This window comes from Vibrio jasicida CAIM 1864 = LMG 25398, assembly GCF_000400365.1.
Lineage (GTDB): Bacteria > Pseudomonadota > Gammaproteobacteria > Enterobacterales > Vibrionaceae > Vibrio > Vibrio jasicida.
Map to the genome: position 1 here is coordinate 115,343 of NZ_BAOG01000014.1, position 95,931 is coordinate 211,273.

The following is a 95,931-nucleotide window of genomic DNA, read 5'->3' on the forward strand; positions in this document are numbered from 1 at the left end:
CCTCTGCAAGATAAAGAAGTGATCGATTGTTCAGTCATGAACAAGAAAGCGCTTGTTGAGTTCTTCGAGAAAGAAATTGCAGAAGCAAAACAGCAAGACGTCCTTCTGTCTCTTCACATGAAAGCAACCATGATGAAGGTATCGGACCCAGTTATCTTTGGCCATGCAGTTAAAGTGTACTACAAAGACGTTTTCGCAAAATACGGCAAGCTATTTGAAGAACTAGGTGTAGATGTAAACAACGGTCTTGGTGATGTTTATACTAAGATTGAATCTCTACCTGCTGAACAAAAAGCGGAAATTGAAGCAGCTATTTTAGCGGTATACGAGAGTCAACCAGCGCTTGCGATGGTTGACTCTGATCGTGGTATTACTAATCTCCACGTACCGAGTGACATTATCGTTGATGCTTCTATGCCAGCAATGCTTCGTGCTTCTGGCCAGATGTGGGGACCAGATGGTAAGCAAAAAGACACGAAAGCGATGATCCCAGATCGTAGCTATGCGGGTATCTACCAAGCGGTTATCGATTTCTGTAAAGAACACGGTGCATTTGACCCAACCACAATGGGCAGCGTGCCAAACGTGGGTCTAATGGCTCAGAAAGCAGAAGAATACGGCTCGCATGATAAGACATTTATCCTAGACGCTGCTGGTACTGTACGTGTTGTCGACACTTCTGGTGCGGTTCTTCTTGAGCAAACTGTCGAAGCAGGTGACATCTTCCGTATGTGTCAGGTGAAAGACGCGCCAATCCAAGATTGGGTGAAACTTGCCGTCACTCGCGCACGTGCAACAGGTGTACCAGCGGTGTTTTGGTTAGACGAAGCGCGTGCACACGATGCTGAACTGATCAAGAAAGTGAATGCATACCTTCCTGAGCACGACACTTCAGGTTTAGAGATCAAGGTTCTAGCGCCAATCGATGCATGTCAATTCTCTCTAGAGCGCATTAAAGAGGGGCTAGACACCATTTCTGTAACAGGTAACGTACTTCGTGACTACCTAACGGATCTATTCCCGATTTTGGAACTGGGTACTTCTGCGAAAATGCTGTCAATCGTTCCACTAATGAACGGCGGTGGTTTATTTGAAACTGGTGCTGGTGGCTCTGCGCCAAAACACGTCCAACAAGTTGAGAAAGAAAACCACTTGCGTTGGGATTCTCTGGGTGAGTTCCTTGCTCTAGCTGCATCATTGGAGCACCTAAGTACAGTTGCTGGTAATGCGAAAGCTCAGGTTCTGGCTGAGGCATTGGACAAAGCGACAGGTGAATTCCTAGACGAGAATAAATCACCGTCACGTAAAGTGGGTGAGTTGGATAACCGCGGCAGCCACTACTACCTTGCGACGTATTGGGCGAAAGCTTTGGCTGAACAAAGTGCAGATGCAGAACTGGCTGCTGAATTCGCACCAGTTGCTAAAGCCCTTGCAGAACAAGAAGAAGCGATTGTTGCTGAGCTGAACAACGCACAAGGTGTAAGAGGTGAACTCGGTGGTTACTACGCGCTAGATGATGCTCTTGCATCAACACTAATGCGTCCAAGTACGACGTTGAACGGCATCATTAACAAGTAAGCATTGATTTCGCGCTATTTCGGTAGCGCGTTTTTATGTTACTTAGTTTAGTGCTCTTACAAACGTAATAAACCCGCTCATAGGCGGGTTTATTTTTCTCTTCATAACACTAGAAGGTAAAGCCAGTGTTATGAGAGCAAATGGTTTTGTCTTTCCGACAGCGCTCTAGTTATTTGGCTTGGGCTTCTATTGGAACAACGCTGCTAGCGTGTGAGCCCTTTGGACCTTTTTCAATCTCGTATGAGACTTGTTGGCCTGCTTTCAGTGTACGATAACCGTCCATTTGGATAGTTGAGTAGTGGGCAAAGATGTCTCCTTCCTCTTCATCTGAACAGATAAACCCAAATCCTTTGGCATTGTTAAACCACTTTACTGTACCTGTAGCCATGCTTTTACATCCCTCATGCATTTTTTACTGATGTTGTTACAACACCAAGCCATACCTTTAGCTTGGTCTCATTGCTAGCGTTCACTAACACACGTCGAGTTGGGCACTTCCATATTCATCAAATTGTTAGAAATCCAACAAATTCAAAATGAGGATTTATGCATCAACACTTTCCACTGTAGTCAATGAATTCTGACAGTCAATAGTCAAAGGCGACAATCGGAAACATTATTGAAAACAAATCACTTTTGAGATTAACAATTTTGCAAAGTGTTTCTGCCGCATGCGTAAGCTTTTAGTTAAAAGGACTGCAAGGTGTTGATATAGGGGGGAGGCATACTAACCAAGTTGATTACATTAGAAGATTCTACTGAATGAATAAAAAATGACGTTTTCGTGATAAATAACCGATTATCAACCATTAAATGTGATCTTCTTTCTTATCGGAGCACTAATTAATATAAGTGAAGTGAGTCGAAATTTGGTAAACACAACCGCAAAAATAAGCATGTGTTGGGATAAAAATCTTTTATTTGCGCCCCTGCCAGAGGTGCATTAGTCTCTATGTAAGGACATAAATTTTATCTATCAAAGTCCAATTAGGTGCCACATCTCACTACACCGCATGGCATGCTTATGGTAGATTGTTTTTATAGGTTAAAAACATCAACCCTTTGATACGATATCTTTGAATTGCCATGAGTAAAAATTTTGAATGGGTGACTCCAGACTCTGATCTTCTGGAGCGAGAAAGTACGAAAGTTCAGCCACCTAAGCTGTACAACGTAGTTCTAAACAATGATGACTACACACCTATGGATTTCGTCATAGAGGTACTTGAGCGATTCTTCTCGCATGATATTGATAAAGCAACGCAAATCATGCTCAAGATCCACTATGAAGGAAAGGCAATCTGTGGCACATATAGCGCAGAGATTGCTGAGACAAAAGTAGCGCAAGTGACGATGTACTCAAGGGAAAATGAGCATCCGCTACTATGTACTATGGAGCAAGCGTAATAAGAAGACTTGCTCGAGCAACCAAAGTTGTTCTTTCGGGAGGTACTTATGCTAAATAAAGAACTAGAATCAAGCCTTAACGGTGCATTCGCTCGTGCACGTGATAAACGCCACGAGTTTATGACTGTCGAACACCTCCTACTTGCATTATTGGAGAATGATGCAGCTAAGGAAGCCCTACTAGCCTGCAAAGCGGATCTTGACGCTTTGCGCAACGAACTCGATATTTTTATCGACCAAACAACGCCACTCATCCCAGAAAGTGACGAGACGCGCGAAACCCAGCCGACATTGAGCTTTCAGCGTGTACTTCAGCGCGCCGTTTTCCATGTACAGTCGTCTGGTCGTAGTGAAGTGACCGGTGCAAATGTACTTGTTGCTATCTTTAGTGAGCAAGAATCTCACGCTGCTTATCTATTGAAGAAGAACGACATCTCTCGTTTAGACATCGTTAACTTCATTTCCCACGGCATCACAAAAGCTTCGGGTTCTAATGAAGACCCATCTTCGTCTGACTCTTTTGGTTCAGAAGCGCCAGAAGAAACGAATCCAGAAGAACGATTGGAAAGCTTTGCGACTAACCTAAACCAAGTCGCGAAAGCTGGTAATATCGATCCACTCATCGGGCGAGATAAAGAGCTAGAACGTACTATTCAAGTTCTTTGTCGCCGACGTAAAAACAACCCGTTGCTAGTTGGTGAAGCAGGCGTTGGTAAAACAGCAATCGCTGAGGGTCTAGCTTGGAGAATTGTTGAAGGCCAAGTACCAGAAGTGATTCAAAACAGTGTTATCTATTCTCTAGATATCGGCTCTTTGCTTGCTGGTACAAAATATCGTGGTGATTTCGAGAAACGCTTTAAGTCAGTCTTGAAGCAGCTTGAGAAAGAAGAAGACGCGATTCTGTTTATTGATGAAATTCACACCATCATTGGTGCAGGTGCAGCTTCTGGTGGTCAAGTTGATGCAGCGAACCTAATCAAACCTCTGCTGAGTAGCGGTAAACTGCGTTGTATCGGTTCGACAACTTACCAAGAGTACAGCAACATCTTTGAAAAAGAGCGCGCGTTGTCTCGCCGTTTCCAAAAGATCGATGTCGTAGAGCCATCGCTGGACGATACGACGAAGATCCTAATTGGTTTGAAACCAAAATACGAAGCGCACCATGAAGTCCGTTACACCAACAAAGCGCTACGTGCAGCGGTTGAGTTATCGGCGAAATACATCAATGAACGTCATTTGCCAGATAAAGCGATCGACGTGATTGATGAAGCGGGTGCACGCAGCCGTTTAGCGCCGGCGAGTCGTCGTAAGAAGACGGTTGGCGTTGCAGACATCGAATCCATGGTTGCGAAGATGGCGCGTATTCCAGAGAAATCTGTGTCGTCGTCTGACAAAGACATTCTGAAGAACCTTGATGACAAGATGAAGATGCTGGTCTTTGGCCAAGACAATGCGATTGACGCACTGTCAGAGGCGATCAAGCTATCTCGTGCTGGTTTAGGCGTTGATAACAAGCCTGTTGGTTCATTCTTGTTTGCCGGTCCAACTGGGGTTGGTAAAACAGAAGTGACGGTTCAGCTTTCTAAACTATTAGGCATTGAGCTTCTTCGTTTTGATATGTCTGAGTATGGTGAACGTCATTCTGTGAGTCGTCTGATTGGTGCACCCCCAGGTTATGTTGGTTACGATCAAGGTGGTTTGCTGACTGATGCGGTGCTAAAACACCCGCACTCAGTGGTTCTGCTTGATGAAATCGAAAAAGCACACCCAGATATCTTTAATTTGCTGCTGCAAGTCATGGATAACGGTACGCTAACGGATAATAACGGTCGCAAAGCGGATTTCCGTAACGTGATCCTTGTTATGACAACCAATGCTGGTGTAGCTGAAACTGAGAAGAAATCGATCGGTCTGATCCAGCAGGACCACAGTCATGACGCGATGGCGGAAATTAAGAAGGTGTTCACACCTGAATTCCGTAACCGTCTAGATAATATCATTTGGTTCAATAGCCTAGACGAAACAGTCATCCATCAAGTTGTTGATAAGTTCATTGTTGAGCTTCAAGTACAATTGGATGCTCGCGGCGTATCAATGGAAGTGTCTCAAGACGCTCGCCATTGGTTGGCGGATAGAGGTTATGACAAAGCGATGGGAGCTCGTCCTATGGGGCGTGTTATCCAAGAGCAGCTTAAGAAACCTCTGGCAAATGAACTGTTGTTTGGTTCACTTGTAGATGGCGGAACAGTGAGAGTCACGCTTGTGAAAGACGAGCTTAAGTTTGAATACCTAAGCGAGAAAGAAGCAGCACTTCACTAATTCTCTGTTGAAATCTATTTTAAAAGCGTGCGCCTAGGTGTGCGCTTTTTTGTGTCTGCAAGAATGGAGCAAGCCTGTGGAGTGTATTGAAACTCCCAAAAGTAAGCTTGGTATTGAGAGCAAAAAAACAGACAATAAAAAACGGAGCCTTGAGCTCCGTTTTTTATTGTATTCGAAAATCAGAGATTAACGAGCACGGAAGACGATGCGGCCTTTAGATAGGTCGTATGGAGTCATCTCTACAGTTACTTTATCACCAGTAAGGATACGGATGTAGTTCTTACGCATCTTGCCAGAGATATGTGCAGTCACAACGTGACCGTTTTCAAGTTCAACGCGGAACATAGTGTTTGGTAGAGTGTCAAGCACAGTGCCTTGCATCTCAATTACGTCTTCTTTAGCCATTTAATCCTCTTTAGAAATTAGGCGGTATTAGCGCGCTTATTTTGCCGCTAAACAGTAATTATGTAAAGTTGGGGCGTATTCTACCCTTGCCAACGCTGATTTACTAGCCTTTGGTGTCGTTGAAAGCGAGTTTTGTAGTTCATTGCCGGACATTCATCGATTTGATAGCCCAAATAAAGCCAATGTTTGTTCTGTTGCTGGCAAAACTCAATCTGATACAACACAGCTAACGTACCGAGAGATAAGGAAAAATCAGGGTCATAGAAGGTGTAAAAGGCGCTTGAACAATTCTCCATTATATCGGTAACTGCGACGGCGATTAATTGCCCAGAATCCGTGTATAAATGGAGAAAACCCGTCTTCAACCAAGTCGTTTGCGCAAATCTTGCGAACTCATCTTCTTTCGGTGGATACATAGTGCCATCTTTGTGGCGTTTACAAATATATCGACTGTATAAATCGAACCATGCATCATCGAGCTCAGATTTCATTTCCCATTGAATGGTCTTCGCTTTGTTCAATAAACGCTTTTGGCTTTTAGAACGGATGAAATCGGGCACAGCAATCCTTATCGGCTGACAAGCATTACACTGCTCACAGTGAGGTTTGTAAATCGTGTCGCCACTGCGACGAAACCCATTGGCCATGAGTATTTGGTAGTTCTGGTCGCTGTGTAAACTAGGATCTAGCGCCACTGCAACGCGCTCTTGGCGCTCCGGTAGGTAGCTGCATGGGTGATTGTTGGTCAACCCGATACGAATTTGTTGAAGATCCGTGCTCATGATTCAGCGCCTTGCAAAGTTTGTGGTTCGAACGTTTCCAAATTAATTTTCTTATCCCTTAAAGATAGTAGTTTTTGTACGAAATCGTCACGCTCTAGTTCAAAGGCTCCAAGGGATCGCAGGTGAGGGTTCATCACCTGACAATCGATTAATTGGCCTTGGTTTGACGCCAAATGTTCGCATAAATACCACAATGCAACTTTAGAAGCGTTGTCTTTGAGACTGAACATCGACTCACCACAGAAAAGTTGGCCGACGCTGATACCATACAACCCCCCGACCAATTGATCATCGTGCCATACTTCTACTGAGTGGCAGTGTCCTTGCTTGGCAAGCGCAATATAGGAAGCTTGCATCTCCGGATTGAGCCATGTTTCTTCCGCTGGACGGGTAGAAGCGCACAATTCAATTACGTGCTCGGTTGCATTGTTTAGCGTTACTTTATACTGTTGTTTACGCTGAAACTTTTTAAGGCTCTTTGATGGAGTGAAAGTTGCTGGGTCAAAAACCGCTCTCGGAGATGGACTCCACCATAAGATTGGTTCTCCAGGCCCATACCAAGGGAAGATTCCTTGATGGTAACCCGTTAGGATCCTTTGAGGATTGAGATCGCCCCCAAATGCTAACAATCCATTTGGGTCGTGTAGGGCCTCATAGGGAGAAGGGAAGGCAAAAGAGTCATCAAGTTCAGTTAAATAAATAGCCATAAAGAAGAGTTTACCAACATCAAAGCCTATAGGAATGAAATATGAGCAGAGCAATACTTAGCGCAAAACGATGGGCATGGATCATACTGTTTTTACCATTTTTCGCCAATGCAGCTTATGAAAGAAATGTCGCAAAACCAGTGAATCAAGTGGTGTATGGCAAGGTTGATTCTGTGCGATACATTACTCAACAAGAAGTTAAACAGTCGCAAAGCAACGGTTGGGAAACACTACTCGGTGCGACCATTGGTGGCTTAGTTGGTAACCAGTTTGGTGGTGGTACAGGTAAAGAAGTCGCAACCGCAGTTGGCGCGTTGGCAGGTGCGGCCGTGGTCAAAAACCGTAATAACTACGAATATACGGTTGAATATAAATTGGTTGAATTACTGGTCAAGGTAGACGGCAACAAGCTAATTAATGTGATTCAAGACGTGGACAATAGTATGTTGTTTAACCGTGGTGACGATGTGCGAATCCTATATTTTGACGACGGTGTAAGGGTCGATATCGCTTATTAAGCTGACGTTAGCATACTAATTTTTGAGCTGACTAATTATTCAAAAATTAGCATGGATTTACTCTGGTTTTGTGTTGGTTTTTTCGTTAGTCTGAATTCACGAAGAATTGTTTAGCTCTCTAATAAAATCGAAAGAGGGCACAAAGGATTATCTACTTTCAATGGAAAGCCTAACGTTACAACCTATCAACAAAATTCAAGGGGAAGTGAATCTTCCTGGATCGAAAAGCGTTTCTAACCGAGCTCTGCTTCTCGCTGCCCTTGCAAAAGGCATGACTCGTTTGACCAACCTTCTAGATAGCGATGACATTCGCCATATGTTGAATGCACTGACTAAGCTTGGTGTGCAGTACCAACTGTCTGAAGACAACACAGAATGTGTTGTAGAAGGTCTTGGTCGTCCATTTTCAGTTTCTGAACCAGTAGAGCTATTTCTTGGTAACGCGGGGACAGCGATGCGCCCGCTTGCCGCAGCATTGTGTCTTGGACATGGTGAGTATGTTCTGACTGGTGAACCTCGTATGAAAGAGCGTCCGATCGGTCACCTAGTGACAGCCCTTCAAGCGGCTGGTGCAGACGTTACTTACCTAGAAAACGAAAACTACCCACCACTGAAAATCGTCGGCACTGGTCTTAAATCTGGTTCTGTATCGATTGATGGTTCGATTTCTAGCCAATTTTTAACGGCATTTTTAATGTCAGCGCCTTTGGCTGAGGGCGAAATTCGCATCAATATTGAAGGCGAATTGGTTTCAAAGCCTTACATCGATATCACGCTGCATATCATGAAGCAGTTTGGTGTAGAAGTGATCAATAACGACTACCAAGAGTTTGTTATTCCTGCTGGTCAGCAATACATTGCGCCGGGTGACTTTTTGGTCGAAGGTGATGCATCATCCGCTTCTTATTTCTTGGCTGCAGCAGCGATCAAAGGTGGTGAGGTCAAAATCACTGGCATTGGTAAAAACAGCATTCAAGGCGATATCCAATTCGCTGACGCACTGGAGAAAATGGGTGCGGAAATCGAGTGGGGTGAAGACTACGTCATTTCTCGTGTTGGTCAATTGAAAGGCATCGATATGGACTACAACCATATCCCAGATGCAGCAATGACAATCGCAACGACTGCATTATTCGCTGAAGGTACAACCGCGATTCGTAACGTGTACAACTGGCGCGTAAAAGAAACTGACCGTCTATCTGCAATGGCAACTGAACTTCGTAAAGTCGGTGCAGAAGTGGAAGAGGGTGAGGATTACATCATCGTTAAGCCCGTACCACAGCTTACGCATGCGGCGATTGACACCTACGATGATCACCGTATGGCGATGTGTTTTTCTCTGGTGGCGCTAAGCGATACACCTGTGACGATTAACGATCCTAAGTGTACGTCAAAGACATTCCCTGACTACTTTGATAAGTTGAAAGCACTGAGTTGTTAACTCACTTATTGAAAGAAAAAAGCCAGAGTGGATACTCTGGCTTTTTTGATGAAATTTCAAAAGCTTATTTACTTAGTGTGAACTCTTTTGAAAGATGATGCGCTAGGTATTTAAACATATTGAATACCGCAGTGGTTTTTGGGGTCGGTAGGCCTTTATCGTCTAGGAAATACTCACCTTTAAACACCAAAACATCGTCTTTTTCTTCTACGCTTGTGGCACGCATTCCTTCGATAAAATCCTCGTGCTCTTGGATGATTTGGTTTGCGATCAACAGGAGGTCGAATTTTTCAATGTGTTTTCTATCAGACATAGCGTTCTCGTCATTCAATGAAACTTAATTGGCCGCAGTATACCTACAATTGCCGTGGCTTTGCAGAGGTAAATTTGTGATTACGTGTTTGCTACAAAGCACACATTAATATAGAAGAAAAACCGCAAAGCATTCTCATATGCTAATGATGCTTATTTCGCTGTCATGATCTAAGGTTACGTTCTGATAGCGAAAGAAAAAATATTTTGTGATGAGAGACAAAATTTATTGAATTCGACTAGCGGGCAGAAACTTTGCCTGCTTAGTATATGCCGCTCAAGACCTTTTGCAGAACCCTGCCTTGTTAAAGTATAAAGGCGATGAATTGTCAACCAATCGGATCTGAATTTCAAAAAAGCAGTTGATCTTCTTTTCATCTCGCACAATAGTAAAAAAAGAAGCAATGAAATAGAACATTATGCGGGTAGGCTCTTTTTGGAGTTTTCACCCGCATTATTATGAAGGACGTTAGAGTCAGTTATGGGTAAATCGCTCGTTATAGTGGAGTCACCAGCCAAGGCTAAGACGATAAACAAATACCTTGGTAAAGACTTTATTGTTAAGTCTAGTGTTGGTCACGTGCGTGATCTGCCTACGGCCGGTCAAAGCACTGGTGAGAAAAAAGCCGCGGCAATTTCTACGAAAGGAATGAGCCCGGAAGAAAAAGCGCGTGTCAAAAAAGAAAAAGACCGTAAAGCTCTGATCAAGAAAATGGGGATTAACCCATATCATGACTGGGAAGCGAACTATCAAATCCTTCCGGGTAAAGAAAAAGTCGTTAGTGAACTGCAAAAACTAGCCAAAGATGCTGATCACGTCTATCTCGCAACCGATTTGGACCGCGAAGGGGAAGCTATCGCATGGCACCTTCGTGAGATCATCGGTGGCGATGAAGAGCGATACAAACGTGTAGTTTTTAACGAGATTACAAAGAATGCTATCCAACAAGCTTTCCAGACTCCTGGTGAGTTGAATATGGATGGCGTGAACGCGCAGCAAGCACGTCGTTTCATGGACCGCGTAGTAGGTTTCATGGTTTCTCCATTGCTATGGAAGAAAGTGGCGCGTGGTTTGTCTGCGGGCCGAGTGCAGTCAGTGGCTGTTAAGCTATTGGTTGAACGTGAGCGCGAGATTAACGCATTTATTCCAGAAGAGTTCTGGGATATTCACGCAAACACTCATACCAAAGATAAGACAGCATTTAAGTTGCTCGTGGCGCAAAAAGAAGGCACCGCATTTAAGCCTGTGAATGAGGCTGAAACTAAAGCTGCGATGTCTGTACTTGAAAACGCAAGCTACGAAGTGTGTAAGCGTGAAGACCGCCCGACGAAGAGCAAACCGTCTGCGCCTTACATTACGTCGACATTACAGCAAGCGGCAAGTACACGTCTTGGCTACGGTGTGAAGAAAACCATGATGCTCGCTCAGCGTTTGTATGAAGCGGGTTACATCACTTATATGCGTACCGACTCGACAAACCTGAGTTCAGAGGCGGTGGATGCGGTTCGTGGATTTATCGGTTCAGAATTTGGTGACAAATACCTTCCAGCTAAACCATTAACTTATGGCAGCAAAGAAGGTGCGCAAGAAGCGCACGAAGCGATTCGCCCTTCCGATGTTGCGGTGAAAGCAGAAGACCTACAAGGTGTTGATGCAGATGCGCATAAACTGTACTCGTTGATCTGGAACCAATTCGTTGCCTGTCAAATGACACCAGCAGAATACGATTCGACGACCATCAGCGTAAAAGCAGCGGAATACACGCTAAAAGCGAAAGGCCGTATTCTGAAGTTCGATGGTTGGACTCGTGTTCAGCGTCCAATGGGCAAAAATGAAGACACGATTCTTCCTGCGGTCCAATTGGGTGATAAGCTAAACCTTGAGTCTCTTGACCCGAAACAACACTTCACAAAGCCACCTGCGCGCTTTACTGAAGCTGCTCTAGTTAAAGAGTTAGAGAAACGTGGCATTGGCCGACCTTCAACCTACGCGTCAATCATTTCTACGATTCAAGATCGTGGTTACGTAAAAGTTGAACAACGCCGCTTCTACGCAGAGAAGATGGGTGAGATCGTTACAGACCGCCTAGATGATAGCTTCAACGATCTAATGAACTACGACTTCACTGCACGTATGGAGCAAAAGCTTGACCAAATCGCAGAAGGTGAGGTGAAGTGGAAATCGGTTCTTGATAACTTTTTCACTGACTTTACTGGTGACCTAGAACAAGCAGAGCAAGACGAAACTGAAGGTGGCATGAAGCTGAATCACATTGTGATGACAGATATTGAGTGTCCGACATGTAGCCGTCCAATGGGTATTCGTACCGCTTCAACGGGTGTATTCCTTGGTTGTTCTGGTTATGCATTGCCACCGAAAGAACGTTGTAAGACAACGATCAACTTGGGTGATGAAGACGGCATCATCAATGTTCTTGAAGAGGACGTTGAAACAGCGGCACTGCGTGCTAAAAAGCGTTGTCCTATCTGTGAAACAGCGATGGATGCGTATCTAATCGACGATAAGCGCAAGATGCATGTTTGTGGTAATAACCCGAACTGTGAAGGCTACATCGTTGAACACGGCGAGTTTAAGGTGAAAGGCTACGATGGCCCAGTTGTCGAGTGTGACAAGTGTGGCTCTGACATGGTGCTTAAAAACGGTCGTTTCGGTAAATACATGGATTGTACGAGTGAAACGTGTAAGAACACTCGTAAGATTCTGAAAAATGGCGAAGTTGCGCCACCGAAAGAAGACCCAGTTCATTTCCCTGAACTGCCATGCGAAAACTCGGATGCGTACTTTGTTTTGCGTGATGGTGCTTCTGGCTTATTCATGGCAGCAAGTAACTTCCCTAAATCGCGTGAGACTCGTGCACCGTTAGTGTCAGAACTAGCACGCTTTGAAGAGCGTTTGCCTGAGAAGTTCAAGTACCTAACGACTGCGCCAGTTGCTGACCCTGATGGTCGTCCGACAGTGGTTCGATTTAGCCGTAAGAGCAAAGAGAACTATGTGCGAACGGAAGACGATGGCAAACCAAGTGGCTGGACTGCACTTTACATTGACGGTAAATGGGAAATCACCGACAAACGTAAAAAAGCCAAAGCATAATTAATGGTTCAAATGAAATAAGGCAGCGAATTCGCTGCCTTATTTTTTTCGTAAATTCCTGCTGTTTTATAAGTTATATCAATACGACTCACTTCAACTCCCTGCATTTTTATTTTCATCTTCCGGTCATAGTTTCATCGTATCCTGTCGCAAAACTGTACTTGTGTAGTCAATCGGTTTGTAAATTGTTTTCACAATGTAATCGTTTGCGTCCCGTTGTGTGATCAAGATATCGTCTTGAGTAAGTAACATCTGTATGTCACACAGAATGGCGTATTTAAAATTGTAATTTAGTTCCAGTTCGATAACTTATTACACAAATAATGCAACTGTATGCTGCTATTTGGTGCTGAGAATAAAAAATAAATAAGGTGCCTGCATAGAGGATGTGCAATAGCTTTTTTTGTTTATACCGCGAGAGCTCAGAGAAGCCCATCGGTATGGATGTACTAACGTGTTCGCTTGACTCCCCGAGTCCTGCTCACCTCAAACGAACACTAATTCCAAGCTATAACTATATATGGAGAACAACGAATGGCTGGTGTTTTGGGAATGATTCTTGCTGGCGGTGAAGGCTCTCGTCTGAGACCTTTAACGGAATCCCGCAGTAAACCTTCGGTCCCTTTCGGCGGAAGTTACCGACTTATTGATTTCGCTTTGAACAACTTCGTGAATGCGGATCTGATGCGCATTTATGTCCTCACTCAATTTAAGTCTCAATCTTTGTTCCATCATATGAAGAAGGGTTGGAACATCAACGGTATTACCGATCGATTCATCGACCCAATCCCAGCACAAATGCGTACGGGTAAGCGTTGGTATGAAGGTACGGCGGATGCTATCTATCAAAACCTACGTTTTATGGAGCTTGCTGAGCCTGACCAAGTTTGTATTTTTGGTTCTGATCACATCTATAAAATGGACATCAAACAGATGTTGAACTTCCACAAAGAAAAAGAGGCATCGTTGACCGTTTCAGCATTACGTATGCCTTTGTGTGAAGCATCGCAATTTGGTGTTATTGAAGTGGATGCCGAAGGTCGTATGGTCGGTTTTGAAGAGAAACCAGCACAACCTAAATCAATCCCGGGCGATCCAGAACATGCACTCGTTTCCATGGGCAACTACGTATTTGAAGCCCAAGCACTATTTTCTGAGCTGATTGAAGATGCGGATAATGAAGCGTCTTCACACGACTTTGGTAAAGACATCATTCCTAAGATGTTCCCACGTGGCGACGTGTTTGTTTATGACTTCAGCACAAACCGTATTACTGGTGAAAAAGAAGAAGTTTACTGGCGTGATGTCGGTACTATTGACGCGTACTGGCAAGCTCATATGGATTTGTTGGAAAAAGACGCCCCGTTTTCTCTCTACAACCGCAAATGGCCACTGCACACTTACTACCCACCATTGCCGCCTGCAACGTTTACCGACTCAGTTAATGGCCGAGTTCAAATCATCGACAGCTTAGTATGTAACGGGAGTTACGTGCGAGGCTCAAGAATTGAAAAATCAGTACTGGGTTTCCGCAGCAACATCGCTTCTGCGTGTGACATCAGCCAAAGTATTTTACTTGGTGATGTTAAGGTCGGTGAAGGATGTGTACTTCGTCGCGTGATTGTAGACAAGGATGCCGACATTGCACCTGGTACGCAAATTGGTGTAAATCTACAAGAAGATAAAAAGCACTACCACGTGTCAGAAGATGGCATTGTTGTGATTCCAAAAGGAGCAAGAGTTGGCTACTAACAATTTGTCTGTACTGTTTGTAGCGTCTGAAGTCGAAGGACTGATAAAGAGTGGTGGCTTGGCTGATGTAGCCAAGGCACTGCCAGAAGCCCTTCAAAACCTTCAGCAGGATGTACGAATTACAATTCCAGCTTACACAGCTATCGAGCGACTAGCGGAAGCCGAGTTGGAATTAGATACCGAGTTAGCGCACTGGCCGTATACGGCATACAAAGTGTTGAAGCTAAACCTTGGTGATAATCCGGTCTATTTGATTGATTGCCCTCCGTATTTCAATCGTCCGTCAATGTACGCTGAAAATAACCAAGCTTACACGGATAACGGTGAGCGCTTCGCGTTTTTTAGTGCAGCGTGTCTAGATATGTTGCCAAAACTTGGTTTTCAACCAGATATTGTGCATGCCAACGATTGGCATACTGGTTTAGTCCCATTTTTGCTTAAACATCGTTATGGCAATGAAGCATTTTTTGCCAAGACTCGCAGTGTAATTTCCATTCACAACGCAGTCTTTAAAGGGGTATTTAGCTACGATGACGTCCAGTGTTTACCTGAATTTCACAGCCGCAATGTTCCTGATGCCGCGGTAAGCGCAACGCACATCACTATGCTCAAAGCAGGGGTGATGAACGCGGATAAAATCAATGCGGTAAGCCCCACCTACGCTGAAGAGCTTAAAACAGAACTTGGCAGCCATGGTATGGCGTGGGAATTCCAGCAACGCGCAGGTGATCTTGTTGGGATTTTAAATGGTTGCGATTACGGAACATGGAACCCTGAAACCGATTCTAATCTTCCGTTAAATTACAAAGCGAACCGTCAAAGCATGGTCCGTGGCAAAAATGCATGTAAAAAAGCGCTACAGCAAAGGCTGGGGATTGAAGAATCAGACAACGCCATGTTCGGTATGGTGTGTCGTCTAACGCAACAGAAAGGTGTGCATTACCTGCTGCCTGCATTAGCTGATTTCCTTAAGCATAATGTTCAACTCGTCGTTGTTGGCACTGGTGATCCTGTTCTTGCTGCACAGTTAAGGGACGTAGCCGCACAATTTGCGAGTAAGTTTGTTTTTGTAGAGGCTTACGATAACGAGCTAGCACATTTGGTTGAGGCAGGCTCGGATTTCTTCTTAATGCCTTCTGAATTTGAGCCGTGTGGTTTGAACCAAATCTACAGCATGGCCTATGGCACTTTGCCAATCGTTCGTGGGGTAGGTGGCTTGAAAGACAGCGTGAATGACTACGATGTGGATCCAGCTGATGCAACGGGCTTCGTTTTCTATGAGCCAACACCGCAAGGTCTATTACTGACAATGTTGAGAGCACTTCTTCTTTACGCACAAAATGTGACAGAAGTGAGACGTGTACAACTTCATGCTATGCAAAAAGACTTTTGTTGGCGAAAAGCTGCAGAAGAGTATTTGCAACTGTATAGGGCTGCGTTAAATTGACGCAAAATCTTTAAAAAGTGTAACGAAAGGCACCGAATTAGGTGCCTTTATTACTTTGCTCTTATGGAGTGTGGTAGGATTTACCCACACTTTTTCATACAGAATGCTTTTCAAACTGATAAATGACTCAGCCACTTCTATTCCATAAAACCTATTTACACCCTACCAGCAATGAGTGGGTCGTTTTCGTGCATGGTGCTGGTGGCAGTTCTTCAATATGGTTTAAACAATTAAAGGCCTATAAAGAGCACTTTAATTTGGTCTTAATCGATCTCCGTGGACACGGCAAGTCAAACCAGTTGATCAAAGAACTGATGACAAGTCGTTATACCTTTACTGAGGTGACACAGGACATTTTAAAGGTTCTGGATCATTTGAAGATCCAATCCGCACACTTTGTTGGTATGTCTTTGGGTACAATTATTGTGCGTAACCTTGCCGAAATGGCAACAGAGCGTGTGAGTTCTATGGTGCTTGGTGGGGCGGTAACGCGCTTAAACACTCGCTCTCAGATCTTAGTTAAACTCGGTAATCTTGGAAAGCACATCCTCCCTTACATGTGGCTGTATAAGCTCTTTGCTTACATCGTGATGCCACAAAAAAATCAACGCGAATCTCGTCACTTGTTTATTCGTGAAGCAAAGAAGTTATGCCAAAAAGAGTTTAAGCGTTGGTTCACACTGGCGGCGGATGTAAATCCGTTAATGAAGTATTTTAAAGATAAAGAGTTGCCTATTCCGACGCTGTACCTCATGGGGGATAGAGACTACATGTTCATTAAGCCAGTAAAAGAAATGGTTGCAGTGCATAAGCTAAGCTCATTACGTGAAATTCCAAATTGTGGCCACGTGTGCAACGTAGAACGTCCAGAAGATTTCAATCAACACTCTATTGAGTTTATTAAGCAGCAAAGTCTAGCGGCTTAATAGATTTGAGAACCGATCTAAAAAGATAGGGGAGCCATCATAGCTCCCCTATTTGATATCCACATTGCCAACAAGCACCAAACTGTCCCTCATTCTTCTCTGTACATTGCGGGCATTGCCAGTCTTGGTAAGTAAGCTCTGTTTGTTGTCGATAGTCTTCGACAATCACAGACGCCTTCAACTGCTGTTCCGGATGTAAAAGCCAAACATAGGGGTCTGTATCATCGCTGAAGGGCAACTCTCCCTTCAACCCAAACATACCTTCGCCTCTTACTTCACAGTGAATCTGTTCGGTTTTGAGGAGCTCACAAACGATATGAGCTTCCGCAGGGTTTTTAGCGATGAAGATTTTCATTAGGCATTTCCATTTTGAACTTGAGCAGGGCGGACCTTATTCATAACCCATTTAGCGATAATAGGGAACAAACCAAGCAGAGCAAATGATGCTAATACGGTTGGTGACACAATTCCTGAAAGACTGTCGATAGTGGCTAGTTGAGTGCCCGCATTTAAGTAAACGGCAGTACCAGGCAGCATGCCGATTTGGCTTGTTAAATAGAAGCGGCTGATAGACATCGGTGTTAACCCCATTAAGAGGTTAATCAAGAAAAATGGGAATACTGGGATCAAACGCAGTGAAAACAAATAAAACGCTCCGTCTTTTTCTACACCTTGGTTAATGGCATTTAACTTATTACCAAATTTACTTTGTACCCATTCACGTAATAAGTAGCGGCTGCTTAAGAAAGCAATTGTTGCGCCGATGGTGCTAGCAAAAGACACCAATAATAAACTGGTCCAAAAACCAAATAGGGCGGCGCCGAGCAGGGTAACAACGGCAGCTCCTGGAATAGAGAAAGCGGTGATTGCGATGTAAGCCAAGAAGTAGGTCGCCGCAGCAAACACAAAGTTTTGGTCAATGAACGTATTTAGTGCTGCTTGTTGTGCTTTGGCATTTTCTAAGGTGAGATACTGGCCAAAATTCACTCCTAAAAAGAGGATGGTTGCGAGCAGGATCAGTCCTAAAATCAGTTTCTTATTCATCGTAATTACTCCATTTGGCTTCTTAAATAATAAGACAGAATAAGAGAAGAAAAAATTTCAAAAAAAAACCGCAGTATGAAAACTGCGGTTTTTACTCAATGTCATGCTGATAGTGCGCGTTAAGACAATGCGCTCATCAGTTCTTCTCGGCGAGACTGAGGGACGACGCTCCAATGGGTGCCGTTGATTGCACCTTCTAACGCCCACAACAACTCAAGGCTTACCGTAGAGGCATGCGTATCTTGGATTGCTTTGTATGCGCTTAAGGCACCTTCTTCTTCTAATTGCTCGACAGAGTCGATGCCTGCTTTCTTCAACATACGTTCAGTTGCTAGGCGTAGATTTGGAAGGTCTTTCAATCGATTAGGCTTGGTGCTCGCTTGCTGTTTTTTTTCTTGCTTAGCAGTCTCAAGAGATTGCTTTGCAACATCAATCAAGCGATCCGTTGAATCCCATAGATCATCAGAAATAGCATAGTATTTCGTGACCACTGGGAAACCACGTTTCTTGTAGACGTACGGTTTTAGTCCTTGAGTCTCGAAGTCAGATGAAGTTTGTTGGTCTGCTCGAATATGAAGTTGATTGTTTACAACTAGTGCGAACATCGTTTCATCGGCGAAAAGCCCGAAGCCACCAAACATTGAGCGCGACTTGATAGTACCAAGTGCCTCAAACAGCTTCATTGAGTCTTTGAGTATCGGTTTATCCATGATGTGTTATCTCGGTGTAATTAATATTACGCCACCAAAAATCAGGTCCGAGAGATTAGCAAATGCATGCAGACACAATGTCATTAAAGGGTAAACTCACTTAATGCATATTTGCCATCGGTAACCCCGCTACCTTCCATCTAATAAGATGGTTCAGGCCGGAGGCTTTGCGTCCCACCCTTTCGAATGGTTTGCCCTGTGCGTGACACTTTGAGAATACTTCGTATATTGAATTAACATCACGTTTCAAACATGAAAGTGTGATCTTGGTTCAGTTAATAGTGATTTTTTGATGTGTTTGGTTTCATATTTGGGAACGGTCCCTTGTCATACAAAAGGTTGACGTAGGAAATGGACTACGCCCAATTAAAACAGCAACTTATCTAAATTAGGGGAGGTATTTATATTCTGAAATGTTTTTGGAATGTTATTTTTAGGCAATAAAAAAGCGCCCTTACGAGCGCTTTATAAAACTTCGGTGCCGCTTAGTTCAGTTTCTTAACTGTGTTGCGAACAACAATTTCTGGCTGCATTTCGAAAATGCGTTTTTCATGTTCTTTGTCTTTGATGCGTTCTAGCAAAATTTCAAAGGCATTCTTACCAACACGACGTTTTGGCTGGTGGATAGTCGTTAGCGGTGGCGAGAAGTACTCTGCTAGCTCGATGTTGTCGTAACCAATGACAGAGATATCTTCTGGTACTTTGATGCCGTTTTGCTGCAAGCGACTCATCAAACCAAGCGCCATGGTATCGTTAAAACAGAAAACGGCAGTCGGGCGTTTGTCCATTGCTGTGATGTTGTCAGCAGCAAGTACGGCAGTATCACACTCAAAGTTACCTTCAAGTACCCAATCTTCATTTACTGCTAAGTTTGCTTCTGCCATTGCGCGGCGGTAACCTGCAATGCGTTCTTGGCACGCGGCTTTTTCGAAGTGACCGCTCAAACAAGCAATATCAGTGTGACCATTGTCGATCAGATATTTTGTTGCGATGTAGCCACCTTCTTCAGAGTTATCAATGATCTTGTCAGCTTGCGAACTCTCTGGACCCCAGTCCATCACCACTTTCGGGATATCTGAATGACGGTCAAGCATCTCTTTTAGCTCTTCCGTTAAGTCAGAACACATCACTAAAATGCCATCTACACGTTTCTCCGCTAGCATGCGAATGTAGTCACGTTGCTTTTCGTAGATACCGCCAGTATTACATAGGATCAGCGTGTAACCTTGACGGTAACAATAGCTCTCAACGCCGTCGATAACTTCTGAGAAGAAAAGGTTAGTCGATTGCGTTACCAACATACCGATAGTGCGAGTTGAGTTACACTTCAAGCTACGTGCAACTGCACTTGGCGCGTAATTTAGTTCATCAACCGCTTTCATTACTTTTTCTTGGGTTGCTTCAGCAACAAAACGCGTTTTGTTGATTACGTGCGAAACTGTTGTGGTAGAAACGCCGGCTAAGCGAGCAACGTCTTTTATAGTGGCCATAAATGATGTCCTGTATCGAGCTACTGAATACCGTAGTGAATACAACCTTACGCTTAGTATGTTGCGCGAATTGAACCATATCTGAAGTTTAAGGTTCAATTAATTAGGCAGCGGTTGTTCCGAAATCGGTATAAAAAGGTTTGTAGCAACATTTGTTGCTGAATCTCATGTTCCTTACTTATATAAGTGAGGAATTGGTCAGCAATCTTGTTAATAAAACACAAAAACCGCCATATTTCAGCGGTTTACATATAAGTCGTATTTAATCGTTTGCGCTCACATTTTAGACTGATGTGGGCACACTAGCAATATTTTCAGCAGGTGTTTTGCGCTATTGAGGTCACATTTTAACTGCTAAATGGAAAGGGCTTCTATGTGCTAGATTAAAAATTAACGAATAAAATAGGGAGCCCGCTTGCGAGCTCCCTGAAATTGGCGGCAATTATTCACCAAGAAGGTAGGTGCTGTCCAGTTTACAAAATGCAATTAATAGTTGCGCAACGCTTACATAGAAACCAAATTCGTCGAATTGCTTACATTTCGCAGCAAACTGTGGCAACCAAGACATAAGATGCTTTTGGATTAAGTCGTTCTGTTTCTCGAACGCTTCTTCCATGTGTTTGTCTTGTTCTAATTCGTTAGAACGAATGATCATGTTACCTAAGAAGTCTAGTTCAACCGCTAAGTGATCCGCTGGCTCTTTCAGGTTCTCATCAACCTGAACACCAAAATCGGCCATCAGTTTTTCCATCTCTTCTGCTGGCTTGTCATTTAAAAGACCAGATTCACCGATGTACATAGATGCGTAAGGCAGTGCACCGTGCTTTTCTGTTTTCAGGAAAAGCTCGCAAAAGTCTGCAGCCAATTCAAGTTGCGCGTCTTCACGATCGTGTAGGCGGTTAAGTGCATCAACAAGGGTATCCACAGCTGGTTTTAATGACTCATTTTCACCAAGGCCAGCCAAAAAGCTTCGAATTTCAACACTGTGGTAGCTTTCTAGTTCTTTCTCTGTCAGTTCTTTTGCGAACAGGCTAGAAAACCACCAATAGATTTCTGCGCGTTTCTCGTTAAAAGCTTTCACTTCTTGCATTTTTTTGCTCCTGAATGGTTATCCCCTAAGTGTAAACAATTAAGATGAATAGCAGTAACTATAATTGTTATCCATTATGGGAAAATGTGCCGGTTTATGAATGGCTGTAAATAAGCTTGCTTTGAATCAATAAAATCGCAAAATCTTGCTTTTTAATGTATCTATGACTAGAAATGTTACTAGTTATGAATAGAATACGTCTTGGAAAATAAAAAAGACAGAAAGTGGTGTAAATGAGCTATCACGTATTAGTCGTAGAAGATGATGTTGTAACTCGTAGTAAGCTTGCGGGCTACTTCCAAAATGAAGGCTACAAAGTCAGTGAAGCAGAAAGCGGTGCTGAAATGCGCGAAGTGCTTCAAGGTGGTGATGTGGACCTTATCATGCTGGATATTAACCTGCCCGGTGAAGACGGTCTTATGCTTACGCGTGAATTACGCAGCCAATCAGATATCGGCATCATATTAGTGACAGGACGCACGGATAGCATTGACAAAATCGTTGGCCTAGAAATGGGTGCAGACGATTATGTGACAAAGCCTTTTGAACTAAGGGAATTATTGGTTCGCGTTAAGAACTTGCTGTGGCGCATTTCTGCAGCTCGCAATGGTTCACAAAAAATCGCGAACGATACTAATGAAGAACACATTGTACGTTTCGGTGAGTGGACGTTTGATATTCAACGTCGTGCTCTTAGCCGTAATGGTGAACCAGTGAAACTAACCAAAGCGGAATATGAGCTATTGGTGGCACTGTCTTCGTACCCAAATCAGGTACTAAGCCGCGAGCGTATTTTGAATATGATCAGCCACCGAGTGGATGCGCCAAACGATCGTACTATCGACGTACTGATTCGACGCATGCGCGCTAAGATGGAGTTTGATCCGAAGAACCCACAAATCTTTGTGACGGTTCATGGTGAAGGCTACATGTTCGCGGGTGACTAATTCATAGCGACAAAGAAAAAGGAGAGCATAGGCTCTCCTTTTTTGTGTCTGCAATTTTGCAATTTAGCGATGATGGACTTCATCTGCGATTGGTAAGCCTTCTATGGCTGCGCCACTTCAGGATCTTCAACTTCAACCATCGGTGTTTGACCTACGTTATCACGCAGTTTTTGCCATAACCCGCCAAGGTATTCATGCCAATACAGCTCAGTTTGCTCTAAGTAGCGAGCTTTTGGCGCGTACTTTTGCCAAGGTTGTTCGATATCATCAATCGCCATGAAGTTCGTTGGCGCTGGGATTGGCTTAATGCCCGCTGCGTTGAATTCATAAAGAGCACGCTTCATGTGACTGGCTGAAGTCACTAAAACAATGTCTTTCTGCTTAACAAACGCGGCAGCTTGGCGTGCTTCTTCCCAAGTATCTTTGGCATCCTCTAATAAAATAATATCGGATTTTGCGACACCTAGGGAAAGCGCTACGTTTGCCATCATACGAGCATGGCTGATTTCAGAGCCACCTGCGTAACCGGAAAGGATTAACTTCGCACCTGGGTACATACGCAAAATACGAATACCCTCAGTTAAACGCATTAAAGCGGTACGGCTCAGTTGAGACGTTGGTGGTATTTCATCATCTACCACGTGTCCATTACCAAGAACCATAACGTAGTCCACAGTGCCAGAAACCGGCAAAAACGCTTTGTACTCGCGTTCTAGAGGCATAAGAAGCTTGGTTGAAACGGGTTGGAAGGCAACAAGGAAGATGCCAACAAAAGAGAAAAGAACAACAAAGCAGCCAGTTTTACGTTTAGTGGTAAAACTGATGAGAGCAAGACCTAACAAGCCTATCAGTAGCAATGCTGGTAATGGCATCAGCAAGGCTGACATTACTTTTTTCAGCTCAAACATACATAAATAGTCCGAAAAAACATCAATTGATAATAAAAATGAGGATAACCCTCTTTATTCCTGCTTTCCTTGTGCCAGAATAGCGGCACAATCCGTTATGATAACTCAGCAGAAGTGACAGAAGACCGCAATTTCGACGATATCGCCCACAAATTTGCAAAAAATATTTACGGCTCCGATAAAGGGGAGATCCGCCAAATCATTGTGTGGGAAGATTTTCTACAGATTCTAAGTGAATTAGACGCCGACCATCAAGCCCTCCAAGTACTTGATGCCGGAGGTGGCTTAGCACAATTGTCGCAAAAGCTTGCTAAGCTCGGACATCACGTCGCTTTATGTGATCTATCTTCGGAAATGCTGCAACTAGCGAAACAGGATATTGAAAAAAACGGTTTGCTTGAGCAGTATCGCCTGATTCATTCACCTGTTCAATCCATTGGCGAGCATATGGACGCGCAGGTGGATCTTGTCATGTTCCATGCTGTGATGGAGTGGCTCGTTGATCCAAAAGCGGCACTCGAAACGGTATTGGAGCAGGTCAAACCGGGGGGCATTGCATCGGTTATGTTCTATAACCACCACGGCTTAGTCTATAAAAATGTGGTTTGTGGCAACATTCCTCATATTTTAGACGGCATGCCTCATCGGAAAAGATTTAAACTACAGCCACAAAAAGGCCTAAAACCCGAAGAGGTCTATCAATGGATAGAAGATTCTGGTTTTAGTATTTGTGGTAAATCTGGTATTCGTTCCTTTAGTGATTACATAGGTAATATGGAATACATGGGCGATTACGAGTTTGAAGATGTGTTGGCGCTAGAAAAACAACTTTGTCGACAAGAGCCATACCTCTCATTAGGCCGCTATATCCACGTGTGGGCTAAGAAGAACGATAAACAGGAATAACGATGAGTGAGATGACTCTCAATGCTGCAGAGCAACCAATCGATGAGTTGGTTGGCTGGGTTAAGCAGCACGATTTCTCGTTGAACCTGACCACTGAGCGACTGGCGTTTTTGATTGCCATCGCCGTACTAAGTAATGAAAGGTTCGATGAAGAATTGGGTGAAGGTGAATTGCACGACGCATTTGCCATCGTCACTCGACTATTTGATGAGACGGGCGAAGCTTCGGCTTTCCGCGCGAATAATGCCATCAACGAGATGGTTAAGCAGCGTCTTATGAGCCGTTTTGTCAGTGAGATTACTGACGGAGCGAGCATTTACCGCTTGTCGCCATTAGCGATAGGAATCACCGACTACTACGTGCGTCATCGCGAGTTCTCGAAACTGCGTCTTTCTATTCAGCTATCGATGGTAGCGGATGAAATGGCAAAAGCGATTGAAGCAGCACAAAAAGGTGGTACTCCGGGCCACTGGAAGAAAAACGTTTACGGGATTTTGAAATATTCTGTAGGCGAAATCTTCGATCAAATCGACCTTAACCAACGTGTGATGGATGAGCAGCAACAGTCTGTGAAACAACAGATTGCAGACCTGCTTAACAAAGACTGGCGTGAAGCGATCAACAACTGTGAAGCGCTACTGTCAGAAACCTCCAGCACGTTGCGTGAACTTCAAGATACGCTGCAAGCTGCCAGTGATGAACTGCAAACTCAGATCCTAGATATCCAAGAGATCGTCTACGGTGACCCTGAACTTGAATTCATCGATGAAGCGTTGTTTGGTCTGCAAATGAAGCTAGACCGAATTACCAGCTGGGGCCAGCAAGCGATCGACCTTTGGATTGGTTATGACCGACACGTGCACAAGTTCATCCGTACCGCTATCGATATGGATAAGAACCGAGCATTTAGCTCGCGTTTGCGTCAATCCATGAAAGATTACTTCGATATGCCTTGGTATCTGACTTATGCAGATGCGGAAAGGCTTTCTGACCTTCGTGACGAAGCTTTGGTACTGCGTGATGACGAAGTCACTGGCCAAGTTCCGATGGAAGTGGAATACGAAGAGTTTCAACAAGTCAATGATGAGTTGGCAGAGCGAATTGGTGACATGCTGAAAGCGCATAAAGATCAAGGCACACCAATCGACTTGAGCGTGGTTCTGCGAGATTACCTTGCACAGCACCCATATACTCATCACTTTGATTTAGCTCGCATTGTCGTTGATCAGGCGGTTCGTCTGGGTTATTCAGAATCCGACTATCAAGCCATTCAGCCAGACTGGAAAGCAATCAACGAATTTGGGGCAAAGGTACAAGCGAATGTCATCGACCGATACTAATGAATACATGTCAGATAATCTGGCAAAAGCAATTTCTAACCCTCTGTTCCCAGCGCTAGATAGCATGCTTCGAGCAGGGCGCCATGTTTCAAGTGAAGATCTAGACAACCACGCGTTGTTGTCGGATTTCGAACTTGAGCTTTCTTCTTTTTACCAGCGTTACAACACCGAATTGGTGAAAGCGCCAGAAGGTTTCTTCTACCTTCGCCCACGTTCTACTTCTTTGATTGGTCGTAGTGTCCTTTCTGAGCTGGATATGCTGGTGGGTAAGGTACTGTGTTTCCTTTACCTAAGCCCGGAGCGTCTTGCGCACGAAGGCATCTTCACTAACCAAGAGTTATACGACGAACTGCTTGCACTAGCAGATGAAAACAAGCTGATGAAGCTAGTGACGAACCGCGCAACCGGTTCTGACCTTGATAAAGAAAAGCTGTTTGAAAAAGTACGTACGTCACTTCGTCGTCTGCGCCGCCTAGGCATGATCATCAACATCGGTGAAACGGGTAAATTCAGCATCAGCGAAGCGGTATTCCGTTTTGGTGCTGATGTACGTGTTGGCGATGATGTGCGTGAAGCACAGTTGCGTCTGATCCGTGATGGTGAAGCGGTAGTGCACACTAAAGAACCAAGTCAAGGCAGCCTATTGTCTGAAGAAGAACAAGACGACCAAGCCCAAGAAGAAATTAAAGAAGAGGGTGAAGCATGAGCATGATTGAACGCGGTAAATACCAATCGCTGACCATGGTCAACTGGAACGGCTTCTTTGCCCGTACGTTTGACATCGATGGTCTGGTCACCACGCTATCAGGTGGTAATGGTGCAGGTAAATCAACCACTATGGCGGCATTCATCACCGCACTGATTCCTGACCAAACGCTACTGCACTTCCGTAACACGACAGAAGCAGGCAGCAGCCAGTCGTCTCGCGACAAAGGTTTGTACGGTAAGCTACAACCGGGCGCGTGTTACGCGGCGCTGGACGTGGTGAACTCACGTAACCAACGTCTATTGTTCGCAGTAAAACTGCAGCAAGTTGCGGGTCGTGATAAGAAAGTAGACATCAAACCGTTTGTTATCCAAGGTCTTCCAAGTCATGTGAAACCAACGGATATCTTGGTTGAAAGCGTATCTGCGACTCAAGCTCGTGTACGTCAAATCAACGAAGTAAAAGAATCGATCGCCGAGTTTGAGGGCGTTCAATTCAAAGCGTTCTCTTCTATTGTGGATTACCACGCGCAAATGTTTGAATTCGGTGTGATTCCGAAGAAACTGCGTAACTCTGGTGACCGTTCTAAATTCTACCGCCTGATCGAAGCATCGCTTTACGGTGGTATCTCAAGTGCAATTACACGCTCGCTACGTGATTACCTTCTGCCACAAAACGGCGGCGTGAAGAAAGCGTTCCAAGATATGGAATCGGCGCTGCGTGAAAACCGCATGACACTAGAAGCGATCAAAACCACGCAAGCCGACCGTGACTTGTTCAAACACTTGATCACAGAGTCGACTAACTACGTAGCCGCGGACTACATGCGTCACGCGAACGATCGTCGCAATAAGCTGGATAAAACGCTGTCATTGCGTTCAGAGCTGTTCGGTTCTCGTGAAACTCTCGTTGAGCAAAACAACCTGCTTAACCGTGTTCAAGAAGAGCTAGAACTGTTGATCGAGTCGGAATCTGCGCTAGAGCAGGATTACCAAGCTGCTTCTGATCACTTGCAATTGGTGCAAAACGCACTGCGTCAGCAAGAGAAGATCGAACGCTACCAAGAAGATCTTGAAGAGCTGAGTGAGCGTCTTGAAGAACAGATGATGGTCGTGGAAGAAGCGCAAGAACGCGTGATGATGGTAGAAGAACAAGCAACCGTTGCGGAAGAAGAGGTGGACAGCCTTAAGACGCAACTAGCGGACTACCAACAAGCACTCGACGTTCAGCAAACTCGCGCCCTTCAATACCAACAAGCGGTTCAAGCGCTGGAAAAAGCGAAGCAACTACTTGGCGATGACAGCCTAACGGCAGAATCGGCGCAAGCGCTTGTCTCTGAGCTTAAGAGCAAAGAATCAGATAGCACTAACGCGTTGCTATCGGTTAAGCACAAACTGGACATGTCTTCTGCAGCAGCAGAGCAGTTCGAAACCGCGCTTAAACTGGTACAAAGCATCGTTGGTCAAGTTGAGCGTAAAGACGCGTCTGAACATGCGAAAACCGCAATTGCGAAAGCGCGTGAATCTCAGCAAGTCGCGCAAAACGAACAACAATGGCGTGCACAGCACCGTGACCTTGAGCGTAGCCTTAACCAGCAACGTCAAGCACGTGAGCTCGTTAACGAATACCAAAAGCAGTTCCATGTTGAACTGACTGACGAAATCACGTTTGAGCAAGAGCGTGAACGTCATGCGATGCAAATCGACTCACTTGAAATGACGCAGGAAGACGTGCGTGAGCAACGCAGCGAACAGCGTCGTCTAGAGCAAGATGCAGCAGCGGAAATCAACAAGCTAGAAGCCATTGCTCCAACGTGGATTGCAGCGAACGATGCGCTAGAAAAACTGCGTGAGCAAAGTGGCGCTGAGCTAGAAGATAGCCAGTCAGTCATGAGCCAAATGCAAGTGGTGCTTGAGCAAGAGAAAACCCTTTCTCTGGCAAAAGACAAACTGGCAGAGCGTCGCAGTCAGCTTGATACCGAGATTGAGCGTCTTGCTTCTCCTGGTGGTTCAAACGACCCTCGCCTGAAAGGTTTGGCAGATACTCTAGGCGGCGTATTGCTGTCAGAGATCTATGATGACATCACTATTGATGACGCGCCTTACTTCAGTGCGATGTACGGTCCGGCTCGTCACGCTATCGTTGTTTCTGACCTATCTGGTATCGAAGAGAAACTGGTAGAGCTAGACGACTGTCCAGAAGACTTGTACATCATTGAAGGTGACATCGATGCCTTTGATGACAGCTCATTCGACGCAGAAGAGTTAGAAGGCGCGGTTTGTGTTCGCATGAACGATCGCCAAATGCGTTACTCTCGCTTGCCTGAAATCCCACTGTTTGGCCGTGCAGCACGTGAGCAACGTTTAGAGCTACTACGCAATGAACGTGAAGAAGTTGTTGAGAAGCACGCGAAAGCAGCATTCGATTCGCAAAAAATGCAGCGTCTGTTCCAAGCGTTCAACCAGTTCGTGGCAAGCCACATTCAAGTAGCATTCGAAGCTGACCCAGAGCAAACGCTGGCAACCATTCGCGACAAGCGTAACCAAATCGCTCGCGTACTGGCTGATCTGGATGCGAAAGAGCAACAACAACGTTCTCAGCTTCAAACCAGCAAGCAAGCGTTGTCTTCTCTAGACAAGCTAGCACCAAACATGGCGCTGATTGAAGATGAGTCGCTGCAAGCACGCTTTGATGAGTTGGAAGAGAAAATCGCCCAGCTTTCAGAAGCAAAAGCTTTCCTAAATAACCACGCGAAAGCGGTGGCGGAACTGGAAAAAGTCGCAGTTGCCCTAGACGCTGACCCAGAGCAATTCGATGCGCTAGAAGCGGAATACAAAGCGGCAGACCAACAGCTGCAAGATCTTAAGAAGCAAATCTTTGCACTCTCAGATCTCGTTGAACGTCGTCACTACTTCGCTTACTCAGACTCAGTAGACTTACTGAACAAGAGCAGCGAATTGAGTGAGCAGTTAAAAGCGAAATTGGTTCAAGCGGAGCAGATGCGCACACGCTCTCGTGAAGAGTTGAAGCAATCGCAAGGTCAAATGAACCAATACAACCAAGTGCTAGCGTCTTTGAAGAGCTCACACCAAGCGAAGCTTGAAACGGTTCAAGAGTTCAAACAAGAGTTGCAAGAGTTTGGTGTTAACGCAGACGAAGGTTCAGAAGAACGTGCAATGCGTCGTCGTGACGAGCTGCATGAGCGTCTGCATACGTCTCGTGGCCGTAAGAGTGAATACGAGCGTACCATTACTTCTACTGAGCTAGAAATGAAGGGCTTGGCGAAACGTCTGAAGAAAGTTCAGAAAGAATACGTTGAGCTGCGTACGTTCGTGGTTGCCGCGAAAGCAGGCTGGTGCTCAGTACTTCGCCTAGCGCGTGAGAACGATGTTGAGCGTCGTCTACACAAACGTGAACTGGCTTACATGTCAGCGGATGAACTGCGTTCAATGTCGGATAAATCATTGGGTGCGCTACGTCTAGCGGTTGCGAACAACGATGATCTTCGTGATGCGCTGCGTCTATCAGAAGACAATGCACGTCCAGAGCGTAAGGTTCTGTTCTACATCGCGGTTTACCAACATCTTCGTGAGCGTATTCGTCAAGATATCATCCGTACTGATGATCCAGTCGAAGCGATCGAAGAGATGGAAGTAGAGCTGGCACGTCTAACGGAAGAGCTAACGCAACGTGAAAACCGCCTAGCGATCAGCTCTGAGTCAGTAGCAAGCATCATCAAGAAGACGATTCAGCGTGAGCAAAACCGTATCCGTATGCTAAACCAAGGCTTGTCGAACATCTCGTTCGGTCAGGTGAAGGGCGTACGTCTAAACGTGAAGATCCGCGAAAGTCACGAAGTGCTACTGAACGGTCTAGCGACACAGCAAGAGCAGCATAAAGATCTGTTTGAATCGACTCGCTTTACCTTCTCTGAAGCAATGGCGAAACTGTTCCAACGCGTGAACCCACACATCGATATGGGTCAACGTTCTCCTCAGGTTTTGGGTGAAGAGTTATTGGATTACCGTAACTACCTAGAGCTAAGTGTAGAAGTGAACCGTGGTACAGATGGCTGGTTGCAAGCGGAATCTGGCGCGCTATCAACAGGTGAGGCGATCGGTACTGGTCAGTCAATCCTACTGATGGTTGTTCAGAGCTGGGAAGAAGAATCACGCCGTTTGCGCAGCAAAGACATTGTACCTTGTCGTTTGCTCTTCTTGGATGAAGCAGCGCGTCTGGATACAAAATCGATCGCGACGTTGTTTGAATTGTGTGACCGTCTGGATATGCAGCTTCTTATCGCAGCGCCAGAAAACATCAGCCCAGAGAAAGGGACGACCTACAAACTGGTGCGTAAGGTGTTTAAAGATCACGAACACGTACACGTGGTTGGTTTACGTGGCTTTGGTCAAACAGACAAACCTAAGACCGAAGCGCAAGAGATGATTGAAGAGTTTGAATCCTAAACTCCGAATCTAATAAAACGCCCGCAATGAATGCGGGCGTTTTTGTTTCTGTTCTGATGAACAACAAGCTTACAACTGAGGCGCTTGTCGTCGATATTGTCTTGGTGAGTCCCCACTCCATTTACGAAAGGCGCAGCGGAAGTTTGCGCTGTCTGAAAAGCCAATACGTTCGGAGATCTCTTCAACGCTCATTTGTGTCGATGCGAGATAGTGACGAGCTAAGTGGAAGCGAACATGGTCGAGAATTTGCTGATAGCTGGTCTCTTCCGATTTAAGGTGGCGTCGTAGCGTTCTTGAAGACATGCCTAATTCACTGGACAGTTGCTCTATCGACGGATAGCTCCCCGGCCTTTCGACGAACATTTGTGTGATCTTCTCTTTTAAACTGGCACTGCCACTCACTTTTGCCAACATTTCATCGCAAGACTTCAAGCACATTTGTAGCGTCATTGTATTTGCTGCAGGTAGCGGCTCATATAAGCTGGTGGCATCAAACTGCCATTCTAAACGATCACTATTGAATTCAATTTCGCAATGGAACACTTGTTCGTAAAGTTCGCTGTGTTCTGGTTCAGGGTAGGGGAAGCGGATCACCTTCGAAGGGAAAGGCTTCTGCATTACCTCTTCACACAAGCTTTGAATGGCCGCGAACCAATATTCACAACAAAATGGCAGTAGTGATTGTAGATCGATAAGTTGCTCTGCACGAAAGTAGCCCGAATTATCTTCCACCCACATTTTTTTCTTTAAAACGGGTCCTGCCAGCCGAAGATACTTAAAACCCATCATCAAAGCATCGAGTAGGGTGCTACTGCTGAAAACGGCATACCCAAGTACACCAAAGTCACTAAAGCGAGCTTGTTGTCCCACTTTTAGGCCAAGCCCCGGTTCTCCTGAATGAGCAATTGCGTTACTAAAAATGGTCAGTTTCTGAGCAAGGGTAATATGCGTGTCCGGCGCATAAAGTTCGAGAGCAGTAATACCACTGCCTTCAAGTAACGTTTCTACCTTTATACTGGGCTCAAGGTCGCGTGTGAGTAGCTGCAAGTCCAAAACACCACAGGATTCGGTATCTGGCTCATAAACTGCGGTGTATTCCATGCGTTTCCCCTCTACATTCAGATATATCCTAGCGTGTATTGGGATGGTATTCAGTCATCCTTGTCTCAAAGCTGTCCGAATATCACCGTTTTTTGTCTCTTTGTAACCTGTGCTACATGTTATCAAAATGTTGTAATTGAATAAAATGCACGGTAGGAGAGAAACATGAATGTACTGGCAACGCAAAATAAGGAAATACAACGCGAACAAGGCACGTTTGCAACCAATGATCCTTTAGTCGGTGAGCTCACCATGTGGTTCTCGGAATTACAGTCTGCATACCAAGCTGAGCCGAACGCGACATTTGCGGTGAGAAAGCACCGACTCTTGGCGTTAAAGAAACAGTTGTCCCGTTATCAAGATGTCTTGGCAGACGCGATGAGTGAAGATTTTGGTGGCCGGAGTCACACCGAGTCCATTATGGCTGATGTGCTTGCGCCTATCCTCGATATCAACCATGTTGTTCGCCACCTTAAAGGTTGGATGAAGCCAAGTCGAAGACCAACAGAGTGGTTATTCAAGGGCAATAAGCTGGAAGTGCGTTATCAACCAAAAGGGGTAGTTGGTATCATCTGTCCTTGGAATTTCCCGCTTTATCTGTCGATTGGTCCTATGATCACTGCGTTGGCTGCGGGTAATCGCTGCATGATTAAAATGCCACCAAATTGCCCGGCAACCACTCGACAAATGCGTCGTATGTTAGGCGAAATATTCCCTGAGAACTTAGTTCGTATTGTGGATGGCAACCACCCAGAGGCGATGGAAATCTCTCATCTACCTTTTGATCACCTTGTGTTCACTGGGTCGCCAGCCAGCGGAAAAGTCATCATGGCCAATGCGGCAGCGAATCTAACGCCTGTGACCTTAGAGCTAGGTGGTAAATCCCCTGTGGTGGTATTTGATGATTATGACGTTGCAAAAGCCGCAGAGCGCATTGCTCATGGTAAAGGTTTTAATTCAGGGCAAATTTGTATCGCACCAGATTACGCGTTTGTACCAGAAGGTAAGCAAGCAGCGTTTGTTGAGGCGTTAAAGCACGCACATCAAACCATGTACGGAGAGATCAAAGCCAATCAGGATTACACCGCGTTAGTCGATGATGCCCAGCACAAACGATTCCACGATCTACTGGCGGATGCACGTGGTAAAGGGGCGACTATCACTCAATGCCTCGACTATGGTGAAGGGCGTAAAACACCGCTGTACATCGCTACCAACCTGACACCCGAAATGCGTATTTGCCAAGAGGAAATCTTTGGCCCGCTTCTTCCTATTCACACTTACCGTTCTCTCGATGAGGTAATTCAATACATTATCGAGAGGCCACGACCGCTAGCATGTTACTTATTTAGCAATAATGCCGCGCAACGCGAAATCTTGCTTACTCAAACCCATAGTGGTGGTGTCACGATCAACGACTGGGGGTGGCATGTACTCAACCATTCAGTGCCATTTGGTGGCGTGGGTAACTCCGGCATTGGTAATTACCATGGAGAAGAAGGTTTTCGCGAACTCAGCCATGCGCGCACGGTACTAAAAATGCGCGATTGGTTCCCGATTCAGTTGTTTGCACCGCCGTATGGCAACATGGTGCAGAAGCTGGTACTGCGAGTGTTTGCGGGCAAACCCGACCCAGATTTAAACAAGCACTCATAACCCTCAATACTTACCTCTCTACATAAAGAATCTTCAGTAGCCAGTGCTCGCTGGCTGCCTTGCGACCAAAGGAGATCATGGATGCACAACCTTGCTGTCAATCTGGAGCGCAGTGCTGCGCTCTTTCCTTCAAAAGCTGCGCTCAGGATGGGCGATGATGAAATCAACTACGCACTGCTCGACAAATTTGCAGGCAATATTGCTACGAACCTAAATCGACTTGGACTAAAAGTTGGTGACAAAGTTGCACTGTCTTGTCCAAACATTACTTACTTCCCAATCGTGTATTACGGGATTTTAAAAGCAGGCTGTGTCGTAGTTCCTTTGAATGTGCTGTTTAAAGGCCGTGAGATTGCTTACCACCTCAACGACTCTGATGCAAAAGCGTATTTCTGCTTTGAAGGAAGCGAAGAGCTGCCAATGGGAAGCTACGGTAGACACGGTTTCTCTGAAGCTGAGCAGTGCGAACACTTTATCTCTTTGTCAGAACGATGCAGAGAAGAAGAGCACGCTGTTGATGCTTGGCTTATGCAAGACAATAAGCTATTTGAGTCAATCAGCAGAAATGGTGATGATACCGCCGTTATTCTTTATACCTCAGGCACGACTGGTCAGCCGAAAGGGGCGGAGTTATCTCACACCAACATGTTAACGAACGCTATGTCTTCCCAGTATCTGATGCGGTTGGAATACAGTGATACCACTATGGCAACCTTGCCTCTGTTCCACAGTTTTGGTCAGACCGTGATGATGAATGCCAGTGTGCTGACAGGCTCTACTATGGTGTTGATCCCGCGCTTTGAGCCAAAGTTTGTGATTGAACAAATCATCCAGCATAAAGTCAGCGTATTTGCAGGTGTGCCTACAATGTACATCGCATTACTCAGAGCGGGTGAGCAATCTCCGGAGCATTCCGAATTAGTAAAGCACAGTCTTCGCATAGGAGTGTCTGGTGGGGCTTCTATGCCTGTAGAAGTGATTCGTCGATTTGAACAACGCTTTGAACTGCCAGTATTGGAGGGTTATGGATTATCAGAAACCGCACCAGTGGCCACGTTTAATCATAGTGATGGAGACCGACTACCAGGCAGTGTCGGACAACCATTATGTGGCTACGTGATTAAGATTGCGGACGTAAAAGGTCACGCCCAAGCCGTGGGTGAATTAGGGGAAGTATGCATAAAAAGCCCAAGTGTAATGAAAGGCTATTACGGACGACCAGAAGCAAATCGTGAGGCGTTGCGCGATGGTTGGTTTTTAACGGGCGATATTGGACGAGTGGATAAACACGGCAACTTGTTCATTGTCGACCGCGTTAAAGACATGATTATCCGAGGCGGTTATAACGTCTATCCGCGTGAAATAGAAGAAGTCTTAATGTGTCATCCTGATGTAGAAATGGTCGCTGTTGTCGGTGAACACGATGACCGCCTTGGTGAAGAGGTACATGCGCATGTTGTGCTTCATCAAGATGCAAAAACGGATAGTCACACTTTGATTACTTGGTGTAGAGAGCAACTTGCTGACTACAAATACCCACGCCGTGTTTTCATTCGTAAAGCACTGCCTATGACCGCCACAGGCAAGATTTTAAAGCGAGAGCTTCACCCTTTAGATGTCGCGGAGGTAGATGATGGACAGTTATGATTTTATTATTGTGGGCGGTGGTTCAGCCGGATGTGTTTTAGCGTCTCGACTCACTGAAGATCCTAATGTCACTGTATGCTTGTTGGAAGCGGGCGGGCCGGATTCAAGTCCCTTTATTCATACGCCGGTTGGTGTCGTAGCGATGATGCCAACCAAAATAAACAACTGGGGTTTTGAAACCATTCCTCAATCGGGCTTGAATGGTCGCAAGGGTTATCAACCAAGGGGCAAGACGTTAGGTGGCTCGAGTTCGATCAATGCGATGATGTATGCCAGAGGACACCGATACGACTACGATCTTTGGGCAAGCCTTGGGAATGAAGGGTGGAGCTATCAAGATTGCCTGCCGTACTTCAAGAAAGCCGAAAATAACGAAGTCCATCATGATGAATTTCACGGGCAAGGTGGGCCACTGAACGTCGCGAACTTACGCTCGCCAAGTGATGTTCTTGAGCGTTATTTAACCGCTTGTGAGTCGATAGGTATACCTCGTAATCACGATATCAACGGAGCCGACCAGTTTGGTGTTATGCCAACCCAAGTAACGCAGCGTAATGGGGAGCGATGCAGCGCCGCAAAAGCCTATCTGACTCCAAACCTGAACCGACCTAATCTGACTGTCTTGACCAAAGCGACGACTCATAAAGTGTTGTTTGAAGGAAATCGAGCTGTTGGAGTTGAGTATGGTCTGAAAGGACAGAGCTTTCAGATCAAATGCACGAAAGAAGTGATTCTTTCAGCTGGGGCGTTTGGCTCTCCGCAGATCCTGATGCTTTCAGGTGTGGGGGCAAAGAAAGAATTAGAATCCCACGGAATCGAGCAAATCCATGAATTGCCCGGTGTCGGGGAGAATCTGCAGGATCATATTGATTTGGTTCATACTTACCGGAGCAGCGCGAAGCGAGATACGTTTGGTGTATCACTCAAAATGGCATCCGAAATGACTAAGGCTTTACCACAGTGGATGAAAACACGTAATGGGAAAATGACCAGTAATTTTGCAGAAGGTATAGGGTTCTTGCGTTCAGGTGATGATGTCGACGTGCCCGATCTAGAGTTTGTCTTTGTGGTGGCGGTGGTTGACGATCACGCTCGTAAGATCCACGCTAGTCACGGGTTTAGTTCGCATGTGACGTTACTTCGACCGAAAAGTATTGGGACGGTTAAGCTAAACAGTGCAAACCCTTATGATGTACCAAAGATTGACCCTGCTTTTTTCAGTCACCCTGAAGACATGGAAATCATGATTAAAGGCTGGAAGAAGCAACACCAAATGCTGGAAAGCCAAGCGTTTGATGACATACGCGGGGCCAGCTTTTATCCTGTGGATGCGAACGATGAGAAAGCCATCGAGCAAGATATTCGTAATCGAGCGGATACCCAATATCATCCCGTAGGCTCCTGCAAAATGGGTATGGCGAACGATCCTTTCGCCGTGGTAGATAGCAATCTTAAGGTTTATGGATTAGAGGCACTAAGAGTTGTCGACGCGTCGATTATGCCGACGCTAGTGGGCGGGAATACCAATGCGCCAACCATTATGATCGCGGAGAAAGTGGCGGATACCATCAAAGCTAGTTATCGCTTAGATGAGAGTATTGAGAAGCAAGCCACCGCTTCGATATAAGTTACACCCTTCAAAAAATAAAATAAGCCGAGGTTGTAGGACAACAGTCTCGGCTTATTAGCAGGCACTTAAAAGCGAAAAGGTAAGTGCTATTCTTCTGAAAAGTCGTTTCCGGTTTCGATCATTTCAGCAAGCTCATCAAGTGCTTGGACAGAGATTTCCGACAAACGTTGTAAATGTTGATCAAAGTTCTCTTGTTCAACAAGCGGTGTTTCATTGTTATTAATTTCTTTTGTTAGCATCGCCCAACCTCTTGAGTTGAGTAAGGGGGAGACGACATGATAAGCAAAAGTATGAGAAAAAAAGAAACGATCCATGTGTAATCTGTTAGCTGGATCATCGATTGCAGTGATAGAAGTGATGAATTACTTAGAAAGCGAGCGATAGAGCTCAAATATGAAAGGTTAGCTAGCAGCTACGTTAATAGCTGCTAGCTAAGAGATTAGAACTGAGATTTAGAACCAAACTGTTCAGCAGCGTAAGCAACGCGCTCTTTTGGTTTTGGATATTCGGCCGGCATACCAAGGTTTTCAATGTGTTTTAAACGAGGTAGCAAACCCGCGCCGTTGGCGATTTGAATAGCCAAACCCGGACGAGCGTTCAACTCCAACACCATTGGTCCTTCTTCTTTGTCCAACACCATGTCAGTACCCATGTAACCAAGTCCTGTCATTTCCCACGCACTCGATGCAAGCTCTAATAAGCGCTCCCAATGAGGTACTTGTAGGGTTGATAGATCTTTGCCAGTATCTGGGTGATGCGTAACAGGTTGGTCAAATTGCACCGCACGAATGGCTTTGCCTGTCGCAATATCAATACCAACACCTACTGCACCTTGGTGAAGGTTGGCCTTGCCATCTGAGGCTGCAGTAGAGCAGCGCATCATTGCCATCACTGGGTAGCCTTTAAAGACGATAATACGAACGTCAGGCACGCCTTCGTAACTGAAACCATCAAAACAGTCATCGAACTTGATTAGGTTTTCTACGACTGCAACGTCATTCTTACCACCTAGAGAAAACAGACCAGCCAGTGCGTTACTGATATGGCGCTCTACATCCTCTTTATTGATGGTTGCACCAGATGGCTTGGTGTAAACGCCATCTTTGTGCGAAGTGATAACAAGGATACCCTTACCACCACTTCCTTGCGCTGGCTTGATTACAAAACCTGGCCAGTCCAATACCATCTTGTGGATCTTTTTGACTTCAGCTTGGCTGTCAATCACGCCGATAAGAGCAGGCACTGTCGCACCTGCTGCTTCAGCAATGATTTTTGTCTTTAGCTTGTCATCCACCAACGGGTATTTTGAGCGATCATTGTAGCGACCAATATAGCTATGGTTACGCTTGTTCATCCCCATAATGCCTTTATGGCGAAGCTTTGCTGGCGAAGTGAAACGTTCAAACATCGTTTAGTCCTCCGCTAGTGGCTTAAATCGACGTAGCTCTGTTAGACGGTAGCCTGTGTAAGTACCTAGTAATAGGATGCCTGCAAGAACAATCAGTTGTAGGCCAATGAAGTTAAACGTTAAGTGTTGGATATAAACGTTCGTCATCGCTAGGTAAACCAAGACAGCGGTTAGTAGTGAACCACCACCTTGAAGAACTACTTCTTTCGCACCTTCTTCTTCCCATAGAATCGACATACGTTCGATCGTCCATGACAAGATGATCATAGGGAAGAACGTAATTGTTAGACCTTCTGTTAGGCCAATCTTGAACGCGACTACGGTGAAGACCGAGATGATCATAATTACGGTTATGATTACGGCGGATATCCTTGCAACCAGAAGTAAGTTAAGCCTCGAGAGGTAACTTCGTATTATCAAGCCAGTACCGACAATTAATAGGAAGCCGACAATACCAGTTACCAGTTGCGTTTGAACAAAGGCAACCGCAATCAATACTGGCATGAAGGTACCCGAAGTTTTCAGACCGATGATGACACGCAGGAACACAACAATCAGTGCGCCGATTGGGATCAACATGATGGTCTTAAACATGGCTTGCTCTTCAAGTGGCAAACTATGGATAGAAAGGTTGAGTAGGCCATCCGCTTCCACTTTATTGTCAGTGGCTTGCTGTGGAGTCACTTCCTGCTTAATCATAGAGAAGTGAACTTGGCTGTTTTTACCGCCAACTAAGTCAAGTAGGGAAACGTTCGATTCATCCCATACGAGAAGGTTAGGTTGTGCTGCGGCTTGCTCTGAATTTGGCGAGAAGAGAACCCATTCTTCCCCCGACCATACCTGAACCATAGGCTGAATAGCTTGACGACGGCGGCCGTCTTCTAATTCGATTACACCAACGATTTTGCTTTGCACTCCAGCAGTCAGTAGGATCTTGTGTAATGCATCGGTACGATCAAAGTCATTAAGAATCAGCGCTGAGTTTTGGCTGTCTGGATCGTTTAGCGTTTTGATCAGCTCGCGAGCAAAGGTGACATTGTCTGCTGAGCGGCTCATTGCACGTTCAATCAATGCATTTGCGGCGGCTTGTTGCGGCGCTGAAAGGGTAGGTTTTGTGATTTCACCTGCAGGTGGCTGTTCATCCACTTTTGCTTGTGGGTCAACTAAGAACTGGGCTTTGTAGTAAATAGTTTGTGGGCCACTTGCTTGACGGATTGACCATTCTGCACGACGACCAGAGTCTGAGTTGACGTAAGAAACGCCGTAACCTGGAGACGATGCTGATTCACCAATCAGGGTGTAACCATTTTGAGTATGCGGCGCAGCAAGAGAAGCTTTTACTTCGTTGCCATTCGCATTAAATTCGATACGGGCTTCAACATCCCAAATTTGACGTGTTTCACCTGGAGTCCAAGGTACGCCGTAATTCTGATGTCTGAAAACACTCAAAGCGATGCCTGCAATCACCAACAGGATGATTGACAGGTAAAACGGTATTCTGGACGTCATAATCTACCTTATTATTTTTTATCTTCTTCCGTTTGAACGTATTTACGGCTCACATCAACGAGTGCGATGTCGCGCATAAACTCTCTTCCTAGTAACACAGGATGGTTCATTTGAGAACGATCTGCCAACGTAAATTGCGCTTTTTCATGAATTTTTCCAACGCGCACCCAAAGTTCAACAACAGCTCGACGCTCTAGTTCTTCAGTGGTTGCTTGACGGATTTTCACGTAGCGAATAATTGGCGCTTCAATCCAAATGTCTTTCTCTTCATCTGACTTGGTATTGTCAGCAAGATGGAAACGCACCCAGTTTTTGCCATTTCTTTCGAATTCTTCAATATCGACTGCATTTAATGAAGACGTTGCTGCGCCAGTATCGACACGTGCATCGAAAGTTTGTTTGATGGAGTCAATAGTCACTCGCTCTATGGAGCCCAGGACAATGTCATGAGTAGGAGTCGCCTGAACAGGCGCAGGAGCTTGAACGATAATAGGCTCTTTCGGCTTTCTTACTTCGTCCATCGCTTCTTTACGGAAGGTATTGAGTTCGCCATTTAACTTATCCACTTGGCCTTCTAAACTTTCGATGTAATCCGATTGGTTACTAAGTTGAAGCTCTAAGTTGGTAACGCGAGTATTGAAATTCGTCTCTGAAGCTTGAATAGCGGCTAACGTTTCTTGGTGGTACTGTTCGCCTTTTGTAAGGGTACATCCTGACAATAGGGCGATTGCAACAACCGGAGTCAATCGTATAAACATTGAAAACCTTGGGATTGGATTAAGTTGTTTGTTTTTTAAGAGTTTAGCGTTATCGCCAAAGGCTCACAAGTAAGAATCTCTCGCAGTCTCTTACAGAGTGAGGAATAGTGACGAAAAGCTAAAAAATTAAGGACGCAATATGCATCCTTAATTAGATTGAAGAGAGGTTAATGTCTTAAAGGAAGGAGTGAGTTAAGACAATGTCAGAAATCTCAGTTAATTATGGCTTAGTTGCGACAAGTACCGCACGACGAGGGGCAGGGTAGCCTTCAACGGTTTTCGTTGGGTCGTTTGGATCAAGGTAGTCAGGCAGTGAGTTATGTGTCATCCAGTCAGTAGTACGTTGTTCTCCGACTGACGTTACATTCTCATCTACGATACGAACGTCTTTAAAGCCAACCAATTCTAGCCAAACTTTTAGTGCTTTCGCTGAAGGAAAGAAATACACATTACGCATTTGCGCGTAACGAGAAGTCGGAACCAATACGGCGTTCTCATCGCCTTCAATCACTAGTGTCTCTAGTACAAGCTCACCGCCTGCCACTAACTGGTCTTTCAGTTGCACCAAGTGATCCAGTGGGGAGCGGCGGTGGTAAAGGACGCCCATACTAAATACAGTGTCGAATGCTTCTAACTTTGGTAGTTGTTCAATACCTAATGGAAGAAGGTGAGCACGTTGGTCATCGCCCATCAACTTACGAATCGCTTCGAACTGAATTAGGAACAGGTGAGAAGGATCGATACCAACCGTTAAGCGTGCACCTTCACCCAGCATGCGCCACATGTGGTAGCCGTTACCACAACCTACATCGAGCACACTGCGGTTTTTCAGAGGTGAGATGTGCGGTAGAACACGATCCCATTTCCAGTCACTGCGCCATTCAGTATCGATATGAATACCGTGCACTGTGTATGGACCTTTGCGCCACGGGTGGAACGTACGCAGCAGGCTTTCTAGCTTTTTCAGCTCACCTTCATGAAAAGGCGTATCGTTGCTGATGGTCACTGAGTTTTTGATGTCCACTTGGTTTGGTGCACCTTGTGGGATCTTGTTCAGCGCTTTTAGCCAGCGACCAAAATCACCGTGCTCAGCATTTTGCCAATCTGTTAACTGTTGAGGTAATACGTTTAGCCACGGCTGAAGACGAGTGTCTTGCGCGATTAACTGATAAAAATTAGCAAAATTAAACATAGTTTTTCACTGAGTAATAAATTAAAAAATTGACACTAAATGCGAAACGTTAAGACTTTCTCGCTTCTCGCTTCTCGCTTCTCGCTTCTCGCTTCTCGCTATTTAATCGCAAACATCGAACCGAAGTTAAAGCACTGGAACCAAACGTCGTAGCTTGAGAAACCAATTTTCGCGAAACGCTCTTTATGATCTTTCTTCGAATCAGGGCGCATCACGTTTTCAATTGCGCTGCGCTTTTGGCTGATCTCAAGTTCGCTGTAGCCATTTGCACGTTTAAAGTCGTGGTGAAGGTCAATCAACAGCTCGTTAGACACTTCATCTTCAAACACAAACTTCTCAGACAGAATCAAAATGCCACCTGGGCGCAAACCCGCGTAGATTTTCTCCAATAGCGCGTAGCGGTCTTCTGGAGAAAGGAATTGCAGTGTGAAGTTCAATACCACAACCGACGCGTTTTCGATTTCAATATCGCGGATATCCGCTTCTACCACATCAACTGGCGTGTCACTTCGGTAGGCGTTTACATGAAGCTTACAGCGCTCAACCATCGCAGGAGAGTTGTCCACTGCAATGATTTGACAACCTTCTTGTTTGATATGACGACGCATAGACAGCGTAGCAGCACCCAAAGAACAGCCTAGATCGTAGATGTTTGAGTGAGGTTTAACAAAACGCTCTGCCAACATACCAATGGCAGAAATGATGTTGCTGTAACCCGGCACCGATCGTTGAATCATGTCAGGGAAAACTTCCGCTACGCGTTCATCGAACGTGAAATCCCCAATTTTATCGATTGGAGCCGAAAAAATAGTATCTGGATTGCTGTTAGGGTTCATAACCAAATCTCTGCATACAAGCTGCCCGAAACGTCAGGCATCAAAAAAGGCGCGTATTTTATGGGAAATTCGCGCCTCTGTCATTTGCTTAATTATAAGCTTACCTAAAACATTTGTATTTGTGAGTTGCCATCATTGGCAGGAAACGAAGACAAATTGGGCAGCGAAAGCTTAAGTTGTAGCTGCTTATAAAGCTTTTCAGCCAGTTCTGGTGCTAAGACGTTATCTGGCGTGTGAATCATCAAGTAAGGTTGAATGCCTTGTTCAATCCACATCGGTAACTTCTGCAACCAAGGTTCGAAAAAGCGCAGGTTGTCTTCCATGTCGGGATGACCGATAAAGCGAATCATCGGGTGCTTAGCAGTCGCAATTGCATGAACTGGAACGCGAGGCTTTTTCTGGTGGGCATCGTTCACCGCTTCGGTCGTCGGCTGCGCGGCGAACACTGGGCGGCTGTCCATGATAATGCGGTCAATGCCACTCTCAAGTAGCCATTGATTCAACGCACGTTCTTCTTCACCTTTGGAGAAAAACGCCATATGGCGAACTTCCACTCCAAGTGGAAAATTCGGTGGAAAGCTAGCACAGAACTTCTTCAACCTATCAAGATAGTCGGGGCCAAAAGCAGCAGGGAGCTGAATCGTCCATTGCCCGACACGCTCATGAAGCGGTTCCATGACCTTCATAAAGTCACGTAACTGCTCGTCGCAACCTCTGAGCATCTGCTCGTGAGTAATGGCTTTTGGCAACTTAAAGGTGAATTTGAAATTGTCGTGAGTCGCGGCTTTCCAGTTTTGCACCGTGTTGAGCGTCGGTGTGGCATAAAAGGTGGTGTTGCCCTCTACGGTATGGAACACCTGCGCGTACTTTTCGAGTCGCTCTGCGGGCTTGGTTCCGCTGCCATAAAAGCTTTGTTGCCATTGGTTGTGCGACCACATGGTCAATCCAAGTCGAAGGGGTAAATTATCCATATCTCTGCTTTACGTTTTTTCCTGAGCCCACTTTACGAGAGTTTTGCTGAAATGGGTAATTTCACGCTATAATCCCCACCAATTTTTCGCTTTGGTGCGCTTTTGAACATTTGTTGTACTAAAAACCACCAATGAATGATAAAACACACTTAATTGTATGTTGAGTAGTCGATTTTCATAGGCTTTCAGCGTATAAATGGATCTTTACTCTGCTCGGCAATGAGGCTGACAGAGCGTAGTTAACAATATTTGAGAGATTGGGAATTTCATTATGCGTACCCATTACTGTGGTCACCTGAACAAGTCCCTTGCAGGACAAACTGTAGAACTTTGCGGCTGGGTTAACCGTCGTCGTGATTTAGGCGGTCTTATTTTTATCGATATGCGAGATCGCGAAGGTATCGTTCAGGTAGTTGTTGATCCAGATATGGCAGATGCGTATGAAGTGGCTAACACACTTCGTAATGAATTCTGTATCAAGCTAACTGGTGAAGTTCGCGTTCGTCCAGAAAGCCAAGTAAACAAAGACATGGCAACAGGTGAAGTTGAGATCCTTGCAAAAGGTCTTGAAATCATCAACCGCTCTGACGTTCTGCCTCTAGACTTCAACCAAAAGAACTCTGAAGAGCAACGTCTGAAGTACCGTTACCTAGATCTACGTCGTCCAGAAATGAGCGACCGCATCAAGCTACGTGCTAAAGCGTCTAGCTTTGTTCGTCGTTTCCTAGATGACAACGGCTTCCTAGACATCGAAACACCAGTACTAACAAAAGCGACACCAGAAGGCGCTCGTGACTACCTAGTACCTAGCCGTGTTCACAAAGGCAGCTTCTACGCGCTTCCTCAGTCTCCACAGCTATTCAAACAGCTTCTAATGATGTCTGGTTTTGACCGTTACTACCAAATCGTTAAGTGTTTCCGTGATGAAGACTTGCGTGCTGACCGTCAACCAGAATTCACTCAGATCGATATCGAAACGTCATTCATGACGGCTGACCAAGTTCGTGCAACGACTGAGAGAATGGTTCGTGAAATGTGGCAAGAGCTACTGAACGTTGACTTAGGTGAATTCCCAGTAATGCCGTTCAGCGAAGCGATTCGTCGTTTCGGCTCTGACAAGCCAGACCTACGTAACCCACTAGAACTAGTAGACGTTGCTGACCTAGTGAAAGACGTTGAATTCAAAGTATTCTCTGGTCCAGCAAACGACGAGAAAGGTCGCGTTGCAGTTATCCGTGTACCAGGTGGTGCTGAGCTTACCCGTAAGCAAATCGACGGTTACGCAGAATTTGTAGGTATCTACGGTGCGAAAGGTCTAGCATGGATGAAGGTTAACGACCGTGCAGCAGGCATGGAAGGTATCCAATCTCCTGTAGCTAAATTCCTAAGCGAAGACGTGATCAACGGTATTCTAGATCGCACTCAAGCGGAATCTGGCGATATCATCCTATTCGGTGCAGACAAAGCTAACATCGTTGCTGAAGCACTAGGTGCACTTCGTCTTAAACTTGGTAAAGACCTAGGTCTAACTAAAGAAGGCACTTGGGCTCCTCTATGGGTTGTTGACTTCCCTATGTTCGAAGAAGACGACGAAGGCAACCTGCACGCAATGCACCACCCATTCACATCACCTCTAGGTGTGACTGCGGAAGAGCTAAAAGCGAACCCAGCAGTAGCGAACTCAAACGCATACGACATGGTTCTAAACGGCTACGAAGTGGGCGGTGGTTCTGTACGTATTCACAACGCAGAAATGCAAGCAGCGGTATTCGATATCCTAGGTATTGATGCAGACGAGCAAAAACTGAAGTTTGGTTTCCTATTGGAAGCGCTGAAATTTGGTACGCCACCTCACGCGGGTCTTGCATTCGGTCTAGACCGTCTAGTAATGCTGCTATGTGGTACTGAGAACATCCGTGATGTTATCGCATTCCCTAAAACAACAGCAGCGGCGTGTCTACTAACAGACGCACCGAGCCTTGCAAACCCAGCGGCTCTGGAAGAGCTAGCAATTGCTGTGACTGTTGCGAAAGAAAAAGACGCAGAATAAGCGCACAACATTTAAAGAAAACTCCCGCACTTGCGGGAGTTTTTGTTTTAATGAACCCAAGAATTATTCCGAGCACTTTCCCAAGTAACGTTGTTGAGCAATCAAAGCTGAGCATTAACGTCAAAATAAATTAAAAGGTGAATCATGGCAGGTCATAGTAAATGGGCGAATATTCGTCACCGTAAAGCTGCGCAAGATGCCAAACGTGGCAAAATCTTTACCAAGTTAATTCGTGAAATTGTCGTCGCCGCGAAAGAGGGTGGCGGAGAAGCTGACAATAACCCTCGGTTACGAGCTGCTATCGATAAAGCACTTTCTAACAACATGACGCGAGACACGGTGAACCGTGCGGTCAGTCGTGGTGCCGGTGGTGAAGGCGATGACAACATGGAAACCGTCATCTACGAAGGATACGGTCCAGGTGGCACCGCCGTAATGGTTGAATGCATGACAGACAATCGCAATCGCACGGTTTCTGGCGTGCGTCACGCGTTTTCGAAGTCTGGCGGTAATTTAGGTACAGATGGAAGTGTTAATTATCTGTTCGATAAGAAAGGTGTGATTTCTTATGCCTCCGGCTTAGATGAAGACGAAGTGATGGAAGTGGCGCTTGAGAGCGGCGCCGATGATATCGAAACATCCGAAGACGGTTCTATTGATGTGTACACGGCACCAGCTGATTTCGGTAGCGTCAAAGATGCCTTGGATGCAGCAGGCTTTGAGGCTGACAATGCAGAAGTATCATTAATCCCATCAACGAAAGCAGAATTGGACGTGGATACTGCCCCTAAGCTTCTACGTCTGATTGATGCGTTAGAAGACTTGGATGATGTTCAAGAGGTGTATCACAACGGTGACATTTCTGACGAAGTGGCAGCCACATTAGAATAAGATTACTCAATGGGGACAGAGCGTTCTGTTCCCATTTATTTTCATTAATTATAATAACGAGATAGAGATCGTTCTTGATCTGCTTTCTTAGGAAAATTCATGTCAATTATTTTGGGCATTGACCCAGGCTCTCGCATTACGGGTTACGGTGTGATTCGTCAGCAGGGACGTCATCTACAATATCTAGGCAGCGGCTGTATTCGTACTTCTGAAAAAGAGTTGCCAGGTCGTCTCAAGCAAATCTACGCAGGCGTGACGGAAATCATCACCCAGTTTCAACCGGATGTGTTTGCCATCGAACAAGTGTTTATGGCGAAGAACGCTGATTCTGCACTAAAGCTAGGGCAGGCGCGTGGCAGTGCGATTGTTGCGGCTGTGAATGCGGATCTTCCGGTGCATGAGTACGCAGCTCGTCTTATTAAACAAGCGGTAACGGGGACAGGTGGTGCAGACAAAGTTCAGGTTCAGCATATGGTTCAGCACATGCTTAAGCTGCCAGCAAAACCTCAAGCCGATGCTGCCGATGCGTTGGGTGTTGCTATTTGTCACGCTAACACCAATAAGACGCTGGTGGCGCTCGCAGGCAAAGCAACCAGCGCAAGAAAAGGTCGTTACCGTTAAGCGTGTTCTCGTATTAAAAATGAGACATCTCAGACAGATTTAAGGATTGAATTTGTTGAGAAAATGTTACAAAACTATAGTGGTCAGAGGTCTAATAAGAAATCAATCAAGGAAGATTGAACATGAATCCAGCCACGCTGTGGCGCAGTGCATTTATGCCGCGCCAAACTCAATGGACAAGAACACAACAACGTCAAGCAGACATCCTATCGCTATTTACCTTCATCGCTTTTCTCGTCGGGATCTACAGCCTGATCAAATGGTCTAAACATGGGCATGAAAGCTTAATCTTCACCTCAGTACTCTTAATCGCACTCGAACTGATATCCGCCTTCAGCCTGAGATGGTTCAAACGACCAGCATTGTCGCTCAATCTGGGGTTTGTAGGCATGTCAGTGCATGCACTCAACATCATTTATCAAAGTGGTGGCGTGGTAGATTCTACCCAAACTTACTGGGTGCCTTTGTTAGTCGTCGCTTTCTTTTTATCTGGCACTCGTATCATGGCGATCTCTTGGAGCGCGTTAGTAATAGTGCTTTCTGCGGTAATGACGTATCAACATGTGTCTGGTTTTGGTTTTCCCCAGCTCGTGTTGTCTGAATCTGCGCAGCGTGTGGAGATATGGTCAGGTACCGTGTTACCACTGGTGGTGATTTGTATTGCACAAGCCTTTACTGCCAAGCAGCGAGATATTGCGATTGAAAGTGCAGAGAAATCTAAAGCAGAAAGTGAACTGGTCGCACAAAAAGCAACGGCGGGGGAGTTACGGCTAGGAGAGGTACTAGAGCAAGCTAATCAAAATTCGGCAGAGCTTAAACAAGTTTCGCAAGTGTTGGATGGACAATCTTCGCTGTTAGGTGCTCAAGTCAATGCTCTCAATATCAACAGTGAGTCTCAAGCCAGTGCGGCTGAGCAAATGAGTCAGCAAGTACACCACATGGCGACGGGGATTGAAACGTCAAGCAAGTTTGTTGAAGAGCTTCGTGAGAAGAGTGAAGACGTTCATCAACAAGCTGAGAAAAGCTCTGAGTTGCTCGAAGACTCTACCCAAGCGATCAGCCAGATCATTACCAGCCATGAAGACATCATGAAAGTGGCAGACTTGATTACCTCGGTCGCAGAACAAACCAATTTATTGGCACTGAATGCGGCTATTGAGGCGGCGCGAGCGGGGGAGCAGGGCAGAGGCTTTGCAGTGGTCGCGGACCAAGTGAGAGAGCTTTCTGCAAAGAGTAGTCAATCCGCAATCGAGATTCGTAACTTGCTTGATCGCAGCGAGCAAGAGGTGAAACACGGGCAGAATGTTGTTACTTCAAGCACAGAACGAATGAATACCATCATCCAGCAAGTGACCACAATTTCTCATGATGTGCAGAGTCTTTCTGGCATAATGGCGACGCAAATGACCGCATTAAAAGAGCTTGATGAAGCCAGTAGCGAAGTTGCTAACGGCGTAGTGAACACCAAGACCATTGCTGAAACTGTCGCTCAATATGGCACTGAGCTCAGTAGCCAAGTCGTCACCGTGAGAAACCTGACTCAACAACTTGATCAAGTTGTCTCAAAAATCTAACCGAACGGCATAAAGGACTGGATGTCTATCCAGTTCTTTATTATCCTGTCGCAAATTCATTTCCAAAGAGTATTTATAGTGATTGGACGTCTTCGCGGCACTCTGCTTGAAAAGCAACCACCTGAAGTTTTAATTGAAGTTAATGGCATTGGTTATGAAGTACAGATGCCAATGAGCTGTTTCTACGAACTGCCAAACGTCGGCGAAGAAGCGATCATTTATACTCATTTTGTTGTGCGTGAAGACGCTCAGCTGCTTTACGGCTTCAACACAGTCAAAGAACGTGCGCTCTTCCGTGAAGTAATCAAAGCGAACGGCGTCGGTCCTAAACTGGGGCTGGGTATACTTTCTGGTATGACGGCAAGCCAATTCGTTTCTTGCGTAGAGCGTGAAGACATTTCAACACTTGTGAAGCTACCTGGCGTTGGTAAGAAAACCGCAGAACGTCTTGTTGTGGAAATGAAAGACCGCCTTAAAGGTTGGGGTGCTGGCGACCTATTTACTCCGTTTACGGATGCGGCTCCTGCGGATTCTGGTGCGGCATCTAGCAATGCTGAAGAAGAGGCAATCAGTGCGCTTCTAGCTCTAGGCTACAAACCAACTCAAGCGTCGAAAGTAGTCTCTCAGATCGCTAAACCGGATATGACCAGTGAGCAACTGATCCGTGAAGCACTAAAATCAATGGTGTAACGAAAAGTTCAAGGGAACAATATGATTGAAGCCGATCGTTTAATCGCGCCAGAAAATCCTTCATTTCGTGATGAAGATGTCATCGACCGTGCGATTCGTCCTAAGAAGCTGGCGGATTACCAAGGTCAGGATCACGTGCGTGGTCAGATGGAGATTTTCATCAAAGCCGCTCAATTGCGAAATGAAGCGCTCGACCACCTTTTGATATTTGGTCCTCCAGGTTTGGGTAAAACCACACTTGCGAACATCGTTGCTAATGAGATGGAAGTGAATATTCGCACTACTTCCGGCCCAGTACTTGAGAAAGCAGGGGACTTGGCGGCGCTGCTGACCAACTTAGAAGAAAACGATGTGCTGTTCATTGACGAGATTCACCGCTTAAGCCCAATGGTTGAAGAAGTGCTGTATCCAGCGATGGAAGACTACCAGCTAGACATCATGATTGGTGAAGGCCCAGCCGCTCGCTCTATCAAGATTGACTTGCCTCCTTTCACGCTTATCGGCGCAACCACACGAGCGGGTTCATTGACCTCGCCATTGCGTGACCGATTCGGTATTACTCAGCGCCTTGAGTATTACAAGGTCAAAGACTTGCAGGATATCGTTCAGCGCAGCGCAGATTGCCTAGGCTTGTCAATGGAGTCGGAAGGTGCGTTAGAAGTTGCTCGCCGCGCTCGTGGTACGCCACGTATCGCTAACCGACTACTACGCCGTGTTCGTGACTATGCTGAAGTAAAGGGCAATGGACACATCTGTGCGGAAGTTGCAGATAAAGCGCTGAACATGCTCGATGTCGACGCTAAAGGTTTTGACTACATGGACCGAAAACTGCTTCTTGCGATCATGGAAAAGTTTGGTGGTGGTCCTGTCGGTCTGGATAACATGGCAGCAGCCATTGGTGAAGAGAAAGACACCATTGAAGATGTGCTAGAGCCTTATTTGATTCAACAAGGTTACTTACAACGCACACCTCGTGGTAGAATAGCGACTGATCGCGCCTATCTGCATTTCGGAATTGAAAAGTAAGATTCCAACGCTGGGCGCACAGCGCTCAGCATTTCACCAATGTTGACCAACCTCTCATTTATTAAATCTCTTCTAATACTAAATAGGTAATAAAAACTTATAGATTGTTAACTCTATGTTCTTGCCTAACTGATTATTTTCTCTCCTGATTACTCTCTATTAACATACTCTTCTGATATCGTTTGATCTGGATCAATGTGATGGATTTTTGTTCAAATTCAGCGCATAAAGATTGATATACATCAAAGCGGTTTCTCGCTATAAACCTTTTGAAACAAACTGTTTTTAGCAGTAATATTAGGCCTAGCTATATTAGCTGATGCTTAACAATTAACTAACCAACGAAGCACATTTTTGCAACAAAGCGTTGTGATAATTCAACATTTTTCAAGTGTAAATAACACTTGTGTATGGATTGCAATATGTAGAGAGTGTCATTCAGCCGACACATAGGAGTTACCATGATTGACGTAGTTGATCTGTCGCGGTTGCAGTTTGCACTGACAGCGATGTATCACTTCCTATTCGTACCATTGACCCTTGGTATGGCCTTCCTTTTGGCCATTATGGAATCAATGTACGTAATGACGAACAAGCAAATCTACAAGGACATGACCAAGTTCTGGGGTAAGCTGTTCGGTATTAACTTTGCACTTGGTGTGGCTACTGGCCTTACCATGGAGTTCCAGTTTGGTACGAACTGGTCTTATTACTCCCACTATGTAGGTGACATCTTCGGTGCACCACTAGCGATCGAAGCACTGGTTGCTTTCTTCCTGGAGTCAACTTTTGTTGGTCTATTCTTCTTCGGGTGGGATCGTCTATCAAAACGTCAACACTTAGCGGTAACCTGGTTGGTTGCTCTGGGTTCTAACTTCTCTGCACTATGGATTCTTATCGCGAACGGCTGGATGCAAAACCCAGTTGGCGCAGAATTCAACTTCGAAACCATGCGTATGGAAATGGTGAGCTTCGCAGACGTTGTACTAAACCCTGTAGCGCAAGTTAAATTTGTACACACAGTAGCATCTGGTTACACGTGTGGTGCAATGTTCGTTCTTGGCATCAGTTCTTACTACCTATTGAAAGGTCGTGATGTGGCGTTCGCTCGTCGTTCGTTTGCTATCGCAGCTTCTTTCGGTATGGCAGCAATCCTGTCTACAATCGTGCTGGGTGATGAATCTGGTTACGAGCTTGGTGAAGTTCAAAAAGTGAAGCTAGCAGCAGTAGAAGCTGAATGGCACACAGAACCAGCACCAGCGGCGTTCACACTGTTTGGTTTACCGAACCAAGAAACAATGAACACCGATTACGCAATCAAGATCCCTTACGTTATGGGTATCATCGCAACGCGTTCGTTTGATGAGCAAGTAACAGGCCTACACGATCTACGTGAAGAGCACGTTGACCGTATCCGTACTGGTATGTACGCATACGAATTGCTTGAAAAACTGCGTGCAGGCGACAAGTCTGAAGCAAACATGACAGCGTTTGACGAAGTGAAAGGTGACCTAGGTTACGGCCTACTTCTAAAACGTTACACAGACAAGGTTGTTGATGCGACTGAAGACCAAATCCAAGCGGCAGCGGATGATTCAATCCCAACAGTATGGCCGCTATTCTGGTCGTTCCGTATCATGGTTGCGTGTGGCTTCATCATGCTATTCGTATTTGGTGCGTCATTCATCCAAACATGTCGTCAGAAGATCGAACAGAAACCTTGGATTCTTAAAGCTGCATTGTTCAGCATTCCACTACCTTGGATTGCGATCGAAGCGGGTTGGTTCGTTGCTGAATACGGTCGTCAACCGTGGGCTGTAGGTGAAATCCTACCGGTACACGTTGCTGCATCAGCACTAACAGCAGGTGAAATCTGGACTTCACTATTTGCAATCCTAGCGCTATACACTGCATTCCTAATTGCAGAAGTATACCTAATGGTGAAATTCGCTCGTAAAGGTCCAAGTAGCCTGAAAACTGGCCGCTACCACTTCGAGCAAAACGCTGACTCTGTTGAAGACAAAGTTAGTCGCCAAGTAGAAGCGTAAGACAAGGAGACAACAAGATGTTTGATTACGAAATCTTGCGATTCATCTGGTGGGTACTGATCGGTGTTCTACTAGTTGGTTTTGCAATTACTGACGGTTTCGATATGGGTGTGGGCGCGCTTGTACCTATTATCGGTAAAAACGACACGCAACGTCGTGTGATGATTAACTCGATCGCACCTCACTGGGATGGTAACCAAGTATGGCTTATCACTGCTGGTGGTGCATTGTTCGCAGCATGGCCTTTGGTTTACGCGACATCGTTCTCTGGTTTCTACTTAGCGATGATCCTAACCCTAGCGGCACTTTGGCTACGTCCAATTGGTCTTGATTACCGTTCAAAGATTGAAGATAAAAAATGGCGTAACACTTGGGATATCTGTATCTCAATCAGTGGCTTCGTTCCACCAATCATCTTTGGTGTGGCGTTTGGTAACCTTCTGCAAGGTGTTCCATTCCAACTGAACGAATTCCTAATGCCAACGTACCATGGTTCGTTCTTTGGTCTTCTTAACCCATTTGCATTGCTATGTGGTCTAGTAAGCTTGTTCATGATCCTGATGCAAGGTTCAACTTGGCTACAAATGAAGACAACAGGCGAAGTTCATACTCGTGCTCGTAACGTTGCTCAGCTAATGGGTCTATTAACTGTGGTTGCATTCGTAGCAGCTGGCTTCTGGATTCAGAGCATCGAAGGTTACGTTATCGTAGGTGGTATCGATACAGGCGCTGCTTCTAACCCTCTAAACAAAGAGGTTATCCGTGAAGCTGGTGCGTGGATGAACAACTTCGAAGCTTACCCAATGCTATGGGCTGCGCCTGTACTGGGTGTTGCAATGCCGCTTCTAGCTGTATTGGCATCTCGCCTAGAGAAGTGTGGTATCGCGTTCCTAACCTCTAGCCTTGGTAACGCAGGTGTTATCTTTACTGCTGGTATTGCAATGTTCCCATTCGTAATGCCATCAGATCTAATGCCAAGCCAAAGTCTGACAATGTGGGATGCAACTTCATCTGAACTGACTTTGAACCTAATGACAGGCGTTGCGTTTGTTATGGTTCCAATCATTTTGGCTTACACGTCTTGGACTTACTACAAGATGTTTGGTCGCTTGGATGACAAGTTCATCGAAGAAAACAAAAACTCACTTTACTAAGGAGCTATTACTATGTGGTATTTCGCATGGATTCTAGGTGTACTACTTGCTTGTGCATTCGGTATCATCAACGCTCTTTGGTTAGAGCACTCAGAAATGATGGATAAAGACAGTGAGTAATCTCGCTGACAAGGTAGCGAAACTTCACGCACCAATGGACAAGACTCTACTGAGAGTCTTGGCCTTAATCCTCGGCTTTATGCATGTAGGATTGGTGATGTGGGATCCAAACGCATACCATCGAGAAATTGGTGGCTTTAATGCGTTTATCGCACCGGCACTGATTTGGGCAGTCTGCTCAAGCATGGTTTACGGTGTGGGCTTCAAGCCAAGAAATTGGTACTGGCAAGTATTGTTCAGCCCTTATTTCTCAATCGCTATCTTAGTTTATTTAACAGCACTCTATTTCATGTAAGCGTTACACTCTGAAATAAAGTCGGTTATTAAATCATCGAATAAAAAGCCAGACGTCTTGTCTGGCTTTTATTTTTTCTACAAAATTCAAAAATATTCCCTTCGCTCAGTACCAATTACTGCCGCTTCAGTTATAGTAATTGCTTTAAAGAATTGAAAGTACTGGTACTCCCTTGCAAGGCACATCTAATCCCTTCCGCTGGCCGATCACCGTGTATTATGAAGATACCGATGCGGGTGGCGTTGTATATCACTCTAATTATTTAAAATTCTTTGAACGCGCACGCACTGAGATGTTGCGTGCAAAAGGCATTTCTCAACATGTGTTATTGGAACAAAACATTGGCTTTGTTGTCCGACACATGGATATCGATTTCAACCAAGGGGCGAGACTGGACGAGCATTTGACCGTTCTTACCCGAGTGTCAGAAATAAAGCGTGCGTCCCTGCAATTCTGTCAAGAGTTAGTCAATGATGAAGGCAAAACATTGTGCAAGACAATTGTTAAGGTAGCATGTATCGATAATAAGAAAATGAAACCAATAGCTATCCCATCTTTTATCAATTCGGAGCTAACAAATAGTGACTGCTGATATTTCCATTTTAGATCTCTTTCTTCAGGCCAGTCTGTTGGTAAAGCTTGTGATGTTGACCCTACTAGGCATGTCAATTGCGTCATGGGCAATGATCATTAAGCGCAGCAAAGTACTGTCTCAAGCATCAAAAGACGCTGAGTCCTTTGAAGACAAATTTTGGTCTGGTACCGATCTTTCACAGCTGTACCAAAAAGTGAAAGCTCGTAAAGACGACATCGGTGGCACAGAAGAAATCTTCTATGCTGGCTTTACCGAATTTGCACGCTTGCGTAAGAGTAACGCAAACTCACCAGCCTACATCATGGAAGGTACAGGGCGTGCAATGCGCGTTTCTGTAGCTCGTGAAGTGGATGAACTAGAAACCAGTTTACCGTTCCTCGCAACGGTCGGTTCTATCAGCCCATACATCGGCCTATTTGGTACGGTATGGGGTATCATGCACGCCTTTATTGCATTGGGTGAAGTGAAACAAGCAACACTATCTATGGTGGCACCCGGTATCGCAGAAGCACTGATCGCAACAGCGATGGGTCTGTTTGCAGCAATCCCTGCAGTAATGGCTTACAACCGTCTAAGCAACAAAGTAAGTAAGCTAGAGCATACATACGCAACTTTCTCTGAAGAATTCCACAGCATCCTGCACCGTCAAGCAATGGCGGGTCGAGACAGCGCGAATAAGGAATAAGGCATGGCGGGTTACCAACCTAAAAAGCGTAAAATGACCGCAGAGATTAACGTTGTACCTTATATCGACGTTATGCTTGTACTGCTGATCATTTTCATGGCGACCGCTCCATTTGTCACTCAAGGTGTGGATGTAGACCTTCCAAAAACCTCTACCGCGGAATCAATGCAAGATCTTGCTGGTGAAACAGACAGTAGCTTCATCATTATTGAAATCGATCGCGATGGTAATTTGGGCCTAAGCGTGAATGATGAAGAGGTTCAACGCGGTCTATCACTACAAGACGTTATTGTTCGTGTGAAAGCAGAGCGGGAAATCAAACCTGATTCTCCGGTTGCAGTAGGGGGTGATGCCGCAACGCCATATGCAGATGTGGTACTTCTGCTTGATGAGCTAAGTCGGGCTGGCATCCCTAAAGTAGGTCTGATGACCGATATCAGGGAATAGACATCGAACATCTATGAAAGACAATAAGAAGAAAACCAAAGAATACACCAAGCCGATAGCAATATCGGTTGGTTTGCATGCGCTTTTGGTCGTAGCGTTACTTTGGGGTACAGATTTCAACATGTCTAAACCCGAGCCGACAGGGCAGATGGTGCAGGCGGTTGTTATTGACCCGAAGCTTGTCCAACAACAAGCCAAAGAAATTCGTCAGCAACGCGAGAAAGCGGCAAAAAAAGAGCAAGATCGTCTTGATAAACTGAGACGTGAAGCTGAGCAGCTGGAAAAGAATCGCAAAGCTGAAGAAGAGCAAATTCGTAAGCTGAAAGAGCAGCAAGCAAAAGATGCAAAAGCCGCTCGCGAAGCTGAGGTCGCTCGTAAGAAGAAAGAGCAAGAACGTAAGGCCGAAGAAGAACGCACTCGTAAAGAGAAAGAGCGGGCAGCAAAGGCCGAACAAGAGCGTAAAGCCAAAGAAGAGGCCGTACGTAAAGCGGAGCAAGAACGTGTAGCGCGCGAGAAAGCGGCGAAAGAAGCCGAAGAGAAAGCGAAACGTGAACGTGAAGCCGCAGCAAAAGCCGAGCAAGAACGCATCGCGAAAGAAAAAGCAGCCAAAGAGGCCGCTGAGCGCGAACGTAAAGCTCGAGAAGCCGCAGAGAAAGCAGAGCGTGAACGCAAAGAGCAAGAAGCGGCTTTGGATGACATTTTTGCAGGCCTTGAAAGTGAAACAAGCGCAAACCAACAGGCTCAAGGGCAATTTGTTGCTGATGAAGTCACTCGTTACAGCTCTATCTATACTCAGCTTATTCAAAGCAAACTGCTAAAGGACGATTACCTATTGGGAAAGGAGTGTAGAGTTAACATTAAGCTGATTCCTACGGGAGCTGACATGATCGTTTCGTCAGTCAATGTGCTTTCTGGTGACTCTAGAGTATGCGCGGCTGCAAAGAGCGCAATCGCACAAGTGCCGAGTTTTCCAATATCTACTGATTCAACAGTTAACCAAAGGCTGAAGGACATTAACCTTACGGTCGCACTACAACAATAAGGGATAAGCCGTGATTAAACGCCTTTTACTAGGAATGTTTGTACTGCTTGGCAGTCTAACGAGTGTGGCTCATGCTGCACTAGAGCTGGTGATTACCGATGGTATTGACTCAGCACGACCAATTGCTGTTGTTCCATTTAAATGGGAAGGCAGTGAACCTCTTCCAACGGACATCTCTGCTGTGATTGCATCAGACTTGCAACGCAGTGGTAAATTCAGCCCGGTACCGACCAGCAAAATGCCACAAACGCCAACCAACGAATCAGAAGTAAACTTTGATGCGTGGACCGGTTTGGGCGTAGATGCATTATTGACCGGTTCAATTAAGAAAAACGAACAAGGTAACTACGTGGTTAACTACCAGTTAGTTGACGTTGTTCGTGGCCAATTAACGAAGGGTCAAAGCAAAGCTCTCGGTGATGACGGAGAACTGGTTCTTTCCAAAGACCACGTGTTGTTTAACAAGGTTGCGACAGTAGAAGGCCCACGCATGCGTGAGTACGCTCACCGAATTGCGGACCTTGTCTACGAGCAATTGACTGGCGAACGCGGCGCATTTATGACTCGTATCGCTTATGTTGTTGTAAACGACAAAGATCGCTTCCCTTACCAGCTGCGTGTTGCCGATTACGATGGTTACAACGAACGTTTAGTACTTCAATCTAAACAGCCACTGATGTCTCCAGCATGGTCTCCTGATGGCCAGAAATTGGCTTACGTGAGTTTCCAGAACGGCCAAGCTGAGATCTTCATTATGAACATCTACACCGGCGAGCGAGAGAAGATTACGTCATACCCTCGTCACAATGGTGCGCCAAGATTTTCGCCTGACGGCAGTCAGTTAGCTTTGGTTCTTTCTAAGACAGGTTCACTTCAGGTTTACACGTTGGATCTGAAAACTCGTAAGCTGACACAAATTACGCGTGGCAGATCAAATAATACAGAACCGTACTGGCACCCTGATGGCAAATCACTGATTTTCACATCTGACAGGGGTGGTAAACCTCAGATTTATCAAGTAGATTTGGGCAGCGGTTCTACTAACCGTTTGACTTGGCAAGGCAGCCAAAACTTAGGCGGTCAAATCACTCCTGATGGTCGATTCCTTGTCATGGTGAATCGCAGTGATTCGGGCTTCAACTTGGCTAAGCAAGATTTGGAAACAGGTGCTCTTCAGGTACTAACAAAAACATTGCTTGATGAGTCTCCGAGCATTGCCCCAAATGGTGGCATGGTTATCTATAGCTCAATCTACAACAAGAAAAACGTACTATCGATGGTGTCAATTGATGGTCGATTTAAAGCTAGATTACCGGCAACAAATGGGCGTGTCAGAGCTCCCGCATGGTCACCGTTTTTGTAGTAATAAAATTGATTAATAAAGGAAAATAAGATGCAACTGAACAAGGTTCTAAAAGGACTGCTAATCGCGATTCCTGTGATGGCAATGACGGCTTGTAGCTCAAGTGATGACGCGGCTTCAAATACGGGGGCAGAAACCAACACTAGCGGTTCTGAAACAACAGTAGTAACGCCAATCGATCCAAACGGTCAATTGACAGAGCAAGAGCTAAAAGAGCAAGCACTACGCGAAACTCAAACTATTTACTTCGCATTTGATAACTCAACAATTGCAGGTGACTACGAAGAGATGCTAGCAGCTCACGCAGCTTACCTAAGCAAGAACCCTGCTCTTAAAGTGACAATCGAAGGTCACGCTGATGAACGTGGTACGCCAGAGTACAACATCGCACTAGGCGAGCGTCGTGCTGAAGCAGTATCAAACTACCTACAAGCGCTAGGTGTTCAAGCTGACCAAATCGCAATCGTTAGTTACGGTGAAGAGAAGCCACTTCTTCTAGGTCAATCAGAAGATGTTTACGCTAAAAACCGTCGTGCGGTTCTAGTATACTAATTCGAGGTAAACCTCATGTTCAGTAACACTAAGCGCGCTGTTACGCTTACGTTACTGGCAAGTGCAGCGAACTTCGCGTTCGCTGCACCAGCTCCAGTATCAGATCTCAACAGCACATCATCAGTATCAACTCGATCTTCTTCAGAATCAGATGTCGAGCGTTTAGAGCGCTTGCTGCAAAATCGCAACCGTGTTCAGCTCCAAATGCAAGAGCAAATTGACCAAATGTCACAAGAGATCAGTGATCTACGTGGTCAGTTAGAACGCAATAGCTACGAAATGCAGCAAATGTTAAAGCGTCAACGTGAGTTGTTTGTCGAGCTAGATCGTGTGCGTGGTGAAATGAAAGCTGCGCCAGTAAAAGAAACCAAGCCTGCAGAAACAGGTGGCAAATACACGTCCAACGCTGATGAGCAAACCGCTTATCAAGAAGCCGTGGATTTGATCCTTAAGAAACGAGACTACACGGGCGCTATCGCGGCTTTCCAGCAGTTCCAAAAGGATTACCCGAACTCGACTTACTCAGCAAACTCCCACTACTGGCTAGGCCAGTTGTATTTTGCTAAGAAGCAAGACAAAGAAGCAACGAAGAGTTTTGCCGCTGTGGTTTCTTACAAAGATTCTAACAAGCGTGCAGACGCATTGGTTAAGCTAGGCGATATTGCTGAGCGTAACAATAATGCTGCACAAGCGAAGAAATACTATCAGCAAGTTGTCGATGAATATGCCGGCAGTGCGTCAGCGAAAATCGCGAGCGCTAAGCTGAAGTAATAAAACTCATACATTGAGACTAATAAAGGGAGCTTCGGCTCCTTTTTTCTTGTTTGCTCGTTTTACTTCACTGGTTTTTCTTTGCAACAACCCAATTCTATTTTGTCGATAGAATAGTTATTTGCGTCAAAGATATACGGCTAGACTGCTAGAAATTCCCGCTCTGGGTTGGTTTTTGAAAATTAACGAGGTTACAATACTCGGATTAAAGGAAGTTGCGTAGAGCAAGAGCAATGAGCCACATATTAGATAAAATCGAGACAGTTTACCCATTCCCTCCAAAACCAATCCCATTAAGCCAAGAAGAAAAAGCCGATTACATCGAGCGAATCAAAAAGCTGCTTAAAGAGAAAGATGCTGTGCTTATCGCACACTACTACACCGATCCTGAGATCCAAGCATTAGCGGAAGAAACGGGTGGTTTTGTTGGTGATTCGTTAGAGATGGCGAAATTTGGTAACCGTCACCCAGCAAGCACATTGATCATTGGTGGTGTTCGCTTTATGGGCGAATCTGCAAAGATCTTAACACCAGAAAAACGCATTCTAATGCCAACACTAGAAGCGGAATGTTCACTTGACCTTGGCTGCCCAGCGGACAAGTTTAGCGAGTTTTGCGACGCTCACCCTGACCATACGGTCGTGGTATACGCAAACACTTCTGCGGCGGTTAAAGCACGCGCTGATTGGGTTGTAACGTCTAGTATTGCACTGGAAATCGTTGAACACCTAGACGCAGAAGATAAGCCAATCATTTGGGGCCCAGACCGTCACCTAGGTTCTTACATCGCAAACAAGACTGGCGCAGACATGCTGTTGTGGCAAGGTGAGTGCGTAGTTCATGACGAGTTCTCTGCGGACGCACTGCGTAAGATGAAGAACGTATACTCGGATGCGGCAATCCTAGTGCACCCAGAATCACCAGCTAGCGTGGTTGAGCTGGCTGATGCGGTTGGTTCTACGAGTCAGCTTATCAAAGCGGCGAAAGAGCTACCTCATCAGAAAATGATTGTTGCAACCGATAAAGGCATCTTCTTTAAAATGCAACAACTGGTGCCAGAGAAAGAACTGATTGAAGCACCCACTGCTGGTGCAGGTGCGACTTGTCGCAGTTGTGCACACTGTCCTTGGATGGCAATGAACGGTCTTAAAGCGATTGAAAAAGCATTGAATGAAGGTGGTGAAGAACACGAAATCTTCGTTGATGAAGCGTTGCGTGTGAAATCACTCATCCCATTGAACCGCATGCTAGACTTTGCTGAACAACTGAATATGCAAGTGAAAGGGAACGCATAGTCGTTCTGTCTGCCCAGACATCAGTTTGTTAAGACAAATCTCAAAAACCAGCCGAATTTGGCTGGTTTTTTTGTTTCTTACAATCAATGAGTTAGTATTTACTTATAGTAATCAGAAAGGAATCGGAAACTTATGGCTGTATGGCTAGTACTGAAAAAGTGGCTGAGCACCCATCTTTTCAAATTAAGCAACCGAAACCTTCTCGTCATTAGCGGTAGCTATATTGGTATTTCTTGGCTGTTGCTGGCTCTCGCGGGGGAGCATGCACTTACCGACAGTTTCTCTAACTTCATTTATTACCTGATGGTGACTGCGTCGACGGTTGGTTATGGTGATCATTCACCAACGACGGATGCAGGGAAATGGGTCGTGGTTCTGTTTATCATTCCTGGTGGCTTGAGCTTGTTTGCGGCCATTTTGGGGCGTGTGGCAGGCGGTGCAATCGATTATTGGCGAGCGGGTATTTTAGGTAAACGGAGAGTAAGAGTGGAAAACCATATCGTATTATTGGGGTGGAATGGCGCAAGGACCATGCACCTTATTCGTATGTTGCAGCATGAAGAAGCGGGTAAGCGTCCCATTGTGTTATGTAGCCGTTCTGACATAGAGAACCCGCTACCGGGTGAGATCGGTTTCATCAAAGTGAACAGTTACACCGATGCACAAGAGATGAAAAACGCCAACATCACAAGCGCCAACTGTATCATTGTTGATAATCTCACCGATGATATTACCCTCTCGGCCGCCTTGTATTGTGCCTCTGTGAATCCTGATGCACACTTGCTTGCCTACTTTAAAGATGATGCTTTAGGTAGATTGTTGAGCCAGCATTGCCCTAAAGCGGAGTGTATACCTGCCGTAGGTGCTGAGATGCTGGCGAAAGCAGCCGTGGACCCCGGTTCAAGTGCTCTACACCAAGAGTTATTAGCTTCTACTCGAGGTATGACGCAATACTCGGTGATTTACCCTGAAGATCAAGCGACAACCAGTGTCGAAAAGGTGTTCAGCTTCATTAAAAAGCATCATCAGGCCACATTGATCGCCTTCGATCTTGGCAATGGCATTGAGCTAAACCCTGAGCTCGAAGCAGAAGTGCCACCAAATACCAAGCTGTTCTACATTGCAGATGAGCGCATTGATAATTTTGCATGGAACGACATGAATAAGGACAAATAATGCACATGATTGCTGACCTGTTGGCAGGTTTTCCCAATTTTCTTCTCTACTTTTCCGTCTCGATTGTCTTCGTGCTAGCGTTTAAATTCGTCTACGTAAAACTGACGCCATACGATGAATGGCACCTAATCAAAGAAGAAAAAAACACCGCAGCAGCAGTCGCACTGAGTGGTGCTTTTCTTGGTTACTGCTTAGCCATTGCTGGAGCGGCAACGAACTCAGTCAATATTGTTGATTTTATGGTGTGGGGCGTTGTTGCCATGTTGGCTCAAATCATTGCTTTTGGCATTGTGCGATTCATTCTATTGCCTAAAGTCTCTGAGCGTATCGAGAACGACGAAGTACCCGCAGGTATTGTACTCGCGGGAGTCTCTATCTCTGTCGGCGTACTTAACGCAGCTTGCATGACTTACTAGGAGGGGCGATGAAACGCAGTTCCAACGTAAAACGATCTTCGATGGATAAAAGCTTCAAAGTTGGGCGAATCATCCCGTTTGTCGCTTTTGGTGGCATCTTCTTTCTGGCGACTCAAGAGTCAGAAACAGAAGGCTATATCTATGTTGATGCGGATGAATGCAAATCAGACGCGCCAGAATTCAGCGAACAATGTGAAATAGCGTACCAAGAAGCGATGGCGAGAGCAGAAGAAAACGCTCCGCGCTATAACAACGAGTTTGAGTGTGAAGACGATTTCTATGAAGACGATTGTTATTACAGCTCACGTCACCGCTCGTATGTCCCGTTTGTTGGTGGCTACTTCTTTAGCCGCGCAGTGAGTGGCTTGAGTGGTTACAACAAGAGTTACTACTCAGAGCCGATGTATCGCTACAAGTCGAAGTATTACAACGGTGCAGGGCAGTTCTATGGTTCTTATCGTAACCAATCAACTAAAGTCGCAACCAGCAACTTAAATAAACGAGGTGGTGGCACGATAGGGCGCGCTATGTCCCGAGGTGGCTTTGGTAAAGCAGTCTCTGTTGGTCGAGGCGGTTAACAGCATTTATGTTTCGAAGAGAAATACAAGAAAGAGAAAACTGGCGTGATTTAGCACGCCAGTTTGGTTTTGGGTTTCACTCTATGTACGACCAACCTTATTGGGATGAGAGTGCGTACTATCAATTCACATTAGAGCAAATCGAACGAGATATAGAAGCGCCAACGGAGGAGCTTCATCAAATGTGCCTTGAAGTTGTGGATGAGGTGATTAGAAGTGAGCAGTTACTGACCCAATGCGCGATTCCGGAATCCATGTGGTCTCAGGTTGCTTCTTCTTGGAGAAGTAGAGAGCCGTCGCTTTATTCTCGGTTGGACTTTGCTTACAACGGTTCATCACCCGCAAAGCTTTTGGAAAACAACGCCGATACCCCCACATCCTTATTTGAAACGGGTTTTTGGCAGTGGGTGTGGTTAGAAGATGTCGTGAACAAAGGGCGTATCCATCAAAGAGCCGATCAATTCAACATCTTGCAAGATTTCTTGATTGAACGTTTTGCGGAAATCGCCAAATTGCAGCCAGGGCAAACGCTTCATTTCAGTTGTTGTAAATACACAGAAGAAGACAAAGGCACGGTCCAATATTTAGAAGACTGCGCTCGAGAAGCAGGACTGTCGACCGCGTTCGTCTACGTCGAAGATATTGGCGTAACGGAAGAAGGGCGTTTCGTCGATGCCGATGGCCGAGCGATTCGGTGGATGTTTAAACTCTATCCATGGGAATTTATGTTTGAAGAGGAATACAACCAATATTTGGCAACGGCGAGCGTGAACTGGTTAGAACCGATGTGGAAATCCATTCTGTCTAACAAAGCACTGCTTCCTTTGTTGTGGCAACGCTTTCCAAACCATCCTAATTTACTGCCGGCGTATTTTGCCAATGATCCAAAAGCGGACCTTTTGAAAGACTACGTCATCAAACCACTGTTTTCTCGCGAAGGCGCGAATATAGAGATTGTGAAGAATGGACAGCGCGTAGTGAAAACCCCTGGTCCCTATGAGTCGGCTCATAACATTGTTCAGCAGTACTACCCGTTACCTAAGTTTGGTCCTAGTCATACTTTAATTGGCAGTTGGTTAGTAAACGATAAAGCCGCGGGTATCTCTATTCGTGAAGACAGCAGTTTAGTTACCCAAGATATGGCGCGTTATATTCCCCATGTCATTCTAGATTGATCAAAAAAGCTCTCCGACTTGGAGAGCTTTTTCATTTAGTGTATTCAATAGAGCAGAGAATCTTACTCTTCTTCTGCCAGCATGACACCACGCTGAGTCAAGCCGCCAAGCATCATTGGCATTGCATTGAAGATTTCTTCAAATTGCTCAAGACCTTCCATGCCTTGTTCTGCCAGTGTTGCTATTGTTGTTTCTGGATCGTACAGCATCGTCAAAGAAAGTAGAACGCCGCCCAGTAGCGCGCTGTCTTCGCTATCTTCTGGCATTAGGGTTTCCCAATCATCACGAGTCAACTGCCAGCCCTGAAGGACACCTTCACAGAAATCACGCGTGTTTGCTGACACGATATCTTGATCATCCAACTCACAGCCTTCTGGCCATTGCCACGCGCCTTCTAGAAGCGCTGGGCGAGTTTGGTTCCACATTTGAACAATCTCATCAATGTACTGTTCTAGTTGCTCGCCGTCTGTGAAGGGTGCTGTTTCTTCACCGCCCCATAGGAATGGCAGCCACTCTTGAGGGTTCAGCACGTTTGGCGCAGAAGCCATTGCCGTTACGAAGCCTTGAGTTTTCGCTAGGTTTAGTAGTTTTCCATCAAGTTCTGGAAGAGAAAGGATGTCTTGTAGTTTCAAAATAGAATACCATTTGTTAATGGGCTGGTTGGTTGCGCTCATATTACCAATCAATTAGTGATAAATCGATATTAGGGAATGATTCGGCTACATCTATGGAAATTCGCTCGTCACTCAGAAAAAAAAGCATTCTCGCCCTAACACTTTATTTGTGCTTCTTCATTGCTACGATTGGCTCTGTTGTGTATCTCGTTGTTGAGCCACCAGTTCGAAGCAAACTCGAACGTAATCTCGATTTGCGTACGCAGTTGTTGGCGTCTCAAATAGAAGAGCCGCTGACCAGCTCAGTTGGTCTGCTTAATAGTCTGGTAGGGCTAGGGCAAACGCCTGAACAGAGCATCTCCTTACAAAAGACGATTCCTCAACTCCTTCGTGTGAGTGACGACATCATTGTCAGTGGTGGCCTATGGCCGAAGCCAACCCTAGACGGTGCTCGTTGGCAATACACAAGCTTATTCTTCAATAAGAATGAAACGGGTGGGTTGGATCAGATCCACTCGTACAATAATCCTGAATCTGGCGGTTACGACAACGAACCTTGGTATCAATCTGTGGCCAATGCGCCTTCAGGAACCGTCACTTGGTCTGGCGTGTACATCGATACTTTCACCCAGGTTCAAATGATTACGGCGTCTGCACCCTATTATGAAGATGGGCTATTTGCTGGCGTGGCAACAGTGGATCTCTCTTTAGAAGCTTTATTTCAATTTATTCGAGAGCATACAAATCAATATTCTTTAGGGGTGGTTATCCGTGACGCTGATTCGCAAGTCGTGATTGAGCACAATTTCCAACTCAGCAAAGACATTTACATCAGCCAATTAGGCTTCGGAGCGTTCAATTGGCAGATGGACGTTGTTAACGCAAAGGTAAAAGTTGCCGACCAAGTGTTTGAACAAGTCATGAGTGTAGAGCGAGGTATTATTCCATTCTTATTGCTCTGTGTGCTGGTCGGATATTACTTGCTAAATCGATACATCGTTGAACCGATAGTGCGAATCGCTCAAAAAGTCGATGATTCTAAGACCGGAGGCATCATCGATATTGCTTATGATAGTGAGGATGAAATCGGCCACTTGGTGACTAAGTTTAACGAAAAAACCGTTTATTTAGAGCAAGAGAGGGTGAAGGCTCAGGCGTCTACCAATGCGAAAACTGCTTTTCTCGCCACACTCTCTCATGAGATCAGAACACCGATGAATGGTGTGCTAGGCACCGCGCAAATCTTGTTAAAGACGCCACTTACAGATGAGCAAAGAAAACACCTCAATACCTTGTATGATTCTGGCGATCATATGATGACGTTGCTTAACGAGATCCTCGATTACTCCAAAATAGAGCAAGGTCATATCGAACTTGATAACACCCCATTTCCTATCGAGTCCATTCTCGGCAGTATTAACAGTGTTTACCACACACTTTGTGCTGAAAAGGGCTTACAGTTCCGAGTCGTCTCAAATGTTCCACAAGGGCGATGGTACAACAACGATAAAGCACGCCTTCGCCAAGTACTGTTTAACCTTCTTAATAATGCCGTGAAATTTACGGATCGCGGTTTTGTTGAAGTTGAGTTGGAAGAACAGATACAGAGCGATCACGCTAAGCTTATTATCACTGTCAAAGACTCTGGAATTGGCATTCATCCCGATGCGCAAAAACGAATTTTCCGACCGTTTGAGCAAGCCGAATCTTCAACGATGCGTCGATTTGGTGGAACGGGTTTAGGACTAGCGATTGTTAAGCAGATCTCTGAACACATGAAAGGTGGCATTAGCGTTCAAAGCCAAGAATGTATTGGCACCAAGTTTGTGGTGGAACTGGAGCTCAATCCGTGTGAAGCGGGTGTTTCGGAATCGACCAACACACATAAGCTTGATTGCCAAGGTTTACACGCTCTGATCGTCGAAGACAATCGAACCAATACCATCATTATGGAGACCTTTTTACGAGCCAAAGGCTTTACGTGTGTGTGTGTGGAGAATGGACAGCAAGCGGTCGAGCAGGTCGCCAAGCAAGAGTTCGATTTGGTCTTAATGGACAACCATATGCCAGTACTCGATGGGGTAGGGGCAATCGCTGTGATTCGTTCCATGGACTCGCCTGCAAAATCTGTGTTGATCTTCGGTTGTACAGCCGATGTATTTAAAGAGACACAAGAGCGGATGCTCGATGTTGGTGCCAACCACATTATTGCTAAACCTGTTGTTGAGTCTGAGTTGGATGATGCCTTGTATCGCCATTCTTCAATCCTCTACCAATATCAAAATAAGCAGGGAGACGAGCCAGCGAAGCCGCGTAATGTAGAGGCATTGCTTTTGAATTTTTACATGGCGTTAGATGATGGTAACTTAGAACAAGCGATGACAACGCTCGCTCATATTTTTGACAGTGTTCAACCGAGCGTCACGCAGGAGTTAAGAGGCGTGATCGAACGTATTGAAAGTCACTTGATCAACGCATTATCTCCTGAACAAGAAGACATCGATCAGCTCACCATTTTATTGGCAGATCAATAACCTCACTCATAAAGAGGAAGCCGCTTGAACAGAGGTTCGAGTTGCTTCTTCTGTCCTTGTCCATTCATCAAATCTCACAAACTTCGCATTTACTCTGAAAATCCTTCTCCAAGTAGCATAAGCCGATCTTTTTGAAATTCGCTTACCAGATATTCGTCTGGTTTTTTGTGTTTTAGCGCGAGCTAAGTCGTTCGTTGGTAAGTAAATTACGTTTTTTAACTTCATTTTAGGTCCTTTAGCGGTGCCTTTTATTGGTTTTGGTGAAAGCTGCTACTTTTAACCTTAAAGTTGGTTATTAATTTACAACTGAGATTTTAAAACGGAATCATAAACTGAAAATATTGTGCTCTAATAGCGTCATTAACTGCTATGTAGTTTTAAATGCAGTAAATCATTTTATAGATGTCGTTTTTAATAGTGTTTGATTTTAGAGGTTGTAAATGAAGTCTCGTGGACCATTTTGTATTCGTAACGCCGCAGCGGATACTTTTGCTATGGTGGTTTTTTGTTTTATCACAGGGATGATCATTGAGATTTTGATCTCGGGTATGACGTTCGAGCAGTCTTTGGCATCGCGTACGTTGTCTATTCCGGTCAACATCGCGATTGCATGGCCTTATGGCATGTTCCGTGACTGGGTATTGCGCCAAGGCAACAAGCTTTCACCTTCATCTTTCATGAAGAACGTATCTGACTTGATGGCCTACGTGCTATTCCAATCTCCGGTTTATGCGGGCATTTTGCTTGCGGTAGGCGCTTCTACTGACCAAATTATCACAGCAGTAGCGAGTAACGCAGTTGTGTCTTGTGGTATGGGTGTACTTTACGGTTACTTCCTTGACCAATGCCGCCGTTGGTTCCGAGTACCTGGCTACTATCAAGAAGCATAATTGCCCCTGTTTTATGCAATTTAGCTAGATAGTGAGCAAACAAACGCAAAAGGGCGCTTTTTTTCGTGTTTAGCCTTGACCATCAGGCACATAATCATTAAATTAGCGCCTCGTTGGTTAACGATACCAACCAAAATTTGATTCGGTGAGTTGTCCGAGTGGCTGAAGGAGCACGCCTGGAAAGTGTGTATACGGCAACGTATCGAGAGTTCGAATCTCTCACTCACCGCCACATTCTTGAAGAAAGACGTCCTAGGACGTCTTTTTTTGTATCAAATTTTACCTATCAACAAGGTCCATATCTCTCAATAAAATCCACTGCCTGAATCAATGGCGCGATAAAACACGGTTGATTAAAGTTCTTGCCTCAATTGATCGTATAGTAACAAGGTTTAGAGGAGAGGCATTAATTGTTAATTAATGTGGTCTTTCTCATAGCTTGGTTTCGTACCATTGGGTTTAAACAACATAAGCGTTCTCAAAAACTAATAAACAACTATAAAACTGGTAAAGCGTCATAGAGTTAAAGTTTAAGATTGCTTACGAGTTTATCTTCTACAATTAAAACTACGTGAACCTTGAGTGTTAAAGTTGAAGGTTATGATGATTGTCAGGTTTATTTTGGTTTTCTCTATATACTCTACAAACAGCGTTCTTTGCTTTGCGCAAGGCGTTGAAACGCTCATGTATACTCAGTCAACATACCAGAGAATTCAGTATGTTGAAGATGCAGTTCTCTGGGGAATCAGTGATTATTGGGCGACTCCGGTTGAGACATTAACAAAACAACAAGGGGATTGCGAAGATATCGCTATTGCTAAATACTTTTCGTTGTTAAACAAGCGTGTCCCTAAAGAAAAACTGAGATTAGTTTACGTGCTAAAAGGTGACTCCGTACATATGGTATTGGAATATTTCGAGGGTGACCTGATATATGTTCTTGACAGCAGATATGAGCAGATTTATTTGGCAGATAGGTATTATAAGGGGACACGATTAGCATCATTTAACCATGATTACTTATGGGTAAATGAACATGTGTTTAGAATTACTGAAATCACTTTGCATAAATGGTCAGAACTGTTAGATAAAATGGATTTCAGGCATCAAGCCAGATTTAAAGAGTTAGAAACGGAAGTTTTTAGATAGTGGGTTATATCACTATTAAATTGGATTATAAGCTTCCGTTTGAGTCACTTAACGGCAGACTCAAAATTGCTCTTCAAGGAAAATATCGCATACACGAATTGCTGTAGTCTTACAAAACATAGGCGATAGTAATGCAATCATTTCGGGTTTGTGGGTGCAAACGGTTTTAAGTGAGCCTAATTGAGCACTTTTTTCATGCTGGTGCCACTCTTTGATTTTCTGATAAACCTCTTTTTCAGAACTTATATTCTTTAGTGAATGCTCTAATATATTAAAAGCGTTCATTAATTTTCCTTCCAGAACAAAATTCTGATGTTTTCTAGTTTCTTTGAATAGGTAAACAGACGTTACCCACCCAGATAAGCTAAGAGAAAGCATTAACCACACAGATAAAGCGTTACTAAATTTCGTCTTCATATAAAGTCTTCTTGTTCATCTTTTGTGCGTACTGTTCACAAAGTTTTACATATTCTCACCTTTTTGATTTTGATATCAATAGCGTTTGGTTATTTTTATGTCAGGTTAGTTTGAAAATATTATCAGAGTCTATTTTTTGCTTTTTACAAAATCTAGTTGTGATTTTATAACTTCATGTTTTTAAAGCATAAGGATGCGTTATTCATATATGAGATACATTGGTTTCTTAATTGTGAGATAGGTGTCTTAATGGTAGGTGAATGTTATTTTTCAAATTTGATTATTTACTCTAATTGAGGTTTGAGTAAAATTATTGTTAATTAAAGTCGGTAATAGAAAATAAATATAATTAAAACAAAGAGGTAGCTCAATATTATGTTTTTCGAAAGTACTAAAGGAAATTTCTTTTCATTGACAATGGTAATCATTAGCCTTTCTGGTTGGATTACTTCAGTGTACTTATATAACGATTTACTAAGGTATCAGTTACGAGTGTCTGAAGGGAAAATAATTAATGCTTACAACATCTTAGCCTCTGCTTTTAAGCGCTCGATTTCAGAAGATGAAATCTATTCGACGGTAAATGATTGGGTGCTTAAGGGGGACAGTGCTGAAGTCGGTTCTTTGACTACAATGTGTGATAACAATCCTTCCGTTTTGGTGAAAATGTCCCCTGCCTTTACAGAAACATCTATTCTAAGAGTGTGCAGCACTATCAAACGATAATGCACCTCATTATCAGTCTTAAAGTTAAGACTCGACCTAATTGAACCTTGTTTTTTTTATTTTTATTGATATTTTGCTTACTTTCTAATCTTAAAACTAACCAGGTTTTACGTTTCTAGATATTAAGTAACAATTGCTACATAAAGAAAACTCTCTAACTCACTGTTATATAAGTTTAATTTCACCTTTCTTTCTTAGTTATTACTAATTTAGTTTTTTCTTATGTTTTTTTTGTGAGGTAAGAAGCTAATTTGAAATAAAAACGCTTCTCTAACAGCATGTTGAGAATACTTTGCTATATTTTTTATAAGCATATCGGTGTACATACGATAAATCCATTTAAGTGAATGATGTATGGTAGATAAATATGAGAATGACCAATAGACATATTTTGTGTGTCTTAACTTTTGTTTCCACAAGCTTTCCATTGCAAGCATCCGAAAGTGATTCCCAGCAATATTGGTATGTTGGTGGAGGTGTTGGGATCGGTGATTATGGGGATGTAAAGAATAAAGATGCCTATGACAGTGCGACCACTCGCTTTGCCGGGGATGCACACTTGGGGTTTGCTATAAACAAATACCTTTCTTCTGAACTTAGCTATCAGTACTTAGGAAGTGCGTATGCTAAGTACCCGCAAGGCGAGATCGATGGGGAGTTCCAACAACTTGTGTTGAGTGCCAAAGTTGGTTATCCATTGGATATCGCTTTTTATCCATATGCACGAGTCGGTGGGGCGGCATGGTTTGGTGAAAGCCGCGGACTTAGAGAGGCGGATGAGCAAGGGTTTGCGCCAGTTATAGGGGCGGGCATCGAATATGCCTTTAGCTCTTCATTAGTGGCTCGGTTAGATTACCAGTACACGGATAGCCTCGGTGATGAGAACGTTGGTTACACTAACCACCATCTGTTGACAGTAGGCTTTGATTGGCGCTTTGGCTTTATAAAAGAGCAAACCGAGGCTGTTGTTGTAATGCCAATAGAAGAGATCGAGATAAAAGAAACAAAAACTTTTGTGTACTCTGAACAAAAACAGAACCACCTTTTTGCGTTTGATTCAAGCCGGTTAAATAACACTGCAGCATTTTCTGATGTTTTGGAATTTTTGGAGCAACACCCTGAAGTTAGTATTGTGATCGAAGGGCATACCGATAATGTTGGCTCTGAGCATTATAACCAACAACTGTCTGAAGACCGCGCTAATGCAGTTAAAGATTACTTAGTCTCTGAAGGAATCATTGAAACGAGAATTTCTACTCTTGGTAGAGGTGAAGAAAGTCCAGTTGCTAATAATGACACCTCGGACGGACGTGCGATGAACCGTCGTATTGAGATTACTATCCCTGATGTTGTTGTTTCTACAGAAACTGAAAGGTAAGAATTTAAAGTTGGAGAAAGTATGCCTAATAGGAAGTTTTTACCATTAATGGTAACCGTTTTAGCAACGATGGTGGTTGGCTGTGACGGAGACGATAAAAAAGACCAGTTTTTAGAACCTGAACAAAAAGTGACTCGTTTGGTTGCATTTCCTCAGGCTTTTGTCTTGAAAAAAGGTCAAGTTCAGAGCGTAAACATTTCGAATTCAGTGTTGGCTGAAAACGTACCTAACTGGAAGTTAACATCGCTAGATGACAAGAGCGAGTTGGGAGAAGTTTTATCCCAAGACGAGCGATCGTTTGACTATTCTGTCGAAAACGCCGGAGTAGGACACTTAAATTATACGGTTAGCGACAGAAATTTAACCTCAAGCTCACAAGTTGTGTTGGCTGTTAATGATGGAAGTACGGTTGGGAATAACCCACCAGTTGCCCAAAATATCACGTTAGAAACAAACGACGGCTCTAATGTTAGCGTGGACTTACGCAACTTTATTTCAGATGAAGATGGCGATACGTTACAAATAACGAGTCTTATCTCTGGAACGGGACGTTTCGTATTGGCTGAAGATGGTTACCAAGTAACCTTTACGCCAGGTGATTATGTTGGAATTGATCAAGCAGTCTATAGTGTTGATGATGGGAAAGGAGGCTACGCTTTAGCGTATATCATTGTAAATGCAGGTGACTCAACCAGCGCCAACACCCCACCGGAAGCGGAAGATCAAGCGGTAACAATGGATGTTGCAGATCAGGCGAACATTAACATCGATTTATCAGATTTGGTGAGCGATGCCGATGGTGATACTTTGGCTGTTGATAATCTATACAGCACCAACAACCGAGCAATATTATCCAGTAATAACAACGTAGTATATACGCCTGGAGATTTTCGTGGTGTCGATCAATTTACTTACAAAGTAACAGATGGACGCGGCGCGAATGCGCTTGCAACCATTACAGTGACGGTAGTTGATTCTGCAGTTCAACCAGAAGAACCAACACTCACAGCTTATCCTCAGACACTCAGTGTGGAACAAGGTGCCTCTGTGATTGTAAACGTCAGTCAATCTGTAACTTTCAATAATATTGATGGATGGGAACTGACGAGTGTTGAAGATGAAACGGGTTTGGGTGTGGTATCGGATGTCAACTCACCATCGTTCAACTATCAAGCACAAACTCCAGGTGTTGCTACCCTAAATTACAGAGTCAATGGTGGTGATTTAGAAAGCATGTCAACCATTATTGTCGTGATTAATGGACCTCCATCTCCGGACAATACACCACCAGTAGCCAAGAATATTGCGTTAACAACAACTAACGATACAAGTGTAAGCGTAAATCTGGCTGACCAAGTGTCCGATACTGATGGTGATGCATTAGTTATTAGTAGCTTGATTTCTGCTTCAGGTAGATTTTCATTGAATGGTGACACAGTTACGTTTACCCCAAATGGTTTTGTTGGCGTGGATCAAGCGTCTTACATTGTTGAAGATGGAAAGGGAGGGTTTGCTTCAGCTTATGTGGTTGTAAACTCGGAAGACTCAAATCCATTATCACCAAATTCACCGCCAGAAGCGCAAGATTATAGTTATGTATTGGATGCAAATGTTCTACCGACTTGGACGTTTGATCTAATAGATTTAAATCTTATTTCTGATGCGGATGGTGATCTATTAACCATTGAAAACATCTACAGCACCGATGGCAGAGCAGTTAAAGTTGGTGATACAGGAATAAGTTATTCTCCCGGTAGTTTCCGAGGGCTAGATCAATTCACCTATACGGTCGTTGATGGCAATGGAGGCACAGCGATTGGCTCAATAAATGTAGCTGTGAATGACTCAACACCAGATAACACAATTCCGACAGCAGGTGCTATTTCTATAACAATGTCAGACACTGAACTTTCGAAAACAATTTCAGTGTCTGGAAGCGTGTCAGATGCCGATGGAGACCCGTTAGAAATAGTTGACCTTATTGCATCTATTGGTGAGGTGAATGTAAATCCGGACAATCCGCTAGAGATAATCTATGAGCCAAATGGCTTTGTGGGTGAAGATAAGTTCGTATACGTGATCAGCGATGGCCAAGGTGGATTGGCAATGGCAACAGTAACGGTCACAGTTGTTCAAAGTAACCCTAACCCACCGGTAGCGAATATTGTACAAATAGAAACTACACCTGATTTAGCAAAAACGGTTGATCTATCTGCTTATATATCAGACAGCGAAACACCAACGTCTGAATTGTTGATTACCAATGTAACGTCAGCAACCTCACCCGCAGTAGTAACATTGAACGGACAATCAATCACGTATACTCCAAACGGATATATTGGTGTAGATACGTTAATATATACAGTATCTGATGGGGAATTGACTGATACTGGTGATATTGTAATTATATCTTCACCAGACGCAGGCCATGACCTCAATGCCAATGACGTCAGTGTGACTACTGACGCCGGTGTAACCGTCGAGATTGACTTAAGTTCACAGATCAGTACATCTGACACAACTGCTGAACCACTAATACTCGTAAGTGCTGTTGGTGCATCTCTAGGTGACGTAGTTATTGATGATGCCAACAAGAAGCTGATCTACACGCCCAAGGTAGGAGACTATGGTAAGGATGTCTTTGTATACAATATTAAAGACAGTCATGAACCAGCTCATTTTGCACAAGGCTTAGTGTCTGTTGATATCTTACCACCACCTCTGCCCGAGATTACATCTCTAACTGTTTCAGGCATACCTACAATTGGCGGCGTGCTCAGTTCAAATGTGATTTGTACAACCTGTAATGCCTCACAGTATGAATATGAGTGGAGCATTGATGGATTGGTTGTTGCGACAACATCAACATATGCATATCAAGCTACAAACCCAGATTTGAGCATTCGCTTAGAGGTCACCGGACGAGACATTTATGGTCAAACGACTTCTGAGTACAGTGTTTACAGAGTTAGCGTCACAACAGAAATCTACTCAGCAAGTCGCTCTTTTGCAGCGCTAAAAAATGATGGCTCTGTAGTTACTTGGGGAACCGGTTTGGGGGCTGACAGTTCTGGTGTGGACTTATCTAGTGAAGTCGAGACGATATACTCAAACCAAACGGACTATGCTGCGCTGAAAAGTGATGGCTCTGTTGTTACGTGGGGAAGAGGGTTTACTGGTGGCGATAGCAGTAGCGTTAGCACTGAGCTTAGTGAGGGTGTAGTTAAAATATATGCAGCAGACTTTGCTTTCGTGGCGATAAAAAATGATGGTCAAGTTGTTACATGGGGTTCTGCCGATGATGGTGGCGATAGTAGTGGTGCTGACCTTACAGGTACCGTGTTGGACATAGCGTCGGTTTCTAGAGGCTTTGCCGCCTTGAAAGAAGATGACACCGTAGAGACATGGGGAAGAGCCTTACCAAACAGAACGAGTGGGGTTGATTACAATACGGGTGTTAAAGAAGTCTATGCCAATGGCGTAGGATTTGTAGGAATAAAATACGATGGAACCCTAAGCTATTGGGGGCAAGGGGATGGCATGACAACCTTCCTAACGTTGGATTTTTCTGCAGGAGTGAAAGACATAATGTCAACGAGCAACTCGTTTCTAACTCTTCTGGGCGACAACTCTGTTTTGGCGTGGGGCTCAAGCAGTCGAGCAGGTGTAATTCCAGCTACAGTTGATACTACCAATGTTAGAAGTGTATATTCAAACACCAATAAATTTGCTCTGTTAAGATGGGACAAAACCGTTTCTTCGTGGCAATTTTCTACTGAAGACACCTTTCCTCTGACATTGACAAATATCGAGACTGTTATTCCCACTAATAGTAACTCTGGTTTCTCTGCTATTGCTGGAGATGGCTCAGTTTATGCTTGGGGAAGCGATTTTACCGATGGACAGGTTTCTGGTGTGAGCCTCCTACCAGACGCAGTAATCAGAGCAACAAATGAGGCTTTTGCTGCGATAGACCAAAATGGAGATGTGGTTACCTGGGGTGACCGAAATAAAGGCGGGCAGGTACCTAACTCTGTAAACGATGAAGGTAATGGTATTCGAAGCCTTTATTCTAGCTTAGACTCATTTATGGTTATAAAAAATGATTGGAGTGTTGAAACATGGGGTACATTATCTGATGATCCCCCTGCATTAGCCCAACCATATATAGCGATAGTCGAAACATCTATTGCGCCTTAGAAAACTCACTCTTAAAAAAAGGAAGCTATTTAGCTTCCTTTTTTATTTTTAATAATTATCTTTATGACACTTTCTTTACATTACTCTTTCATGATTATTTCATATGCTTTTATTTTATGTATTAAGTTAAATCAATTCTTATTGATAATAATATTTAATTTGGTGGGTGATAAACAAGGATATAAAATGAAAGAACTGGAATTTCATCGTAAAAATAAAAAATCAAAGAGAGTGAATAAAGAGGAATTGAGTAAATATAAGGTAAGAAAACGAGTGGAAGAGATATTGGAAGATAGAAAGCTTAGAAAAGAATTTGAGCTATAAGCATAATAGATAGGTTAAATAAGGTACTGTCATTAATTTCAAGTAAGTGGTCAAGGGATTAATATGGATTTTGGATATTATTTAAAAAAACTTAGAATAGCAGAAGGGCTTACACAAAGCGGCTTGGTGGCACGTTTAAATCTATCTGATCAAGAACTACAGCATTTGGATTCAGTCACAATCAGTCGATGGGAACGAGGTATAACTAAACCAAGCATTTCTAAATCGATAAAAGTACTTAGAGTGCTTACTAATGATTTAACACCATACTTAACCAGTTTGGAATATGATGAGAGTAACGATCTGCTAAGGGAAATAGCGAAAGAGAGATTCCACTCTTCAGAGTCGATGTTAACGAGTGCATCATATATGGAACGTTTACAAGAAGGATTACAAAAGAGTTATAAAATCGTTGATTTTTCTTGTAAAACAAGAAGTGTTAGTGCTGAGCTTAGAAATTTTTTAAGCAACGTAAACTTTGATGACACTAAAATTTCTGATATAGATGTTATAGAATATCAAAAAAGTGGAAAATTATTTGCAAAAAAAATAATTGATTCGACGAGTAATCATATGGTAGGTCATTCTATTTCGTTTATCTTTGATCAAAAAGAAATAAAGAGCCATTTTTGTAGTCCTTACAAAAGTATACCGTATTCAGCTTCAAAGAAATATAATGAAATTGACAAGTTCGCAATATGTATTGTTAGCCGGTTTTCCCTGTTTGAATCGGTATATTGGATTTTAAATAAGTTGGTGCCTGAATTCATATCATTGAGAGGGAATATACATGACGTCTATTTTTATGTTTTTGATAAGTGGTCAGTCGGTTACATGGCACATCTTGAAGCAGAGTTAGTTGCTTATGATGAGCTTGATGGCAATGGGTTGATTAAAGTGGGTAAAAGTAGATATAGAAATGGTTTATATCGAGTTGACTCTGCGAAATTTTTATCTAAGCAAGAAATATACAAACTTATTTAAAAACAGAAAGCAAAAAAGTACTCACTAATATTTATAGTGAGTACCATATCAATTAATTATATTATTATTTTAGTCATTGAAGCGAGTTTCTATGTCTTAACTTCTATTCTATCTTTATTTTCTATATAGATTACGCAGATTATCCTTAGTAAAGATGTAAAGTTAATAAATTCCATTCCTTCATCTAGAGCTTTAGCATAAATAAAAGATATGAGTTCTCCTCGGCTCAATCTCTCTTTTTCTGAAATCTCATCAAGAATTTCCCAATATTTGTTCTCAAGTCTTATACTGGTAGTTTGCCCCAAGATTCTCACCGAACGTGACCTTGTAGTATATATGTACTGCGGTTCGTCAAAGAAGGACTTTCCAACCATAATCAGCCCTCTGTTTATAATTTTAGCTTTAACTTAACTAATTAAAACTTACTTTATAGTTGTGTAACTTATAAATAGCACAAACGAAAATTATTGTTAATTAAATTAATAGTTAAGAGCATTTAGTTGCTGGTTATGATTCGATAATGAGAGTTTCGTTCTCAAAAATCATTAGTATATATATATATTTTTGTCATTAAAATGATTGTCAGTAATAAGTAAAATTAAACAATTTAATATATATTTACTACCACTATTTATTACTGAGTAAAAATAAATATGTACTACCAACATAGATTAAACTAGCCGTAATCTACTTTCGTACATCAGCTTTATTAATCTATAAGTAAGGGAGGAGGCATAAATATTTTTAAAGAATAAATACGTTTAAAATGTGATTGTTATAAATGTAAAACACTACTTTAATTGTTGTTTTTAAATTAATTTTATGAAATGACACATGCTGTCAATAGGAATAAGTATATTATGATTAAAAATATCCCACTGTTTTTTGTAGCTACGCTGCCGTTAATTTGTGTAGCAAGTGAAGGACCACCGATAGCGGAAATAGAAAACCTTCAAATAGAATGGAGTCATGGTGATGGTAAAATTTTTGCCAATGATAGAATGCAAGCGGGGGCTTTAGTCTCCTTTGATATTCCAGATGGAAGTATTCTGAATAACGGATATCACGCTGCTTTTGGTTTAAGAGAGTATCAAACTTCAGATAACATTTCGTCAGAAGTTAAATTTTCATTAACAGAAAATAGATATTCTCATCTTATCACCAACAAGAAAAAAAATAAAATTCCAAAGAACGATAAGAGTGTCTCAATAGTTTATTTCAATGATGATGAGAAACTTTTATCATTAGAATTGAATAAAGAATCAGAACATCAAACCGTAGATTACTGGATTACCTCGAATAAAGAAAATAATACATACCAGCTATGCCCTGTTATTTATGCCGTAAATGATGATGATCCGTTTGATATGTTTGAAATTGGTGATACGTGTACTGGTAGTGCACAAAATAAAGATCATGTAGAACTAGCTACAATAGCACCGACTAGATATACAGAAAGCGATTTTGATATACATAGTGAGGAACCTTATCATAAAAATTACGCCATTACGAAGCATAGAATGAAGTTCTTTTATGTTGATGAGTATTCTGAAAGGTCAAAAAATTTAGTGTACAAGGATACGCCGACATATACATCTAGTGATGGCTACGTGTCTGCATGGCAGTCCGATCCATCTTTGTTGGTTAACACTAATGAATCAACTTGGGATTCACTTACATATTTGCATTATCCAACCGATAAAACTAGCCAAGTTATAAAGCATTTGGATACGTCCAACTATTGGAGTTCACCTATATCACATCAAAGTACTACGTTATCAACGCCAGCTAAACGTTTGATTAATGTCGTTGGAGTATATTATTGGAATGATGGATTTATGGCTAAAGGTTACCTTTGTGTCGATAAGCCAAGTAATTATCGATGTGGCCATCCAACCACTGGTAGCTCGCTGTATCACTATAACTCTATGTCACGGTTTACTAAGAATACTGGATATGTGGACTTATATGATTACTGGGGGAATCAAGCTACCTTTATTTATGAGAACGCGAATAAAGATTTTGATTCATTAAAAATTGGCTTGATAAAATAAAAACGTAAGCACTCAAATACGAGTGCTTTATTTCATGATTAGTATAATAAATGCGTGTTAAGGAAATAATATGTCTAACGTTACTAGTAATGCGACAAACTTCATCGATAGTACGAGTACAAATGTAGATCCTAGAACAGGTATATTTAATGCTCACATTGATATCACTAAGTTGTTGTCATCTAAAACATCTGGAGCTCCCTATGATTTTTCTATTAGTTATAACTCATCATCAAACTTTGACTTAGGATTTGGTCGTGGTTGGGGGTATTCCTTAAGTTCTTTTAACCTGAAAAGCAAAAGATTGACCTTATCTTCAGGTCAAGTGTTTGAGATAAAGTGGGACGATACTCTAGGCGAATTCATTGCACCATATAGAAAACTAAAAGACATCAAGATACTATACCTTGAAAAAATTGATAATGAGCCGTCATCTATAGTCCTTCATTTCAAGGATGGAACGAGTGAATATATAAGCTATGAAGAAGGAATATTATATAAAAGAGTCTCTTCTAATGGTCTTGTTGTTAACTTTGAGTATGCGAATTCTTATCAACCTAATAGCTTTGGTCTTACTTTATGGAAAATTTCAGACGATAGTGGTCAATCAATTGAGATTGATTGGTGGACCAACGAATATAAAACAACAGTTACTCACAATAGTTTAGGTTCTGTTCTTAAAACTTGCTCGATATTAAAGATAGGTCGGGGAGATTGGAAAGGTCTTGGCTATATTTACTTCGAAGAAGAGCCCTATACTGAGTTTCAATACCGATGGATAGAAAGTTGTAACTATGAAGTTATTGAAAAGGTGATTCATGGTACAGGACTTCAAGAAGAAATTACTTATTTAGATAACGGTCATTCGTTACCAGATGGAGCCCCTATATCAAAGGTTCCTTTCGTTACAAAACATATTTTATATCCTGGTGAAAATCAAAATATTAAAAAAACTTTGTATTATTACACTGACATGAACTACTTAGGGTTCGGCAGTGAGCAAAGTTGGCAAAGCGGAGAAGATACTCTTTTTAAAGCAAAAAGTGATTATAAGTATACAACTAAGGAAGTGATTAATGATACGATTCAAATAGAAAGAACCTTCAATAAATATCATTTAATGGATTTAGAATTACATACTTGTAATGAGAAATTGTTTAAGGAAGTTGTTTATTCCTATTTTGCAGATCTATCAAAAGGTATCGAATCACAGCCTGGGATATATACTCTAACTAAGAGTGAGATATTAAAGTTTTATAATGATGACAATGGCTATAAATCTTTTAAAACAGAATATGATTACGATGACTTTGGTAACCTACTAAAGCAAATAAATACTGATGGTTCAATTATCGAACGTAAATATTACCCTAAAGAAGGTGATTCAGACTGTCCAGAAAACCCCCATGGCTTTGTAGCCCAGCTAAAAGAAGAATCTTTTATTCCAGGATCAAGTCAATTTAATATTAGGAGAAGAAATTTTACCTATACCAGTCTCCCTAGGCTAGACGATAACAGTAGATACTTTGTCCTTTTAGATAGTAGCAGTTCAAATTACAGTAAAATTACAACTAGAAATCATTACTTTGACAATAATGAAAATATTTATACGTATGGACGTGTTAAGACAGTAATCAAAACTATTGAGGGTAAGGAAACATCATACAACTTTGATTATGAGTTTTATGATAACTCTTTAGAAATCAACCTAAACGTATCCAGCTTCGATGGGCTAAACTCAACATCAAGTAACACGATAGATTTACTTTATGGGAATTTGATAAAATCGATAGATAGTGTAGGCGCAGAAATTGTCTACCAATATGATCCATTGGGAATAAAGATTAGTGAGGTTTTTGCTCCAAATACAGACTATGAGGCAACCAGATCTTATAGTTATATAAGAGGAGAAAACCAAAATTCGGTTACAATAATAGAATCTATTGGTAATGTTATGGTTATAAATTTTAATAATGCCGGAAAACATGTTAATAGTTATTTGAATGGAAAAAGAGTTAACTCTATACGCTACGATGCTTTTGGTCAGGCAATAGAAGAAGATGATATAGACTATCTTTCAGACAAGATTATACTTCTTACAACTAAATACAATTATGATTCAAATCGTCAGATTAACAGAGTTGAACATCCAGATGGAAGAATAGAAAACATCGCGCAAGATATCCCTACCCTGACAAGCTTTACGGAAATCGTGGGCTTAGTTAAGGAAAAGGTAAGTTACAATATGTCTGGAAACCCAGTGTTCCGTGAAACTCAAGATATAAATGGTAAATCGGTCTTGAAGTCATCTTATAATTATGATGGCTATCAAAATATCATTTCTATAATCGACACAAATAATCGAGAGACACAATTTGAATATGATGATCTAGACCGTTTAGTCACGACAAAAAAAACAATTGATGGTGTCCTTGTAGCAGAAAGTCTAACTTACCCTACTTTTGTTGAAATGGATACACCAGCTACTATAGCACTAGATAAGAGTATTCTAGGGTCTAGAGCATTCGACGGATTTGGAAGGGTTACAACAGAAGACTCGGCTAAAGGACTACGTCATTGGACATATACGAACGGGAACCCTTTTCCAAATACGGAAATAACACCTACTGGTCAAGTATTATATCCTAAATATGACCTTTATTTGGGCGCTCAAACAAGCCTTGAAGTTGAGAGCGATGAGAAGTTAGCTAGACTATATCAATATGATAAGGCGATAGGAACTCTTAAATCTTCACAAAATATACATGGTGAACATACATTCACCTACGATTCATTTGGGCGAGTGACAAAAGAAGTTGTCACGTTAAATGATAATATCCCTCGTGAAGCAAAATATTCCTATTCACTCCTGGGGAAACTCGAAGAAAAATGGGATTTTTTTAATAATAAGACAGTTTATAAGTATGATGATCTTGGTAGGGTTAAAACTATCAGTCAAGAGATTTTAGGAAATAATTACTGTACGGAAATAACCTATGACCAGTTTAGTAGACCTTACTTTTATACTGTAAAGAATGGAAAAGAAACTTCTGCGACAGTTGAGGTTGTATTTGATTTTTTAGGCATGGAATTAAGTCGTTCTTTTGTGACAAGAGATTATTCAAAAACTATTTCGAATACTTTTAATAGTGATCAGCTTATTTCAAATCGTGTATTTACTGACTCAGAAGGTATCAATATTACTGAATATTATATGTATGATGATATGTTGAGATTGGTTAATTACCGTTGCTCTGGTAATAGTGCTCCAAAAGATGAGTACGGGAATGCGATATCAGAACAAATTTTTAAATATGATACTTATGGTAACATAACCCAGACTACTTCTACATTTGTTGACAAAACCTATAATCAGATGGATCTAATATATGATGAGAAAACCCCAAGTCGTTTAGTTAACATTGTTAACACCCATCAAAGTTATCCTGCCTCAATTGAATTTAATTACGACGCATCAGGTAATTTACTTAATGATGAGCAGGGTTTAAATTATGAATATAACGCCCTCGATCAAATATCTTCTATTACAAATAATAGTAGTACGCTATCGAATTATGGGCATGATGAGTTTGGTCAACTAGTTTCTCAAACAATTGAAGATATTCATACATACCTTTTGTATCAGCAGGGAGAGCTGCGGCATGAAATATCAGAGGGTACTCATACAATTTTGGAGAATGCGGGTTTAACGCTTCGTCGTTGTACCGTAGATAATCAAATTAAACAGGAAGACTTACTGCTACTCGACACCCAAGGTAGTGTTACTACCGAAGTTACAAAACATGAAGATGGCTCTTTGATAACTAAAAGCCACCTTTATACAGCTTATGGTGAAGAGGGAAGATAAAATGAAGAAGAATATATTTAATAAAGTACTGCCGATGATACCTTTGAGCCAAGAAAGGCGTTCATTCATGAAAAAATCTGCAGCTGTCAGTGCTTTAGCGCTGGGAGGTGGCGTGCTAGCACCTAGGCAAGTTCGAGCTCAAACTTCAAACCCCTTACTAGCAAACTCTATAGGTTATACCGGTGAGCGGAGAGACCCCGTAACCGGATGCTATCATCTAGGAAATGGTTATAGAATGTACAATCCAAGGATTATGCGTTTTCATTCAGCAGATAGCGTTAGCCCATTCGGAAGAGGTGGTATAAATTCCTACGCTTATTGTCTTGGTGACCCAGTAAACAGGACAGATCCCAGTGGCCATTTTGCATTACTGAGTATAATAACTGGTGCTATTGTAGGTGCGGTTGTCGGTGCTACAATATCGGCTGCTGCTGAAGGTATCAGGTCTGCAACTTCTGGTCAAAGTTTTGACTGGAAGCAAGTAGGTATTGGGGCGGCATTAGGTCTTATTAGTGGTGGGTTTGGTACAGCTGCAAAAGGAGCTACGACTGGTGTTAAAGTGGGCTTAGCAATCGCAGATTCGATAACTTCAAGTGCTACAGAGTTTGGCCTGAATGTTGCGACGGGTATGCCTACTAAGCAAGCTGGTATTAGTGCTGGTGTTGGTGCTATCGTAGGGCTGGGAAGTTATGGTGTAGGACAGGGCACTACAAGATTTCGTAGATCAACCCAACGTCGTTTACCAATGAGAAGTAATACCAAGCACCCCATGAGTATAGAGGGACAGGGGGCCTACGGCCCTTGGCCTAGAGGATATACTGATAACTTTCGTGATACAGGCGAAGAAGCGATTTTATTGCACGGTGACCCAGATGGTAAAGTATATGTGGGAGAAAGAGCCTATAAAGACCCAGTCACTAATAAGTGGGAGACAGATTATAGTAATCTTACTGCTTTGACGGGGTCTCAACTCGCACAACACATGAAGAATAACGAAGGGATTGATTTGTATAAAGGTTTACCAACATCTCCCGTTCATTTGTTAAGCTGTTATGGAAAACTAGGAGCAGCTCAAGATTTAGCGACAGAGATAGGTCGACCTGTTATTGCTTATTCTAAGCAGCCTACGTGGACTCATAACCTGGACACTATAGAGTCTCCAGCGTTTTCTGTAGGAGCATCTTTTGGTAAGTGGGACCCTCGAGGTTGCTTTTGGGATAGGCATGGTGCTAAGCCAAGAAGATTCACCCCTTAGTTTCGTCATATCAAGAGTTTATTGAACTTTTACTCTTACCGTAAACCACCTGCGTGAGTGGGTGGTTGTTAGCATATATTTCTCCTAAGAGGCTGATATTGTTATAACTTCGTATAGTTTCTCTATATTTGGTTGTGTATGTTTGCTAATCACTGCTTTACATCTTTGCTTTAAGAAAGTAGCAATGCCCCGAAATCTCGGGGCTTTGCGTTTCTTACAAAGTGAGAGCGACCCCTAACTCATTGGCCTGCTGGCCGCGATCACTTCAACTTTTCTATTCAACAGGTTCTGCGCTGCGTTCGAGTCTTTTTCAAAGCTTAAAATCGTGTTGGAGAGCTCAGTATTGGCAAGCATAGAAAGCGTCTCGCCTAGTTCCAGTTTTGAGAGACTGCGGTTTTGCTCTCGCTCGTTTGGATTTATCTGCACCACGGTTCTGCCTAAAAAGTTTCCCTTCTTTACAGACTCAGTCTGGCTATTGCTCTCGACCCAATCGATAGATAAATGCTTTTGTGTTGGTTGGATGTCATTGGACATAGATTACCTAAACTCTTAAATCCGAGCTCTGAAGCTGAGAGGGCAAAGCTTCCATGGCGATGTGGGCGGATAACAAGTCTTCCCAAGATTCGCTCTGTGTGAGCAGCTCAGCCAGTGCATCTTCAAACAGTTCGTAGTCGAGTGATTCTACGTGAAGCAGTCTATTTAAACAAAGCTTGTGCCTGTGGTTATCTAAACTAAAAAACAGTTGATGCTCAGACCAATGGTAGTTGAATGCGACAAAAGAACGGTAAAGGTCAGAGTTAACAATTTGTAGATCGACGATCTCAGCTTCTAATTGAAGCATCCCTGTTGTTGGGTGAAAAATCACATGCACTCTTAAGTTGTCATCAAAAGCTAAACCCAATTCGTCTTCAATCAACTGTAATTTAGGTAACCCTATTTGATGAGCAAATTTAAGTAAAACCTCATCTACGATTTGGCGCGCAGACATAGAAGTTATCCTATTTAGAATTTTAAGGGTGAAATTATGGGAAGTGCATTTGAATGTTTATCAATATTGGTTGGATTTTTTTATATAAACGTTTTTTCTATAAGGTTAATAAACAAGTTATTGATGGTGTTGCTTATATCCTTAGTGCATATAAATTTCGCTTATATAATGTTTGATTATGTGCTTGGAACTAATGTCAAATTTTAAAACAAAGTAAACCCAGTGCCATTAAAGACGTTCTTATTTTTGAGAATTTAATTTTTAATTTATATATAAAATATAGGTTGATCTTTTATATATTTCTGTACCAGAATTGCGACTGTCATTTTTAATAAAAAGATAAGTAGATAGAGTACGCAGTGAAATCTAGAACGCTTATTGGGTTGTTAAGCATTTTGCTTTTGAGCGCTTGCACTCACACCAGTTCCTTAGAAGGCGGGTTTGCGAGTTCTTCCCAAGCCGTGCTGTATGGGTGGGTTGCTTTTGATGAGTATATTGCTCCCGTGAGTACATCGGTTGATATTGATGTATGCCAAGTGACTGCAGAACGATGTATTACTGTCGCAAAGCAGACGTATCAAGGGGTTCAACTACCTGTGCAATACTCTTTTGTTATTGCGCCGATTCAAGCTGGAAAAGGCGAGATGAAAATCCGTACCGTGTTACGTTCTCAAGGAAAAATCATAGCCAGTAAAGAAGAAGGCTATATTTTTACGCAAGGCAGAGTACATAAGGACTTAAAACTAGAAGCTTACAATAATAACTAGAAAAGTAATCGTTTTCATTTTTTCTATTTTAATAAAAAATTTAGTTGAATGAAGCGAATAATTCAGCGCTTAAACCCTAATTATTATTGGGTTTAAGTCATCGGTTCAGTGCTTCTTTATATGAATATCAGTTGCACTTACTGCAATTTTTATGTTTATATCCCCCGCTTCTGAGAAGTTGGCTAGATAGAATGGTTTAAAAATAAACACTTCGTTTTTTGTGGAAATACCAATATTAATGAAAGTAGGCTTAAATATTAGTACTTTCATTTATTCTAATATAATAAGAGCTTTGGTTGTTTGAGTATCACTAGTTATAAGTTGAACTTTAGCAAAAGCTTATTAATTCTCGAGAATATCACATAACAATATCGAGACGTTTTTCCAAGATTATTTTTTGCTGCTACAGGCAGTTTTTGAGCTATTTATAATTTATTCGGGGAGTATGGTCGTGCTATCGCACCTATGCTCTTTTCTTTGCTTCTTTAATTGACATCGTTTTGATTACACATCCGCGTGTACGTTTTCGTATTGGGTGTGAGTCAGGCTATGGCATTTCTCTAGTGGGATTAGAGAAATTAGAATTATGAAGGGTAGAAAATGGATGTGTTAGGCCAACTAAACACAGAAAGGGTCAACTCGCTATCGCGAAAAATCCATAGTGCTTGCTACTATGAAAAATACGATGAAGTATTTCATTCTCGCCAGTCTCACATTGTTGTCGTTCACAATGGACAATTGAGAGTTCAGACGGGGGACTGCACGTTAGATGTGGTCGCTGGTTGTGGGGTGTATCTCTCTCAAGGGGATTACTTACTAGAATACACACCAGTAGATGGCCAATATACGGCGTCAGTGATCGAATTCGACAATGAACTTGTCAGTCAATTTTTGCAAAAGCACAGTGATTTACTGATGTCGCTACCAAAAGTTGAGAACGTTCAGTCTGGATTGTTCCCGTTTACTTTCAATTTGTTGATAGAGCAGACCTTATCAGGGATGAAGACGCTAGAAGAGCAGTCTTATCCTGACACCATCATGCGCTTAAAATACGAGGAAATGCTCATCTTATTGCTCCACGGTGAGCAAGGTGAGAACCTGTATGCGTTATTATCACAGCTGACCAACAAAACCTCAGACAGACTGCGTCGCTTTATGGAACTCCATTACCTGAAGGAGTGGAAGCTGACGGACTATGCTCAAGAGTTTGGTGCGAGCCTGACGACGTTTAAAGAGCTCTTTAATGAGCACTATGGCGTTTCTCCTAGAGCGTGGATCAGTGAGCGCCGTTTGCTGCATGCCCATAAGTTATTGCTTACCAGTAAAATGAGCATTGTCGACGTCGCAATGGAAGCGGGCTTTTCTAGCCAATCTTACTTTACGCAAAGCTACCGACGCCGTTTTGGAACGACACCAAGTCGTGTACGTTCTGGGGATGAACAAGTCGCTATTGCTAAGTGAAATGTCTGACGACTAAAATTTTCTGACTAATTTTGAAAGGCATCAACTGGCGTAAACTCTATTATGCTCAGCGTAACAACGAACAAAACTATTACCTCTACTTCCTTCTGGATTGTTCGAAGTAGATGCGGAGAACAACACCAATGAAAAAGCTGCATTGGCGACGCCGTTCGCTTTTTCCTAACAACATTGTGACGCAAAGGAAGGTCACTGTATTGCAGAGAGGCGCAAGATACGAAGGTTTAACCCAATCATCGCAAGTGCCCAATGTTGTTAATGTCAATCACCGACAACTTCTTAGTGAAGACGTTCTGAGTTCAGAACAATTGTCTTTGCTACAACGTTTGCTTGACCGCAATGTCGTTGATTGCTTATGTGCAAGCCAAGTGGTGAAAACCTATCAAAGGTTTGGTACCTCTTTAGACCGGTTTGCCATGCGCCTCTTTCTCGAGGTGGGTGGGCAACTGAGTGATAATCACGTGTTGAGCTCTTTTGAGCAAAGGCTGGATTACATTAACAGCCGATTAGGGTTTCGCTTCAATTTGGCGTCACCTAAAACGCTGATTCTTTCAATGTATTTAACCCTGAATGAATGGGTGAACCGAAAGACAGATCAGACGGTGTTACATGACACCATAAAGCTAGAGCAGTTGATCAATCAGCTGAGTATTCAAAAAGACTACTGGTTAAGACTGTCGACAGAAGAGAACAGTGCGATTTTTGCAGAGCAGCAGTTAGCACTGATTCAGAGTCAGCAGAGTGAATTGTATGAGCAGCTTGATGTTCTCAATGAACAACAAAATCAGGCGGTTGAATCCCACCGAGCCATGGTGGAGGAGTGGAAGCCAACGCTTGATAAGCTCAAAGGTTTATCTCAGTACGGTGAGACCTCAGATAAGTTTATCTCTGACTGGAAAGTCTGGTGTGGCGAAGCTCGAGTGCAAGCGCCGGAACTCAACGACGTGTGGGACGCTTGTGATCTTGTGTACAGCGACTTAAATGCGGTTGCGAAGATTTGGCAGTGGTTTCAAGACATGCACACTGTTGGCAATGTGGATCACTACTATTTTGATATTCAGAGTAACCAGTGCGGTCAAGCTTGTAACCATCTCAGCCAGATTTAAATAGAGCTAAATATGTTAGATCAAATGATGAAATCCCTCGCGGCAACGCTTGGGGTTGGGGATTTTATTGCCTCAAATAATGGTTCCTACGATATCGAAGTCGACCAGATGCTGCTTAACATTCGGCAGCATTCATCATGGGTCTTGTGGGAAACCGTGCTCCCATTTCAGTTTGAACAGCACCTCGATTACCAAAAAGAGCAGACGCTCAAACATTGTATGCAGCTCTCTTTGAAGACACTGCGCGACACGAGCAGCACACTGACGGTGAATGATAACGAGCAGTTGATTGTGCAAGGAAAGATGAATATGGAAAGCGTCACCACAGAAGCATTATGCGCCCAGCTCTCCCAGCATGTGAATTTGGTGGAGCAGTTTAGTGGTGTGCTAGAGCACCAACGCGTTAACCATACCGTCAGCCACAGTATTTGGATTCCATAATGCTTGCCGTTTTAAAAAAACAACTACGCCGACTTGTTTGGTCTGTTGCATGTACTTTGAGTTTGTTGACGGCATTGCCTTTACTCGCATCAGAGTTGAATTGGCCTGATCAGCCGTTTCGTTACTATGCCGACAATGACTCTTTAAAAGAATTATTGAATAACTTTGGCGCTAACTATCGTGTTTCTGTGTCGGTCAGTGACAAGGTAAACGATCGAGTCAGTGGTCGATTTACGCCAGAAGACCCAGCCGAGTTTCTTGATTACCTAGCACAGGTCTACAACCTGATGTGGTATTTCGATGGCGCGGTGTTGCATGTGTACAAAGCGACGGAAACCCGTTCGAGACTGTTACAGCTTGAACTTCTTACTGCCCGTGAGCTACGAAGTACTCTGATATCAACAGGGATTTGGGACTCTCGCTACGGTTGGCGTGCGGCAGAGAACAAAGGGCTGGTTTACTTAGCGGGGCCACCTAGATACGTTGATTTGGTTGTGCAAACGGCCGAAGCGCTGGAAAGCCGATTGGTTCAAAAGTCGAACTCTACCGATGAACTGTTTGTTGAAATTATTCCTTTGAAATATGCCTCAGCGACGGACAGAGAAATCACTTACCGCGATCAAGCGGTGACGGTGCCGGGCATTGCATCGGTATTAAGCCGAGTATTGTCGGGCGTTCAAACTCAGATCAAGGCAACCAAAGAGAGTGAAGAAGCGGACATCAATATGGCTGCAACCACGACGAAGAATGTTTCTGTACACGGCGGTGCGTCGGTTGAAGCAGAGCCAGGTTTAAACGCCATCATAGTGCGTGATACGCAAGCGCGTCTGCCTTTGTACCGCAAGTTAGTCGCTCAGTTGGATCAGCCACAGTCACGAATTGAAGTGGCACTCTCTATTGTCGATATCAGCGCGAACGATTTGAGCCAACTGGGTGTGGATTGGCGAGCGGGTATCGAGGTCGGTAACAACAGTATTTTAGACATCAAAACCACGGGTGACGTTGATGGTGGTGATGTGACGCTAGGTAGCGGGCAGACTTTTAAGTCACTGCTTGATGCGACCAACTTAAACTACTTGTTGGCTCAAATTCGTTTGTTGGAATCTCAAGGTAGCGCTCAAGTCGTGTCTCGACCGACTTTGCTAACTCAAGAAAACGTTGAAGCGGTCCTAAACAACAGCAGCACGTTCTACGTCAAGTTGATTGGTAAAGAAACTGCAGCGCTTGAAGAAGTGACCTACGGCACCTTACTGCGTATCGTCCCACGCATCGTCGGAGACCGATTTGTTGAAAGACCAGAAATCAACCTGAGTTTGCATCTTGAAGATGGTGCGCAAATTCCAGATGGCGGTGTTGATGATGTGCCATCTATCCGAAAAACAGAGATCAGCACGTTAGCGACCGTGAAGCAAGGTCAGAGCCTACTCATCGGTGGTGTATACCGTGATGAAATCAGTCATCAACTGCGTAAAGTGCCTTTGTTAGGGGACATTCCATACCTTGGTGCCTTGTTTAGAAGTACGACCGATACCACCAGAAGAACGGTGCGCATGTTCATTATTGAGCCGAGAATTGTTGTCGATGGCATTGGCGACAACGTGCTTATCGGTAATGAGTATGACTTGAGGCCGAAGCTCGGCACCTTGAACAATATTTCAAATAACAGTGCAGATCTGAAATCGGCACTCGCGCTCTACAGCTGTACATCTCAAGTACAAGCGGAGCGTCACCAACAAGATCTATTGTCACAGGGCAAATCTTCGCTGTTATCACAATGCGAGCTACCTTCAGGGCAAAAAGGATGGCGAGTGCAAATCAAAGAGTGTGATGGCTCAGAGAATCATTGCGTTCGACCATTAGAGGAGCAATAGCCTCAATGCAGCAATGGAAAATTCGTATTCTCTCTGGTGTTCATGCCGGAGTAGAGGTGACCTTACCCAATGATTCATTGGTGTTGGGGAGCGATGACTTTACCGCCGACCTTGTGCTGACCGATTCGGGCATCAAGGCGAGTCACCTTGTATTGGTATGCGATGGCGATACCGTCTTACTGCGTGATTGTGATGAGGTTTCGATCAATAGCGAGAGCGTTACCGTTGACGCTAATGGGATTGAATTATCACGCAACGCCTTGGTTTCGGTTGGCCGCTTAACGTTTGCAGTAGGGCACCTTGAAGATGACTTGGCGATCGATATCACGACGGAAGCCGCAGATAAACAAGCGACACCGGTTAGTCATAAACCGTCATCAGGTTGGAAGAGAACAGTCTTGATCGGCTTGATGTGCAGCCTGATCCCAAGCGTGATATTTGCCGGTGTTTGGTATAGCCAAATCCGAGCCAGCGACAGCGATGCCATCACGGAAGCGGAGCCCATCGTTTTAGTGCGCAATATTCTGAGCGAATTGAAGCTCGATGATGTGCGGGTTGAATGGAATGCAACGGCAAGGCAGGCAGTACTGGAAGGGTACGTCGAGGATAGAACCGCAAAACTGCAACTGTTGGGAAGAATTGACGCACTAGGGATCAACTACAAAAGTGACCTGCGAACCATGGAAGAGATTCGTCGCGGCGTGCGCTTTATCTTGCGTAACCTCGGTTATCACCAAGTCAAAGTTGAGAATGGTGAAGAGACCGGCACGCTGCTCTTAACGGGGTACATTGATGATGCGAGCCGTTGGAGCCAAGTCGAGCAGATATTAGAACGTGATGTCCCGGGGTTGGTCGCTTGGAAGGTCGAACTGCAAAGAGCGGGCGCCTATATGGATACGCTCAAAGCCTTGCTTGAAAAAGCTGAGTTATTAAAGAAAGTTCAGTTAGTAACAAGTGGCGATCGTATTGAAGTACGCGGTGAGTTGGATGACATCGAGACCACTCGCTTCTATGGCGTTACGAGGGATTTCCGTGAGCAGTATGGCGAGAAACCTTACTTGGTTTTGAAGTCCATTCCGAAAGTAAGCAAGGGAACCAACATCGATTTTCCGTTTCGTAGCGTGAACTTCGGTCAAGTCCCTTATGTGATTCTTACGGACAATGTTCGTTACATGGTTGGGGCACGCACCCCTCAAGGGTATCGCATTTCTAGCGTCACCCCAGCAGGAATAGAGCTTGTGAAAGGCGGGCGAGTGATCACGATCGATCTAGGGTATGAAGGTGGAAATACCAATGACAAATCTTGAACAACTACTACAAAGCGACTCAGGGCAGGAACAGAAAGAGGCCATTGTCCTCAAGTTCAAGCAAGCGCAATCTGCAGTTAAGCGCCAGCTCGATCTTGGCTGTGCCCCCCAAGAATATCAGTTGCTACTCAAACAGCATGAGGCGTATCAAGCGGCCTTAGCTGTGATTGAAACTGTCGAATGCAATAAATAAACAAGAGGCGATACCTATGTCATTTTACGATGCGAGTAACAGTGTTTATCTCGATGATGTTAAAGCGAAACTAGAAGAACAAGCAAAAGCGGCGAATGAAGCCGTGAATGAAGCGATCAAAAATCTAGAAACCAACGCTGATGACCCATCAAAGCTGGCTGAATTGCAGCACACGATCAACAAATGGTCGGTGGTTTACAACATCAATGCGACCACGACTCGTGCTATCAAGGATGTGATGCAGTCGATTCTGCAGAAGGTGTAAGTTATGGAAAAAGACATGCGTTTGCTGCTGGCCGAAACGGCTTTGATGGCAACTGGTATGCATCGCCACGAAGAGGCAGAGACGATTGCGTCTTGCCTTGAATCCCAAGGGGATACCGAAGAAGTCGTAGCAATGATTCGCTCTATGAGTTTGATGAATCGTGGTCGCTACGAAGAGGCGCATCGCCTGCTTGAACCGATGTGCGTGAACTCTCCTGACTTAGTCTGCTTAGCGGCTCTGGCGGCGGGTAAAGCAGGGTTAGCGAGTAAAGCGGAATCTTGGCTGGCGATGGCTTCAAAAGGCAGTGAAGAAAACCAAGCCTTTGCAACGAGCTTCTCTCAGGATATCAGGAACCTTTAATGAAGGTTGAAAACAACTCGCTCAACTATGTACTCAGTCAGGTTCAGCAGCCAGCCAGAGTTGATCTGCACGAGGCAAACAAGATGAACCGTTTGATGAGTGAAAGTGCATCAGACAACAGTGCATCAGACAGTAATTCATCAAATAAGAGTGCATCGCCAGTGCAAAAAAGCACGGACATCGTCTCTCAGTCTGAGGCCAAAGTGACGGCAATTAAAGAGTGGTATGAAGCGCTCAAGAGTTCCGGAAACTTTAGCTCAACGGCACTTAGCCGCTCACTTGACGGAGCGCTTACTTCTCCAAGCGAGCAGAAAGAGGCGTTGTGGTATGCACTTAGCCAGGAAAGAAGCGTAAAAGGCACCGATAAAGCGTCACCAGAACTACTGGCTTCACTCGAACAAGAGTTACTGGGCAGCTTTTCAGGACGTTTGCTGGCCGATCCTCCAAAAGACCGTGAGGAGCTAAAAGTGCTGCTGTCTGAGCATTTCCCTCTGGGGGCGCAAAAAGAACAAGCACTTTGGCATAGCTGGGCCGAGTTGAAAGACATTCCTGATCAAGAGCCATTGTTAGACATGGTTCGGGAAGAGTTGAGCTTTGTTATACAAATCAACTCGATGGTCAAAAACATGCTGACTTACAGCCACAAACTAGAGCTCTCATAGGAACGCAGATGATCAATACGCAGTACACCGAAGTCATGCAAACGAATCTAGAGCAAGTGCAAGATGCGCAAGCCCAGGATGGGCTTAGCGAGCGTTTCGAGCAAGCGATGTTGGCCCCAGAAGGAAACAATGGTTTAGAAGGTGGTTTGTTAGAAAACATTAGTGAACTGAAAAATACCATCGATAACGCAAAAAGCAGTTTAACCGACAGCATGAAAATGGTGGGTGACGATCCTGCTCAGCTTTTGCAAATGCAATGGGCGTTAACTCGAATTACCTTTCAAGAGGAGCTGATCGCCAAGACGGTAGGTAAAACGACGCAAAACGTAGAAACACTGTTGAAGGCACAGTAGTCACAATGAAGTCAGTCATCACAAGAAAAACAATGCGTGCAGTAAGCATGTTACTGGTTCTATTTTTGGTGGGTTGTCAGACCGAACTTTACACCGGAGTGAGCCAGAAAGAGGGCAACGAAATGTTGTCAATCTTACTTTCTGAAGGCGTCGTCGCCACCAAAGAACCGGATAAAGACAACACCGTCAAGTTGATGGTAGATAACGCACAAATTGCGTTTGCGGTTGATGCGCTTAAGCGCAAAGGTTACCCAAGAGAGCAGTTCTCTACACTTAAAGAAGTCTTCCCGAAAGACGATCTGATTTCGTCTCCGCTTGCCGAGCGAGCAAGACTGATTTACGCGAAATCGCAAGAGTTATCGTCCACATTGTCACAAATTGATGGTGTGTTGGTCGCTCGCGTTCACGTGGTACTTGAAGACCAAAATCTTCGTCCTGGTGAGCGCCCAACGCCAGCTTCTGCCTCGGTATTTATCAAGCATGCTGCGGATGTCGCGTTGGATTCTTATGTCCCTCAAATCAAGCTGTTAGTTAACAACAGCATCGAAGGGTTGAACTACGACCGTATCAGCGTGGTGATGGTGCCATCTTCGGAAGTTCGTGTGACGTCTCAAGGTAATCAATTCGAAAGCATTCTGTCGATTCAAGTGACCAAAGACACCGCAAGCCATTTGATTGCAATCCTTGTTTTCTTGGTACTACTGATCATTGGCTCTAATGCAGCAACGTTTGCTTGGTGCCGCAGGAATGTGAAACGTGGTTAATTCCGAAACGCCGGCTTCCCAAATTCAGCATCAGTTTAACTATTGCCCTTGCAGTTATATTGACGAAAGTTGGGTAATGGAAAAACAGCCTTGGCTGTTAAAACTCCGAGGTTGGAGGGAACAGGCGGCCATCAATCAGTGGTGTATTGAAGACTGGGCGTTATCGCCAATTACGGATCATGCTTTTAATCATCCATACAACAGTCTGGCTTTACTGCCTGTAGAGGCAACAAACCGACTGCTGTTGATGATTGGTGGAGTCATGCATTGCCAAGCGATGCGCCAAGTGGTGCTAAAGCAACCTAAACAGTGTCTTAATCAGGTCTTTGGGGTGGATGAAACGCGTTTTTTGATCCAACAAGGACCGATGATGATTTCCAACTGGCCTAGCGGTTGGCAAAAGCCACTGCCAAACAGCCTCGATGAAAAAAGCTTTGAAAAGACAGCCCGAGAGCTGGGGTATTTATGGGTCACGTTCTTACTGGTGAAGTCACCATCAGAGTTAGTGCAACGATGGCAGTTTAAGCTCGATCGTCAACTGACGCTGACGGATCACAGTGCAGATTGGTTGGATGACGCGCATCGCGATCTCGCATATCGACTTATCAAGAAAATCGCAAAACAGGTAATTCCTCAATGGTTTCATTTGTTGAAATAAAAACCGACAACTTGCAATTGGCGCCGGGCTTAAAAGTGCTCAAAGCAAAAGACTATGTGAGTTACTTAGATTCGCAGCATTTGGTTGAGGCGGCGCACTCAAAAGCAGAAAGCATCATTGCGAAAGCGGACGAAGCCTATGAACTAGAGAGGCTGCGAGGTTATCAGGACGGCATCGATCAAGCGAAGATTGAGAACGCAGAAACCATGCTAGCAACGCTTGCTCGATGCAACGAATACTATCTGCAGGTCGAGCAAAAAATGACAGGTGTTGTGCTCGATGCTGTCAGAAAGATCATCAACAGCTTTGATGATGTGGATACCACTGCAAGTGTCGTGAGAGAGGCGCTCCAACTTGTCAGTAACCAGAAGCAAGTGATTCTGCACGTACACCCAGAGCAGGTTACTGAAGTGCGGGAGAAGGTTTCCTCCATACTCAGTGATTTCCCTGAAGTGGGGTACGTTGAAGTCATTGCTGATGCACGTTTAAAAAACGGCGGCTGCATATTGGAGACCGAGGTCGGTATTATTGATGCGAGCATCGACGGGCAGCTACAAGCACTCAAGCATGCCATCACCAAGCAATTGAGCGAACGCCAGCAGATGCAGCCTTAACGCGTTTATTTTCGTTCTCCGAAAGTCCAGCTATGCTGCAATGTAGATCAGATAAGGATCGGTTGACCGATCCTTCTGCTGAGAGATAATCGGAAGCCTGTTTCTAGGCTTCCGATTTTTTATGT

87 protein-coding genes, 1 tRNA gene and 1 riboswitch (1 of these 89 running past the window's edge) are annotated in these 95,931 nt (G+C 44.0%); of the genes, 64 read left to right on the top strand and 24 right to left on the bottom strand.

Annotation, left to right across the window (positions count from 1 at the left end; translation table 11 throughout):
* A protein-coding gene (locus tag VJL_RS04090) for an NADP-dependent isocitrate dehydrogenase (protein WP_038875947.1) crosses the window boundary here: on the top strand, positions 1–1,578 show its 3' portion. Its footprint begins 648 nt before the window's first position; only the last 1,578 of its 2,226 coding nucleotides appear in the window; its start codon lies off the left edge, out of view; the stop codon is at positions 1,576–1,578.
* Positions 1,579–1,747: 169 nt separating this feature from the next.
* On the opposite strand, the gene cspD is transcribed toward VJL_RS04090, so the two are convergent.
* Positions 1,748–1,966 carry a cold shock domain-containing protein CspD gene (gene cspD / locus VJL_RS04095; RefSeq protein ID WP_038866741.1) on the bottom strand — a complete coding sequence of 73 codons (219 nt, stop codon included), beginning with the start codon at positions 1,964–1,966 and terminating at the stop codon, positions 1,748–1,750.
* 698 nt (positions 1,967–2,664) lie between these two features.
* Here cspD and clpS point away from each other — a divergent pair.
* Together clpS and clpA are read left to right on the top strand one after the other, a co-directional pair.
* The gene (gene clpS / locus VJL_RS04100; protein WP_005427554.1) at positions 2,665–2,985 is read left to right on the top strand and encodes an ATP-dependent Clp protease adapter ClpS; all 321 of its coding nucleotides are present in this window, start codon (positions 2,665–2,667) and stop codon (positions 2,983–2,985) included.
* Between the two features lie 48 nt (positions 2,986–3,033).
* Positions 3,034–5,304 carry an ATP-dependent Clp protease ATP-binding subunit ClpA gene (clpA, locus tag VJL_RS04105; RefSeq protein WP_038866743.1) on the top strand — a complete coding sequence of 757 codons (2,271 nt, stop codon included), beginning with the start codon at positions 3,034–3,036 and terminating at the stop codon, positions 5,302–5,304.
* Positions 5,305–5,490: 186 nt separating this feature from the next.
* Here the strand turns inward: clpA and infA are convergent, their stop codons facing one another.
* The 3 genes from infA to aat form a co-directional block, all read right to left on the bottom strand.
* Complete coding sequence (gene infA / locus VJL_RS04110; protein ID WP_001040192.1) at positions 5,491–5,709, bottom strand: translation initiation factor IF-1; 219 nt, start codon at positions 5,707–5,709, stop codon at positions 5,491–5,493.
* Between the two features lie 80 nt (positions 5,710–5,789).
* Complete coding sequence (locus VJL_RS04115) at positions 5,790–6,491, bottom strand: arginyltransferase (RefSeq protein ID WP_038875949.1); 702 nt, start codon at positions 6,489–6,491, stop codon at positions 5,790–5,792.
* On the bottom strand, positions 6,488–7,198 hold the full coding sequence (gene aat, locus VJL_RS04120; protein ID WP_038875951.1) for a leucyl/phenylalanyl-tRNA--protein transferase: 711 nt from the start codon (positions 7,196–7,198) through the stop codon (positions 6,488–6,490). Before aat ends, VJL_RS04115 begins: the two co-directional genes overlap by 4 nt.
* 41 nt (positions 7,199–7,239) lie before the next feature.
* Here aat and VJL_RS04125 point away from each other — a divergent pair, with 41 nt between their 5' ends.
* Positions 7,240–7,716 carry an outer membrane lipoprotein gene (locus VJL_RS04125; RefSeq protein WP_038866750.1) on the top strand — a complete coding sequence of 159 codons (477 nt, stop codon included), beginning with the start codon at positions 7,240–7,242 and terminating at the stop codon, positions 7,714–7,716.
* A 160-nt stretch (positions 7,717–7,876) separates the two neighbouring features.
* Positions 7,877–9,157 (top strand): 3-phosphoshikimate 1-carboxyvinyltransferase, encoded by a 1,281-nt coding sequence (gene aroA, locus VJL_RS04130; RefSeq protein ID WP_038875953.1) that lies wholly within the window; start codon positions 7,877–7,879, stop codon positions 9,155–9,157.
* A 64-nt stretch (positions 9,158–9,221) separates the two neighbouring features.
* On the opposite strand, the gene VJL_RS04135 is transcribed toward aroA, so the two are convergent.
* Complete coding sequence (locus VJL_RS04135) at positions 9,222–9,470, bottom strand: YciN family protein (protein ID WP_038866754.1); 249 nt, start codon at positions 9,468–9,470, stop codon at positions 9,222–9,224.
* 480 nt (positions 9,471–9,950) lie between these two features.
* Here VJL_RS04135 and topA point away from each other — a divergent pair, with 480 nt between their 5' ends.
* The 4 genes from topA to VJL_RS04155 all read left to right on the top strand — a co-directional run bounded on the left by topA (position 9,951) and on the right by VJL_RS04155 (position 16,706).
* Entirely contained in the window at positions 9,951–12,581 is a 2,631-nt protein-coding gene (gene topA, locus VJL_RS04140) for a type I DNA topoisomerase (RefSeq protein WP_038866755.1), read from the top strand.
* Positions 12,582–13,115: 534 nt separating this feature from the next.
* Positions 13,116–14,333 carry a glucose-1-phosphate adenylyltransferase gene (gene glgC / locus VJL_RS04145; protein ID WP_038866756.1) on the top strand — a complete coding sequence of 406 codons (1,218 nt, stop codon included), beginning with the start codon at positions 13,116–13,118 and terminating at the stop codon, positions 14,331–14,333.
* Positions 14,323–15,780 carry a glycogen synthase GlgA gene (glgA, locus tag VJL_RS04150; protein ID WP_038875955.1) on the top strand — a complete coding sequence of 486 codons (1,458 nt, stop codon included), beginning with the start codon at positions 14,323–14,325 and terminating at the stop codon, positions 15,778–15,780. The genes glgC and glgA overlap by 11 nt, the downstream gene beginning before the upstream one ends.
* Before the next feature lie 122 nt (positions 15,781–15,902).
* Positions 15,903–16,706, top strand: a complete 804-nt coding sequence (locus VJL_RS04155) for an alpha/beta fold hydrolase (RefSeq protein WP_038866759.1) — start codon at positions 15,903–15,905, stop codon at positions 16,704–16,706.
* A gap of 37 nt (positions 16,707–16,743) precedes the next feature.
* On the opposite strand, the gene VJL_RS04160 is transcribed toward VJL_RS04155, so the two are convergent.
* From VJL_RS04160 to torD, 5 genes are all read right to left on the bottom strand, one after another.
* Positions 16,744–17,061, bottom strand: coding sequence for a putative signal transducing protein (locus VJL_RS04160; protein WP_038875957.1), 318 nt, complete (start codon positions 17,059–17,061; stop codon positions 16,744–16,746).
* Positions 17,061–17,750 carry a TVP38/TMEM64 family protein gene (locus VJL_RS04165; protein WP_038866761.1) on the bottom strand — a complete coding sequence of 230 codons (690 nt, stop codon included), beginning with the start codon at positions 17,748–17,750 and terminating at the stop codon, positions 17,061–17,063. The genes VJL_RS04160 and VJL_RS04165 overlap by 1 nt, the downstream gene beginning before the upstream one ends.
* A gap of 119 nt (positions 17,751–17,869) precedes the next feature.
* The gene (locus tag VJL_RS04170; protein ID WP_038866763.1) at positions 17,870–18,460 is read right to left on the bottom strand and encodes a TfoX/Sxy family DNA transformation protein; all 591 of its coding nucleotides are present in this window, start codon (positions 18,458–18,460) and stop codon (positions 17,870–17,872) included.
* A gap of 116 nt (positions 18,461–18,576) precedes the next feature.
* Positions 18,577–18,666, bottom strand: a riboswitch (cyclic di-GMP riboswitch).
* Between the two features lie 279 nt (positions 18,667–18,945).
* Positions 18,946–19,950: an HTH-type transcriptional repressor PurR gene (gene purR, locus VJL_RS04175; RefSeq protein WP_038866766.1), complete on the bottom strand. Its 1,005-nt coding sequence runs from the start codon at positions 19,948–19,950 to the stop codon at positions 18,946–18,948.
* 442 nt (positions 19,951–20,392) lie between these two features.
* Complete coding sequence (gene torD, locus VJL_RS04180; RefSeq protein ID WP_038875959.1) at positions 20,393–21,040, bottom strand: molecular chaperone TorD; 648 nt, start codon at positions 21,038–21,040, stop codon at positions 20,393–20,395.
* Positions 21,041–21,273: 233 nt separating this feature from the next.
* Between torD and torR the strand changes: the two genes are divergently transcribed.
* Positions 21,274–21,987 carry a two-component system response regulator TorR gene (torR, locus tag VJL_RS04185; RefSeq protein ID WP_038866769.1) on the top strand — a complete coding sequence of 238 codons (714 nt, stop codon included), beginning with the start codon at positions 21,274–21,276 and terminating at the stop codon, positions 21,985–21,987.
* A 101-nt stretch (positions 21,988–22,088) separates the two neighbouring features.
* Here torR and elyC read toward each other — a convergent pair whose 3' ends face one another.
* On the bottom strand, positions 22,089–22,895 hold the full coding sequence (gene elyC / locus VJL_RS04190) for an envelope biogenesis factor ElyC (RefSeq protein WP_038866771.1): 807 nt from the start codon (positions 22,893–22,895) through the stop codon (positions 22,089–22,091).
* A gap of 114 nt (positions 22,896–23,009) precedes the next feature.
* Between elyC and cmoM the strand changes: the two genes are divergently transcribed.
* Genes cmoM through mukB form a run of 4 tightly spaced genes read left to right on the top strand, consistent with a single transcriptional unit; the run spans position 23,010 to position 30,313 of the window.
* Positions 23,010–23,801: a tRNA uridine 5-oxyacetic acid(34) methyltransferase CmoM gene (gene cmoM / locus VJL_RS04195; protein WP_038876035.1), complete on the top strand. Its 792-nt coding sequence runs from the start codon at positions 23,010–23,012 to the stop codon at positions 23,799–23,801.
* A 2-nt stretch (positions 23,802–23,803) separates the two neighbouring features.
* A complete protein-coding gene (gene mukF / locus VJL_RS04200) occupies positions 23,804–25,141 on the top strand; it encodes a chromosome partition protein MukF (protein WP_038866773.1) in 1,338 nt (445 codons plus the stop codon).
* On the top strand, positions 25,122–25,847 hold the full coding sequence (gene mukE, locus VJL_RS04205; RefSeq protein ID WP_038866775.1) for a chromosome partition protein MukE: 726 nt from the start codon (positions 25,122–25,124) through the stop codon (positions 25,845–25,847). The genes mukF and mukE overlap by 20 nt, the downstream gene beginning before the upstream one ends.
* Positions 25,848–25,849: 2 nt before the next feature.
* Positions 25,850–30,313: a chromosome partition protein MukB gene (mukB, locus tag VJL_RS04210; protein ID WP_038876037.1), complete on the top strand. Its 4,464-nt coding sequence runs from the start codon at positions 25,850–25,852 to the stop codon at positions 30,311–30,313.
* A 69-nt stretch (positions 30,314–30,382) separates the two neighbouring features.
* Here mukB and VJL_RS04215 read toward each other — a convergent pair whose 3' ends face one another.
* Entirely contained in the window at positions 30,383–31,414 is a 1,032-nt protein-coding gene (locus VJL_RS04215; protein ID WP_038875960.1) for an AraC family transcriptional regulator, read from the bottom strand.
* 165 nt (positions 31,415–31,579) lie between these two features.
* On the opposite strand from VJL_RS04215, the gene VJL_RS04220 reads away from it, so the two are divergent.
* The 3 genes from VJL_RS04220 to VJL_RS04230 all read left to right on the top strand — a co-directional run bounded on the left by VJL_RS04220 (position 31,580) and on the right by VJL_RS04230 (position 36,344).
* Positions 31,580–33,070: a coniferyl aldehyde dehydrogenase gene (locus tag VJL_RS04220; protein WP_038875962.1), complete on the top strand. Its 1,491-nt coding sequence runs from the start codon at positions 31,580–31,582 to the stop codon at positions 33,068–33,070.
* Between the two features lie 81 nt (positions 33,071–33,151).
* Positions 33,152–34,717: a long-chain-fatty-acid--CoA ligase gene (locus VJL_RS04225; protein WP_038875964.1), complete on the top strand. Its 1,566-nt coding sequence runs from the start codon at positions 33,152–33,154 to the stop codon at positions 34,715–34,717.
* Positions 34,704–36,344, top strand: a complete 1,641-nt coding sequence (locus tag VJL_RS04230; protein WP_038875966.1) for a GMC family oxidoreductase — start codon at positions 34,704–34,706, stop codon at positions 36,342–36,344. The genes VJL_RS04225 and VJL_RS04230 overlap by 14 nt, the downstream gene beginning before the upstream one ends.
* Before the next feature lie 89 nt (positions 36,345–36,433).
* Here the strand turns inward: VJL_RS04230 and VJL_RS28840 are convergent, their stop codons facing one another.
* From VJL_RS28840 to VJL_RS04260, 7 genes are all read right to left on the bottom strand, one after another.
* On the bottom strand, positions 36,434–36,661 hold the full coding sequence (locus VJL_RS28840; protein WP_162142535.1) for a hypothetical protein: 228 nt from the start codon (positions 36,659–36,661) through the stop codon (positions 36,434–36,436).
* 125 nt (positions 36,662–36,786) lie between these two features.
* Positions 36,787–37,755, bottom strand: a complete 969-nt coding sequence (locus VJL_RS04235; protein WP_038866784.1) for an alpha-L-glutamate ligase-like protein — start codon at positions 37,753–37,755, stop codon at positions 36,787–36,789.
* A gap of 3 nt (positions 37,756–37,758) precedes the next feature.
* Positions 37,759–39,264, bottom strand: coding sequence for an inactive transglutaminase family protein (locus VJL_RS04240; RefSeq protein ID WP_038866785.1), 1,506 nt, complete (start codon positions 39,262–39,264; stop codon positions 37,759–37,761).
* A gap of 11 nt (positions 39,265–39,275) precedes the next feature.
* Positions 39,276–40,022, bottom strand: a complete 747-nt coding sequence (locus tag VJL_RS04245) for an ATP-dependent zinc protease family protein (protein ID WP_038866788.1) — start codon at positions 40,020–40,022, stop codon at positions 39,276–39,278.
* A gap of 220 nt (positions 40,023–40,242) precedes the next feature.
* Entirely contained in the window at positions 40,243–41,214 is a 972-nt protein-coding gene (gene cmoB / locus VJL_RS04250) for a tRNA 5-methoxyuridine(34)/uridine 5-oxyacetic acid(34) synthase CmoB (RefSeq protein ID WP_038875968.1), read from the bottom strand.
* 98 nt (positions 41,215–41,312) lie between these two features.
* Entirely contained in the window at positions 41,313–42,050 is a 738-nt protein-coding gene (gene cmoA, locus VJL_RS04255) for a carboxy-S-adenosyl-L-methionine synthase CmoA (protein WP_038866790.1), read from the bottom strand.
* A gap of 104 nt (positions 42,051–42,154) precedes the next feature.
* Positions 42,155–43,021 (bottom strand): DUF72 domain-containing protein, encoded by an 867-nt coding sequence (locus VJL_RS04260; protein WP_038875969.1) that lies wholly within the window; start codon positions 43,019–43,021, stop codon positions 42,155–42,157.
* A 271-nt stretch (positions 43,022–43,292) separates the two neighbouring features.
* Here VJL_RS04260 and aspS point away from each other — a divergent pair, with 271 nt between their 5' ends.
* From aspS to VJL_RS04370, 22 genes are all read left to right on the top strand, one after another.
* On the top strand, positions 43,293–45,071 hold the full coding sequence (gene aspS, locus VJL_RS04265) for an aspartate--tRNA ligase (RefSeq protein ID WP_038875971.1): 1,779 nt from the start codon (positions 43,293–43,295) through the stop codon (positions 45,069–45,071).
* 144 nt (positions 45,072–45,215) lie between these two features.
* The gene (locus VJL_RS04270; protein WP_038866794.1) at positions 45,216–45,962 is read left to right on the top strand and encodes a YebC/PmpR family DNA-binding transcriptional regulator; all 747 of its coding nucleotides are present in this window, start codon (positions 45,216–45,218) and stop codon (positions 45,960–45,962) included.
* A 99-nt stretch (positions 45,963–46,061) separates the two neighbouring features.
* A complete protein-coding gene (ruvC, locus tag VJL_RS04275) occupies positions 46,062–46,583 on the top strand; it encodes a crossover junction endodeoxyribonuclease RuvC (protein ID WP_005426231.1) in 522 nt (173 codons plus the stop codon).
* Between the two features lie 122 nt (positions 46,584–46,705).
* Positions 46,706–48,157 (top strand): methyl-accepting chemotaxis protein, encoded by a 1,452-nt coding sequence (locus VJL_RS04280; RefSeq protein WP_038875973.1) that lies wholly within the window; start codon positions 46,706–46,708, stop codon positions 48,155–48,157.
* A gap of 78 nt (positions 48,158–48,235) precedes the next feature.
* A complete protein-coding gene (ruvA, locus tag VJL_RS04285; RefSeq protein ID WP_038866798.1) occupies positions 48,236–48,847 on the top strand; it encodes a Holliday junction branch migration protein RuvA in 612 nt (203 codons plus the stop codon).
* A gap of 21 nt (positions 48,848–48,868) precedes the next feature.
* Positions 48,869–49,873 carry a Holliday junction branch migration DNA helicase RuvB gene (ruvB, locus tag VJL_RS04290; protein ID WP_038866800.1) on the top strand — a complete coding sequence of 335 codons (1,005 nt, stop codon included), beginning with the start codon at positions 48,869–48,871 and terminating at the stop codon, positions 49,871–49,873.
* A 461-nt stretch (positions 49,874–50,334) separates the two neighbouring features.
* Positions 50,335–51,921, top strand: a complete 1,587-nt coding sequence (gene cydA / locus VJL_RS04295; RefSeq protein WP_038866802.1) for a cytochrome ubiquinol oxidase subunit I — start codon at positions 50,335–50,337, stop codon at positions 51,919–51,921.
* 17 nt (positions 51,922–51,938) lie between these two features.
* On the top strand, positions 51,939–53,075 hold the full coding sequence (cydB, locus tag VJL_RS04300) for a cytochrome d ubiquinol oxidase subunit II (protein WP_038866805.1): 1,137 nt from the start codon (positions 51,939–51,941) through the stop codon (positions 53,073–53,075).
* A 12-nt stretch (positions 53,076–53,087) separates the two neighbouring features.
* The gene (gene cydX / locus VJL_RS27705) at positions 53,088–53,195 is read left to right on the top strand and encodes a cytochrome bd-I oxidase subunit CydX (RefSeq protein ID WP_000270284.1); all 108 of its coding nucleotides are present in this window, start codon (positions 53,088–53,090) and stop codon (positions 53,193–53,195) included.
* On the top strand, positions 53,188–53,490 hold the full coding sequence (ybgE, locus tag VJL_RS04310) for a cyd operon protein YbgE (RefSeq protein ID WP_038875975.1): 303 nt from the start codon (positions 53,188–53,190) through the stop codon (positions 53,488–53,490). The genes cydX and ybgE overlap by 8 nt, the downstream gene beginning before the upstream one ends.
* Before the next feature lie 172 nt (positions 53,491–53,662).
* On the top strand, positions 53,663–54,082 hold the full coding sequence (gene ybgC / locus VJL_RS04315; RefSeq protein WP_010447291.1) for a tol-pal system-associated acyl-CoA thioesterase: 420 nt from the start codon (positions 53,663–53,665) through the stop codon (positions 54,080–54,082).
* Entirely contained in the window at positions 54,072–54,770 is a 699-nt protein-coding gene (tolQ, locus tag VJL_RS04320) for a protein TolQ (RefSeq protein ID WP_038866810.1), read from the top strand. The genes ybgC and tolQ overlap by 11 nt, the downstream gene beginning before the upstream one ends.
* A gap of 3 nt (positions 54,771–54,773) precedes the next feature.
* Positions 54,774–55,217, top strand: a complete 444-nt coding sequence (gene tolR / locus VJL_RS04325) for a protein TolR (RefSeq protein WP_038866811.1) — start codon at positions 54,774–54,776, stop codon at positions 55,215–55,217.
* Positions 55,218–55,230: 13 nt separating this feature from the next.
* Complete coding sequence (gene tolA, locus VJL_RS04330; protein WP_038875976.1) at positions 55,231–56,259, top strand: cell envelope integrity protein TolA; 1,029 nt, start codon at positions 55,231–55,233, stop codon at positions 56,257–56,259.
* Positions 56,260–56,269: 10 nt separating this feature from the next.
* On the top strand, positions 56,270–57,622 hold the full coding sequence (gene tolB, locus VJL_RS04335; protein ID WP_080774305.1) for a Tol-Pal system beta propeller repeat protein TolB: 1,353 nt from the start codon (positions 56,270–56,272) through the stop codon (positions 57,620–57,622).
* A gap of 30 nt (positions 57,623–57,652) precedes the next feature.
* Complete coding sequence (gene pal / locus VJL_RS04340; RefSeq protein WP_038866814.1) at positions 57,653–58,174, top strand: peptidoglycan-associated lipoprotein Pal; 522 nt, start codon at positions 57,653–57,655, stop codon at positions 58,172–58,174.
* 15 nt (positions 58,175–58,189) lie between these two features.
* Positions 58,190–58,945: a tol-pal system protein YbgF gene (gene ybgF / locus VJL_RS04345; RefSeq protein WP_038875980.1), complete on the top strand. Its 756-nt coding sequence runs from the start codon at positions 58,190–58,192 to the stop codon at positions 58,943–58,945.
* Positions 58,946–59,178: 233 nt separating this feature from the next.
* The gene (nadA, locus tag VJL_RS04350) at positions 59,179–60,240 is read left to right on the top strand and encodes a quinolinate synthase NadA (protein WP_038875982.1); all 1,062 of its coding nucleotides are present in this window, start codon (positions 59,179–59,181) and stop codon (positions 60,238–60,240) included.
* A gap of 132 nt (positions 60,241–60,372) precedes the next feature.
* Complete coding sequence (locus VJL_RS04355; RefSeq protein ID WP_038866818.1) at positions 60,373–61,416, top strand: potassium channel family protein; 1,044 nt, start codon at positions 60,373–60,375, stop codon at positions 61,414–61,416.
* Complete coding sequence (locus tag VJL_RS04360; protein ID WP_038866820.1) at positions 61,416–61,832, top strand: DUF350 domain-containing protein; 417 nt, start codon at positions 61,416–61,418, stop codon at positions 61,830–61,832. Before VJL_RS04355 ends, VJL_RS04360 begins: the two co-directional genes overlap by 1 nt.
* 8 nt (positions 61,833–61,840) lie before the next feature.
* On the top strand, positions 61,841–62,410 hold the full coding sequence (locus tag VJL_RS04365) for a DUF1190 domain-containing protein (RefSeq protein ID WP_038866823.1): 570 nt from the start codon (positions 61,841–61,843) through the stop codon (positions 62,408–62,410).
* A gap of 8 nt (positions 62,411–62,418) precedes the next feature.
* Positions 62,419–63,585, top strand: a complete 1,167-nt coding sequence (locus VJL_RS04370) for a glutathionylspermidine synthase family protein (protein WP_038875984.1) — start codon at positions 62,419–62,421, stop codon at positions 63,583–63,585.
* A gap of 62 nt (positions 63,586–63,647) precedes the next feature.
* Here VJL_RS04370 and VJL_RS04375 read toward each other — a convergent pair whose 3' ends face one another.
* Positions 63,648–64,259: a YecA/YgfB family protein gene (locus VJL_RS04375; RefSeq protein WP_096030927.1), complete on the bottom strand. Its 612-nt coding sequence runs from the start codon at positions 64,257–64,259 to the stop codon at positions 63,648–63,650.
* A gap of 53 nt (positions 64,260–64,312) precedes the next feature.
* On the opposite strand from VJL_RS04375, the gene VJL_RS04380 reads away from it, so the two are divergent.
* From VJL_RS04380 to VJL_RS04395, 4 genes are all read left to right on the top strand, one after another.
* Positions 64,313–66,733 (top strand): hybrid sensor histidine kinase/response regulator, encoded by a 2,421-nt coding sequence (locus VJL_RS04380; RefSeq protein ID WP_038875985.1) that lies wholly within the window; start codon positions 64,313–64,315, stop codon positions 66,731–66,733.
* Positions 66,734–67,173: 440 nt separating this feature from the next.
* On the top strand, positions 67,174–67,623 hold the full coding sequence (locus VJL_RS04385; RefSeq protein WP_038875987.1) for an L-alanine exporter AlaE: 450 nt from the start codon (positions 67,174–67,176) through the stop codon (positions 67,621–67,623).
* A gap of 144 nt (positions 67,624–67,767) precedes the next feature.
* Positions 67,768–67,855 (top strand) — tRNA-Ser (locus tag VJL_RS04390).
* A 368-nt stretch (positions 67,856–68,223) separates the two neighbouring features.
* Complete coding sequence (locus VJL_RS04395) at positions 68,224–68,772, top strand: transglutaminase-like cysteine peptidase (RefSeq protein WP_050568809.1); 549 nt, start codon at positions 68,224–68,226, stop codon at positions 68,770–68,772.
* Between the two features lie 60 nt (positions 68,773–68,832).
* Here the strand turns inward: VJL_RS04395 and VJL_RS04400 are convergent, their stop codons facing one another.
* Positions 68,833–69,189: a hypothetical protein gene (locus VJL_RS04400; protein WP_038875989.1), complete on the bottom strand. Its 357-nt coding sequence runs from the start codon at positions 69,187–69,189 to the stop codon at positions 68,833–68,835.
* 1,093 nt (positions 69,190–70,282) lie between these two features.
* On the opposite strand from VJL_RS04400, the gene VJL_RS27505 reads away from it, so the two are divergent.
* The 4 genes from VJL_RS27505 to VJL_RS04420 all read left to right on the top strand — a co-directional run bounded on the left by VJL_RS27505 (position 70,283) and on the right by VJL_RS04420 (position 76,801).
* Entirely contained in the window at positions 70,283–71,293 is a 1,011-nt protein-coding gene (locus VJL_RS27505) for an OmpA family protein (RefSeq protein WP_050568810.1), read from the top strand.
* A gap of 21 nt (positions 71,294–71,314) precedes the next feature.
* Positions 71,315–75,493 carry an Ig-like domain-containing protein gene (locus tag VJL_RS04415; RefSeq protein ID WP_081634907.1) on the top strand — a complete coding sequence of 1,393 codons (4,179 nt, stop codon included), beginning with the start codon at positions 71,315–71,317 and terminating at the stop codon, positions 75,491–75,493.
* A gap of 186 nt (positions 75,494–75,679) precedes the next feature.
* Positions 75,680–75,817 carry a hypothetical protein gene (locus tag VJL_RS29470; protein ID WP_160167704.1) on the top strand — a complete coding sequence of 46 codons (138 nt, stop codon included), beginning with the start codon at positions 75,680–75,682 and terminating at the stop codon, positions 75,815–75,817.
* Positions 75,818–75,880: 63 nt separating this feature from the next.
* Complete coding sequence (locus VJL_RS04420; RefSeq protein ID WP_038875996.1) at positions 75,881–76,801, top strand: helix-turn-helix domain-containing protein; 921 nt, start codon at positions 75,881–75,883, stop codon at positions 76,799–76,801.
* 89 nt (positions 76,802–76,890) lie between these two features.
* Here the strand turns inward: VJL_RS04420 and VJL_RS04425 are convergent, their stop codons facing one another.
* Positions 76,891–77,175: a ribbon-helix-helix domain-containing protein gene (locus VJL_RS04425; protein ID WP_038876005.1), complete on the bottom strand. Its 285-nt coding sequence runs from the start codon at positions 77,173–77,175 to the stop codon at positions 76,891–76,893.
* 486 nt (positions 77,176–77,661) lie between these two features.
* On the opposite strand from VJL_RS04425, the gene VJL_RS04430 reads away from it, so the two are divergent.
* From VJL_RS04430 to VJL_RS27510, 3 genes are all read left to right on the top strand, one after another.
* Positions 77,662–78,855, top strand: coding sequence for a hypothetical protein (locus VJL_RS04430; protein ID WP_038876007.1), 1,194 nt, complete (start codon positions 77,662–77,664; stop codon positions 78,853–78,855).
* Positions 78,856–78,925: 70 nt separating this feature from the next.
* On the top strand, positions 78,926–82,723 hold the full coding sequence (locus tag VJL_RS04435) for an RHS repeat domain-containing protein (protein ID WP_050568811.1): 3,798 nt from the start codon (positions 78,926–78,928) through the stop codon (positions 82,721–82,723).
* A 1-nt stretch (position 82,724) separates the two neighbouring features.
* Positions 82,725–83,978: an RHS repeat-associated core domain-containing protein gene (locus VJL_RS27510; RefSeq protein WP_050568812.1), complete on the top strand. Its 1,254-nt coding sequence runs from the start codon at positions 82,725–82,727 to the stop codon at positions 83,976–83,978.
* Positions 83,979–84,212: 234 nt separating this feature from the next.
* Here VJL_RS27510 and exsE2 read toward each other — a convergent pair whose 3' ends face one another.
* Together exsE2 and VJL_RS04450 are read right to left on the bottom strand one after the other, a co-directional pair.
* Positions 84,213–84,512 carry a T3SS regulon translocated regulator ExsE2 gene (exsE2, locus tag VJL_RS04445; protein WP_038876009.1) on the bottom strand — a complete coding sequence of 100 codons (300 nt, stop codon included), beginning with the start codon at positions 84,510–84,512 and terminating at the stop codon, positions 84,213–84,215.
* Between the two features lie 7 nt (positions 84,513–84,519).
* The gene (locus VJL_RS04450; RefSeq protein WP_038876011.1) at positions 84,520–84,966 is read right to left on the bottom strand and encodes a CesT family type III secretion system chaperone; all 447 of its coding nucleotides are present in this window, start codon (positions 84,964–84,966) and stop codon (positions 84,520–84,522) included.
* 359 nt (positions 84,967–85,325) lie between these two features.
* On the opposite strand from VJL_RS04450, the gene VJL_RS04455 reads away from it, so the two are divergent.
* From VJL_RS04455 to VJL_RS04520, 14 genes are all read left to right on the top strand, one after another.
* Positions 85,326–85,733, top strand: a complete 408-nt coding sequence (locus VJL_RS04455) for a YscW family type III secretion system pilotin (RefSeq protein ID WP_038866849.1) — start codon at positions 85,326–85,328, stop codon at positions 85,731–85,733.
* A 600-nt stretch (positions 85,734–86,333) separates the two neighbouring features.
* Positions 86,334–87,194 (top strand): AraC family transcriptional regulator, encoded by an 861-nt coding sequence (locus VJL_RS04460; RefSeq protein ID WP_038876013.1) that lies wholly within the window; start codon positions 86,334–86,336, stop codon positions 87,192–87,194.
* A 143-nt stretch (positions 87,195–87,337) separates the two neighbouring features.
* Positions 87,338–88,318: a T3SS regulon anti-activator ExsD domain-containing protein gene (locus VJL_RS04465; protein ID WP_038876015.1), complete on the top strand. Its 981-nt coding sequence runs from the start codon at positions 87,338–87,340 to the stop codon at positions 88,316–88,318.
* Between the two features lie 12 nt (positions 88,319–88,330).
* On the top strand, positions 88,331–88,759 hold the full coding sequence (locus tag VJL_RS04470) for a YscB family type III secretion system chaperone (RefSeq protein WP_038866855.1): 429 nt from the start codon (positions 88,331–88,333) through the stop codon (positions 88,757–88,759).
* Positions 88,759–90,630: a type III secretion system outer membrane ring subunit SctC gene (gene sctC, locus VJL_RS04475; RefSeq protein WP_038876018.1), complete on the top strand. Its 1,872-nt coding sequence runs from the start codon at positions 88,759–88,761 to the stop codon at positions 90,628–90,630. Before VJL_RS04470 ends, sctC begins: the two co-directional genes overlap by 1 nt.
* Positions 90,631–90,635: 5 nt before the next feature.
* Entirely contained in the window at positions 90,636–91,937 is a 1,302-nt protein-coding gene (gene sctD / locus VJL_RS04480; RefSeq protein ID WP_038876019.1) for a type III secretion system inner membrane ring subunit SctD, read from the top strand.
* Positions 91,924–92,130 carry an EscE/YscE/SsaE family type III secretion system needle protein co-chaperone gene (locus tag VJL_RS04485; protein ID WP_038876021.1) on the top strand — a complete coding sequence of 69 codons (207 nt, stop codon included), beginning with the start codon at positions 91,924–91,926 and terminating at the stop codon, positions 92,128–92,130. The genes sctD and VJL_RS04485 overlap by 14 nt, the downstream gene beginning before the upstream one ends.
* 16 nt (positions 92,131–92,146) lie before the next feature.
* Positions 92,147–92,395, top strand: a complete 249-nt coding sequence (gene sctF / locus VJL_RS04490; protein ID WP_005426103.1) for a type III secretion system needle filament subunit SctF — start codon at positions 92,147–92,149, stop codon at positions 92,393–92,395.
* Between the two features lie 3 nt (positions 92,396–92,398).
* Positions 92,399–92,755 (top strand): YscG family type III secretion system chaperone, encoded by a 357-nt coding sequence (locus VJL_RS04495; protein WP_038876023.1) that lies wholly within the window; start codon positions 92,399–92,401, stop codon positions 92,753–92,755.
* Positions 92,755–93,417, top strand: a complete 663-nt coding sequence (locus VJL_RS04500; RefSeq protein WP_038876024.1) for a YopR family T3SS polymerization control protein — start codon at positions 92,755–92,757, stop codon at positions 93,415–93,417. Before VJL_RS04495 ends, VJL_RS04500 begins: the two co-directional genes overlap by 1 nt.
* A gap of 8 nt (positions 93,418–93,425) precedes the next feature.
* Positions 93,426–93,770, top strand: coding sequence for a type III secretion system inner rod subunit SctI (gene sctI / locus VJL_RS04505; protein WP_005426285.1), 345 nt, complete (start codon positions 93,426–93,428; stop codon positions 93,768–93,770).
* A 32-nt stretch (positions 93,771–93,802) separates the two neighbouring features.
* Positions 93,803–94,534, top strand: a complete 732-nt coding sequence (sctJ, locus tag VJL_RS04510; protein WP_010646247.1) for a type III secretion system inner membrane ring lipoprotein SctJ — start codon at positions 93,803–93,805, stop codon at positions 94,532–94,534.
* Positions 94,527–95,192 carry a SctK family type III secretion system sorting platform protein VscK gene (gene vscK / locus VJL_RS04515; protein WP_038876026.1) on the top strand — a complete coding sequence of 222 codons (666 nt, stop codon included), beginning with the start codon at positions 94,527–94,529 and terminating at the stop codon, positions 95,190–95,192. The genes sctJ and vscK overlap by 8 nt, the downstream gene beginning before the upstream one ends.
* The gene (locus VJL_RS04520; protein WP_038876028.1) at positions 95,171–95,806 is read left to right on the top strand and encodes an HrpE/YscL family type III secretion apparatus protein; all 636 of its coding nucleotides are present in this window, start codon (positions 95,171–95,173) and stop codon (positions 95,804–95,806) included. Before vscK ends, VJL_RS04520 begins: the two co-directional genes overlap by 22 nt.
* The last annotated feature ends 125 nt before the right edge of the window (positions 95,807–95,931 follow it).

Bases quoted from the DNA above. Each gene is read 5' to 3' on its own strand.
- tolR (WP_038866811.1), top strand. From the start codon at position 54,774: ATGGCGGGTTACCAACCTAAAAAGCGTAAAATGACCGCAGAGATTAAC.
- cmoB (WP_038875968.1), bottom strand. From the start codon at position 41,214: ATGTTTAATTTTGCTAATTTTTATCAGTTAATCGCGCAAGACACTCGT.
- VJL_RS28840 (WP_162142535.1), bottom strand. From the start codon at position 36,661: ATGGATCGTTTCTTTTTTTCTCATACTTTTGCTTATCATGTCGTCTCC.
- ruvB (WP_038866800.1), top strand. From the start codon at position 48,869: ATGATTGAAGCCGATCGTTTAATCGCGCCAGAAAATCCTTCATTTCGT.
- VJL_RS04385 (WP_038875987.1), top strand. From the start codon at position 67,174: ATGAAGTCTCGTGGACCATTTTGTATTCGTAACGCCGCAGCGGATACT.
- VJL_RS04500 (WP_038876024.1), top strand. From the start codon at position 92,755: ATGAAGGTTGAAAACAACTCGCTCAACTATGTACTCAGTCAGGTTCAG.
- cydX (WP_000270284.1), top strand. From the start codon at position 53,088: ATGTGGTATTTCGCATGGATTCTAGGTGTACTACTTGCTTGTGCATTC.
- VJL_RS04370 (WP_038875984.1), top strand. From the start codon at position 62,419: ATGTTTCGAAGAGAAATACAAGAAAGAGAAAACTGGCGTGATTTAGCA.
- VJL_RS04235 (WP_038866784.1), bottom strand. From the start codon at position 37,755: ATGTTTGAACGTTTCACTTCGCCAGCAAAGCTTCGCCATAAAGGCATT.
- ruvC (WP_005426231.1), top strand. From the start codon at position 46,062: ATGTCAATTATTTTGGGCATTGACCCAGGCTCTCGCATTACGGGTTAC.
- sctJ (WP_010646247.1), top strand. From the start codon at position 93,803: ATGCGTGCAGTAAGCATGTTACTGGTTCTATTTTTGGTGGGTTGTCAG.
- VJL_RS04160 (WP_038875957.1), bottom strand. From the start codon at position 17,061: ATGAAAATCTTCATCGCTAAAAACCCTGCGGAAGCTCATATCGTTTGT.
- VJL_RS04165 (WP_038866761.1), bottom strand. From the start codon at position 17,750: ATGAATAAGAAACTGATTTTAGGACTGATCCTGCTCGCAACCATCCTC.
- VJL_RS04375 (WP_096030927.1), bottom strand. From the start codon at position 64,259: ATGAGCGCAACCAACCAGCCCATTAACAAATGGTATTCTATTTTGAAA.
- VJL_RS04485 (WP_038876021.1), top strand. From the start codon at position 91,924: ATGACAAATCTTGAACAACTACTACAAAGCGACTCAGGGCAGGAACAG.
- VJL_RS04450 (WP_038876011.1), bottom strand. From the start codon at position 84,966: ATGTCTGCGCGCCAAATCGTAGATGAGGTTTTACTTAAATTTGCTCAT.
- exsE2 (WP_038876009.1), bottom strand. From the start codon at position 84,512: ATGTCCAATGACATCCAACCAACACAAAAGCATTTATCTATCGATTGG.
- infA (WP_001040192.1), bottom strand. From the start codon at position 5,709: ATGGCTAAAGAAGACGTAATTGAGATGCAAGGCACTGTGCTTGACACT.
- torR (WP_038866769.1), top strand. From the start codon at position 21,274: ATGAGCTATCACGTATTAGTCGTAGAAGATGATGTTGTAACTCGTAGT.
- clpA (WP_038866743.1), top strand. From the start codon at position 3,034: ATGCTAAATAAAGAACTAGAATCAAGCCTTAACGGTGCATTCGCTCGT.
- aat (WP_038875951.1), bottom strand. From the start codon at position 7,198: ATGGCTATTTATTTAACTGAACTTGATGACTCTTTTGCCTTCCCTTCT.
- VJL_RS04240 (WP_038866785.1), bottom strand. From the start codon at position 39,264: ATGACGTCCAGAATACCGTTTTACCTGTCAATCATCCTGTTGGTGATT.
- VJL_RS04225 (WP_038875964.1), top strand. From the start codon at position 33,152: ATGCACAACCTTGCTGTCAATCTGGAGCGCAGTGCTGCGCTCTTTCCT.
- VJL_RS04365 (WP_038866823.1), top strand. From the start codon at position 61,841: ATGAAACGCAGTTCCAACGTAAAACGATCTTCGATGGATAAAAGCTTC.
- VJL_RS04395 (WP_050568809.1), top strand. From the start codon at position 68,224: ATGATGATTGTCAGGTTTATTTTGGTTTTCTCTATATACTCTACAAAC.
- VJL_RS04430 (WP_038876007.1), top strand. From the start codon at position 77,662: ATGATTAAAAATATCCCACTGTTTTTTGTAGCTACGCTGCCGTTAATT.
- sctD (WP_038876019.1), top strand. From the start codon at position 90,636: ATGCAGCAATGGAAAATTCGTATTCTCTCTGGTGTTCATGCCGGAGTA.
- aspS (WP_038875971.1), top strand. From the start codon at position 43,293: ATGCGTACCCATTACTGTGGTCACCTGAACAAGTCCCTTGCAGGACAA.
- cydB (WP_038866805.1), top strand. From the start codon at position 51,939: ATGTTTGATTACGAAATCTTGCGATTCATCTGGTGGGTACTGATCGGT.
- VJL_RS04425 (WP_038876005.1), bottom strand. From the start codon at position 77,175: ATGGTTGGAAAGTCCTTCTTTGACGAACCGCAGTACATATATACTACA.
- VJL_RS04360 (WP_038866820.1), top strand. From the start codon at position 61,416: ATGCACATGATTGCTGACCTGTTGGCAGGTTTTCCCAATTTTCTTCTC.
- topA (WP_038866755.1), top strand. From the start codon at position 9,951: ATGGGTAAATCGCTCGTTATAGTGGAGTCACCAGCCAAGGCTAAGACG.
- VJL_RS04435 (WP_050568811.1), top strand. From the start codon at position 78,926: ATGTCTAACGTTACTAGTAATGCGACAAACTTCATCGATAGTACGAGT.
- sctI (WP_005426285.1), top strand. From the start codon at position 93,426: ATGATCAATACGCAGTACACCGAAGTCATGCAAACGAATCTAGAGCAA.
- sctF (WP_005426103.1), top strand. From the start codon at position 92,147: ATGTCATTTTACGATGCGAGTAACAGTGTTTATCTCGATGATGTTAAA.
- cmoA (WP_038866790.1), bottom strand. From the start codon at position 42,050: ATGAACCCTAACAGCAATCCAGATACTATTTTTTCGGCTCCAATCGAT.
- VJL_RS04170 (WP_038866763.1), bottom strand. From the start codon at position 18,460: ATGGATAAACCGATACTCAAAGACTCAATGAAGCTGTTTGAGGCACTT.
- VJL_RS04270 (WP_038866794.1), top strand. From the start codon at position 45,216: ATGGCAGGTCATAGTAAATGGGCGAATATTCGTCACCGTAAAGCTGCG.
- mukB (WP_038876037.1), top strand. From the start codon at position 25,850: ATGATTGAACGCGGTAAATACCAATCGCTGACCATGGTCAACTGGAAC.
- VJL_RS04230 (WP_038875966.1), top strand. From the start codon at position 34,704: ATGGACAGTTATGATTTTATTATTGTGGGCGGTGGTTCAGCCGGATGT.
- VJL_RS04460 (WP_038876013.1), top strand. From the start codon at position 86,334: ATGGATGTGTTAGGCCAACTAAACACAGAAAGGGTCAACTCGCTATCG.
- VJL_RS04355 (WP_038866818.1), top strand. From the start codon at position 60,373: ATGGCTGTATGGCTAGTACTGAAAAAGTGGCTGAGCACCCATCTTTTC.
- VJL_RS04280 (WP_038875973.1), top strand. From the start codon at position 46,706: ATGAATCCAGCCACGCTGTGGCGCAGTGCATTTATGCCGCGCCAAACT.
- VJL_RS27510 (WP_050568812.1), top strand. From the start codon at position 82,725: ATGAAGAAGAATATATTTAATAAAGTACTGCCGATGATACCTTTGAGC.
- mukE (WP_038866775.1), top strand. From the start codon at position 25,122: ATGTCATCGACCGATACTAATGAATACATGTCAGATAATCTGGCAAAA.
- VJL_RS04260 (WP_038875969.1), bottom strand. From the start codon at position 43,021: ATGGATAATTTACCCCTTCGACTTGGATTGACCATGTGGTCGCACAAC.
- VJL_RS04380 (WP_038875985.1), top strand. From the start codon at position 64,313: ATGGAAATTCGCTCGTCACTCAGAAAAAAAAGCATTCTCGCCCTAACA.
- nadA (WP_038875982.1), top strand. From the start codon at position 59,179: ATGAGCCACATATTAGATAAAATCGAGACAGTTTACCCATTCCCTCCA.
- elyC (WP_038866771.1), bottom strand. From the start codon at position 22,895: ATGTTTGAGCTGAAAAAAGTAATGTCAGCCTTGCTGATGCCATTACCA.
- aroA (WP_038875953.1), top strand. From the start codon at position 7,877: ATGGAAAGCCTAACGTTACAACCTATCAACAAAATTCAAGGGGAAGTG.
- purR (WP_038866766.1), bottom strand. From the start codon at position 19,950: ATGGCCACTATAAAAGACGTTGCTCGCTTAGCCGGCGTTTCTACCACA.
- VJL_RS04125 (WP_038866750.1), top strand. From the start codon at position 7,240: ATGAGCAGAGCAATACTTAGCGCAAAACGATGGGCATGGATCATACTG.
- VJL_RS04415 (WP_081634907.1), top strand. From the start codon at position 71,315: ATGCCTAATAGGAAGTTTTTACCATTAATGGTAACCGTTTTAGCAACG.
- VJL_RS04135 (WP_038866754.1), bottom strand. From the start codon at position 9,470: ATGTCTGATAGAAAACACATTGAAAAATTCGACCTCCTGTTGATCGCA.
- VJL_RS04245 (WP_038866788.1), bottom strand. From the start codon at position 40,022: ATGTTTATACGATTGACTCCGGTTGTTGCAATCGCCCTATTGTCAGGA.
- clpS (WP_005427554.1), top strand. From the start codon at position 2,665: ATGAGTAAAAATTTTGAATGGGTGACTCCAGACTCTGATCTTCTGGAG.
- VJL_RS04400 (WP_038875989.1), bottom strand. From the start codon at position 69,189: ATGAAGACGAAATTTAGTAACGCTTTATCTGTGTGGTTAATGCTTTCT.
- VJL_RS27505 (WP_050568810.1), top strand. From the start codon at position 70,283: ATGAGAATGACCAATAGACATATTTTGTGTGTCTTAACTTTTGTTTCC.
- VJL_RS04420 (WP_038875996.1), top strand. From the start codon at position 75,881: ATGGATTTTGGATATTATTTAAAAAAACTTAGAATAGCAGAAGGGCTT.
- cspD (WP_038866741.1), bottom strand. From the start codon at position 1,966: ATGGCTACAGGTACAGTAAAGTGGTTTAACAATGCCAAAGGATTTGGG.
- glgC (WP_038866756.1), top strand. From the start codon at position 13,116: ATGGCTGGTGTTTTGGGAATGATTCTTGCTGGCGGTGAAGGCTCTCGT.
- VJL_RS04155 (WP_038866759.1), top strand. From the start codon at position 15,903: ATGACTCAGCCACTTCTATTCCATAAAACCTATTTACACCCTACCAGC.
- ybgF (WP_038875980.1), top strand. From the start codon at position 58,190: ATGTTCAGTAACACTAAGCGCGCTGTTACGCTTACGTTACTGGCAAGT.
- mukF (WP_038866773.1), top strand. From the start codon at position 23,804: ATGAGTGAGATGACTCTCAATGCTGCAGAGCAACCAATCGATGAGTTG.
- VJL_RS29470 (WP_160167704.1), top strand. From the start codon at position 75,680: ATGAAAGAACTGGAATTTCATCGTAAAAATAAAAAATCAAAGAGAGTG.
- VJL_RS04465 (WP_038876015.1), top strand. From the start codon at position 87,338: ATGAAAAAGCTGCATTGGCGACGCCGTTCGCTTTTTCCTAACAACATT.
- sctC (WP_038876018.1), top strand. From the start codon at position 88,759: ATGCTTGCCGTTTTAAAAAAACAACTACGCCGACTTGTTTGGTCTGTT.
- VJL_RS04495 (WP_038876023.1), top strand. From the start codon at position 92,399: ATGGAAAAAGACATGCGTTTGCTGCTGGCCGAAACGGCTTTGATGGCA.
- tolA (WP_038875976.1), top strand. From the start codon at position 55,231: ATGAAAGACAATAAGAAGAAAACCAAAGAATACACCAAGCCGATAGCA.
- VJL_RS04115 (WP_038875949.1), bottom strand. From the start codon at position 6,491: ATGAGCACGGATCTTCAACAAATTCGTATCGGGTTGACCAACAATCAC.
- VJL_RS04470 (WP_038866855.1), top strand. From the start codon at position 88,331: ATGTTAGATCAAATGATGAAATCCCTCGCGGCAACGCTTGGGGTTGGG.
- VJL_RS04520 (WP_038876028.1), top strand. From the start codon at position 95,171: ATGGTTTCATTTGTTGAAATAAAAACCGACAACTTGCAATTGGCGCCG.
- torD (WP_038875959.1), bottom strand. From the start codon at position 21,040: ATGCAAGAAGTGAAAGCTTTTAACGAGAAACGCGCAGAAATCTATTGG.
- cydA (WP_038866802.1), top strand. From the start codon at position 50,335: ATGATTGACGTAGTTGATCTGTCGCGGTTGCAGTTTGCACTGACAGCG.
- VJL_RS04215 (WP_038875960.1), bottom strand. From the start codon at position 31,414: ATGGAATACACCGCAGTTTATGAGCCAGATACCGAATCCTGTGGTGTT.
- pal (WP_038866814.1), top strand. From the start codon at position 57,653: ATGCAACTGAACAAGGTTCTAAAAGGACTGCTAATCGCGATTCCTGTG.
- VJL_RS04220 (WP_038875962.1), top strand. From the start codon at position 31,580: ATGAATGTACTGGCAACGCAAAATAAGGAAATACAACGCGAACAAGGC.